We start from the raw sequence: 115,343 nt of genomic DNA, 5'->3' as shown, positions 1-115,343 counted from the left end.
CGCAAACTGGATTTCGGCCAATAGGGCTTGCTGGGTCGCTTCACGGCGTAAGTCGGCGTTGAATTTGGCTTCATCCAGCCCCAGATTTTTGGCTAAATCGCTCAACACGGCATCGTCACTCGGGTTACGCGCCTTAAGATAGTAGGCCTCTTGTATGGCGGTTAGCATCTCGGTTTCGGCTTGTTGAGCGCGGGCGGCCAGTATGGCCCTGCAGGCGGGGTAGGTTGCTCGCCTTGGCGTGTTGAGCGCCCAAAACTCATGATTAAACTCTGTGCCTAGCATGGCCTCGATTCTGCGCCAATACGCGGCGATCTGCTGTTGCATAGCTATCGGCATAGGTTGGTCGCTATCTGGCGCGAGCCCGCCAAGCAGATAAACTATCTCAATCTCGCCCGATAGCGCCTGCTCGATTTTCGCCCAGGTGGGCTTGAATCCCCAGCACCAGGAGCACATGGGGTCGTAAACATAATACAGCTTATTCATATCGGGCCGATTCTCTGTCGAAATAGTATGCATACTATCATGGTGCATAGGCATTGAATTGATAACAGCTTATTGAGTGCTGTGATGGCTCTTGTTATGGCGACTCTTGTTACGGCGACTCTTTTTACGGCGATCGTGCTTGATGAGTTATCACGACCGCCATATTCGCCCGCAATTATGAAAGCAGTTCTTCCACATAGGGACGAACCGCCTCTACGGAGTCCAATTCGTTAGGGATGGCGATGCTGCGATAGCCGTCGCCTAAGAAGGCGCGATCTACCTCAATCAGCACACCTGTCTCCTCGCCGTTGTCGACGAAGCTGACTTCCAGCTCCCTGGCACCGAAGAAGGAGTGTGACTCGGGCTTAAACTCATACTCCTGATAGCAAGGCAGATGCGAGGCAAACTCGCGAGCATGGATATAACCCGCCTCGATATCCGTTTTGTAGAGGCGATAGCCCGCCTGCTCGATAAGCTCTAACACCGCCAGCTGGGTGGGTGAGGGCAAGATGGTTAGCGGGTCTTGGTCGCTGCCGTCGATGCCGTTCTTGATATCCAGGCCTGTCTGTAGCCAGACTTTGCCGATGCGCTGGCCAAAGAGGCGGGTGGCCGGCGTCTCTGGATGCAGATTGAGGCTGAACTGACGCGTGATGGTCTCACCCGGGGCTATGGTCTGCTTCAGCATCGGCTTCCAGCTCTGCAGCACCAGGCTCTTGTGGTATTTTATCTCGTCGTCGCCGACGCTTTTTTCCGCCTTGGCCTCGGCCATGATGGCAAATTCCAGGCCGTTGAGCTCCTGTTCCACTTCACCGCCAGTGATCACCACCTCGATGCGAAAGGGCTCTCCTGCGCGCAGTTGCTCATCGAGCAAAATGGTATCGACGCTGGCCTTGCCTATGCCGACACTGGCTAAGATTTTCTTTAACATTTTCTTTCCTTGAAGGTTTATCAGTCGCGCAGACCCTAACATTGTCCGTTTTGCGCTGCAACTGCCAGTGTGTAACGGCATTTTCAACGCCTCAAGCCTAGCGCCTGAGGGCTATGACGCCAACAAGGTTCACATCCAGCCTGACTCAGGGTAGAGTACGCCACATAGTGTTAGGCCTGGGGGCAGGCGCAAAGATGAGAAGCAAAGTCATGAGTGATGATAAGACTGTAATTGATAACCTGGACGATCTTGCCAGCTTCCTGCTGGCGGTGGAAAACGGTGGTCTGGGACTGGAAGGCGTCGAAGGGGTCGGCATGGCAACCAATAACGCCGATGGCCGCCATTTTGTGGCGGTGTTCGACAAGAACCATAAACTCCTGCATGCCCGTTGGATAACAGACGAAGTGTTCGAGCAGGGTAAAGAGATGGTGCGTCATGGCGTCTCGCGCCACTAAGCAATTGATATAAAAAATTAAGCCCGCGGCATGATACCGCGGGCTTAATTATTTTGTTCCCTTAACTCTAAATGAGTATTAGGGAATTAAAGTCAAGAAGTGAAACCTAATGCCTTGTTTAGGTATCGATTGAGATACCTAACCAAAATCACAGGCATTTTTATCGGTTTACCAGATCTTCACTCGTTGATCTTCAGGCAGGTACAGGGCATCACCCGGTTGAACATCGAACGCCTTGTACCAGGCATCGTGGTTACGTGGTGCAAGTGCACGGTAACGTCCTGGAGCATGGGTTCCGCCGCGAAGCTGGTTAAGCATGCTCTGCTCGGTACGCTTCTCTTTCCAAACCTGTGCCCAAGCTAAGAAGAAACGTTGATCGCCTGTCAGACCGTCGATAACGGGAGCTTCTTTACCATTAAGGCTCAGCTTGTACGCGTGATAAGCCATCGCCAGACCACCCACATCACCAATGTTTTCCCCTAGGCTGTTACGGCCATTAACGAAGTTGCCTTCGATGGGCTCATACTTGCTGTACTGGGCGGCTAGCTGATCGGCTTTGGTTTCAAATGCTGCGCGATCGGCATCTGTCCACCAGTTACGTTGAATACCGTTAGCGTCAGACTTAGACCCCTGGTCATCGAAACCATGTCCCATTTCATGGCCTATCACGGCGCCGATACCACCATAGTTAACGGCTGGATCGGCATTAGGGTCGAAAAATGGTGGTTGTAGAATGGCCGCAGGGAACACAATTTCGTTAAACGAGCTGTTGTAGTAAGCATTTACGCGCTGTGGTGTCATGCCCCAACGGTTGCGGTCAGTTTTTTGCAGCTCTTTGGCGATGCTATCTTCGCGGAAGAAGGTTCTTAGATTCTTAATGTTACCCACTAAGTCATTGTTGCTGATGGTCAGGCCATCAAACTCCTGCCAAACATCGGGGTAACCAATTTTAGGGTTGAAAGAGGCTAGTTTTGCATGAGCATTGACTTTGGTTTCTTCACCCATCCAATCTAAGCCGTCGATACGCTGTCCCAAGGCGGTGCGCAGGTTTTTCACCAACTCAGCCATCTGCTGCTTGGATGATTCAGGGAAGTAACGTTTGACGTATACCTTACCTATGGCAAAGCCTAATGACTGGGTACCAGACATCTGCTCAACAGCGCGTTTCCAGCGTGGGCGCGGCTCTTGCTGTCCGCTTAATGTCTTACCGTAGAAGTCGAAGTAAGTGGTGTAGATCTCATCTGATAAGAGTTCGGCATTATCACTGACGGCGTGGAAAGTCAGGTAATCCTGCCAAACCGTTAATGCTTCCTTGTTGATCAGCTCGATCATCGCCTTAACCGGTTCAGGCTGAGAGATGTTGAGCTGAGGGACTTTATAACCTGTCTCGGTGAAATAGATGTCCCAGTTAAAACCTGGGTACTCAGTGCTGAGTTGATCGCGCTTGATCTGGTTTAAGGTGAGGTCGCGGTTACGACGTTTCTCACGAGGCCAATGGCCTTCAGCGATTTTGGTTTCTAACGCTAAGATGGCCTCTGCACGTGGGGCTGCATCTTTAATACCTGCAAATTCAAGCATTTTGGTGATGTGGGCTAAGTAAGCATCACGAATCTTGACGAAACGTTCACTGTCTTCCAAATAGTAAGAGCGATCCGGAAGACCCAGGCCACCGGCACCGATAGACATCTCATACTGATCAGGATTGAGGCGGTTAAACCACATGCCACCACCAATAGGCGCGCTGATGCCCTCTAACCAGGCATTACCAAAGACTTTAGTGAGATCATCGGTAGACTTAATAGCGGCAATTTGATCTAAGGTTGGCTGAACCGGAGTGATCCCCAGTTTATTGATGGTATCGATATCCATGTAAGCCTTGTAGAAGTTAGCAATAAGCTGCTCTTCTGCATTGAGGTCTTTACGACTGGCGATATCATCGATGATCTCTTTTACCTGAGTTTCACTGCGCTCTGCCAAGGCATTAAAGGCGCCATAGCGGGTTTTATCTGCCGGCATAATGAAGTTGTCATACCAAGTACCACTGGCATACATGAAGAAATCATCGCCCGGTTTAACATTTAGGTTACGGGCCGTGAGATCGACACCAAAGCTGCCTAATTCGGCTTTTGTCTGAGATGGAATACTCACTTCTGATGAAGCTGCATTGTTAGAACGGGTATCTTGGTTGCTGCAGCCACCTAGAACTGCTGTGGTTAAGGCAATAGCGATTAGGGACTTTTTCATTGGTGCTCTCTTCCTCACTGAGTTATTTTTTTGATTTTAAAGGTATGACGATAGAAGCTTACCAAGCTGAACAACAAAGTTAAAACGCTTATCAGCGAGACAATTGTAATAAAAAGATACATAGCTTAATGGCTTATTGGGCGACATAGGGTGTCATTGCCCTGTTAGGTTTTAGTGTCTACGGGAGTGCGCCTTGGCGTTGGTCACAGCCTTAGATGGCAAGATAGGTTAGTGTAAAGAGATGCCCGCAGCGATAGCGTGGCGTTAGGTTTGGATAGTTAGGGTATTGATAGTAACGAGAGTAAGGAGTTGTTATGCAGGGCGCGGATTATTTCATTAAGGAGCTTGAGTTAGAACAGCATGTCGAAGGGGGCTATTACTGTTCCTCCTACCGGGCACAGGAGGCCTTCGATGACAAACGCCAGCTGTGGACCAGTATTTACTTCCTGCTGCGTACCGGTGAGGTGTCTCACTTTCATCGATTGACCGCCGACGAGATGTGGTATTTCCATGGCGGTGAACCTCTGACCATCTATATGATAGATGAGGCGGGCGAGTTGACCACGGCTCAGCTGGGGCTAGATATTGCCGCCGGTCAACGACCACAGTTTCTGGTGCCTAAGGGCTGTATCTTCGGCTCTGCGATGAATAATCCGGGTTTCTCACTGGTGGGCTGCATGGTGTCGCCAGGCTTTACCTTCGAGGATTTCGAGCTGTTTGACCGCCAGACCCTGCTGAATGCCTATCCCCAGCATAGGGCGATCATCGAGCGTCTGACCCGCTAATCGTGGGGGCTATTTCGTGATTCAATAAAAAAGGCGCGACCCAAGTGGGCCGCGCCTTACCTCACCTAGCGAGTGACTACTTGCTCAGCCACTGGGCAATATAGTCCTTCAGATCCACCATGGCGGCGTTACCCACGTAAGGCACGGCGGCCAGGGTGTCCATGTCGGCGATCGGTCTTGCCGCGATGATATTGTTGGCGGCGGTCTTGTTCATGGCCGCGTCAATATCCAGCTCGGTCAGAGTCGCGTTGTTAACGATATCCAGCACTGTACCGACTTCGCTCGCGCTGAAGAAGACCCCTTCCCAGGTACCTTCCTGATAGGCAGGCTTAGCACAGTCTGCGCCGTTGCCAGCCACGCAATAGGTGTAGCTGAAGTGTCCCTCAAACTCGGCAGCGGTCTCGGCGTCGTGGATAACGACGATGTTTTCGTCGTTACCAAAGGCCGCGGCGCCACTGATGTTGTGGGAGCCGGTTAGTACTAGATCGTCGATAATCATGTACTTATGATGGAATTTGTCGCCACCGTTTAGCTTGGCTACGCGTACGTCGGCGGGATTTTCCCAGATGTTGTTGGCAGCGCCAGTGTAGCTGTCTACCTCGATCTCGCCCGAGGTATTAGGCTTTTCAATGCCTAACATATCCTGGAACTCAGAGTAGTAGCGCGAGAAGAAGGAGGCATCGCCCAGGCCTTGCACCTCGACGCCGGCATCGTGTCTCAGCTCCATCTCATCGGCCACATCCTGGGCGCTGATAACAAATTGCGCCAGGTGAATGCGATACTGAGCGTTGCGAATGTACTGCTGCATGTTGTACAGGGTCGAACCCACATAGACGCTTGGCGATTGAGGCGTGAACTGTACATCGATGCGGATATTATCGTTGTTGGTGTAGACGGTTTCGAGTTGGTGGTCGGGCTTGCCTAGGCCAAAGAGAGAGTCTTTAGCACCGCCCTGACCGTCGCCCCACATCAGATTGAACTGGTGAGTGTAGATGCTGGCTAGCTGGTTGGAGTCGATGATAACGATATGGTTATCATTGCCTTCGCTGATCAGGTTACCCTGGGCATCCAGATCGCCGTGGACGCCAGACTGGCTAAAGTTGGTGCTACCTGTGAGTACCTTCTTGCCATCGACCACGATGAACTTGTTGTGTTGGATCTTGGAGCCTGCGCTACCGTTCTCGGTATCGTCGATCCAGGGGACGCCGCCTTGATTTAAGATGGCGATGGCCTGGTCATTCTCGCCGGCGATATTGTCTTCGTCGGTGACAAACTTCACATCGACGCCGCGTTGCTTGGCGGCCACCATAGCATTGGCGATGCCGGGCAGGTCGAGATCATAGATTGCCATATACAAGGTGCTATTGGCGGAATCGATAAGCTGGATAATTTTCTGTTCAAGGTTGGCTTGAACGGCGGGTGGATTGACCACGTGATTAAAGTAAACTTCGACATCATCTGCATAGCTCATTGCTGAAGCTAGCGATAACAACAACCCCATATTCAGTTTATTAATTTTCATGTTTTACCTTATTTTTATAATAAAAGTGTAAATCGAAAATGAGTAATCTGAATCCAAATTTCATTGTAGGTTTTAGCTACATTTAACCGTCCTTAGTTTAAAAACTCGACAGCATACTAACAGTCTATTGTGACATTTAGTAGATGCTATTTAACAAAAGTTATACAAATGTCTCAAAATTTGTACCTTTCAAAATGTTCATATTTTCTGTTAGTTATGCGGCGCTGTGAATAAGGTTTGCGCAATTAGTCAGCGAAAATGACTAATCATTCTGTTGCGATTGTTTTGCTTTGAAAACAGTATTCTGGGCTTGTTATTGCTCTTGGGGTCTTCTGAGTTTTTAACGATTGGAGCAAGTGAGTTATAACTGGTTAATATTATTTGCTTATGTTTTTAATGCTTCATTTTTATTTGAGTAACGCTTGGTTGTTAATTAACTGTTAATTGATTTGTGTTGAAAACAGGCAGGTTGGTGTGGGGTATTTTGTCGGGGTGTTGATGAATATAAATAAGCCATAATATTAAGGTGAGAGAGGAAAGCTTTTGAATATGGTAGAAAGTATAAAATGGGCCGATCAAGTGATATTAATAGACCCATTTAAGCGCTGTTTTTTTTATTCCCACATTACGTTGTCATTGTTTTTAACTGCCGACTCGAATAGCTCGATAAGGGGAAGCGCCCTTTGTCTCAGGCTCACGAAGGGGCCCTTATCATCCTCATCTTCTTCCGTCTGAGGCGCCTCGGTTGGGGCGTTCGCCACCGCCTGTTGCAGACGGGTGAGGGCGGTGGGCACATCTTCGGCGCGTATCGCACCGGGCACCGAAGTGCTGTGGCCAAGTATCTTTAGGAAGGTCTGTGCCACATCGCCAAACAGGGTGATATTGGCATAGTGCTTGGTTTTAAAGGTGACTAACATTGCGCGACTCCTTGATGAATGCCCTGCTCGGTGGGCGTCTCCCCTCTGTTTCAGTGCCGTTTACGCCACTAACGGCGGCGGAATATTGCTTCGCCAGCGGGCAACAATTCACACTTGTACATCCCGTAGATCAAATTATAACCTATTGTCTATTATACGTTTTGTTAAATTTCATTCGATGAGATTGTGACCTTTGTTTCATTTGCCTGTAATGGGACATGCTATAAATAGCAACACTCATTTCGGCGCCCATCAATCGCGCATTTGGCCATGGGAAGAACCCTTGTTTCGCCGTCTCTTCCCGGGCAATTCACAAGGAAGCAAGATGCAAGAGGTCAATACCTTCATCAAAGAAAACATAGGCAGCGTCAGTAAGAATGTCTTCGTCGCTCCTGGGATCCCAGAGAAAAAACTCAACAACGCGGCCAAGTCTATGGGGCTGACGGACAGGGTCAATACCATCATCGCCATCTATGACAACACCTTGTTCGGCAGCGCTAAGGATGGCCTGGCCTTTACCGGGGAACACCTGGTGTTTAAGCCTATGTTTGATGATCCGATGATCTTCCCCTATAGCGATATCGAGAAGGTGGACTATGTCGAATACGTTTCGACAAACGATAAGGGTAAGGAGAAGAAGGAGGTCGTTGTCGAGCTCCTGAGAAAGGATGGCTCACGTAACACCATAGACGGCCTAATCGATTGCGACTACCGGCTGCTGGCCGAGATCCTCAATCGCGCGGTGACCGAGTGCGACAGCTTTGAGGAGGAGAATCAGATAGTCACCCTGGCGGAGATGTCTGAGGCGTTAAAGGTTGCCTATGTCAAAGTGATCGCCAACATGGCCTTTGCCGACGATGGTGAGGTGGATAAGAAGGAGTTTTCCGAGATTCTGATGCTGATGACCCGGCTGGAGCTGACCACCGAGTCTCGCTTCGAGCTGCGCAGCTATCTGTCCAGCGAGCACAATCAAGTTCCCCTGGTTGATCTGCTGGCCACCATTGACGCCGAGTGCGTGCCCAGCCACAACAAGGCAGTGAAGATCTCTCTGGTGAAAGACCTTATCAGTACCTACATGAGCGTCAACGATGGCTCCTATGAAAACTTCGCCTTCCTCGACGAGCATCAAGCACTGTTTGGTGTGTCCGACGATGAGGTGGAGCTGGCGCTGATGGCGATTAAGAACGACTTCAACATGCTCAGGGAAGACTTCACCGATGATGCCCTCAAGCGTGGCATGAAGGAGTTATCGGCCAAGGCCGGCGCGGTCGGTGTGCCGCTGGCCGCCGTCTATCTGTCGGGCTCCGTGGTGGGGCTCTCGGCGGCGGGCATGACCTCCGGGCTTGCCGCCCTGGGGCTGGGTGGCGCACTGGGCTTCTCCAGCATGGCAACCGGCATAGGGGTTGCTGTATTGCTGGGCGTCGGTGCCTATAAGGGGATCAAGCACTTCACCGGTGCCAACGAGCTGGATAAGACCAAGCGCCGGGAGCTGATGCTCAATGAGGTGATTAAGCAGACCCAGGCGACACTGTCGCTGCTCATCAACGACCTCAACTATATCACCGACAAGTTTAATCAGGCGGTGGTCAGCTACGGTATTCAAGATGCCAAGGTGCAGAAGCTGATGAAGATGATGACATCGCTGACGGGGGCCGCCGATGTGCTGAGCAGGAAGTCGGGTGTCATGCAAAACTCCTGCATCAAGCTGCGCTGCCCTATCAAGCTGGACGAGGCCAAGTTGAAGTCGCTGACTCAGGAGCCGCTGAAGAAGCAGTTCTACGCCCTGGTGATGGGATACTACCAGAAGGTGGAAGAGGAGGTTCAGCGGGGGGATGAGTCGGTTAATGTCACAGTGCTTAAGATCAAGCCGGACATCCCGACCCGTGAGCTGGATAAACTGGCCGCCGTGTTCGATGCCATTGGCTATTTTAAGGCGGCCGATGTGATTAAGGGTAAGCTGTCAGGGATCTTCTCCTGATGGCGAGCAAGGATGAGCAAGCGGCCGCCCTGTTGGCCCAGCAGCATCAGCTCGAGGCGTCGGAGCAGCGCATGGCCGAGCTGGACGCCGCCTTGTCGGCGCTGCACCAGCATCAAGCGCAAAACGATGCGGCGCTGGATACCATGCTAGAGGATATGCAGTCGATTCTGGACAGCTGTGGCATCGCCTTCGATGAGGAGATCGCCATCTCTTGCGAGGTGAGCCGTTACTGCGAGGTAACCCAGGAGGAGATCACCTTAGGCATCGGGGCGCTATCGCCTTTAGCCAGCCTGGACTTCAACGAGCAGATGAGCTGGCAAGCTTACATCGCCTCGGTGGAGCACTACGCCGACCAGCAGGGGATAGATCTCAGCAGCGACCCATACCGCCGACTGATGACCCTGAGTCAGCGCGTGGCGCTGGAGAAGCGGATCGCCGAAGAGTTTTCGCTCAAGGGGGCCCAGTGCGATAAGTATGACTATCTCATAGCGGGCACGGCAGGTGTGATTGGTGGCCTCATCGATCTCGCCTTCGGTGGTACGCCCAAAGAGAGCCAGTTGACCAGGGGCGCCGACAAGCTGGCCGAAAAAGCGGTGGAAAACTTTGCCCGCTTCAACGGCTGGCAGGGTGGGCGAGGTAATCAGACCTCCAGCGCCATCAGCTATCTCGAGGGGCTGTTTGAGGTGAACTATGATCAGGCCACCTCCTTCGGTCCTAATGGCACGGGCGGCGCGGTGAAAAATCTAAGCACTAAGAATCATCACCTCAAGAGTCTGGCCCACAGTCCCTGCCTGGTGGGGCTGTTCTTCTCCATCATCAACCAGTTTACCCATAGCGCCAGCTTCGTCAGCGAGGGTAAGCTGGTGACTATCTCGGCGGAGGCGGAGGCGGAGCTACAGGGACATAACTTCATCGCCAAGATATTCTGTGGCGTTGCCAACTGGTTTGGGCACCTGATGTCCGACGTGTCCGGCTCGTCGGGGATAGACAGAAACCGCCCCGATTATGGCCGAGGCTCGGGGATCCCCATTCCATTCTATAACCTGTTGCAGTTTATGGACGTCGGCGAGTTTGGTCAGCATAGGCAGAGCTTTGCCGTGGTCTGCACTAAGGTGTTCGAGCAAGGCTATGATCTGCGCCATGGGCTGGGCCTCTGTGTGCCCGTGCTGGTGACCGAGTTGATCACCCGTCTTGGCTGGACGGTGAAACAGCGCTGTTACCATCAAAAGCCCTGGTCTGAGTGTGTTCCCCTGGCTAGCAATCCCGAGCTTAGGCGGATGCTGTTGGTGGCTCACGGCAGCATGTGTCTGATCGATGGTGGCGAAGCGGCGCTACGCTCCGGTGGGGATATGGTGCAGTTTCTGCTGCGCACTAACCTGGTGGGCTGGAGCCGTTTCGGTCACCTGGCGCTTAAGGAGATGTATGCCTGGTATAACGCCGGCCATATCGATGCCGAGGCGGTGGACGCCTATCTGGACAGCGAGTATCGCGCCATGTTGGCGTCATCGCGAGGATAAAAAAAGCCCGGCAATCAAGCCGGGCTTTTTATTGGCTGACGCCTTGTTGGCTTACTCTAACGGCTACTCTCGATGTCGAACACCTTGTGGCCGTTAACCCAGGTCTCGTTCACCTGAGTTTGCCATAGCTGCTGCGGGTCCATGGTGAAGGGGTCGTTCTCAAGCAGGATGAAGTCGGCCTTCATGCTGGGCAGCAGCTCGCCTATCATGGTTTCCTGATGGGCGGCGTAGGCGGCGTCATGGGTAAAGCTGTTTAGCGCCTCAGTGAGGCTCATCCTCTCGCCGGGATACCAGCCTAGCTCTGGGCGGTTAGCATGATCCTGGCGGGTGACCGAGGCGTGCAGACCAAAGAAGGGGTTGGCCGACTCGATAGGAAAGTCTGAGCCCGCAGCGATCACCGCGCCGCTGTCTAACAGCTTACGCCAGGCGTAGGCGCCCTTGATCCGCTGCGGGCCGACCCTGTCTTCGGCCATGTTCATGTCGCTTGTGGCGTGGGTTGCCTGCATGGAGGCGATCACCCCAAGCTCGGCAAATCTTGGTATGTCGCTCAGCTGCAGTATCTGCGCGTGCTCCACCCTATGCCTCAGCGGCTTGGTGTGGGTCTTGGCGATCAGACTCTGGTAATCATCCAGCACCAGCTTGTTGGCGCGATCACCTATGGCATGGGTGTTCACCTGAAATCCCGCCTGCATCGACTTCAGCATCAAGGCCTTAAGCTCATCTTCCTTGTAGAGCAGCAGTCCCTTGTGGCCGTGGAGATCCGAGTAGTCCTGCAGCAGGGCGGCGCCGCGGCTGCCCAGGGCGCCATCGGCGGAGATCTTCACGCTGCTGATATCCAGCATGCTGCTAGGATGGCGATAGGGGCCCTTGGCCAGCGTCTGGTCGAACTGGCTGTCGTCGGCGGCGACCATGGCGTAGATGCGGATCGGCATCTGCTGCTCATCGGCGAGTTCACGGTAGGCGGCCAGGGTATCGTGGCCGACACCGGCATCGTGCACGCTGGTGAGGCCTAAACGGGCGAGATCTGTCATGGCCGCACGCAGTACGCGGGCCTGCTCAGCCTGGGTCAGTGGCGGGATTTTCTGTTCTATCAGCGCCATGGCATTATCGATAAACACGCCGCTGGGTTGTCCCTTATCGTCGCGGATGATCTCGCCGCCGCTTGGGGCCTGGGTGTCGGCATTGATGCCCGCTAGCTTCATGGCGGCGCTGTTGGCCCAGCCGGCATGGCCATCGACCCGTCTCAGCCACACGGGCGTGTCGGGAAAGGCCTTATCGAGTGTCTTGGCCGTGGGAAAGCTTTTTTCAGGCCAGAGCACCTGGTTCCAGCCTCGGCCCAGGACCCAGTTAAGATCCGGGTTTTGCTTTCTAAAGGCCTGAACTCTCTCTACGGCCGCCTGTTCAGACTCGCTGCCCTTGAGATCGACGCGGATAAGGTTGAGTCCCCAGCCGAGCACGTGTCCATGGGCATCGATGAGCCCGGGTAGCATGGTCTGCCCCTTGGCATCGATCATCCGAACTTGAGGGGATTGAGTTTGCAGCTCGCTTGGCAACTGCTGATAGATCATATCTATCTTGTCGCCACTAAAGGCGATGGCGCTAAACTGGGTTAGCTTGCCCTGTTCCAGGGTGTAGCCCTTGAGGTTGTGGATTAGGGTGGTTTGTGCCAGAGCACTGGCGGAAAGCAGCAGGCCAACGGCGAGGCTTACTTGAGTTAGGGTATTCATATTATTGGTTTTTTATAGGTTGTATTGCTTTCATACTAGCAGTTGAAGCGTCGCTGGCAAACTAGCCATAGGTAGTGGCAAGTCTGTATTGCGGTTGTTAATCTTTAGTCGTTAACGGCGCAGATGTGAGGGCTGGCGGCTTCGGCCACGACCCGGTTGCGGCCCGTGTGTTTGGCTTGGTAGAGAGCGTTATCGGCGCGGTTGACCAGGGTCTTGATGGTGTCATCTTCTCTGAGCTGGGCGGCGCCTAGGCTGATGGTGAGAGATTGGCCATCAAACTTCTGTGCGGCGATATCCTGGCGTAGCTGTTCGGCAACGGCGACACAGATTGAGAGTGAGGTATCGGGCAGTAAGATCACGAACTCTTCGCCTCCCCAGCGGGCCAGAAAATCCCCCTCACGGCAGAGGCTCCTGAGGCTGTCGGCCAGTTGGACCAGCACGCGATCGCCGGTCAGGTGACCGTGGGCATCGTTAATCTGCTTGAAGTAATCCACATCCAGAATCAGCAGGCTAAAGGGGGTCTGTCGGTGATGGCTCAGCAGCACATGCTCCTCCAGCGTGATGTCGAGCTTCTCTCTGTTGTAGAGACCGGTGAGCTTGTCGGTCTCCGCCAGTTTCTGGATCTTGGCGTTGCGCTCACCCAGCTGACGATAGGCCGAGGAGCGGGTGCCCTCGTAGAAGCGAAACAGCAAGATATGGGCAATGGATACTTCGATAACATTAAACAGGGCGCCCATGCCGAAGGTGACGGGCTTGGCCTCCTGGATCTGGCCATAGACAATATAGGCGCAAACCCCGAAGGCGATTAGAGAGACCAGGCTGCCTCGCTGCCTACCTAGGAGGAAGAAGGCAAACGGCGGGATCAGCGTTGCCCAATAGAGAGAGTGGGCATAGCCGCCCACAGAGGCGACGAACAGCAAGATCAATCCGGTGACCATCAGGGTCACCGCCCAGGAGGCGAGGTTGACGTTAGCTGTGTGGTTGAAGAAGGCCAGAATCGATAGGGAAAGCACGAAGCCGCTGGCGTCCAGGGTGGCGTACTCATAGCTCTCGAAATAGAAGATGTTGAGCAGGGTGAGCACCAGGAAGAAGCTGCTGCTGAGCAGCAGGGTATGGCCGATCAAGCGGGTTCGCCAATAGTCTCTGTGGCCTGGTGGATATTGGGCAAAGTCTTTGTACCAATACTTGAGCATGATGTCCCTTTCCTCTCTGCGTTTGAGAATTATTACCCAAAATTAAGTAGATTGACAGTGGCTTATGCGGTGGTTTCAAGTACCTTGGTATTCGGAGAGTCCGACCCTCTCTGGCTAAGGTACGATGACGCCATGTTTGGGGCTGTGTTAGGGTGATCGCAAAGGGGAAGCGGTTGACCCAAGGGCATTTGGCACGCAGCGGGTAGAAAGGGTTTTAAAGAGGGAGAGGTGATGACGGCATGCTTACTACAGAGATGGAGTGAGGATTAACGTTGGCAACTAGGGTTTCAAGGGAGTTGGAAAAGCAATGACGGCATTCTTGCTACAAAGGTGGAGTGAGATAAATTGGCAATTGGGCGGCGCCCAGCTGCTGGCCATGGTCGTGTTGGCGCTCTGGCTGTGGGCTATATGGCCCGTCGAGGATGTGAAGGCGCTACTCAAGGATAAGGCGCTACAGACCCGCTTGCTGCTGGCCATCTTCTTCGTCAATGCCCTGTGGCTGATCGACGCCAGTATTACCCCGGGGATTCACGCCCACTTTCTCGGCCTGGTGACTCTGATGCTGATGTTTGGTTGGCGCCTGGCTACCCTGGCGCTGCTGTTGCCGGTCGCCTTCTTCGCCACCTTCATGCTCAAGTTGCCGCTGGATTTTGCCATCTATGGCTTGGTGGCGATCGCCTTGCCGCTGTTTCTCAGCTATGTGGTCTACAGCCAGGTATTCAAGTACCTGCCACACCATCTGTTCGTCTACATCTTCTGCGGCGCCTTTATGAACGCCTTCCTCTGCATAGTGTTTCACATACTCAGTTGGTCGACCTGGCTCTACCTGACGACCGACTATGACTGGGCCTATCTGGCTGATAATTATCTGCTGTTGATCCCCTTGCTGGCCTTTCCCGAGGCGCTGCTTAACGGCATGGCGGTGACCCTGATGGTGGTCTATCGCCCCGAATGGCTCTATGACTATTCGGACAGAACCTACTTTTAATCCCTAGGGTAAAAGCCCCCCACAAAACACCTGTTAGCTTGATTTTAATCAAAGGTTATCAAGATGATGGTTTAAATGTTTCAAATTGTAACCCGGTAGCGCTAGTATGCCTCCTTGTGCTCCCCGAAGGGATTTACCTCCGTGGCGTACGGGGTCAGCCCAGGCCTTAGGCCGGGCTCAATAATAAAAATACTAGAGTGAAAATTTACGATGGATATGTATAAGTTATCAACAGCTGCGTTAGTGGCTGGCCTGGCATTTAATGCCAATGCCAATCTGCTGATCAGCGAAGTGTTATACGATGCGCCCAACAACGACAGTGTCGAAGAGTATGTCGAGCTGTTTAATGCCGGCTGCAGCAGTATCGACTTGAGCCAATACCAGCTCAGCGACAACGGCAGCAGCTATGCCTTGCAGGGTACGCTCGCTCCAGGCGCCTACTATACGGTGGCGGCCAATCAGGCGGGTTTCTACAGCCTGTTTAACACCAACCCCGATCAATTCCCCATGTCGTTAACCCTGGGTAACTCGGGCGACTTCGTGCGTCTGTCAAAGGGGACCGAAGAGGTGGATCTGGTGGCCTGGGAAGGTGGCCTGAGTGGCTGGTCGCTTAATGTGCGCGACGTCTCTCTGGCGCGTACGACTGTGATCAACACTAAGTCGCAGGCCGATTGGAGTGCCATGGACAATCCAGGTACCCCGGGGACGGGCAGCCTGGATACCTGCGACACTTCCGCCGGTGGTGGTGACAATCAGCTGGGCAATGGTCAGCCTAAATCTAACCTTAGCGCGGCTAAGGGCGAGAGCTTGAGCTATCTGTTCGACCTGCCACAGGGGGCGAGCGAGGTTGTGGTGACCATGAGCGGTGGCACAGGGGATGCCGATCTCTATCTGCGCCAGGGCAGCGAGCCGACGCTATCAGAGTATGACTGCGCCCCTTATCTTACCGGCAACAACGAGCAGTGCAGTGTTAGTGCACCTGTGGTCGGTCGCTACTATGTGAACATCAATGCCTATGAGGCCTTTAGTGGCGTCTCGCTCAGCCTAAGCTATAGCGTGGCCACTGGTGGCGATGGTTCTGGTAGCGGCTCGGGCACTGGGACTGGCGGTGACGGCTCGGCCGGCGACAATGGGGACTATGTCTACACCAGTTACTATGGCGATGCGATCGGGAAAACCGGCGCGGCGCTAAAGGCTAGCCTGAACCAGATCATCAAGGGGCATACCCGCTTTAGCTATAGTCAGGTGTGGGATGGGCTCGGCTATGCCGATGAAGATCCTGCCAACAGCAATAACGTGATCCTCTTGTACACAGGGCGTTCTGAGCCTAAGAGCAATCGAGCCGGAATGAGTAACTCGCTCGATGCCTGGAATCGTGAGCATGTCTGGGCCAAGAGTCATGGCTTCCCCAGCAGTAGCCAATACGCCTATACCGACCTGCATCACCTGCGTCCGGCAGATGTTACGGTGAACAGCAGCCGCAGCAATAAAGACTTTGCCGCGGGCGGCGATGAGATCTCTGAGGCGCCGGGTAACTTTACCGATGCAGACAGCTTCGAGCCCCGCGATGAGGTGAAGGGAGATGTGGCGCGTATGGTGTTCTATATGGATGTGAGATACGAGGGGAACGATGCCAGTGGCACGCCTGATCTTAGCGTGGTCAGCGGCGTCACGGGTAATGGTGAGGCGCTGCTTGGAGACCTCTGCACCCTGTATCGTTGGCACCAGCAAGATCCGGTCAGCGATTGGGAGCGTCGTCGCAACAATCGTGTCTTCGAGTGGCAGAAGAATCGTAACCCCTTCATCGATAACAGTAGTTGGGTGAGTGAGATCTACGGCGCCTCTTGCCCATAGCTTTATTTAGCCTATCTGATTGATAAGAAGCGCGGCCTCCTGGCTGCGCTTTTTTATGTCTACCAGTTTGATATGGTTACCAAAAATAGCCATAGCTGAGGCCGACCACATTGAAGCCATCGTTCTCGTTGGCAAGATTGGCATTGGAGTAGTGGCTGAAGGTGAGGCCCAGCTTGTGGCGTTTCTGAAATATGACGCCGGCGGCCAGCTTGTCTTCGAACTGCCAATGGGAACCCAGGCTGCGGTCGAGGTAGTGTTCGCTGTCGATATAGGTGATGCCTATGCCTCCCTCGACGTAGAGGCTGAGGTTGTCCAGGGGATATTGATAGATGAGAACCGGAGTGATTGAGACGCCATGATTGTCGCTCGGTGTGTAGTCTTGCCAGTAGTGGTAGGCCAGCTCCAGGTTGATGCCGAGGTGGTAGCGGGTGAGCAGGTTATCTTCCATGGGGAGCTGATAAACCAAGGCGAGTCTGTGGGCCCTGGCGTTTTCCGAGCCATGCCATTTGGGGTCGGCTTGCCCCAGGTTGTAGCTCAGTCCCCACTCGGCAAAAGCCGATAGGGAGGTGAGGAAGAGGCCTAAGATAATCAACATATTTTTCATTGGGTCATCCTTAGAAGCTGCGCCAAAATTCGCGGCGTTAGGTGAAATCCCTAAATTAAGATTAGTCTAAATCTGTATGGCCTTGTTAAAGCCTCAACCGATAGGGGCAATCCAGTGTCATCTGCCTGTCGCATTGTCAGGCTAAGTTAGGCTTATGGATAAGCAGTGTTAAGCTGGGGCTATGAGCCGGTTCTCCTTCGAGCATGCCTTTGAAATCGATACCCTTAAGCGACTGATTGCCCAGCATCAGGGACATTTTCATCATAGTTCGCTGCTGGACTTTTATTATCGCGGCGAGGCGCTCTCTGTGACCGCCATAGAGCTGGGGACTCAGGAAAGCGATGTGCCCTGTGTGCTCTTCGTCGGTGGGGTTCACGGGGTCGAGCGCATCGGCGCCCAGGTGGTGCTGGCGTTTCTCGGCAGTCTGCTCAATCGGCTCGACTGGGACACACATCTGCAGGCGTTATTGAGCAGGGTGAGGCTGGCTTTCGTGCCCATAGTCAATCCGGCGGGATTCCTGCGTGGCAGTCGTGGCAATGGCCAGGATGTGGATCTGATGCGCAACGCGCCGATTGAGGCGCAGGAGGGGGTGACCTTCCTGGTGGGTGGTCAGCGCCTCTCTCGTCATCTGCCCTGGTATCGTGGTGAGGCGATGGCGGCGGAAACCAAGGCCTTGATAGACTATGTCACCTCGCTACAGGCGCGCAGCAGTAGCCTGCTGGCGCTGGATGCCCACTCGGGCTTCGGGCTCAAGGATCACCTCTGGTTTCCCCATGCCTATACGGGTGAGCCCTTCGCCGGCATAGGCTACGTCTATCGACTCCATAGGCTGTTCGAGAAAGGTTACCCCCATCACGGTCACTATCAGCTGGCGCCTCAGAGTCATTTCTATCGCACCCACGGCGATATCTGGGACTACCTGGTGACCCAGGTTGACGGCAAGACGCCCTTTGTACCGCTAACCTTAGAGATGGGCTCCTGGGCCTGGGTGCGCAAGAATCCGCGTCAGCTGTTTAACTTTCCCGGTTACTTCAATCCGCAGGCGCCCCACAGACACCACAGGATCCTGCGTCGTCACGTGGTGCTGATGCAGTTTCTGCTCGACGCCGCCTATGGCAGGGTGCTGGAACAGGTGAGACCGCCTGAGCTGACGAGGCTGACCGCCGAGGGGCTGAGACTTTGGTTTAATCGAGGAAAGAGATGACCACCTGGGTAATGCTAAGAGGCTTGATGCGCGACGAGCGCCACTGGCAGGGCTTTGCCGAGCGCCTGGTAGCGAGCGGCGAGCGGGTGATCACGGTCGATCTGCCGGGTAACGGCCGCCTCGCCAGCGAGCCGAGCCCCAAGTCTATCGACGGCTACTGCGACAGCGTATGGTCTCAGATAGCGCCGCATATCAACCCCTTTAAGGGCAAGTCTGTGGTGCTTATCGGTCTCTCTATGGGCGGGATGACGGCGCTGGCACTCGCCAGTCGCTATCCGGATCGCATACGTCAGGTGGTGCTACTCAACAGCAGCGCCGCCAATCTCTCCCCCTGGTATCGCCGTTTTCGTCTGCTCCCTCTGCTTGGCGCGATAATGAGGGTTGTACGGCTTAAGCTGATCCAGTTGGGGAGGGGACTTAGCTTAGTGGAGGCCTGTGTGCTGCAATACACCAGCCTGTATCATGGTGACGACTTGGCGCTCATCGCCAACTGGAGCCGCTGGCGCAGCGAGCGGCGTACCCGTCTCTGTAATGGCGTTCGCCAGCTCATCGCCTGTGCCCGGTTCCAGGCGCCGCCCCTTAGCAGTATTCCCGTGGTGGTGATCTGCGCGGCCGATGACAAACTGGCCGATCCCCGCTGTAGCAAAGCCCTGGCCAGCTTCTATCATACCCAGGCGATAGTGTTACCCAGTTGTGGTCATGATATTAGCCTGGATGCCCCCGAGGCGCTGCAGGCCTGTCTAAAGGCGAACATAGTGGCCGATGGCGGCAAACTGTCACAATAATTTTGTCTAACTGTCATCTGCACTGGCTAGTATCCCTGGCCGACTATGGTTAATTAAGGGAATAGTAAAGTGCGAAAACCAACAGCTAATCTGACCGCCTTAGCAGGCATCCTATTGGGAGGTCTGAGCCTTGCCGCCTGTAATAGCAACGACGATGATAATCAGCAAACCAGCAACCCACTCGCTCAGGCCATGGGCATCGATAAGCAGGTGCCGGCTCAGGTGGGTGTCAGACCCCTGTTTTTAGTGGATCAGATGGTCGATGGCGAGTTCAAGAGCCAGCTAGAACAGTGCCGTCAGGGGCCGTTTTATCGCAGCGACTTCGCTATCGGCCATCGCGGCGCCGCGATGCAGTTTCCTGAGCATACCAGAGAGTCCTACCAGGCGGCGATCGACTCGGGCGCGGGGGTGGTGGAGTGCGACGTGACCTTTACCGCCGACAAGGCGCTGGTGTGCCGTCACTCCCAGTGCGATCTTGCCACCACCACTAACATTCTGGCCATCGACGACATCGCGGCCAAGTGTAGCGTGCCCTTTACCCCGGCAGACCCAGTTAACGGAGTGAGCGCCAGCGCGACCTGCTGCACCAGCGACATTACCCTGGCGGATTTCAAACGCCTCAAGGGCAAGATGGATGGCGCCAATGCCAATGCCACCACGGTGGAAGAGTATATGGCGGGCACGGCTAACTGGCGCACGGACCTCTATGCCGGGGACGGCACCCTGATGACCCATGGCGAGAGTATCGCCATGTTTAAGGCGGCGGGAGTCAAGATGACCCCTGAGTTGAAGGCGCCGAGCGTGACCATGCCGTTCGATGGCATGACGCAAGCAGACTATGCCCAGATGATGTTGGATGAATACACAGCGGCCGGCGTGTCACCATCCCAGGTCTATCCTCAGTCGTTTAACCTGGAGGATGTGAAATACTGGATTGCCAACGCCCCCGAGTTTGGCCAGCAGGCGGTCTACCTGGATGACAGATACGATCTGAGTGATTTCGACCCGCAAAACAGCGCTACCTGGTCGCCCAGCATGGATAGCCTGGCTGGTGATGGCGTGCAGATCATCGCGCCGCCGCTCTGGGTATTGGTGACCCTGGACGACGAGGGCAAGATAGTGCCTTCGGAATATGCCAAGGCGGCGAATGCCGCCGGGCTTAAGATCATCACCTGGACCCTGGAGCGCTCAGGCCTGCTGACTCAGGGAGGCGGCTGGTACTATCAGAGCATCACAGAGGCGACGAGAGATGAGGGCAAGGCCTTCGAGCTGCTGGATGTGCTCGCCAAAGATGTCGGAGTGATCGGCGTATTCAGCGATTGGCCTGCGACCGTGACCTACTACGCCAACTGCATGGCGAAGTAACGCTTTCTGCGGTTTATCACCCGTGGATAAAAACAAGAGGCGCGCTCATCGGAGCGCGCCTCTTCTCTTTTCTAAGGCTTAAGAGGATAACCGCTTAGCCGAGTGCCAGCTCTTTGGCCCGGCGGGCGGCGCTGTCCATCGCCTTGGCGACCAGGGCATCGAGATCCCCGTGCTGAAAGGCGAGCACCGCCTGCTCAGTGGTGCCCTTGGGCGAGGTAACCTGACGGCGCAGGCTGGAGAGCCCCTCCTTGCTAGCCATCGCCATCGAGATGGCGCCCATGGCGCTCTGCAGTACCGCCTTGCTGGCGGTTTTGGGGGGTAAGCCCTGGGCGATGGCCGCCTTCTCCATCGCCTCTAAGAACAGGAAGAAGTAGGCCGGTGAGCTGCCTGCCGTGGCCACTATGCTGGCCATCTGGGTCTCATCTTCCAGCCAGACGGTGTCGCCTACGGCGCGCATCAACTGCTCGGCATCGTCGAAGGCGAGCCTGTCGAGGTGGCTAGGCACAAAGAGGCCCGTCAGTCCCTTGCCGATGGCGCTGGGCAGGTTCGGCATGGCGCACACCAGCTGGGTATGCTGGGGCAGTCTGCCTGAGATGCTGGCGTGGGTCAGCCCCGCGGCAATCGAGACAATCAGCTTCTGCTTGCACAGGGGGGCTAGCAGTGGGCGCAGCTCCTCGCAGACTAGGGGGACGATAAAGGGTTTCACCGCCAGTATGATGATGTCGGCAAAGGCGACCGCGGCGCTGTTGTCAGAGTGCACCTTGACATTAAAATCCTGCACCAGGCGGCTGCGGGTGTGCTGGCTGGGCGCACACACCAGGATCTGATCGGCTCTGTGACCATGCTTGATCAGGCCACGTATGATGGCGCTGGCCATGTTGCCGCCGCCGATGAAGGCGATGCGCAGGTGCGGGCTTAAGCCTGTGTCTTGGGTAGAGATACTTGCCTCCTGTAACGCTTGATAGGACATGTTTTATGTTAGGCGCGGATCTGACCGTCGCCATTGACCAGGTATTTCTCCGTGGTGAGGGACTCGAGTCCCATAGGGCCGTAGGCGTGCAGCTTGGTGGTGGCGATGCCGATTTCGGCGCCTAGCCCCAGCTCGCCGCCATCACTGAAACGTGACGAGGCGTTGACCATGACTACAGAGGCATCGACGGTACGCTGAAAACGCTTAGCGGTTAGCTCGTTTTCGGTGCAGATCACCTCGGTATGACGACTGCCGAAGCGATGAATATGAGCGGCGGCCTGGTCGAAGTCCTCTACCTGGCGAACGGCGAGTTCGAGCGCCAGATACTCCTGACCGAAGTCTGCCTCCTCTAACACCTTGGCCTCATTGAAGTACTGCTGAGTATTGGTGCAGCAGTTGATCTTCACCTGGTGTTTGGCCAGTGCCGTGGCCGCCATGGCGAGAAACTGAGGGGCAATCTGACTGTGCACCAGCAGGCCCTCGAGGGCGTTACACACACCGGTGCGTTGCGTCTTGCCGTTAAGCAGTAGTGCCAGCGCCTTATCCAGATCGGCATCTTTGTCCACATACAGGTGACAGACGCCCTTAAAGTGCTGAATAACCGGGATCTTACTGTGCTCGGTAACGAAATTGATCAGCCCCTCGCCGCCACGTGGGATGATGACATCGATATGATCGCGTTGCTGCATCAGCTCCATCAGCAGGGCGCGGTCGGGGTCGGGCACCACGGCGATCAACGCGGCCGGTAGCCCGTATTGTTTGAGGACCTTCTGCAAGACGGAGGCGATCACCTTGCTGGTGTTGAGTGCCTCCTTGCCGCCACGCAATATCACCGCATTGCCCGACTTAAAGCAGAGGGCACCGGCGTCGGCGGTGACGTTGGGGCGCGCCTCGTAGATCATGCACACCACGCCCAGAGGCACCCGCATCTTACTGATGTTGAGGCCGTTGGGGCGGGTGCTGAGGTCGCGTTGCTCGCCGATAGGGTCGGGGAGGCTGGCGATGTTTTCTATGCCTTGGGCCATCGCCTCGATACGATCGCCGTCCAGCGTCAGCCTGTCTATCATGGCGGCGCTTAGGCCAGCCTGTTCGGCGGATGCGAGGTCGATAAGGTTGGCGCTGCGGATCTCGAAGCTGGCGGCGCGCAGGCTGCGTGCCATGTCCAGCAATATGGTGTTCTTGGTCTGGGTGTCGACCTGGGCCAGCGTCTTCGCGGCCTGGGCGGCATCCATGGATAGGGTTTCGATTATGCTCATATTTACTCCAATATGGCGATGTTCTCATCGCTTAAGATAGGACCGGTTTGCTGCTCGACATCGTGGGCAAACGCGCGATCCTCTTGCTTGGCGATAAAATTCAGTAAGCAACTGCTGTAATTGGCCTGGGCCTTCGCCAGCTTAGTGCCATCGCCTTTGCGCACTAGGACTGTGTCGCCGACGGAAAAGTTGCCTTTTACGGCGACTACATCGTCGCTGGTCAGTTGCGTCTCCTGGTCATCCAGGGGGGCGTCGAAGTCGTCTTCGACGATCACCTCGCCCTGGGCCTGTGAGGTATGGGTCATCCAGTGCACATGCTCCTGCATGGGCTGGTCGAACGGGGTGAACAGGGTGCCCGGATTCTGCCCCTTGAGCAGACGGTTGAAGGCGTCTGGGTCGAAGCCATTGATGATCACCGTCTCAATGCCGTGGGCAATCGCCTTCTCGGCCGCCTCTATCTTGGTGCGCATGCCGCCGGTGCCGACCTCGCTGGTGGCACCACCGGCCATGGCGTAGACAGACTCGTTGATCTCGTTCACCTGTTTGATCAGCTTGGCATCCTCGTGCAGCTGCGGGTTCTTGGTGTAGAGCCCGTTAACGTCGGAGCAGATGATCAGGGCGTCGGCATCGGCCGCCGCCGCAACCATGGCCGACAGGTTGTCGTTGTCGCCCACACGCAGCCTGTCAGTGGTGACCGCATCGTTTTCGTTGACTATGGGCAGCAGGTCGTGATCCAGCAGGCTAAAGAGGGTGTTCTTGATGCTGATGTAACGCTCACGATCCCTGAGATCCCCATGGGTGACCAGTAGCTGGGCCGAGGGAAAGTCGAACAGCTTGTCCCAGGTGGCCATCATGTCGGCCTGGCCTGCGGCGGCCATCGCCTTCTTCTGTGACACGCTGGGCTGTTTGACATCGCCCAGCCTGTGCCAGCCCGCGGCGACCGAGCCCGAGGAGACTAGGACAACCTGGATCCCCTGGGCGCGGCAATTCGCGATAAATTGGGCGATACCTAGCAGGTAATGGCTGCTGCATCCTTGCTTATGGGGAGCAATCAGGGCACTACCCACCTTAACGACTATGCGTTTCCAGTGTATGTTTGCCATGTTTCCCCCGCCTTATCTCTGCTCTGCTAGCTGACGTGCGGCCTCATCGAAGGTCTCTATGGTGTTCTCGCAGGGATCGCCATCCAGGGCGCTCACGCCCCAGATCACCAGGCTGCTGGCCATGAATCCTGGGATCATCTCATAGAGCATTGAACTGAGCGCCTTGCCTTCGGGCAGTACTGGCGCGTAGATCCAGAACAGCACAGTCGCGGCGCCGGCCACAATACCGGCCACGGCGGCCTTGTGGGTCAGGTTCTTCTTGTAGAGGCTAAACAGAACCAGTGGACCGAAGGCGGCGCCGAAGCCAGCCCAGGCGTTACTCACCAGTGACAGAATGCTGTTAGAGCGATCGAGCGCCAACAGGCTGGCGACTATGGCCACCCCTGCCACGCCGAAGCGGCCAAGTTTTACCATCTCCTCTTCGCTGGCCTCCTTCTTGGAGACCACACGGTAGATATCTTCGGTCAGCGAGCTCGATGACACCAGCAGCTGAGACGAGATGGTACTCATGATCGCTGCCAAGATCGCCGCTAACAGGAAGCCGCTGATCAAGGGGTGGAACAAGAGCTCAGAGAAGACGATGAAGATGGTCTCTGGGTCGCTCAGCTTCATGTCGAACTTGTTGGCATAGGCGATACCCACCAGGCCGGTGGCCAGTGCGCCTATGATGGTGACTGTCATCCAGCTCATGCCTATGTTCTTAGCCGTCTTGATATCCGACACGCTGCGGATCGCCATGAAGCGCACTATGATGTGGGGCTGGCCGAAGTAACCCAGACCCCAAGAGAGCGCCGAGATCAGCCCCAGCAGGGTGACGTTTTGCATCGCCTCACCAAAATGGGGGATAGACTCATAGGCGAAGTTCATCATCTTGTCGGCATTGCTGAACTCCTGATAGGCCACCACAGGGACCAAGATCAGCGCGATAAACATGATGCAGCCCTGAACGAAGTCGGTCAGGCTGACGGCTAAGAAGCCACCCAGCAGGGTATAGGAGACCACCACACCCAGGGTGATCGCTAGCCCCAGCTCGTAGTTCACCTCGAAGGCCGACTCAAACAGCTTACCGCCTGCCACCAGGCCTGCCGAGGTGTAGAGGGTAAAGAAGATCACTATGATCACCGCAGAGATGATGCGGACATTGCTGCTGGGATCGTGAAAACGCTTGGCGAAAAATTCAGGAATCGTCAGGGCGTTGTTGGCGACCTCGGTATAGACCCTGAGTTTGGGGGCCACGATCAGGTAGTTCACCAGGGCACCCAACAGGAGACCCAAGGCGATATAGATGGTCTCGAAGCCCACCAAAAACATGGCGCCGGGCAGGCCCATCAACATCCAGCCGCTCATGTCGGAGGCGCCGGCAGAGAGGGCGGTGACCTGTGGGCTCACCTGCCTGCCGCCTAAGATGTAGCCCGACACGTCATCGGTCGAGCGGCGGTAGGCAAACAGGCCTATGGCCAACATGGCCAGAAAATAGATAGCAAGCGAGAGATAAGTTAAGTAATGCATGGATTTAGTGGCCTCCTAACGCTTTGTTATTTTGACTCCCGCCGGGTTTCAACATGACAAAAAGATAGGTACTTAAGATGGCGAATAAACAGGTGAGTTGCATGGCATAGGTTGCCTTGCCGTGGAGCTTGTGCCACGCCTGTGAGATGAGATTTTCTTCCGTTGCATTGTCTGACGACATTGTGCCCTCCCGAGCGAAGTGAGTGTTTATCATTGGAAATTAGTCACACAACTAATAGTTAGTGCTCAAACTATATTAACATTCAATTGATCTATTTTTCCACCCTGAATCCAGAGGTAATGCTTACTCGCACCTTCATCTAATCCTCTGTAGCCCTTGCGGTTGCTGAGGTTGAGGCGTGATAAGTAGACGCTGAAATAAAAATATGAAGCGGCAATACACCTAGTGCTGTTGTGGGATTAACCTTACCCCCTGTATGAAAAATAGCCAGCATTCGGTTGTCAGCAGTTTGGCTGGAGCTATGGTCTGAAAGAATTCATGTCCATAGTCGTAGGCCATTTTGTTGACTCAATGACGGCTTAGCGAATGCTTAGCACTGACCCTGTGGCGGCCTGGGCTGTTGTCCATGACTGAGGCCGCTAGTGTATGCTTCTTGCTCGCTGCCGAGCCTTTATAGTTGAGGGAAGTTTAGGCTGACAGAGTTTAACTATGGCGAGTAGTTTAATTAGCTCTGTAACTATTTTTTCATCTTGATTTCTAGGGATTCTCTCTAGTCGACTTTTGCCTGTGCGGGGGTAAGCTCGGCGATTACGAAGTCAATAAACAGGTTGATCAGCGCCGAGTCTTTTCGCCTATGGCTGTAGAGGGCGTAGAAGTTGGCTGACGCAAGTTGGTAGTCGGGCAGTATGGCCACCAAATCGCCTCGCCGCAGGTCGGCATCAACTAGATATTTAGGCAGTACGGCGATGCCAAATCCAGCCTTGACCGCCTGGTAGATGGCGCTCTTATTGTTAAAAGTGAGTTCGCCATCCAGTCGCTGTTCAATACTCTGCATGGCACTATGGTTAGTGCATAGCAGCTTGATGCGATCGAATACCTTGTCCCTGCTGCTAAGGAGGATCATTTTGTGCTCAGCCAGCGCCTCTGGGGTCTGCGGGGCGGCATGTCGACTCAGATAGTCGTGGCTGGCGCAAAGTATAGACTCATCTTTTGCGATCAGCCGCGCCAGGTAAGGCTCTGTGGTGATCTGTGTGCTGCGAAAGGCGATATGTAGCTTGTCTCTGTGAAGGTCGCTGTGTTCGTTGGAGAAGCTGGCCTTGATGTGCACATCGGGATGATGACGCTTGAAGGCCAAGATGATGGGGGTCAGTATGCGCTCGCCCCAGAGTTTGGGGGCCGTGAGGCGCAGCTCGCCGCTAAGCTGGGTCTTCTGGTGACTCAGGTTGTCTAGCAGTTCGTCGTTGAGCTCCAGGATCTCCTGGGACTTGTGATAGAAGAGTTCGCCGGCGTCCGTGGTGGTTACATGGCGGGTACTGCGCTGCAACAGTCGGGTATCGAGCAGGCTTTCCAGGTATTGAATATCCTTAGAGGCCTTGCTCGGGGTGATCGACAGCTGTGCGGCCGCGGCAGCAAAGGAGCCGCGGTGGACAATGGCGGCAAATAGCTTCATCAGGTAGATGGTATCTAGCTTACTCTTCACAGTTATTATTTCCTATTGGGAAATTTACTCTTGCTGATTTGCCTGATTATATCGCCTATGGGAGTGGTGTACAGTAGGCGCCATGAGTTTAATGGTGTGGAATATCTACTATGGTGACGACAAGCTTTACCCATCCCCAGCTGTTTTGCCGCGCAGGTAAGAGCGCTAAAAACAAGACGGTTCTGGCCCCGCTGACCCATAACATGAGCGAAGATAATGGCGATCTCAGCAGCGACGAGATGGCCTGGCTTAGCCTGTGTGCCCGGGGCGGGTTCGGCACCCTGATCTTAGCCGCCACCCAGGTTCAGACCGGCGGGCGCTGCTGGCAGGGGCAGCCCGGTCTGATGAGCGATTATCAGCAGGGACAGTTTGCCAAGGTGGCCGCGATGGCCAGGGGTCATGAGGTACTGACCCTAGTGCAGTTACATCACGGTGGCGTACGCGCCTCGGTGGAGTTAAATGGCCGAGCGCCAATGGGGCCCTCAGCCATCCCACCGGGTGGACGCTATCCACTCGGGGTACAGGAGATGAGCGGCGAACAGATCGCCGAGCTTAAGGAGGCCTTCGTTCATTCGGCGCAGCGGGCCTTTGAGGCGGGATTGGATGGCATAGAGCTCCACAGCGCCCACAATTTTCTGCTGTGTAATTTTCTCAATCCGACCCTCAACCAGCGTAGCGACGAATGGGGTGGTAGCGTCTATAAGCGTACCAAGTTACTGCGCGACATCATCGCAGAGATCCGCCGTCGCCTGCCCCGTAACTTTATCGTCGGCGTTCGTCTGTCACCGGAAAGCTATGCCAATGTGCGTGGCATAGCGCTGAGCCATCAGATGGAGGTTGCCAATATCCTCGCCGAGCAAGATATCGACTGTCTGCACTTCTCCTTGGGGGACAGCTTTAAGGCGCCGGATGAAGGCGAGGGGAGTTCCCTGCTGGCAAATATTCGTGAAGGCTTTATCGGTGATATTCCTTTGATGGTAGCCGGTAAGATTGCCGATGGCCTCAGTGCGCAACAGGCGTTGCATCTGGGGGCCGACATGGTGGCCGTGGGCAGTGCGGCCTTGGGTAATCCCGACTGGTTCAACCGGGTGTCGACCCGCACTAAGTTGATTAAGCCGCCCTTTAGTCGAAAGCGGCTGAGCCTAAATGGCTTCAACGCTAAGGGACTTGAATATCTGCTCTCTGTGCCCGGGCTGGTTGCGACGCCCGACGACGCTCAGGCCTAACTCAGGGAAGGGAGAGACTCTGTGGATTTCTCATGGTTACTGGTCTTTATGTTGACCTTCTTTCTCATGTCGGTCTCACCTGGGATCTGCATGATGCTGGCAATGACGCTCGGAGCCAACATAGGCGTGCGTCGAACCCTCTGGATGATGATCGGCGTGTTGGTGGGCATCGCGTCGATCGCCACCTTGGCGCTTGTCGGTATCAGCAACTTGCTTAGCCGTCATGAATGGTTGCTGCTGATGGTGAAATACCTTGGGGCAGCCTATCTCATCTATCTCGGGGTGAAGAGCTGGCGCTCGCCTTATAGTGCCAGTAAGGTGGAGAGTGCGTCGCAATCATCGCCGGGGGCACTGGCGTTGAGTGGCTTCTCCGCCGCGATCTCTAATCCTAAGGCTTGGGCCTTTCTGATGACGTTGCTGCCGCCCTTTATTCGTCCCGGGCAGCCTTTGATGACCCAGGCGCTAGTCTTGCTGGCGCTGGTGGTGGTCATAGAGTTTGCCTGTTTGCTGCTCTATGCCTATGGTGGTCGACGGCTCTCGAGCTTCCTCCTGCTGCGCGGCAGGGGCCAGTGGCTCAATCGTCTCTCGGGTTCCATGCTCTTTCTGGTAGCCGTGCTCTGGCTCAGTATTTAACTTAGGGAGCTGCATTGCCAAAGTGCTTGACCCCGATGGCTAAATCACGCTTTTCGCCCCGGCTGTTATACTCAATGAACGGCGCAATGTAAGGGGGCGGGGCATGAGCTGGCAGGATATTAAAGAGATCTTATCATTCGTTCTCTTTACCTATGGTGAGTCGGCGATCACCGTCTCTCAGGTTCTGCAGGTGCCGCTGCTGCTGCTGTTGGCCTGGTTTATCGTGACCCGTATCGGTAAGCTCATTCGCCGTGCCATGCTGGCCCGTAAGGTGGCGCCGGACGCGGTGCATCTGTTTTCCCGTATCTACCTCATCCTGGCGATTGCCGTCATTGTGGTGACCAGCCTGGAGATCCTCAATATCCCCCTCAAGGCGTTCGCCTTCGTGTCCGGTGCCATCGCCATTGGGGTGGGCTTCGGGGCGCAAAACATCATCAATAACTTTATCAGCGGCTGGATCTTGATGTGGGAGCGGCCGATACGGATCGGCGATTTTCTAGAGATAGGCGACACTAAAGGCGTAGTGGAGAGCATCAATACCCGCTCGACCCTGATCCGTCGCAACGATGGGGTACATATGCTGGTGCCCAATAGCCATCTGCTTGAGAACACTGTGACCAACTGGACATTGATCGACAATATCGCCCGTTCGACGGTTAGGGTAGGAGTGGCCTATGGCTCAGACGTGGAGAAGGTGGGGGCCATCATCAAGCAGACGCTGGATGATCATGACGAGATCTTAGATGGCCCCGCACCCATTGCCATCTTCGAAGATTTTGGCGATAACGCGTTGATCTTCGATGGCATCTTCTGGGTGTGTGCCAGTAGCGAGGCGGATATTCGTCGCATCCGCAGCGACATACGTTTTCGGCTCTATAAGCAGTTTAATGATGCCGGCATAGTGATCGCCTTCCCTCAGCGGGATCTGCATATCGATGGCGAGCTTAAGCTTACGGGCAGGTCACCGAGTGGCTCAGAGGCTAATTCAGAGTCTAGTTCAGAGTCTAATTCAGAGGATGAACAGAGTCGCCAATCCTAAGAAGGCGAAGAAACCCACCACGTCTGTGACCGTGGTGAGTACGACACCGCCGGCCAGAGCAGGATCTATGCCTATCTTCTTGAGCAGCATAGGAATGCTAGCGCCTGCCACGACACCAGTGATCAGCACTATCACCATGGCGAGACCAAATACCAGTCCCAGCTGCCAGTCGCCAAACCACCTGAGGGCGATGAAGGCGACTAGGGCGGCCCACAGCAGGGCATTGAGCGCGCCGATACTGAACTCATGACCGATCAGCCTGATGATGTTGTTGCGGTTGACCTGATTGAGCGCAAGGCCCCGGGTCACCAGGGTGAGGGTCTGACTGCCAGCGACGCCGCCCATGCTGGCCACCACGGGCATCAGCACCGCCAGGGCAACCACCTTCTCGATGGCGGCCTCGAACAGGCCGATCACCCAGGCGGCGAGGAAGGCGGTAAGCAGGTTAATCCCGAGCCAGAGCGCCCGCCTCGTGGCGCTGCGAACTATGGGAGCAAACATATCCGGGTGGGTGTTAAGGCCAGCCTGGGAATAGAGCGCCTTGTCGGCCTCATCCTGAATCACGTCGATCACATCGTCCACCGTGATGCGACCAATAAGTTTTTGTTCGTCGTCCACCACGGGCGCCGAGAGCAGATCCTGGTCTTTAAAGACCTGGGCGACGCTGCTGGCGGGCATCTGTGGCGTAAATCGGGTTACCTGGGTCGACATCAGCTCACGAATGCTGATATCCATCTCGGTGGAGACCAGGAGGCTCAGGGGGACGATTCCAAGCAGGGTGTTGTCGCGATCGACCACCATTAGGCTGTCTAAGTGTTCCGGCAGCTCGCCCTCGCGCTGGCGCAGACGACGCAGATATCGCAGGGCCGCCTTAACCGAGACATCGGCACGCAGGGCGCTACTATCCACATCCATCAGACCGCCGGCGCTGTTGTCTGGGTAGTCTCTGACGCGCTCATAGCGCTGCCTGCGCTGGGCGTCCATCGCCTGCACCATGGCCGACACCACGGGCATGGGCAGATCGGCATCGATATCCGCCAGCTCATCCATCTGCATCTGGCTCAGACCCATAATGAGTCTGGTTTCTTCTGTCTGTTGGATCAGCGTGCGGCGCAGTGGTTTGGGCAGGGCCAGCAGCACCTTGGCGCAGCTGCTCGTGGGCACCAGCGCCCAGATCTGTAGTCGTTCTTTGGGAGGCTGAGACTCGAGCAGACGGGCGGTCTCGGCGCTGGTACATTCGGCTAAAATGTCCTGAATGGCGGCGTTATCGCCCTGAAGTAATGCGCTGTCGAGCCTGTCTGCAAACTGCTGAAATTTGTCTGTCATCGAATTTCCTTTTGATTGACTATTTGGGGCCTGATTTTCCCAAAATTCAGGTTCATCACAGGGAGTGAATCGATAGTGAGAGCTTAGTCTACTCTAATGAATTTAACGCGTTAGTGACAGTACAACGTCTAACCTGGAATACTTAAATGACGTGATGTATTGCTCTTGATTTAACGGGGAAAGGATGAGTGAGAGGGAAGACGATGATAGAGTTAATCTTATGAATTTATTGTTTTTTGCACATGTGATGTGGGTAAATGGTATAACTTGAGGTTGGCAGAGCTGTTATATCATCGGCAAGCTAGAGGCCGCCCACGAGTCGTTCTGCTGTCTGAATCGCTACTGATGCCATAGAGGCCTGATTTTACACAGATAGTAAAGATAATTTAAAACTTTGAAATGCCTGCCGAAGCTTTATTTCTGGTTCTTGTATTTACGAAGTATTAAATGAAGGTAAAGCCAAGAGGCAGAATAACTCTGTGTAGATACGCCGGCGACAGTCGGTTTCAGGGCCGAAAATGTTCCCGACATTTATCGGCATTCCCTCCTTCCGTGGAGGTCAGACGAAAATGTTCCCGACATTTCTCGGCATTCCCTCCTTCCGTGGAGGTCAGACGAAAATGTTCCCGACATTTCTCGGCATTCCCTCCTTCCGTGGAGGTCAGATGAAACTGTAGAGCGGCCTGGGATGGCCTCACTGCGTGTCACTGGCAAATCTCAGTATCACGTCCGATACAACACCTTAGTAACCTGTTCATTGCAATGCACCATCAACAATCACTATCCTTTTGGTCCTCATTAAGGCAACACTCATCTCGTAAGAAGCCAATCACACTGTCCAAGCATTCATATTCAGCCACACAATACAAAGTACGACCCTCACGTCGTTGACTGATCAGTCCAGCAGAAGCAAGGCTCGATACATGATGAGAAAGAGTGGATGCTGGTATACCGAGTTTATCTTGAACGCTACCAACAGCAATTCCTTGGAAGCCTGCTTTCACCACCTCTTTATAAATGCACAAACGGGTAGGATGCCCAAGTTCTTTTAGCGCTTTTGCTACAGCGTCGAGTTCCATAGAGACCACTTAACATAACATTTGACTGTTTCATTTCGATAATAATGGAAATCATCGACAGTAGCAAATCGAGCCAATCCATCATAACTGTCTAATAAATAGAGAATTAATTTTTTTCATTTCGAAGAATATCGAAATAATATATTGACGGGGAGTTTTTTATTTCTATAATTCGAAAATAATCGAAATGAATAGTTCAGCTTCATTTCGGTATGTACAGTTACTCATAACGCATTAATCGGAGAGTCAATATGAGCCCGGAAATCATAACTATGGCAAAAGAAGCGCTTGATATGTTTGCGTTTCTTGCAACAGAGCTAATCATCCTGTTTCTAGCAATCAGCTACATTGTAGGTGTCTTACAGGACTTTCTTACACCAGAGAAAATTCAATCTATCCTGAGCTCCAAGAAGGGTAAAGGGTACTTCATCGCGGCGCTGCTGGGCTCGATTACACCTTTCTGTTCATGCTCAACTATTCCTTTTCTAAAAGGCTTGTTGCGCGCGAAAGCGGGTTTCGGACCTATGATGGTGTTCTTATTTGCAAGTCCACTGCTTAACCCAGTGATCATTGGCTTGTTTGTGGTGACCTTTGGTTGGAAAGTCGCGGTATTCTATTTTGCTATCGCAGTGACGGTGTCTGTGGTTGCGGGCTATGTACTAGAAAAACTGGGCTTTGAACGTTACGTAAAACCAGAAGCGTACCAAGCAACACACGCGTCTTCATGCGGAACATCTTGTTGTGATTCAAGCACGAAGAAAGGAGAATTAAAGCCAGCTTCAAACTGTGCCACAAACTCAGGTAGCGAACCAGCGTCAATAGCGGCCAAGACATCTTGCTGCGGTGATAGCGCACACAAAGTAGAACCCAAAGTTGAACTCTCTTGCTGCTCAGCAGAAGGCGCTGTCACTGCAACAACTGTTCAAGAGAAAAAACCAAACCGTTGGACACGTATTTGGCTCTCAACTTGGAAAGATTTTAAACAAGTGTTCCCATATCTAATGATAGGTATTGCAATCGGTTCTTTCATCTACGGTTTTATCCCGACAGATCTGATTGCGGCATACGCCGGGGAAGCGAAATGGTATGCGATTCCGGTTGCTGCAATCATCGGTATCCCACTGTACATCCGTGCAGAGGCCGTGATTCCACTAAGTGCCGCTCTGGTAAAAAAAGGCATGGCGTTAGGTTCTGTAATGGCTCTTATCATCGGCAGTGCAGGCGCAAGTCTTACAGAAGTGATTTTGCTGAAATCCATCTTCAAAAACCAAATGATTGCAGCCTTCCTGTTTGTCATCCTAACTATGGCAATGGGAGCCGGTTTCCTATACAGCTTTATCTTCGCTTAAACTAATTAAGAATCCCAAGCTGTGGCTTGGGGTTTGGGCTTTTTGGAAGATTATAATTGCCTAGTTGAATGGATGATGCGATGTTTCGTTCAAACATAAAAAATGAGTTAAGCATGGCTGTTCAAATTGTATCAGTCATGATGTTAGCTCTTATTGGAATCAGCACAGATAATGTTTAAGACGCTCGAAAGGCAGCATACAATGTCTGTGCAGACTCTATCCCTTACGTCCTGTAAAGCACCTTCACCACATGCCAGCCGAACTTAGTCTTCACCAGATGCGGAGTGATTAGCTCGCCGGTGAAGCAGACCTTGTCGAAGGCCGGGACCATCTGTCCTTTCTTGAACTCACCCAGGCTGCCGCCTTTCTTGCCCGATGGGCAGGTTGAGTGTTTCTTGGCGAGTTGGTCAAACTTGGCGCCCTTGTTGAGCTTTTCGATGATCTCTTCGGCGAGCTCTTTATGTTTGACTAAGATATGAAGCGCCGCTGCGGTTCTGGCCATCTGGTGTTGCCTCTTGGCTAATAAATTGGATCTGATACTGGCCATTATACTGGCTTAGGCCTCGCCGGCCCAAGAGGATTTAGCCGCCTTGGTTTGGGGCTGCCCATTTCACGCGGCAAAAGGATAGCTAGGATTGTGAAAGGGCCTCCGTAAAGGAGACCCCTAGGCTGTTTAATTTGCCGAGCGTAGGGTCGATTTTCGATAAGAATAGTGATTGTTAATGAGTAGATTCTCAGACAGCGTCATGGCCTTGGCAGTGACGGCTTCCCCCTCTTGTTGATACTTGCTGACTTGATAGTTAACGAAGTCAACCACATAAACGGGCTTGTTGTCCTGCTTGGTGAGTACCTTGGCGGCTTGTTGCTGGGCTGCGGCCGATGAGCAATCGTTACATTCGATGGCGGTAAAGCTAGCGAAAGCTTCGCCCGAAAGTGCCGATGAGACGAGTAGGAGTGCTGTAGGGATCATCTTATTCATTATTATCTTCCTCATGGTAAATGTGATCGATGTCACATTCATTCTGCTGTGCAAAATATCATCTGTCTAGTTTTTGTCTTAAAAATTAATATCTTGTTGATGACTAAATTAGCGGGCGCTAAGCTTGTGAGCGCTGGGTTTGCTCATGAACTAAGGGGCTAAACCATTGAGAAGCCTGGGGGAATGATAAGCAAGGATCCTATTGGGCGAGTATCTGTGGGAGCAGATGAGGAATTTATTGATTGAGCGCAAGCTTAATGAGGTCAGATAGCTGTCTGACACACTTGGTTTTGTTATAATTCTTATCCATTTCTAATCGGTTTTTTCGAGGCTTTTGATGGCGCGCAACGTAGGCACGGAACTTGAGCTTATCCATCTGTTTGTGCATCTGGTGAATACCGGAGGGTTTTCGCAGGTGGCAAAAGAGCTGGGAATACCTGTGGCTACCGTGAGCCGCAAGGTCACTAAGCTGGAGAGCCTGCTCGATACCCAGCTGATCATGCGCAGTACCCGTAAGCTCAGGCTGACCGAAGAGGGCAGTGAGCTCTTTGGCCGCTATCAAAATGTGGTTGCCCAGTTTGACCGTTGTAGCGAACCCAGAGTCGAGAAGGCCGAAGGTACGCTGCGCATCGCGGCGCCCGTGTCGATCATCTCGATGATCTTCATCGGGGTGCTGAACGACTTCTCCAAGACCTACCCGGATATTCAGCTGCACATTACTCAGAATAACTCCAGCATAGATTTGATCGATGAGGGGGTGGACGTGGCCATTGTCGGCGGCGCCCAGCCGGATTCCTCCTGGGTCTCCAAGTCGCTTGGGGTGCTGGATTATGCTTTGTTTGCCTCGCCGGGTTATCTTGCCTGTGCCGGTATTCCTCACCATCCCGATCAGCTAGCGGAGCATTCCTTGATCAAGGTGTGGCCCCTGTTTAACTGGTCGATGAAACACATTAACGGCGAAGACTTTTACTACGAGGGGCCGGCCAAGCTAACCCTTGGCGATCTCAACGGCGCGGTGAAGGCGACGGTGGATGACGGCGGTATCCTCTATGGGCCTGAGTTGTTTGTCAAAGCCGAGCTCGCCTCGGGCGAACTGCGCCGGGTACTGCCCGACTGGCAGGGGGAGCAGCGGCGGATCTCGCTACTCTACCATCAGCGCACGCATCAGCCCCTCAAGGTGAAGCTGTTTATCGAGTTTATGCAGGAAAGGGCCAGCTGCCTGTTCCATTAATAGCTATTCCTCTCGTACCTAATCCACTCGACTCTGCTCGATAACTATTGGTTCAGATAAGCCTGGTTTTCGCTGTTTGAGGCAAAAAAAAGCCACCCTAGTAAAAGCGGTGGCCAGGCAGTTTGAGGCTGCTAAATAGGGTTGAAGCTTAGGGAAGGTGCGAACAAGTCGTCGCACAGCTCTGGCTTTGATAGCAGCGACAGTTCAAGGCATTCAACTGAGGGCATGCCGAGGCCTGCTGAAGTTGAATAACGCCGAAATGGTGTTGCTATCAAAGCCCCGCTGGGCGAGGCTTACAGCGGTATTTGCTGCGTTACAGTTCTTGCGAAGGACTAGGGCCATTCGCAAGAACTGTGCCTTGCATCTATCCACTTTAAGCACACGCAGAGCAAGCACGGGACTTATTCGCACCTTCCTTAGGTGTTAAATGAGGTAAACATTCAGGCTACAGGCGCCGTGGGCTCCGACGACCAGCGCCTGCTCGATATCGGCCGTCTTAGAGGGACCAGCGATAAACACGCCGAACTCGCCGCTGTCTAGGCCTATCTTTTTGATCGCCTGATGCAGGTTGGCGACCACCTTGTCGGCGCTCACCACCAGAAACAGGTTCTCACAGATGAAGGGAGTTACCCTGTGGCCCAGGTGTTGGTTATTGACCCAGATGGCACCATTTTCCGCCACGGCGACATCGCCTGGGATCACCGCAAAGTCGATATCTTTCAGCTCGTGAGCCGTTTCCGGGGCGCTGCGGTTGCCGGTGACACCCTCGACTTGAGAGATCACCTGCTTACCTTCTTTGATCAGTTCGTCCACCTTAGCCTGCAAGGCGGCCAGGCCGCCCTCTCTGTGCAGGGTGCCGGCGACAGTGCCTAGGTTGGTTTCAAACTGGCCGATCACATCGTCAAGACGTGGGCTGACATTGATTGGCGGCATGGCCTGAGGTGCAACCGCGACGCTTTTTAATGCATTGAGAATTGATTGCTTGCTCGACATGTTTATTGACCTCTGTTTTTGTTAAACCAAGCTTCGAAGCTGGACTTAGGTGCGACCGGCAGTTCTCTGTACTTACCCCAGGCGCCCGAGAATGGCTTGAGCAGTGACCCCGGCAGGATGCGCAGCGCGGTGCGGGCGACACTCATGGAGCAGTTGAGCATGGTCTCGCTGGCCATGAAGTTGCCGACCAGCGGCATATAGTTGCGCTTGCCGTATGGTAGCTTGCCCGCCTTGGCCTTGAGGCGACGGTGGTGATGGATGATCTTATCCAGCGGCACCTTGGTCGGGCAGACATAGCTACAGCTACCACACAGGGTACAGGCCCAAGGGATAGAGTGAGTGTCATCGGCCTGTGCACCGACGGCGATACCGATAGGGCCTGGAATCGTGTAGTTGTAGCTGTAACCACCCGAACGACGATATACGGGGCAGGTGTTCAGGCAGCCGCCACAGCGAATACACTTGAGCGATTCGGCCAGAATCTTGTCTTTCAGCATGTCGGTACGGCCGTTGTCGACGATGATGATGTGCATCTCGCCGCCGTCCTGTGGACCACGATAGAAGCTGCTGTAGGTGGTAATAGGTTGACCGGTTGCGTTGCGGGCCAGGGTGCGTAGCAAGATGGCGGCGCTGTCGAGATCTGGCACCATCTTGTCGATACCCATGGAGTGCAGCTGTAGTTTCGGTAGGTTCGCGCCCATGTCGGCGTTACCTTCGTTGGTGCAGACCACAACGGCGCCTTTATCGGCAATTGCCATGTTGACCCCTGTCATGGCCGCATCGGCCGACAGGAACTGCTCACGCAGGTGGGCGCGGGCGGCGCGGGTCAGATAGGTAGGATCCGAGGCGCCGGCCTCTGTGCCTAACTTGTCGTGGAAGAGGTCGCCCACTTCCTCTTTCTTCATGTGGATCGCCGGTACCACGATATGTGACGGTGGCTGCTTGGCCAGCTGGATGATGCGCTCGCCAAGGTCGGTGTCGATCACCTCTATGCCTTTGCTCTCCAGGTAAGGGTTAAGGTGACACTCTTCGGTGAGCATCGACTTAGACTTAACCAGCTTCTTCACCTGATGCTTGGCCAATATGCTATGCACTATCTGGTTGTGCTCGGCGCCATCTTTGGCCCAGTGCACCACGATGCCGTTGGCCTGACAGTTCTCTTCGAAGGTCTCAAGGTACTCGCCCAGGTGGGTCAGAGTATGTAGCTTCATCTCTGAGCCGAGCTGACGCAGTTGTTCCCATTCAGGCAGGCTACCGGCGGCGCGATCGCGCTTCTCACGCAATACCCAAAGGGCCTTAGAGTGCCAATCGACGCGCGCCTCATCTTTACAGAAGATGTCGGCCTTCTTCGCATGCACGCCTGAGTTGAGTGCGGTTGTTTGACTAGACATGGTCGGCTCCTTAGAGGGCTGCGTTGATGACTTCGGCGATATGACGGGTCGCGATCGGCAATAGCTGACGGCGGATCATGCCGTCTAGGTGCAACAGGCAGGAGGGGTCGAAGCCCACTGCATAGGTTGCCCCTGTGGCGGCGTGTGCCTGCGCCTTGTCTTTACCCATCTTGGCGGAGACGGCGCCTTCGTCGACGGCGAAGGTACCACCGAAGCCACAGCATTCGTCGCGACGATCCGGATAGACGATTTCGATGCCTGGGATGCTGCTCAGTACGGCCTCTACCTTATTGGTGCGTGGGCCCATCTGCTCGCTCGGTGTGGCCAGGTCCAACATGCGGATGCCGTGACAGCTGAGCTGCAGGCTGATCTTGTAGTTGAAGGCCTTGTTGAAGGCGGGAATAGGGGCGACATCGTGGAGGAATTCGGTCAGCTCGTAGAGCTTATCGATCACCGCCTGGGCCTCTGGGCTGTCGTCAAACTCATGGAAGTTTTCCTTGGCCGCTACCAGGCAAGAGGCTGCCGGGCAGACGATGGCGTCACACTCGACCCCTTTGAAGGCATTTAACAGCTTGAGGGTGGTCTTCTTGGCTTCATCAAAACAGCCCGAGTTGGTCATGGGCTGACCGCAACAGGTTTGGCCCTTGGGCAGTATGACCTGATGGCCGAGTTTTTCGAGGAGTTCGACGGTTGCGATGCCGACATGGGGCATCATCTGGTTCACCAGACAGGGGATGAATAGGGCTATCTTCATGAAGCACTCTCTTTTTTTGATGGCTGCATGTGGGCGAATGCGCTGGCTTATTCAGTGCCGCTACAGGTGGCATAAGCTTGGTATTTAGCCCATGTTGCAGGGTTATTTGTGATGATAATTTAAGCTTATATCCACATAATAAGTAGTGCTAATTTAGTAAATATATATACGTATTTTTTCATTTCTGAAACAGTGTGATTTTGGTCTCTCATTGTTGGAAAAAGTCACTGATCCAGGTCAAAAAAGGCTTGATTCAAACAATTATATGAAACGGTTGTTTAAATTTTTTATTTGGGCGTACACCTGTAACCTTTTGAAAAGAATGGGCTTAATTTTAAGTTATGTTTGTAACTGTAAAATAAAGCATTTTTTTGAGGTTAGAATGTTTGATCTAATTCGTTTTTTGTGACGTAATGCACACTAGGTTTTCTGGTCGGATGAGTCTGAAAGATGAGTATTAGAACAAAATTTAAAAAAGTACTGCCGAGTATATCTACCACCGAACAAGAGGCGCTCGACGCCGGTGATGTGTGGCTAGAGGGATCTATCTATCAGGGGATCCCAGACTTCGATGCCCTGCGTCAGGTTCCGGGTGCCACCCTGTCCGATGAGGAGCAGGCCTTCCTCGACGGCCCAGTGCAGACCTTGATCGAGATGGTGGATGATTTTGCCATTCAAAACAGCCTGCACCTGCCAGATAACATTCTTAACTTCTTAAAAGAGCATAAGTTTTTCTCGCTGATCATTCCCAAGGCCTTCGGTGGTCTTGAGTTCAGCCCTTATGCCAACTCAACCATAGTGGCGACCATTGCCGCCAAGAGTTCGGCGGTGGCGGTTACCGTGATGGTGCCTAACTCTTTAGGCCCAGGTGAGCTATTGATGCATTACGGCACTCAGGCTCAGCAAGATTTTTGGCTGCCGCGTCTGGCCAACGGCCAGGAGATCCCCTGTTTCGCACTGACCAGCCCCGAGGCGGGCTCGGATGCCGGTGGTATTCCGGATATCGGCACTGTCACCATGGGCGAATATCAGGGCGAGCAGGTGCTCGGCCTGTCGGTGACCTGGGACAAGCGTTATATCACCCTGGCGCCTATCGCCACCGTATTAGGTTTGGCCTTTAAGGTGGAAGATCCACAGGGTATGTTGGGGGGCAAGGAGCAGCTAGGCATCACCTGCGCGCTGATCCCTAAGTCTCATCCTGGCGTCGAGCTGGGCAATCGCCACGACCCTATGGGCTGTCGTTTCTATAACGGGACTACTCGCGGCGAGAATGTGTTTATTCCGATGGACTTCATCATTGGTGGTCAGCAGAACATAGGTCGCGGCTGGCAGATGCTGGTGGCCTGTCTCGGTGCCGGTCGTGGCATCTCGCTGCCGGCTCTTGGGGTCTCGGTAAGCCAGGCGTCTTTCAAGTCGTCGGCGGAATATGCCGCCGTGCGTGAGCAGTTTGGTTTAGCGATTGGTAAGTTCGAGGGGATTCAGGAGAAGCTGGCGGATATCGCCGGTAAGACCTATCTGCAAGAGGCGATGCGCGTACTGACCACCGAAGGCCTGGGCCTGGGGCTCAAGCCCTCAGTCGTAACCGCGATGGCCAAGTACCACATGACGGAGATTGGCCGCGACGTGCTGAACTCGGCCATGGATATTCAGGCTGGTAAGGCGATTCAGCGTGGCCCACAAAATACCCTGGCTTCTGGCTATGTGGCGCAGCCTATCGCCATCACGGTGGAAGGGGCGAACATTCTGACCCGCAACCTGATGATCTTCGGTCAGGGCGTGATGCGCTGTCACCCTCATCTGCAGAGCATGGTGGAGGCGATTCACAGCGACGATAAGGATGCCGACAAGACCTTTAACCGCATCTTCAAGCAGACAGTGGGCTACAGTGTCGGTAACAGTCTGCGTGCCTTCCGCTTAGGTCTGCTGCCTTTCACTGCGGGAGCCAAGTCTGAGCTGAGCGAGGTGGTCGAGTATGAGAAGGCGGTGCACAAGCTGGCGTCTAAACTTGCAGTGTATGCCGACTTCTCCTTGCTGGTGCTCGGTGGCAAGCTCAAACAGGCTGAGATGCTGTCGGCGCGTCTGGGGGATGTGATGAGCTACCTGTACGCGGCCATGGCCTCGATTCGTTACTACGAGCAGAAGGTGAGTAGCGAACATCGTGCGCAGGCCAAGCCTTATTTCGAGTATGCTACACGTTGGGCGCTGGTTAACGCCGAAAATGCGCTGCTGAGCTTCCTGGACAATTTCCCATCGGCAGCGACCCGCCAGCTGATGAAGCTGATCACCGTGACCTACTCGCCTAAGATGAAGAAGATCAACGACGACCTAGTTCGTGAACTGGCCCACGAGGCGCAGCTTAATACCCAGATCAAGCGTCAGCTGACCCATCTGGTGAAGCCTGTTCCGGGCGATGGTAACGACATCAATCAGCAGGCCTATCTGGCGAAGATCGCCTGTCTGCCGTTGCTGGCCAAGGTGAAGAAGGGGCTGAAGCAGGGCTACTTTAAGTCTGGTGTCAGATTTGCGCAGACGCTGGACAGAGCCCGCGCCGCCAAGATCATCACAGAGGGCGAGCACAAGCAGCTGCTGGATTATAACCTAAAGCGTGAGCGTGCCATTCGGGTCGACGAGTTCGACTTCGACATGCAGCTAATAAGCGATAAGGCTGCGTTAAAAATAGCTTAGAGTAAGCGTTTATCCGTTAAAAGCCGCCCCTTGGGGCGGCTTTTGTCTTTGGGGACTCAGGTTTAGTGGGGGGGAGCAGAAGTTAACGAAGTGTTTATCGGCCACCTTGCCAATCTTTACCATGACCAGCAGGGCGATACTCATGGCGATAAAAATGGTGGCTAACATAGGCCAATGAATAGTGCCTGACAGTGCCACGACCACAGTGCTCATCATGATAATGACGCTCCATAGGATCAATAGTCTCATCGTTTCCCCTTTCGTGTGCTGGTAAATTGATTTAGCGACACTATACCTGTGGCTAGCTGAACCAAGATTGAACGTGGGGGCTGGTGGTGATAAGCCATGAGATGATGGGCAATATTGGGTATCATAGTGAGGTCAACAAATCGGCGCATCAGCAAATCGGCGGGCAGTCTGTGCTAAAACGAAATCAGTATCGACGTGAGGGACCGGACTATCGCTGCGGCGAGCAGGTGAGCTTTCATGACATCAAGGAGGTATTTGGCCTCAACCATATTCGCCTGGGCAGCTGGGTAGAGGAGGAAGAGAAGCATAAGGCGGCCAACCTTATCTTCGACGCCTTTGCCGATCTCGCCTTCATGTTAAAGCTGCCGCCTAAGGCCATGGGGCTGAGACAGACGTTGAACCTGGCCTTTGGTACAGGCGGACAGATGGGCGTGCAGGCGCATTATATGCCTGCACAGCGGGAATTAGCCCTGGCAAAAAATGCCGGTGCGGGCGCCCTGGCACACGAGTTCTGGCACGCCTTCGACCACTATATTGCCACCAAGGCCTTCGACATCCCTAAGACGGGCATCGCCTTCGCCAGTCACTGCTGGCTGGCCGACCACACGCCCATAGTTCATCCCCTAAATGATCGCCTGATGCAGCTGTTTGCCAGTGTCTTATTAACTGATGATGGCCGGGACAGTCACGAGTATGTGCGCCGCGCCGTGGCGCTCGACAGGCAGCAGGGGAGGCAATACTTTTCCAAACCCACAGAGATGATGGCCAGGGCCTTCGAGGCCTGTATCGAGGTGCATCCCGAGATCCGCAATCCCTACCTGGTCAACGAGACCCTGGACTCGTCGTTGGCGAAGGCAGGCGGCTATCCGACTCATGAACACCGCCAGGCGATATATCGACAGCTACTGGCCTATTTCGGCCCCTTGGGCGATGCCTTGGGGCGCGAGGGATAGCCTCAATCTACCCAGTGCAGTACGTCGCGTATGATGGACCATCTGGGCTGAGTTTCGCTGGCGCCTTGGCCCAACATCCAGTAGTTGTAGAGCCGCTCTTGGTGGCCATCCACCTTGCGCAGCTTCTGCCAGTTGTTGACATAGTTGAGCAGCGACTGGTTGTCCTGGGCGACGGCGTAGGCGATGGGGTATTTGGCCTTATATTCCAGTGGTGCTATGCCGTAGCCTGGGAAGAAGAGGGTCCAGGCGGAGCCCGCCTCGGCGCTGATTACCACGGCATCGTACTTATCCTCTTTCTGGCGGAAGAAGTCTTTATAGCCCTCAATTTTGACGAACTCGAGGTTGGGATAAAACGCCTTGGCATCCGCGATGATGTCACTATGCTCCACATAGGCGATGGTCACATTCTCCATCGCCTTGATCGACTCATTGCGCTTGAAGCCGCTGACCTTATGGTCTTTGGTGGCGATGGCCAGGTTAAGCAGCAGTACCGGCTCCACATAGCTGAGCTTGTCCATCTGCTCGATATCCATGGCCAGGCCGGACATGGCGATATCGAAGAAACCGGCGTCGAGGGAAGCCGCCAGCTTGTCTTTCTCGAAGGGGATAAACTCAACCCTCACACCGAGATCGTCCGCCAGACGGTTAGCCATGGCGCTGTCGAAGCCCACCAATTGGCCGGCGTTGTTGTAGTAGCTAAAAGGCACGTTGCTGGGTATATAGCCGACCCTGAGTAGACCGCGGGCGCGGATGGCGTTGACATCGGCGATGGGTTGCTTGGCTGTCTGGCCTAACACAGGATATTGTTTATTCACCTTAGTCGGCACCTTGTCGGCCACCTGCATGTTGGCGATTACCCCGCTGGTGATCTCAGGGCTGTGAATAAAGAGTCCCATGCCGACGCGGCAGACGATGAGGGTCAGCACCACGCTGGTGCCCACGCCTATGGCCATCTTTAACACCTGCTGCGGCCTGAGTCTCAGGCGTTTCTCAAACAGCGCCACCGTCAGCAGCGTCAGGGCAAACAGGTTCATCACCGCCGTGATGGAGTTAAACTTGCCCGTGATAAAGCCCGACATTACAAACAACTGAAACAGATCCTGTGGCAGATGCACCAGATCCAGCATAAAGGGGATAGCGACATAGACGCTGCCAAATAGCGACAAGACGCCGCTGATGGAGAGCGAAGGCAGGTCGCTGAGCTCTATCGGCGTGCCGTTAAACCAGCCGGCAAAGAGGACGAAGAGGATCACGGTCAACTTGCCTATGTTGGGGAAGGTGAAGGCGATGGGCACTAAGATCTCGACCAGGGTCTCGGCATCGTCGCTCAGGCTCTGATGCTCGCGCATGATCTGCTTACACTCCTCGACGATGACGGGAATGACGATGAAGATGTTGCCGGTGGCGAAGGCGGTGACCAGGCTTGCCTTACTTATCCTCAGCGCCTGGGCGAAGGTGACCGGGGTCAGCGAGGCCACAATCCAGGGCAGTATCCAGAAGGTCAGCAGCAGGCAGAGCACGAAATAGCTGATGAGATAAACCTGCATGCTGGCAAACTCATCTACCCCCATGGTACCCGCCGCCGAGGCAGACATGGCGAAGATCCCTATGGGCAGCACCTTAACCAGCGCCTGGGTGATCTTGGAGAAGATTTCGCCGCAGGTATGCATAAAGTTGATGATCAGCTGTTTGTTATCGCCCTCCATGCCGATCAGTGCCAGCCCCATGGCGATGGCAAAGATCACCATGGCGGGTACATAGCCTTCGGCCATCGACTGGAACGGATTAGAGGGAATATAGAGCTTGAAATAATCTATGGCCGCGGCCGGTTCTATGGAGCTGGTGCTGAAGAAGGAGGCCGTCTCGACGAAGGGAAAGGAGAGCGGCATCAGGGCGATCAGCAAGAGGCCTATACCCCAGAGTAGTAGCATGATAGCGCCAGCACGACTGAAGATCAGGCTGGCGGTGGCGCGCTTGAGCTTGCCTATGCCCCCCACTAATGATACCAGAATGTAGGGCAATACCGTCATCTGCATCAAGAGGATCACGCTGGTGCCTACGCTGCTCATCCAGCCGACGGATTCCCCAAAGAAGAGGCCCACCGCAAAACCGACAAACATGGCAACGAGCATTTGAGTCGAGCTGGTCATAGCGAGCAGTTTCTTTAGCACGAGAGTCATTCCCTTTTTATGAATGAGCAGTTATTTATTGCGATTGGTATTCATCTATGCCGGATTATAAAAGGGACTGCATTGTGGTAAAAGGCTTCTAGGTCAATATGTTGCTCAGGGACACAATTGTTCGCTGTGCACTCTGCAAAGGCTAGTCCCAGACCGGCATTGGTGAGAAGCGACAGACCCGTACTCCCTCGCTAGAGGGAGAGCAGAGTATGGGACGCCTGAGGAATAGTACGCTTGGCCTCTGGGTCGAAGATACAGATGCGATCCCGCCCGGTTTCCTTCGACTGATACATGGCGCTGTCGGCGTCGTTGATCAACCGCTCCAGCTTATAGCCCGACATATTAGTGTCTGTTATCCCAAAGCTGGCCGTGACCTTAAACTCATGACCCGTCTCTGTGCAATCTATGGCGGCAATCGCCGTGCGGCAGGCCTCGGCCAGTTTAATTGCGGTCTGCAGCGTGCAGCCCGGCAGGGCGATACAAAACTCCTCGCCGCCTATGCGGGCGAAGATATCGTTCTTGCGTCCCTGGGCCTGACAGGCCTTGGCGACTCGCTTGAGTACCCAGTCACCCACGGCATGACCAAATCTGTCGTTGATCTGTTTGAAATTATCTAGGTCGAACAGTATGTAGCTTAAATCGGAGGCATTGCTCTCGCAGTAGGTGAGCGCGCTCTGGGCGACCTGGGTGAAGTGACCGCGGTTAAACACATGGGTCAGGGCATCGTATTCGGCCAGCTGCTTGAGGCGCTTCTGAATCGTCCATGACTTATAGGCCCAGAAACCCAGCAGGGTGATGATGGCGATCAGCAGCGAGATAAACAGTCGGTTGTTTTCCGCCTGGGTCTTGGCCAGCTGCTGCTCGGTGAGTAGCAGGTTGTTCTGTCTGTCCAGCAGGGCGATACGACTCTTCTGCTCCGCCGCCTGATGCTCGGCGAGCTGAAAGGCCAGATGTTTGGTCTTGATATCGTCCAGGTATGCCTTGTCGGCCTGGGCGTACTTGATGTGATAATCCAGTGCCGACTCGTAATTTCCGCTGAGCTCGGCGATTTCAAAGAGTACCTTGTAGGCGGTAACGACTGCCTGAGTATTGCCTAGTCCTTTTGCTAGGTTGACAATTTTTTCCGCCAGTAACCGCGCTTCCCCTACCTTGTTATCCAGTAGGTAGGCACTGGCCAGGGTGGCGTAGACCTCGGCGATCAGCCTTGGGTAACGGGTCTTCTCTATGGCTTCCAGCGATGGAGTGAGTTGCTCATAGACCTCTGCCGTATTGCCGTCTCGCAGGTGTTTTGTGGCGATAAAGGAGTGGATAAAGCTCGCCATTATCACCTCTTCATCACAGCTGGCGAGTGCGGCTTGCAGGCCGGGGGAGTCGACCTCGAGTTGATTGAGGCCAAGTTGTGCCTCTATGGCTAATCCATTGGCTATACAAGTATTTCTTTTCGATGGTTTGCTGTTCTTTAATTTTTCTGCGTATTGAATAGCCGAGTTATACTGTCCCAATTGATTAAAAAACATCGAAGCAACGGCATAGCCGTTATGTTTCAGTTCTATGTTTTGGATTTCATTGAGCAAGCTTAATAAGTTTTTTAGGTGGGATAACCCTTCAGTCCATTGGTTGGTGATCGAAAAAATATTAATTAATGATATTTCAGACCGAAGTGTAATTTCATTTGGTGTATTACTATTCTTGACTAGTCTTTTTAGCTGAGATGTTCCTTCTTCTAAGTTGCCTTTGTATGTGATCTCATAAGCTTCTAAATATGCGAGCAGTGCAAGCTGTTCCGAGTTCAACTGGTTTTTTGTTTTTCTGATCTCAGCAAGAAGTAAGGAAAATTCTTCAGGTTTACTGCTTCTTATCTCGTTTGCATGTAAAAGTTTGCTACCTAAATCAAAGCTTTCCTCTGCTTTAATGTGCAGAGGAAGTGATACGAATAAAATGCTAAATAGTAGGTAGCAAAATTTCATTTTATTGATTTACCGCTGACTTGTTGTCAGATTCCTCTTTGGTTTCACTTTCATTTTCTTCTTCCTCATCTTTCGCTGGGATTAGGAAGCAAATGATATCTTTACTTGTTTTGAGAGACTCGGCAAGCTCATCACCTTTGCGGTTTATCATAAGCTCTTTTTGTTCAGCACTAATCTGGGACTCTTCAATTGTCTGCAGTTTATCAGCTTCGGTCTGTAGCGCTGCATCCTGACCCATGCGTTCCAGTAGTTGAATAATGTTCGACATTGCTCTTCCTTAATTGTTGTTGGTAGTTAGTTTGTTATTGATTAGTTTTCGGGCATTAGGGGGTTATCGACCTGGTGAGCCGTTTCAAGTTTAGCGAGTTTATCCAGGATTGTTGGGTTTGGTCGCATCTTTTCGCTTGGCGGGATCACTAAGGTGGTGTGCATAAAAATTTCGGCATCGGCCAAATCACGCAGCGGCAGAGTGTGTTTGCGCACCTTATCTATGGGGAGCACGGCCGCCTCGTAGAGGATCACCTGATGATCTAAGGGGTAAGTCTCTGCCAGCAGCTCTATCAGCACCTGACGATGGGCCTTGCCCGTGGCGAATCTGGCCATGCTCTTGTCGCCGGCCAGGCCTATTTGCCATAGGATCAGGTAACAGGAGGGGTCGAAGCGGCGCTGATAAAACATAAACTGACTGGCTTCAAATTGCTGGCAGCCAAATTGGCCTGGATCTATGCCAAGGTCGGCGATGAGGCAATCTTCGGCGGAGATACCGGGTACCATGACTGCCTCGAAGCCTTCTTCGCGCGCCAGTTCCAGTGACCTATGGGGCGCTTGGGCGAATACGCCGGGGTGGCCATAGAAGGCGCCGACGACTTTCTTGCCTTGTCTGACCTCTGTTAGCATGGCGTCGACCATCTCACGATAGGTGATATGGCGTGACTTGCCCTCGTCATAGTAGACCTGTAGCGAGCGGACATCGCCGTGCATCTCTTTTAGCCAGAGTTCGACTATGCCGTTGGAGACTCCTGAGAAAACGACGTCGGCTTGTTCAATATAGCTGCGTGCCAGCGGGCAGATATGGGCGCCTAAGGTCATCCCTATGCCGACACAAGCCAGGCTTCCCGCCATGAATTTGGGTCCTGATTTCATGTATGTTAATTAAGGGTTAAAGCTAACAGCAATCGCCGAGTTTTAAAACCGCTAATTGCCTTGAATTGATGACTTATTTTTGACTTTTATAGTGCTGAGGATCGGCGAAGCAAGATTTCATCTGGCGAGTGTCATCTACTACCGAATCCATTGCTGAAAATCCTTCTGTTTCGAATATAAATCCCAGCTTTTTGACGAAACGTTCGGTGGCGAGGTTTCTGGCGGCAAAGTGAGCCTGGATGCGCTTAACCTCTAATCTGAGGTAGGCGTATTCCATTAGGGCGCCCATGGCCTCCTCTGGATAGAGCTTGCCGTTGGCCTCGGGTGTCAGCATTATGCCTATCTCGGCCTGGTGACGATTATCGCCTTGCCAGGTGAGCCCCTGTATGCCGATGGCGCGCTGACTTTGCAGCTCCACTATGGTCCAGTTCATATACTGGCTATCTGGCTGAGTGCTACCAAGAGCCTGCTTCATCTGGGTTAACGCCGTTTGAAATGCCCTGTCGGCCTGGGCCTGTGTGAGCGGCGTGCCTATGTGGCGCATCACTCTCTCGTCGCAATAGAGGCGGCGATATAGCGCCTTGTCTGTCTCATTTATCGGGCGCATAGTCAGGCGCTCGCTGCAAAAAACATGATTTGGCAAGTCTTGGGTAAGTCTCGACGGGAGCTGAGGGTTACTTGGCAAGCTGGGCCTCCGACATCACTAGCGGTTTCTGCTCGGCGAAGCGAATGACGCCCTTTTCATCGACCGAGCGATCAAATATCACATAGTAGCCGCTCATCAGCGGCAGGCCGAGGATAGATTGATCCGGCCAGTTAGGCAGCTGTGACAGCAGTTTGAAGCAGGCCTTCCCCTTGGTCGGCGTGTTTATCTGCCAGTAGTGCCGGGGCGTGACAGTGATGGCGATGGGCTCGCAACCGGGCGGGCAGTCTGGGTCATCACAACTTGGCGTTGCCTCATGCTCGTTTCTCGGACCGACGAAATAGAAGGTGAGATCTGGCCAGCTACCCAGTTGCAGCTCGTCCATGGGGATACCTGTCTGCTGATAGGCGATATCGCTAAAGGGGGCTATCTGCTGGATGAAGCTGGGATTGATGGCTTCAAGCGCCTGGCTGAGCGCGCCAAACAGGTGGCGGGTGAGTACTATGGCCGAGGCGCCAGTGTCGATAATGGCGTTGCTCTGTCCCCTTAGGGTGTCACAGATATGTACCCCATGGGTGTGCAGGTGCTGGCCGTCGGGGCAGAGTTCGCTATGATCAGGCTGAGCGTCGTAAGAAGTGGGCGCTTGCTCCGCCAGCGACTGCGTCAGCAGGCTGGGGACCATCTCATTGTCGCCGATACTCATCCCCACCAGATTGACGTTGTAATACTTGTTCTCGATCACCGCTATGGTCTTAAACTCGCCCCGATAGAGTTCGGTATGTTCCTCTCCGCCGCCTAAGATTAACCAGCCTTGGTTGAGGGGATCCTGGCCGAGGAAGGCAAAGTCGTTGGCGCTATTGGGGACGAGTACCTCCTGGCTCGCCACATGTATGCTGGAGCGGCGGGCGAAGAAGGCAAATTTATTTGGCGTCAGGCCATGACTGGTCAAGTTGCTAAAGTAGGGGGGTAGATCATTGGTGGGTTGGGTACGCAAGAAGCGCTTAAACTGACGTAGGTCTTCGCTGTTGAAGCTCTGCTCGGTCGCCTGGTGCCATTGGGTGTCTGATGCAGTAGAGTTGCTGCCTGTCTGCACTATAGAGAAGTCCCGGTTGGCCTCGGTGAGTATGGGGCGATAGTGCTGGGTGCACAGGTGGATCTCCTCGTCGAACGGCCAGGGATGGGTGAGCGCCGGGGCTATGCCATAGTGATGAAAATAGTCTTTTAGATCATAGACCTTGTTGAGGCCATCATAGGCAAGCCCAAGTATACCGTCGGCATCGGCAAAGCTGGTCTCCTGGGCCAGGGATGACACTACGGCCACAGGGCACTGCTCAAGTACAATCGGATGATGGGCATGGGGAACATGGTCGTCATGGAGATCGAAATCTATCGCATCCTCACGAATCCCCACCCGGGTATAGACTACCGGGCCGTCCCAGCCGCCTATGCCGTAGAGCACCTCCTGGGCGAAGCTGGTGGGGGTGAGGGCGCTGTCGCGCTCTTCCACATAGTCGCTGCCTGACACCACCAGGGTGCTGCTACCCGTATCTAAGATAAGATTTAGCGGGTGTTTCTCGGCGCCAATGCGAAGCTGGGCGCTGTAGCCACCTTTGGCGTAGACATTCACTAGCGGGACTTTGAGGGTGCGGGGCGTGGTTGTCGTTGAACTCATCGATGACCTTTGGGTTAAGGGAATTCATATTCTTATTATGTAAGCCATTGTTTTACCCCATCTATCTATAGGGGTCAATCTGCTGCGCGTCGAGGAGAGTTGCAGGCGTTTGCTCTGGTGTTGCTTAGGGGCAGTGTAAGCTATGGGGCTTGAGTCTATGGTCGCTAAGGAGTAAGTGCAGCTCGGAAGGGGAGAGCTGTTCGGGGGAAGAGCAGCTAGAAATAAGTGAAGGTCGGGTGCAAATGCTCAGTAACAGAATCAGTAACAGAAAAAGAGCGACGCGGCCCCTTTTCACTTTCGCATTGTCCAGCAGGCGTTAGCCAGCGGTCACCCGCACTCTTTCGATCTCCGCCTTAGGCGCCGACATCATGAAGTCCAGCTGTACCTTGGCATTGGTGACACCTGTTTTTGATGATTCATATCGCCATTGGGACAGAGCCTTCATCGCCTCGTCATCAAACATGTTGCCCGGGTAAGACTTGATGATGGTGACGTTGCTGACTTTGCCTTGCTTGTCGATATCAAATTGCAGCTGGACATAGCCCTCGATGCGTTTCTCGGCGGCCTCGGCGGGATAAGCTGGCTCGACGCGCATGACAGGGCTTGGCGCCTTGGCCTCGTTGTGGTGTTTGTCCTGATGCTTGTCGCCCGCGATGGCGCTTTGGTTAATTAAGGCGCCCGACAAGCCCAATGTAAGTGCCAGGCCTAAAATGGCCAGAGGGTGCTTAGTGTGTGTTTTCTTCAATTGCATGATCCGCTCCTTGAGGATGGTCTTGTTTCCATAGTGAGTGTGTAGCATGCCAAGGTGGGCCTGCTGGGAGTAAGCCAATAGCGTTTGGCTATAGGCAATTCTTTGTTGTTTATCCATATGCCTGGTGACCTCGGCATCGCAGGCGATCTCCTGATCGTCACGAAAACGACGATAGGCCAGCCAGCAGACAGGGTTAAACCAGAACAGGGAGACCAGTAGATAGCCCAGCAGGTTGGCCGCAATGTCGTGACGTGCCAGATGCCTAAGCTCATGGTCGAGTATCGAGGCCTGCTGGGATTGAGTGAGTTGTTTAAAATCCATAGGTACCAAGATCACCGGCTTGAGTAGACCGGCCAGCATGGGCGAGTCTATCTGTGGGTGACACTTGATGCCCACAGAGGCTTTAGGTGTCGACTCTGCTAGCTGCATGAAGGAGAGCAGTGCCTTGGGCAGGTCGAGCCCTTGGGCTTGCGCGACAACTTGCCTGAGCCGAATGGCCTGATAGAGGAGTATGCCCAAAAGTGTCAGGCTGCCCAGCAGCCAGAGGTAGCCTAGGGTCATATTCAGCGTGGCGTAATGGCTCTGGGATAGGAACTCGCTGGCCTGCACCCGGAAGTGCTGCAGCGGGTACAGCGACGGATTGGTTAGCCTTGCCGGAATGAGCTGACCTATCACAGTGCCCGCCAGTAGTAAGGGCACGGCGACCCAGAGGGTGTAGGTGTTGTGGGCGCCTAACCTAGCAAGTAGCGGTTTGTGTAGCAGCAAGATGGCGGCGCACAACAGGGTCAGCGGCAGCATCACATTGATGATTAGGCTCATCATGAGGATTGCTCCTCTTCCCAGTCATCGATCAAGGCCTTTAGTTCGGCGATATCTTCGGGGCTCAACTGTTTCTGCTTGGCGAAACCCGCCACCAGGGGGGCGACCTTACCGGCGAATACCCGCTCGACGAAAGATTGGCTCTCCTTGAGTTGATACTCGCTCTGATCGATCAAGGGATAGTAAAGATAGGCCCGGCCCTCCTTCTCATAACCCAGGGCCTGTTTCTTCACCAGACGGTTGAGCAGGGTCTTTACGGTTTTTTCGTGCATCCCCTGGCTACTGGCCAGAGCCTCCACCACGTCGCTGGCACCTAAGGGGGCGTTTTGCCAGAGTATGTTGAGTACCGACAGCTCGGCGTTGCTGATCTCTTTCATGATTCAACCGTCTTCAATTGATTACAAGTGTAATTTTTAAATTAAGATTACACTTGTAATCAAAAGCGTCAAGCATTATTTCAGTCTTAAATTTCGTAAATCAACCCATCGACTAGCGCGACTTTGTAGTAACATCTGCTGGATATCACTCCCGTTTAGTGATTTACACTGGGATTAGCCGCCGCTTGCGACCGTATTGTTGGCTATCTTTGTCGGCTATCTTTGTTGGCTATCTTTGTTGGCTATCTTTGTCGGCTATCTAAGTGTCGCAGCATTGAGGATGAGGTAGATAAAATGGATTTTTCACCACAGGTATTCACTCAGGCTTTGGTGAGAGGGCTGGCGCTGGCCTTGCTCTTACAGCCCCTTAGCGTGAGCGCCACCCAGGTGGCACAGATGTCGTCACAGGTTCAGGTACAACCCAGTCAGTTGACTATTTTCAAGCAAAATCTTGGACTGTATTTCCCCGCTAACTGGCGGCTAGCCTATAGCGAGCAGCACGGCGATATGTTTTCGGCCGAGTTTGTCCCTGCCCAGGAGCTGCTGGCCCATTGGTCGTCGCTCTATTGTGTGCAGGGATTTAAGGGGATGGCGGAGCGTATCGACCCTGAGGCCTTTCTCGACGGTTTCGCCGAGCAGTACCGCATTACCTGCGAAGGGGAGATGCATTATCAGAAACTGGGCGCCAGCGAGCTAGGTGGCAAGGCAAGCTATAGCGCCATGCTAACCTGCGACAAGATGCCTCACACTCATAGGGGTGAGCAGGGCATGGATAAGCCGGTAGGTGAGATAGGCCACTACACGGTTATCGCCGGTGAGGAAGATCTGTTTCTGCTGCATCAATCGGCGCGGGGAGAGGCCTTGTTATCAACCTCTTCGCTCAAGATAGCACCACCCATCGAGCGCATCGCCGACATGGCGAGCCTGCGTTAGTCTCGCTCGTTAGATGCTGGTTGATCTATTCGCCTCTCGGCACAAGGGAGCGATTTTTTTAGATGCAAGTGGATCGTCTGTGAGCGAAGCGAGATTGTCATTAAATTTCAATTATATTTTTGAAACTATTGATATATTATGAAGCTTATCCAATAGGGGGCTCAGGAATGGCCCCCTCTTTATTGGAGTTTTTCGGTTAATTTACGTAAACAAAGGGAACTATAATGGAATATTTTATTGGTGCGTTGAAGAAGTTTGCTGATTTCACCGGCCGCGCGCGTCGCAAAGAATTTTGGATGTATACCCTGTTCTACATCATCTTCTATGCCGTGGCGGCAACCATAGATGTGGTGACAGGTCTGTATATGCTGAGCGGTATCTTCTCGCTGGCACTGCTGATCCCAACTCTCGCTATCTCGGCCAGACGCCTACACGACACCGGCCGTTCGGGCTGGTGGCAGCTGATCGGCCTGATCCCGCTCATCGGCGCTATCGTGCTGATCGTCTTCTATGTACAAGACAGCGTTGAAGGCAACGAATATGGTGAAAACCCCAAGGCATTAGCCGAGGCGTAAATTTCCCCTATCTGCGATGAAGGAGGCTTAGGCCTCCTTTGTTGTTTTTAGGGAGTAATGCAGCCCTTGGGTGAAGATGCCGACTCGGGCCATTATGGGAGTATTAGACATTTATACGTGTAGACGTCTATAATGCCCGCGTTCTGTCACAGTAGCCGGGAGAGAGCCTCTCCATCACGCCGCGGGTAAACCGCGGCTTGCCATGAGACAGAGCGTGACCAAATTTAGTCAACCTTATGTGGTGCCCTGGCCAAAATGGCGCAAGGGATAATCGGGAAGCCAGTGAGAATCTGGCACTGCCCCCGCAACGGTGATAGGTGAGAGCTGGGTGCGCCATGCCTTTAACATCATGGCGTTAAAAAAATCTACGCTCGTCGTTTAAACGCATCGTTTGAACTTAGCCTCAGTCCGGAGACCGGCCCTTAAGGTGATTTTGAGATTTCGGCGGGCAGATCTCGAAATGCGACCCTGGCGGTTTGATGGACTGCGCCCAGTCGTGACGCCTTGCCCTGTTTCCCTTTTAGGAGTTAAAGGAAAATGGGTACACAACCTAGTAAAATTGCGCTACTGCTTGGCGCCTGTCTGGCCGGGAGCTTTCCTGCCTTAGCGGAAAGTTCGGGCACCCCTGGGCCTGTGGACGAAACCATCACGGTTATCGGCCGCAGCGAAAACACCCCTATCAATATCGCGGCTAACGTTAATGTGATCGACGCCGCCGCCATCGAACTTAGCGGTGCCACTAACCTCACCGAGCTGCTGCGCGGACAGAGCGGTATTCAGGTCTCAGATTCAAACTCGGGTGCCGTGTTTGCCATGCGAGGTTTCAGCGCCAGTCAGGCGGTCAACAACACCTTGATTCTGATCGACGGTCGTCGTCTCAACAATATCGATATTGCCGCGCCGAGCATCAGCGCCATCGGACTCAACCAGGTGGAGCGGGTCGAGATATTGTCTGGCAGCGCCGGTGTGCTCTATGGCGACCAGGCGGTTGGTGGGGTGATTAACATTATCACCAAGGCGCCGAAAGATAACGGCGGCAGCCTGCAGCTCTCCGGTGGCAGCTTCGACACCTTTGAGGCCAAGGCCGAAGGGTCGGTCGCCATCAACGACAACTGGCGCCTCTATGGCGCGGCCAACCACCTCAAGAGCGATAACTATCGCGATCACAATGCTAGCAAGACCAGCTCTGTGCTGGGGCGCCTGCAGTATGACGATGAGGTGCAGCAGTTCTTCGCCGAGGCGAGTCACTATGACAACCATCGCGAACTGGCTGCCGCACTGAATGAGGAGCAGATCGAGGAGGATCCGACACAAGCGGGTGCTCTCTTTAATGATGCCTACCTGCATGAGATGACTACGGCGGCCCGCACCGGCTATCAGCGTCAGCTAAATGATGCCTGGTCGCTGGGCGCCGATCTTAACTACAGCGATAGCTTGATCACAGGCCTGAGTACCTGGAATACGACCCGCCGCGATACCCGCTCACTGCTGGAGTTTAAACCTAAGGCGGTTGCCAACATCAAGACGGATAATGGCCCGCTTAAGCTGGTGACCGGCCTGGATTTGAGCCGCGGCGAGTCGGTATTTAGCAACGGTCGCAGCAATGTGCAGAAGCTGGCCAGCGCCTATCTGCAGGCGACTGTTCCCCTCACTGACAGCTTCAGCTATGTGGTGGGCGGTCGCTATGCCGAGGTGACCGATGAGCTGGTGGACGCCAGTGCCTATCCAAATGGGATCGATCTCGATCAGGATGCCCATGCCTTCGAGCTCGGCCTCAACTATCGCCCTAATCAGCACCACCGCTTCTATCTGCGCGCCGATGACAACTTCCGTTTCGCCAAGGTGGATGAGCAGGCCTACACCCCGGCAAGTATTCAGGGGCTCAAGCCACAGACGGGTCGCAGCTACGAGGCGGGCTGGGATCTGCTGCTCGAGCAAAACACCCTGCGCGTGAGCGCCTATCGACTGGATCTCGAAGATGAGATCGTCTTCGACCCGAGCGCCGAGACCCCCGTGGGTGGTAGTTTCCCCGGCGCCAACGTGAACGCCGATGCTTCGCGTCGCTATGGTGTGAGCGCCGATTGGGATTGGCAGGCGACTCAGGATCTGCTGCTGGGCCTCGAGTACAACTATATCGATGCCGAGTTCACCGAAGGGGTTAACGAGGGCAAGGCGCTCTCCTGGGTAGCCAAGAACAGTGGCCGTGGCTACGTTAGCTATGATGTGTACCAGCACCTGCAGCTCTTTGTCGAGGGTGTCTACACGGGCGAGCGCTACATGGAGGGCGACAATGCCAATCAGGGAGACAAGCTCGATGCCTATACCCTGGCAAACATCGCCATCAACTATAGCCGCGATGCCTGGCTGGCCAGCCTGCGAGTCGACAACCTGCTGGATAAGGAGTACGTCAGCTCAGGTTACTTCAGTACCTGGGGTAGCGGTTATTACCCTGGCACGGGGCGCGCGCTACGCCTGACTGCCAGCTACCGCTTCTAGAGCTGTTAAAGTCCTAAGAGCCAGTCACACTTGACTGGCTTTTTTATTGCCCGCTGTTCATCATAGGGCATAGATCATTTGGGAGTCTGTGGGATGAAATTTAAGTGGCTACTCTTGCCCGTTATATTACTAGCGATCATCACCTTCTGGCCCGCCAGTGGCCCCTCGTTTGCTCCGCTGGCCAGCGATGCCAGGATCCTCGCCTTCGGTGATAGCCTGACCCAAGGCGTGGGGGCCAGCACCGGCATGGATTATCCCAGCCAATTGCAGAGAATGAGCGGGCGAGCGGTGATTAACGCAGGTATCTCGGGGGAGACAAGCGCCCAGGGGCTAACGCGTTTCGCCCGGGTGCTGGATGAGACCGCGCCGGACCTTATCATCTTGCTCGAGGGCGGCAATGATTTTTTGCGCAATAGCAGCGCGGCGCAGGTGGAGGACAATTTGGCCGCCATGCTCGCTGAGGCGCAGCGGCGAGATATTCCAGTTGTGCTGATCGGTGTTCCCCAGAAGAGCATCTGGCTGGAAACCGCGCCCCTGTACGGGCAGTTGGCGGCGCAATATCAACCGCTATTTATTGAGGATTTTCTGACAGAGCTGCTAAAATTATCAGAGGTAAAATCTGATGCGATTCACCTCAATGATGATGGCTATCGCCGCCTCGCCGAGCACCTTTACCGGCGTCTGCAACGGGCTGGTGCCTTATAGTTTCGATGACGCTGGCAGCGAGTAAATATGCCCCCGGCTTTAGGCCAATCTATGGATGCCACCGCTTGGTTAACTGACGGAATTTTGTCGTTTAATCAGGCCGAAAGGGTTAGCGTGAGTGGCAAGATGAATTTATTTAGGTTAATGTCCGTTTTTACCCCAAATCGACTTGACCCAGACAGTCGTTTTATGGGTAAATTCTCGGATAACAAACGGCGCCGTGCCAATAATAAATCAGGTTAATGACTTCTCATGACAGATCTTGAGCATCAGGTATTCACTCAAGTACGTGCAATTATTGCCAATGAAGAACAGGTTATCGGGCGACGGGGTATTTTGATCCCGTTGAAGAAAGCCATTATTGCCGATGGCGATATTCGCAATGTGATCGATATCGTCTCTTCCGATCCCGCCCTGGCGGCGCACCTGCTATGGCGCAGTAATTCGGCGGCCAATGCCGGTGGCATAGTCTCCTCGAAGAACCGTTCATTGAAAGATGCCCTGGTGCGCCTGGGGCAGGTCAATATCTACCGTTATGCCTTCACCTTCTATCTCAAGGAGCGCCTCGATGAGCTGCCTCAGCCTTATAAGAAGCTGGTGTATGGCTACTGGGCACTTACCGAGAGCATAGCCACAGACGCCGTCGATAGCCTGCATCATATGGAAGGGGTAAACATCAATCCCGATGAGGTACAGACCCTGGCGCTGTTTAGTGTGTTTGGCGAGATCATCGCCCTGACCGCCTTCGCCTATCTGAATGCCGAGTCGGAGCAGTCGTTCCCGCTCTCCATCATCAAGTCGTTGATCGATAATCAGAAGCAGACCCTGACGTTGGAAGCCTTCGATTCCTTAGGCCTGGACGAAGAGCTTAGAGAAGAGTTTATGATCGCCCACAACCTGCGTCAGACCCGTAACCCAGACTCTCCGGGCCTAGTGCTGCGCCGGGTGCTTTCCATGCGCAATCAACTGCTCAACCCGCTCTAGGGCCTTCGACCAGATAAAAGAAAACCTGCCAAGTGCAGGTTTTTTTGTGTCTTATTTCTTATGAACTGGGGGTGAGAGAAGAGGCTAGGGTGCAGTGGCTCAAGGCTTGTGAGCAGAGCGGCCGTCGATGTCGGGAGTCGCTACCAGGCGACCTAAGAATTGACTGAGGCCGAGGGTTCGACGGATATATTCGGCCCAGATGGTTCCCAAAAGTGCACCAAGCGTGAGGCCTATTAATGGAACGTTTAGGCTGGTCTGGCTTTGTTGCGAGGCTAACAGGCCACCGATAAGCAGACCCAACAAGGCGGGGGATAAGACGATACTAAACCACAGACAGACCTGAACAAAAAGTGCCACAATTTTCATACTAATCCTTTAGCGTTTCTCCAGTTTTATCCCAGTCTATCTCTATGCCATCGTCTTGTATACTCGGCTTGCTGTTTGGCCTAATGCCCCTGGCGTTCCAGTCCCTCTGAGGTCACCAGATTGAGCCATTGCTGGGCGAGGCGAGCACTGCTGCCATTGCTGCGATAGGCGCCAAACAGGGGGCGCTTGAGTCCTTCCGGCCCAAGTTTTACCGCTTTAAGCGACAGGCCGTGAGCCTCGTTGATCGACCAGTTAGGCAGGGCGGCAACCCCATCCTTACAGGCGATGCGTTGCAGCAACATGGCGGTGAGATCGCAGCGGATCTGCTTGGCTACAGGCACCCCGGCAGGCTCCAAGAAGTGACGGTAGATATCCAGTCTGTCCAGCGGTACCGGGTAGGTGAGCAGTGTCTGCTCGCTTAGCTGCGCGGCCGTGACATAGGGGAGTTCGGCCAGCGGATGGTCTGCCGCGACCAATAGCTTGACCTCGAAATCGAATAGATGCTGATAGGCGATATCATGATCCGGAATAGGGTCTGAGGTGAGCACCACATCTAGTTGTCCCTGCTTGAGTGCGGTCAGCGAATCGAACAGATGACGGCTCGACAGCTCCAGATTGGTGTGGGGAAAGCTGGCATTAAACTGCTCGATCACCGGCATCAGCCATCGAAAGCAGCTGTGACACTCTATACCGACAAAGAGATCTTTCACCTCGCCGCCCAGGCCATTCTTGAGATCGATTTCCGTCTCTATCACCTTAGGCAGGATCTCTTCGGCGAGATTGAGCAGACGCGCGCCCTCCTGGGTAAAGGAGAGGGGTTTACTCTTACGCACGAAAATCGCCGAGTTGATGCGGGTTTCCAGTTCCTTGATCTGGTGGGATAAGGCCGACTGGGTGACAAAGCGCTTCTTGGCTGCGCCCGCGAGACTGCCGCTCTCTTTCAGGGCGACCAATGTACGTAAATGCCTAAGCTCTATCATTTTTACCTCACATGAATTTGGCTCATGTTGCTCGTGAAATCAATTCGATTGCGAGACAACAGATTAACACAATAAACTTCTAGACGTCCAGACGCCTGTTTTGGTTTGTTGTGCAATTTCAGTTCTCAAACCTGGATTGCGATGACAGCGAAGGGCGCTAACCATGAATTTCGCTCATCTTAATGCAAAAGGTATACAATATGCAAACTCTAGGTATTGCTTCATTAGGCTTTCCACGAATCGGTCGTCAACGGGAACTCAAATTTGCCCTGGAAAAGTATTGGCGCGGCGAGATTGACCAGGCTCGGCTGCAATCGGTTGCCAGCGAGCTGCGTCAAACCCACTGGCAGTGGCAGCAGGCGGCGGGCGTGAAACAGCTGCCGGTGGGGGACTTTGCCTTCTACGATCAGGTGCTCACCCTCAGTGCCACCATAGATGCCATCCCCGAGCGTCATCGCAGCGGCGAGCAGGTGGATCTAGATACCCTGTTTCGAGTGGCTCGCGGTCGAGCGCCCACTGGAGAGGCCTGCCGCGCCGCTCAGATGAAGAAATACTTCAATACCAACTACCACTACATAGTGCCGGAGCTCAGGGCGGGGCAGCGCTTCGCCATCGCCTACGAGCAGCTGTTCGACGAGGTGGAACAGGCCAAATCCCTGGGGCACCAGCCTAAGCCCATCCTGCTGGGTCCGCTTAGCTACCTCTACCTGGCCAAATGCGAGGGCGAATCTTTCGATAAGTTGAGCCTGCTTCCCCAGCTGCTCGAGGCGTACCGGGCGATACTCGCGCGCTTTGCCAGCCAGGGCGTGACCTGGGTACAGCTCGATGAGCCGATACTGGCGCTGGAGCTTGCAAAGGAGTGGCAGGCGGCCTTCGCCCCAGCCTACGCAGAACTCAGTGGTCAGGGGCTTAAGCTGCTGCTGGCCAGCTACTATGGCTCTGTCGCCCATCATCATGAGCTGATCAAGGATCTCGAGGTTGACGGTTTGCACCTGGATCTGGTGAGCGATGCCCAGCAGCTTAAGCAGTTTGCCGCCAGCCTCAAGCCTGCCCAGGTGCTTAGCCTCGGGGTGATCAATGGCCGCAACGTATGGGCGGCGGATCTGGATCTGCTGGCCGAGCGGCTGCGCGGCGTCGTGGCGGATCTTGGCGAACGTGTCTGGCTGGCACCCTCTTGTTCGCTCTTGCATGTGCCCGTGGATCTGGCGAGCGAGACAGAGCTGGCAGCGGATCTGGTCAATCAACTGAGTTTTGCCAGGCAGAAGCTCGATGAGTTAGCGCAGCTGCGTATATTGCTACTCAACTCACAGAGCGATGAGGCGCAAAGCATTGTGGAGCGTTGTGAGGCCAGGCGCGAGGCCCGTGAGCGTGCGGCGAATCCTGAGGTGCAGGCGAGGCTCAAGGGGTTAACGCCTGCAGATTTCACCCGTGGTAGCGGCTTTGGTGAGCGCCGCCGCAAGCAGCAGGCCCGTTTTCGTTTGCCGCTGCTGCCTACCACCACCATTGGTTCCTTTCCCCAGACACCGGCCATTCGCGGTCTGCGTAGTCGCTGGCGTAAAGGGGAGCTGACCGAGCAGGCCTATGTGGCCCAGCTCGAGGCGGTGACCCGTGACAGCATCAGCCGTCAGCTCAAGCTGGGCATAGATGTTCTGGTCCACGGTGAGGCCGAGCGCAACGACATGGTGGAATACTTCGGCGAGCAGCTCGATGGCGTGGGCTTTACCCAGTTTGCCTGGGTGCAGAGCTATGGCTCGCGCTGCGTCAAGCCGCCGCTCATCTACGGTGATGTGTCGCGCCGTCAGCCGATGACACTCTCTTGGGCAAGCTTCGCCCAGAGCCTGACCGACAGGCCGGTGAAGGGTATGCTGACCGGCCCTGTGACCATCTTGCATTGGTCTTTCGCTCGGGAAGATATCGGCCGTGAACAGATAGCCAATCAGCTAGCCCTGGCCATTCGCGACGAAGTGACTGACTTGCAGGCGGCGGGGATAGGGATCATTCAGATAGATGAGCCGGCGTTTCGAGAGGGGCTGCCGCTCAAGGCCAGCGAGTGGCAGCATTATCTCGATTGGGCGGTGGCCGCCTTTAAGCTCAGTGCCGCGGGCGCAGAGGATGAGACCCAGATCCATACCCACATGTGTTACAGCGAGTTCAACGCCACCATAGACGCCATCGCCGCCATGGATGCGGATGTGATCACCATAGAGACCTCGCGCTCGCATATGGAGCTGCTCAATGCCTTCGAGGACTTCGAGTATCCCAACGAGATAGGCCCTGGGGTATATGACATCCATAGCCCCAATCTTCCAACGGTTGAGGAGATGGTGGCGCTTATCGAGAAGGCGGCGACCAAGATCCCCGTGGGCCAGCTCTGGGTCAATCCCGACTGTGGTCTCAAGACCCGTACCTGGGATGAGGTGGAGCCGGCGCTGGCTAACATGGTGAAGGCGACCAAGGAGCTGAGGCGACGCCTGGGCTAGGCCGAGTCTCTAACACGCAGCGGGCGAGCCCAAGACGGAGCGCCCGTTACGCTTTTTATTTACGCTTTTATGACCTGGCTCATCTGCACCGTGAGCTAATCAGTTGGTGGCGAGTGTCGCCTGTCTCTCGGCGAGGCGCTGTGCAAACAGCGCCTCTTCGGCCTCGCTAAAGCCTTGTTTGAGGCTGGTTAAACTGACCTCCAGCTTGCCAGTGGGAAGATAGTAAAACTGATCCGTTAGGGCGAGCTGGGCCCAGATGGCGGCGTCTACCCTCTGCCCCGTTTCTACACAGGCCTGATGCAGGGGCTCAAGTGCCAGGTTCTCGCCGGCGAGCGCGGCGCGCTCAAGGTAAGCGATGGCCTCTCTGGGATGGCGTCGTCCCCTGTCATCTTCATGGAACAGTCGCAGCCCATGGGTAAGATCTATGCTGGCCTGTTGCTCCTGGCTCAGCGGATGCTCGGTCAAAAACTGCCGATACAGGCTCTCGGCCTGCTCCAGCTCATAGCTTCCCATCTTGGCACTTAATTCGTCGACCCGTGTCAGGTGATATGGGGCGGGATCTGTGGCGGCCAAGCGGTAGTAGCTCAGCGCCGTGGGCAGGTGACGGCGGGTGCCTAATCCATCTTCATGGGCCTTGCCCAGGAGGAAGAGGGCATCCGTCCACCACTGCTCGGCCAGCGGCGTGAGCAGGGCGATCGCCTCGCGGTGGCTGTCGCTATCGCGTTTATGTTTGATCAGTAACTCGCCCAGGCGATAGGCGGCGCTGTGATTCTCCATGGCGAGGGCTTGTCTTAGGCACTCCTCTGCCTTGTGGATATCCTGAGGCAGGGCTGTGCCTTCCTGATAGAGGTGTGCCAGCTCGATGAGGGCAAAGTCGTTTTCCTCGGCCACCTCGCGCATCAGGCGCTCTGCCTCGCGGGGCTCGGCCGGGCCGCCTTCTCCCGTTAGCAGCATCTGCGCCAGCTGGCTCTTGGCTAAGGGGTCGCTTTCGGTAATGGCCTCCAGCAGGGCTCTTGCCCTGATGGGATCGGGCTCGCCGTGGTGAGGGGCCAGTAGCAGGTTGGCCAGATGGTACTGCGCCTGCGTGTCGCCCGCCTCGGCGGCGAGGCCGAGATAGTGCAGCGCCTTGGTGCCGTCGGGGTCCAGCAGCGGGCTTTCCTGATAGAGCCTGCCGAGCTCGGCCTGCTGCTTGCTATTGCCCTGATCGGCACCAGGCTTCAACATCTCCTCGAGCTGCTGCTTGCCAGCTTCCTGGGTGGGGTGAACCTTAAATTTGAGCATCTGGTGCTGAAGATTGGCAATCTGCTCATCAAGCCTGGCTGCCTGTTGAAACCAGTGATCGGCCTTAGCCAGATCAAACAGATGGGTGCCTTCCAGGCTGTAGAGTTCACCGAGAAACTGCGCCGCATGGGCCATGCCCATGTCGGCCGCTCGCTCAAGATAGTCGATGGCCAGGGCATCTTTGCCTCGGTTCAAGAGTTGGCTGGCCTGAGACAACACCTCGTCAGGGCCGCCGCTAATCGCTAGAGGTTGTTTATTGCGCCAGTTAAGGTAGACCAGCAGCAGGGTGATGAAGAGTAGGGCTAAGATTACCGATAAAATAACGACTTGCATTGTGGTCCTTCACATTGTCTATGGCAGCAATGAGGCGAGTGCTGATGTTGGGCGATGGATTCGTCCCGAGATCCTCGGCGGCAAGTTTGCACCGGTTTATCTTATTAAACAAGCCATTAGCCTGTTTATTTTTATCGCCTAACCTAAGGTTTCCCCCTTAAGCCTACGTGCCTTAGATGATGCTGGCTAACGCCTAGATAGGCGTCACTCCGGCGTAGGGGATGCCCGACAGCCTGGCCATCTCGCTGTGCCAGGTGGCGAGATCGTCCAGATTGAAATCTTGCAGGCTGTGATGGCCGCAGGCCCGGGCCATCACCTGCATCAGTTCGGTGGAGGCCTGAAGAAAGTTGGCCAGCTGCTGCGCCGATTTATCTATGTTGAGGCGCTGACGTAGGTCGGCATTTTGGGTGGCAATGCCGGCGGGGCAGTTGTTGGTGTTACAGATGCGGGCGGCCACGCAGCCGATCGCCTGCATGGCGCTGTTGGCCAGGGCCACGCCGTCGGCGCCAAGGGCCATCGCCTTGACAAAGTCCATGGGCAGCCTGAGACCGCCTGTGATGATCAGGGTAACCCTGCCGCTGGCGCCCTGCTGGTCGAGGTAGCGCCGGGCGCGGGCCAGGGCTGGAATGGTGGGCACGCTGATGTGATCGCGAAAGATCTGCGGCGCCGCGCCCGTGCCGCCGCCTCGGCCGTCGAGTATGATGTAGTCCGCGCAGGCATCCAGTGCAAACTGGATCTCCCGTTCGATATGGTTAGCACTGAGCTTAAAGCCGATAGGCACGCCGCCGCTGAGTTCTCGCACCCTGTCGGCGAAGCGTTTGAAGTCGGCCACCGAGTTGAGGTCCCTGAAACGCGGTGGTGAGATGGCATCTTGCCCCGCCGGAATGCCTCTTATCTGGGCGATCTTGCCCTGGTTCTTGCTACCGGGCAGATGACCGCCTGTGCCTGTCTTGGCGCCCTGGCCCCCCTTGAAATGGAACGCCTGTATCTTGGCCATCAAGGCTTCCTGGTAGCCAAACTGGGCGCTGGCCAGTTCGTAGAAGTAGCGGGAGTTGGCCGCTTGCTCTTCGGGCAACATGCCGCCCTCACCCGAGCAGATCCCTGTGCCCGCCAGCTCGGCCCCCTTGGCCAGGGCGGTCTTGGCCTCTTCCGATAGTGCGCCGAAGCTCATGTCCGACACCAGCAGGGGGATCTTGAGCCTCAGCGGCTTGCGTGCCTCTGGGCCTATGATCAGCTCTGTCTCGACGGCTTCCTCTTCAAACAGAGGCTTGCTGGCTATCTGGGCCGTCATGATCTGAATCTCGTCCCAGCTGGGTAGCTGATACCTGGGGACGCCCATGGCGACCATGGGGCCGTGATGACCGAGAGTCTTCAGGCCTTCCCTGGCCAGCTGATGGATCAGCTCGACGCCGGGCTCCTCCTGAGTGGCGACCGCCTTGGGCGGCTTGCCGACATTGATTCCTAAGGCCTCGCGTCCAGGCCCTTCTTGGCCCACCTGGTCGGCGGTGAAGTTTTTATGGGTGCCGTCGCAGTAGGGGGCATTGCCCGTGTGTTTGCAGGCGCACAGGTAGGCCTCGCCATCTTTCTCGGCGGTGAAGGCCTTGGGGCTAAACCCAGTTCCCTTATGGGAACCATCGCAGAAGGGCTGGTTATTGGAGCGGCCACAGACACAGAAATAGTATTCCTTGCCTTTGGTGAGCTCGACTTTCTTAGGCTTGTTATCGGCGATGATAGGGTTAACCATGGAATCTCCTTAGGGGCTGCGCATTGGCCGTTGCCTATAGTCTAGGCGCATTTTCGCCGAGTCGCCGCCTGGTGATTCAATGGCTTTGTGCGCTGGGTGTTGACCCGGGGCGGTGAAAAATTCACACTCAGTTGAATCGATTTAGCGGTAATTTCGGTCTGTGTACCGACTGAGGCGAGATCAGCTTGCAGGCTTGAGGAGGTAAGGTGACAAGGCGAGGGAATAAGATGGCTACAGAGTATGCCTTTGAAAGCGGCTTGACCCGGCGGGCGTTTCTGGCTGGAAGCAGCGCCGCGGCGATGCTGTTGGCGGCTAAGCCCCAGTTGAGCTGGGCCGAAACCGAATTTTCCATCACGACAAGGCCGCAAGGTTTTGATGTGATCAACCGCGCCATCATTGAGGCGGTGCAGCTACATCTGTTTCCCGATGATGGCGATGGTCCCTCGGCCAAAGATCTCAATGCCTATCGCTATCTCTTGTGGGCCATGGAAGATCCCGATAATCGCATCGATGAGGACAGGCAATTTATCTTGCAGGGCGCGGCCTGGTTGGAGGATTGGGCCGATACCCAAAGGGGACGTAGTTTTCTGGTGCTGAGCTGGGATGAGCAAGACGCGCTGCTAAAAGAGATAGCTAAGAGCCGCGCCGGTGAGAACTGGCTCTCCCTGCTGCTCTATTACCTGATTGAGGCGCTGACGCTGGATCCCCTCTATGGTGGTAATCCAGACGAGATAGGTTGGCGCTGGCTCGAGCACCAGCCGGGTTTTCCTCGGCCTAAAGCGGGTAAGAGTTATCTCGATTTTTAATCTGGGATGACAGGCCACTTTTTAGCAGATTTTTATTAGGACGCTTTGCAGATGACAGCAGCTAGGGGATTAGCAACTAAGGGGGAGCCACAGACGCCCCATCAATTCGAGGTTTGTATCGTGGGCAGCGGCGCGGGCGCCGGCCCCATCGCCTATGAGTTGGCCAGAGCCGGGATCGACGTGGTCGTGCTGGAAAAGGGCGACTGGTATACCGAGCAGGATTTCGTGAAAGATGAGCAATTGCCGCGCCACAGGGTGTTTCGCTCTCGGTTTGACGAGGAGCGTCACGTGCTCGAGCTACCCGATGGCGAGGGGGGCTGGCGCCGGGAGACCACGGCGCAGTTTTGGGGCGGCAATATCGTCGGCGGCGCCTCTAACTTTATGAGTGGCTATTTCCATCGTCTCAAGCCAACGGATTTTCGTCTCGCCTCGATCTATGGGGTGATCCCCGGCAGCAACACGGTCGACTGGCCCATCAGCTATGAGGAGCTAGAGCCGTATTACACTAAGGTGGAGCAGCTTGTCGGCGTCAGCGGCCGAGTGGTGCAACATCCCCACTTAGAACCTAGGTCGACGCCGGACTTTCCCTTTGTACCTACCGTCGAGCACCCTATCGCGGCGCGTTTCGATAATGCCTGCGAGGCGCTTAAGCTTAATCCGCTGCCGATGGCGCGGGCCATATTGTCTCGCCCCTTCAACGGGCGGATGAGCTGCGAGTATTCCGGCTATTGCGGCAGCTATGGCTGCCATTCGGGTGCCAAGGGCAGCTCCCGGGCGGCGCTGCTGAACCATGCGGTGGCTAGCGGCCATTGCCGCATCATCCCACGAGCCAAGGTGTATCGACTCAATACCGATAGCAAGGGACGGGTGAGCTCTGCCGACTATTTCGATGCCAAGGGCGAGAGTCGGCGGATCCAGGCCAAAATTTTCGTGGTTGCCTGCTACGCCATCGAGAGTGCGCGCCTGCTGCTGGCGAGTACTGGTGAGAAACACCCCAAGGGGATAGGCAATCGCCATGGCCAGGTTGGCAAGAACCTGCACTGCTGCGCCGGCGGGACCGGCCATGGGGTGTTTAAGCTGGATAAACTATCAGCCGAGACCGCCAGAGGCCTCAAGCAGCGCGGTCCCTTCTTTAATCGCGCCCTGCAAGACTGGTATGTGATTGATGATAAGGCGGCGTTCGATAAGCCCGTAAAGGGCGGCACCTTAGACTTCGTGTTCGACCCGCCATCGCCCACCAGTGAGGCGAATGCGCTCAAGTGGCAGGAGGGCAATCTGCTCTGGGGCACGCCGTTCAAGCAGAAGCTTAAGGCGCACTTTACCCAGTCGCGGGACTTTAAGTTTGAGGTCTTCTGCGACTGGCTCACCCATGATGAGTGTTTTGTCAGCCTGGATGATGAGGAGAAGGATAAATGGGGCCAGCCGGTGGCCAAGGTGCGCGCCGGTTTTCATCCCCACGATCTTAAGGTTGCCCAGTATCTGGTCGATCGCGGCGTGGAGGTGATGCAGGCCATGGGCGCCGACGAGGTCTGGGGCAATGTGTTTAGCGACCCCACGGCCAACCTAGTGGCGGGGGGATGCCGCTTCGGTGTCGATCCGCGCACATCTGTGCTTGATCCCGATTGCCGGGTACACGATTGCGATAATCTGTATGTGACCGACGGCGCCTTCATGCCAAATGGCGGGAGCGTCACCCCGACCTTTACCATTTATGCCAACGCCTTTCGGGTGGCCGACAAGCTGCTAGGGCGCTTAAAGCAGGCTTAGCTGTGGTGATTCAGCACGGATTTTGCCCCTGGGTACACAGGGGGCGCAAAGCTTTTCTATACTCAAGGGGATAGCCAGTTTGCAACAGGAGATCCACTATGAGTCATACCTACAAGATCATCGAACTCGTTGGTTCCTCACCCATAAGTTCGGACGAGGCGATTAAGAATGCCATCGAATCGGCCAGTCAGTCGCTGCATCATCTCAGGTGGTTTCAGGTGGTCGAGACCCGGGGGCACTTAGAGGCCGGCTTGATTGCCCACTGGCAGGTGACGATTAAGGTGGGCTTCACCTTAGACTCAGATTGATGATGCAAGGCGTCAGGCGTCCCGGGGCAGCCCCTTTTCGACGGTGCGGATCACCCTCTGGGTCTTACGATTGATTTGAACGTCACCAGACTGCTGGCGCGCCAGCGCCCAGTCGACATGCTCGCGTACCATGTCGTCGACCTCTTCGCTGTCCCGGCGAGCCTCGAGGGCGGCGATTACATCCTCTGATGCCGGGGCATTACCCAGGGCAATCGCTATGTTGCGCAGCCAACGCTTATGGCCGATACGGCGAATGGCGCTGCCTTCGGTAAACTTGAGAAACTCCGCCTCGCTCCAGGCAAAGAGGGTCAATAGTGCTGGACGTTTGAGCGGGTCCCGAGTATGAAAATCGCTTTCCTGGGTCAAGGGCGCCTCACCATTGACCGGACACACCAGCTGACAGTCGTCACAGCCATAGATGCGGTTGCCTATCAAGGGCCTGAACTCCTCGGGAATTGCCCCCTGCAGTTCTATGGTGAGATAGGAGATGCAGCGTCTGCCATCCACTACATAGGGCTCGACGATGGCGTTGGTGGGGCAAGACTTGATGCAGGCCACGCAGGTGTTGCAATCGGCTTTGACTGGAATATCCACAGGTAGCGGGAGATCGATAAGCAGCTCACCCAGGAAGAACCAGCTCCCCGCCTCATGATTGAGTAGCAGGCTGTGCTTGCCCGTCCAGCCGAGCCCGGCCTTATCTGCCAGTGGGCGTTCTAAGATTGGCGCGGAATCCACGAAGGGGCGGTAATTGGGGCGCGCTAACCCTAAGTCATCCAGCTCGGCCTCAATCTGCTGCCCCAGCTTCTTTAGCCGGTTGCGGATCATCTTGTGATAGTCACGGCCCCCCGCGTAGCGCGAGATATAAGCCAGATTGGGGTCTTTAAGGTGGGTGGCAAAGCCGGCCTCTGGCGGCAGGTAGTCCATGCGCGCACTGATGACCCGCACCGTGCCCGGATGCAGCTCATGAGGGCGGGCGCGCATCATGCCATGACTCTCCATATAGCCCATCTCGCCGTGGTAGCCCTTATCGAGCCAGGCCTGTAGTTTGGGCTCTTCGGCGCCGAGATCGGTATCGCAGATGCCGATTTGCGCAAAGCCTAATGCCTTACCCCAGGTTTTGATCTTAAGGGCGAGCTGCTGTAATGCTTGAGGCGTCAGGGCGCTGTGGTGAGACATACTTTGGACCAAGAGTGGTGAGGTCAGGATAACTGTGGCGCCATGATAACAGTTTTGCTTTGCGTGAGAAAATTTAACACGGCTGGTCAAGGCGATGACTAATGCCAGTGGTTAAGGCCATGACTAATACCAGTGATTAATCTAGTGGTTGGGGTTTTGCTTAAAAGAATAGCGAGGGCCTGGTCTTGCCTCTAATGGCGCCTATTGCAATTTGGCTGGGCGCTATTTAAGTTGGGAAGAGGAGTCGAGAAAAGGGCTCGGCAGCATAGGCACAAATTTAGGCTCTGAATATAGGCACTAATTTAGACACTAACTATAGGCGCTGAATATGGGCGCCAAATATAGGCATTAGTATAGGCATAGGGAAAGCCTGCCCATCTTAGACGATAATCAATAACAGGCGTTGGCCTAACTTGCGGGAGAGCAATTTGATCTGGTGTAGCGCGTGGCGCATCTTGCTGATTGGTTTATCGCTGATCTATTTATCACTGCTTGGTCTATCTCGTCCGGTTGGGGCGGCGCCCCTGCGTATGTTGACCGAAGAGTGGGCGCCCATGAGCTATCAGGAACAGGGGCTTCCCATGGGCTATGGTGTCAGCCTGGTACGGCGCCTCGCCAGTGAACTGGGCGAAGAGGCCAATATCGAGGTATTGCCTTGGGCGAGAGCTTTTGCCATCGCAGAGGGGCAGGCCAATGTGCTCTTGTTTGCCACCTCTCGCAACGAGCAGCGCAGCAGGAATTTCGATTTCGTCGGTCCCATAGCCACCACCAGTATCTCCATCTATGCCAAGGCCGATGACAGGGTGACGCCCGCATCGGTAGCCGAGCTGGATGCCCTGGGTAGCGTCGGCGTCTATCGTGGTTCTCTGGGGGAGTCTATCCTGATGCGTCAAGGGGTAGAGCACCTGACTGTGGCTAGCTTTCCCCAGCAGTCGGCGCGTCAGCTACAGCACGATAGGATCCGTTTCTGGTGTCAGGCAGATCTGGCGGTGGCGCGACTGCTGGACGAGGTGAATATGGGGCTGGATGAGGTGCATCCGGTGTTGGAGCTGGCGCAGATAGATCTCTATCTGGCTTTCTCTAAGGGGACCGATCCAGAGCGGGTGCTTCGCTGGCATGATGCCCTGGCTAAGCTGCAGGCATCAGGCGAGATGGCGCGCCTCTATCACGAATGGTTTCCCAAACTCACTCCACCCCATCGTATCGAGTTGCTTAAACACGGTGACTTAAGTTTGTAGGTCGCTGGTTTTTCGCGGTTAGCTAACCGCGACTATTGGTTGACTGCTGCGTCTTAACTGTGGCTTCTGGTTAATTGCAGCTGTCGGTTAATTGAAATTATTAGGTATCTAATATGGCGCAGTTACGACCCGATGACTTGGCGCGGTAGAGGGCATCGTCGGCCCGTTTCAACAGCTGCTCGAAGCTCTTGTCGCCATCTGTGCAGGCGATACCTGCGCTGATGGTGAGCTTGAAATTCATGTAGACGTCATCGAAATTGCTACTCTCTACCGTGGTGACCAAGCGCTGGGCCACATTGAGGGCCTGCTCGGCCGTAGTGCCGGGCAGGATAACCAGAAACTCTTCTCCGCCGACACGCCCCACCAGATCTTGTTTACGCATCAGTCCGTTGCTGATGTTGGCGAGGGCGATGAGCACCTTATCACCTATATCATGGCCATACTTATCGTTCACCTTCTTAAAGTGGTCGGCATCGAACAGTATGATCGACAGCGGGTGGTGCTCCTCATTCTTGGACTTGAAGTATCCCTCACCCTTGGAGTAGGTGTAGCGCCGGTTAGGCAACTGGGTCAGGTGGTCCGTCAGCGCCAGGATTGAGAGCAGCTTGGACTTCTGTGACTGCTTGTAGGCGACGATCGAGAGAATGATCATGATGATGCAACCCAGCACGATCACCGCCAGTTGCAGATACTTGTTCTGCTTGAGGATCACCAGCTCGTTTTCCTTGATCTTCTGCAGTTCGATCAGCTGCTGGTTCTCGCGCTCTATCTGCTCGGTATTGAAGCGGGTTCGCATCTCGGTGGTGCGGTTGGTCTGCTGGGTGGCATCGAGTGCCTTATGGGTCTGGATATAGCTCAGCAGCGCCTCGTAGGCCTGTTGCCAGTCTTTTTCGGCGACGAATATCTGGCTATGTACCATGTGTAGCTTTTCCAGGCCGCGGGTATTCTTGATCGCCTCGAAGCTCCGCTTGGCCTTGTCGATATAATCGAGTGCCTGAGGATATTGCCCCTTGTTGAGGGCCGACTGTGCCTGATAGAGGCGCATGAAACTATAGCTGCCCCCTATTTCCGGTTGCACGTGCTTCTCTGCCAGATCCAGGTAGGCCTTGGCTTCGTCTTCACGGTGAAGCTGAATCAATACGCCGGCGACATTCACTGCTGTATAGGAGCTGGCCTCTTCGCCCTGGGTATCGCGCCAGTATTGATGGGCTTCCCTGTGTTTCTTCAGCGCCGCCTCATACTCGCCCAGCTCTTCCAGGGCGAAACCTATCTCTGTCTTGATGGCGTTGGCACCGTCTCTGTCACCCGTATCTTCGAATCCTTTTTCCAGCTTGCTATAGTACTTGATCGCCGTCTGGGGATCGCCGAAGCGGCGATAGCTGGTGGCCAGCTCGGTGAGGTTATAGATGGCCCAGTATTGCAGGTTGAGGGATTCATAGAGGTGTTGGGCGGTGATCAGATCCTCCAGCGCCTGGGCAAAGTTGCCCTGAAAAGAGTAGATGGCGCCGCGCAGTGAGCGTGAGTCGGCGATCAGCCTTGGGGATTCTATCAGATAGGCTTCGGCGACAACCTTGTTGTATTCCTCCAGTGCCACCTCCACCTCGCCCAGCAGTTGGTGCATGAAGGCGCGGCACAGCTTGAGATCTGTGGTTATCTCTGGCGAGGCTGCGACCCCTTCGGTAAGGAGTTTCATGTCGGCAAAGGCGATGGCATCTTTGAGCGCTTGCTGCTTGGTGATGTCATAGTTGTTCCAGCAAAGCACAGTCTGCAGCTTGAGGTAACGCTCCATGTCATCGGGCGAGACATTGGTCGTCAGGAAACCAAGCGCCTCTTTGATCGCTTCTTGGTCACTATATTCGCCGTGATCGAATTTCTTGAAAATAGCATCTATCTCTTCGGCGGTATTTTCTTGCGCCAGGCTCGATGGGCTGAGCCCTAAGAGTGGGAGGCTAAGACTGATCAGCAGCAGAGACGTTATCCAGGGTTTTGCTTTTATTTTTCTTGTCATTTTTAGCTTTGCCAACCTTGCTATGTGACCATTTAACCATAGCATAAACACTTTTTTTGTAACTATATTATACGGATGACAGTTTATTGACAGTAAAAAGTATATTTTTTATGCGTTTATTTTTAACTTTTATATAACAAAAGTGGCAACTTTGCTTTTCAGCCGGACTAGGGGTATAACGTCAGCCCTTATTTTGCGCCCGCTTGGCGGCCTAATCCGGCGAGTGTTTTTCGGCGAACCTGGCCGCGGTGAGAGCGGCGTGTTGTGTTGAGAGTGTCTTATGAGTAAACCCAGTCAAGAATATCAGGCGATCGCCGAGCAAGCGGCGCTGAACGTATGTAATACCGTGATCCCTATGGATAAGGTGCCGGCAAATCTGCTGGAAGCCTATGCCAATCTGTTTAACGAGCTGTTAAGCGATGAAGAGGGTAAATTTTCCACCGCCTGGGAGGCCCTGCCTACCAGCGCCAAGGGGCTAGTGGCTCAGGCCGAATTCCACGGCTTCTATATCGCTAACTCTTGGTTGCAACTTAGCCGCGTCGCTCAGGATATCGCCGAGCTGGCCGATAGCGACGAGGCGATTGAGGAGAAGGAGTACAACAACATCTTTACCCGTCTTTCAGATGCCTCGCTCAAGGAGAGTGTGAAGAAGTTGAAGAAGGCCCGCACCGACCGCGCGCTACTCAATAGCATCAAGGCGGTCATCGCGGGTAAATAATTGGGCCGATAATAGACTGGTAGCTAGCTTGCGCAATTGGCTACCGGCAGCGCGCTATTTTATCGAGGCTATCTCATCCTCTGTCAGGTAGCGCCATTCACCCGGTGCCAGACTCTCGTCCAGCACAATCTCGCCGATAGACTCCCTGTGCAGTCCCACCACCTTGTTGCCGACGGCGGCAAACATACGTTTCACCTGATGATATTTGCCTTCGGTGATGGTGAGTCTCGCCTCATGGCTGCCAAGCAACTCAAGCTTGGCCGGTTTAGTGAGTCCCTCTTCGCTGCGCAGTGCCAGCCCGGTGGCAAATTGCTCGACCCACTCCTCTTTGAGGGGATCGGCCAGCTGCACCAGATAGGTCTTACCGCATTCGCGTTTCGGCGAGGTGACCCTGTGGGACCACTGACCGTCGCTGGTGATCAGCACCAGCCCAGTGGTATCGGCGTCCAGTCGTCCGGCGATGTGTAGGTCTTCTTTATGGGGCAGTTCGAGCAGATTGAGCACAGAAGGGTAGACCTCATCGACGGTCGAGCAGAGGGTATCCACCGGCTTGTGCAGCATGATAAAACGTGGCCCAATCAGCGAGATAGGCTCGCCGTCCAGACAGACTTTCTGGCTATCATTCAACTTGAAGCTGCCATCTTTGATCACCTGGCCATCGACGGTCACTTCACCTCTGTGAAGGGCCTTCTTGGCCAAGGAGCGGCTGAGGTGGGTGGATTCGCTGATAAATTTGTCTAAACGCACTGGGTTAACCTAAGGATGCTACTGTGGGGCGCTATTATGAGGCCACAGAGAAGAAAGGAAAAGTGCGAGAAAGGAAAAGTGGCAATCGGGATAAATGCCGGTAAGGAAAAATGTTAGCATGAGTAATCTTATATTGTGTATGCATCCCTAAGGAGTCGGCAGGCGATGGAAGCTCTTAGTGAATTTGACAAGATGATCGGCGGTCAGGAGTACAACTGCCTCGACAGCGAGTTGCAAAAGCGCTGGCAGTTGCGGCAACAGGCGAACGCCGAGATGAACCGGCGCGGGGAAGTGGACAATGAGCTGCTGCCTCATCTGGATTCCCAGGCCGTGATTAAGCTGCCGCTCTATATCAGCTATGGGCAGAATCTGCATGTGGCGCCTCAGGTATTTATCAACGTCAATGTTACCCTGCAGGACAACGCCCCTATCACCATAGGTCGCCAGACCATGATAGGGCCAAACGTGCAGTGCTACACCGCCAATCACCCACTGGATTCGGAGCGTCGCTGTGAGGGCTGGGAACAGGCCGAGGCTATCCTGATCGGCGAGCGGGTATGGATTGGTGGCGGGGCGATCATTCTGCCGGGCGTAACCATAGGCGATGAGGCGGTTGTCGCGGCGGGCGCCGTGGTGACTAAAGATGTTCCCGCCAAGACGGTAGTCGGCGGCAATCCGGCGCGGGTGATAAGTCACATTGAGGCGTAATAGGGCGTTAGCGCCAAGGAGAGGAAATCTTTACTTACATATGAGTAACCATAATTTCACCCATGGGCCGCAGATAAACTTGTTTACATTGGCCTAATCCCTTTAACATAGGTCTCTTGAAGCAGTTTTTGCACCATTTTGGCTTCGCCATGACAGTCGCATTGCTAACAAAAAAACAATTAAGCATAAAAGGAATTCACATGAAAAAAGTGTTCGTTGGAGGGGTTTGCGCCTCTTTGATTCTTGGTCTTAGCGCTTGCAACAGCGACCAGGCAGAAGTTAAGGCCCCTGAAACCGCCAAGACAGAAACCGCAGTTGCGGTAGAGCAGGCCCTGACCTCGGGTATCGATTTCGCTAACTTCGATAAGTCGGTACGTCCGCAAGATGATTTTTATAGCTATGTAAACGGCACCTGGATTAAGAACACTGAGATCCCAGGCGATCGCACCAGCACAGGCGCCTTCTATGACCTGCGTGAGAAGTCACGTGACGATGTTAAGGCGATCATCGAAGAGGTGGCGGCTACGCCTAACCTGAAGGCGGGCAGCGATGAGCAGAAGGTTGCCGACCTGTATCGCTCTTTCATGGACACAGACCAGCTAGACAAGCTGGGTATCAAGCCGATTCAAGGTGAGCTGGACAAGATCGCCGCCCTTGAGAACAAAGATCAGCTGGTGGAATACTTTGCCCACAGCCAGATCATAGGTGGCGGCACGCCGCTGGCTTTCTATATCAATATCGACGCGAAAGACTCTAGCCGTTATGCGACTCATATCTGGCAATATGGTTTGAGCCTGCCTGAGAAGGATTACTACTTCAACGAAGCCGAGCGTTTCGTCAACATTCGTAAGGCGTTTGTGGCCCACATCGAGAAGATGTTCACCTTGGCCGGCCTGCCAAACGCTAAGGCGAGCGCCGAGCAGATCCTTGCGTTGGAAACCGCTATCGCCAGCCGTCATTGGGACGTCGTCGAGACCCGTGACAGCACTAAGACCTATAACCTGTATCAGGTAGCGGATCTGCCTAAGCTGGCACCGGATATCAACTGGAACGGTTACCTCAAGACCCTGGGCGGCGACAAGCAGGCCGACATCATTATTAACCAGCCAAGCTTCATCGAAGGCTTCAACGAAGTGCTGAAAGCTAACGATCTGTCTGTGTGGAAGACCTACATGACCTGGCAGACTCTGACTCACTTCGCTGGCGATCTGAGCACAGAGCTTGACCGTGAAAACTTCGAGTTCTTCTCTAAGACACTCAACGGTCAGACCGAGCAGCAGCCACGCTGGAAGCGCGGCGTGAGCACGGTAAACAACCTGCTGGGTGAGGTTGTGGGTAAGGTTTATGTGAAGCGTCACTTCAAGCCAGAAGCCAAGCAGCGCATGCAGGAGCTGGTTGAAAATCTACGTCGTGCCTATGGCGAGAGCATCGACGGCCTGGAGTGGATGAGCCCAGACACTAAAGTTGCGGCTAAAGACAAGCTGGCTAAGTTTGATCCTAAGATTGGTTACCCAGATCGCTGGGAAAACTACGACAAGCTGACCATCAAGGCCGATGACCTTGTTGGCAACAGCATGCGCGCCAGCGAGTTGAGCCACGAGAAGGAGCTTGAAAAGTTAGGTTCACCAATCCGTAAGTGGGAATGGCACATGACACCACAGACGGTGAACGCCTACTACAACCCAACCATGAACGAGATCGTCTTCCCGGCAGCGATTCTGCAGCCTCCTTTCTTCAACATGGAGGCAGATGACGCGGTGAACTATGGCGGTATCGGCGCGGTGATCGGTCACGAGATGGGCCATGGCTTCGACGATCAGGGTGCTAAGTTCGACGGCGAAGGTAACATGCGCGACTGGTGGACCGAGCAGGATCTGAAAGAGTTTGCCGCTCGTGGTAAGGCGCTTGTGGCTCAGTACAACGGTTACTCGGTATTCGACGACCTGAATGTTAACGGTGAGCTGACCCTGGGTGAGAACATCGGCGACCTGTCAGGCGTAACCATCGCCTACAAGGCTTACAAGATGTCACTCAACGGTAAGGAAGCACCGGTTATCGACGGCCTGACCGGCGACGAGCGTTTCTTCATCGGCTTCAGCCAGATCTGGCGCGCCAAGATGAAGGAAGAGGCGATGCGTAACCGCGTAGCGACCGATCCACACTCACCGGCTAAGTTCCGTGCCCTGGGCGCGTTGTCTAACATGCCTGAGTTCTACACCACCTTCGACGTTAAGCAGGGCGATGCCATGTACATCGAACCCGCTCAGCGTGTGAAGATCTGGTAATTCGAGTTTTCTCGATGAAAAAGAGCGCCTTGGCGCTCTTTTTTTATGCCTGTTTCATGATAAATAATTGTTCATCATCCATTCAGCAAGGGTTAAGTGAACCCTGGCTAGATTAAGGGTACAAGGTTTGCGCTTTTACCGAGGACGGTTATGAATAAGTTGTTTAGACCCTTTTTTATCTTCCTGTTACTTGTCTCCACCCGTAGCGCCCTGGCGACCAATTACGACGCCTTAATCGACACCAAAGAGGAGTCTGGTTGCTACGCCCAGAAACAGTCTTTCAGTAAAGACCAGCATGGTCTGCACGCCATCGCCAGTAGCTCCGCCGCCCTGATCCGCCAGAGTAGCGACGACCTCGATAGCCTCTATGCCCAGGCCCAGAACGCCCAGCAGGAGCTGACTAGCCTGCTAGAGGGGCTAAATACCCAAGAGAGTTACCAACTGCTGATCCCCGAAGTGAAAAGCTATGAGCGTGCTAAGGCCAAGATTGCAGCCAAGTTTGACGGCGACGCCAGCCGCATCACGGATCTGGCCAGAGCTAGCTTGGTGGCTAACGACATTCAGGGGCTGATGACGGCGTTTGAGGATCTTCAGCAGCAGGTCAAGGTATTGCAGGTGAAAAACCGTTTCGCCGAGCCTAAGGCTTCTGGTTATCGAGACCTCAACCTGCTGGTGCAGTTACCGCAAACCGGCATGATCGCCGAGGTGCAGCTGCACCTCAAGGCCATAGCCGAGATCAAGAGCGGTGAGGAACATAAGGCCTACGAGCAGATCCAAGCCATCGAGGCCCGCGCCTTGGCCCAGTCTCGCCAGCTGAGCGAGCTGGAATTGGCGCAGATAACCCATCTGCGCCAGGCCTCTCACAAGCAATATCATAAGGCTTGGCTCTACTATAAAAGGCTGGACAGCGCCGAGCTGTTAGCCGCGGCCTAATCTCTGTGTGGCGCTGCGTCTGCGATAAATTGGATTAACAATCTGGGCTTAAAGCGATTATACTTGCCGCCATTAGCCCATTAACAGCAGACGATAATGCACGATCTTATCGAGCAACTCAGGGAACTGAGCGAGACAGTTCCCGTTCCCCTGGAGCTGCCAAGCTTCGATCAACTGGTCGAAGTGGAAGAGCAGATCCTGATCCCCTTACCCGCTGAGCTTAAAGAGTATCTCCTCTTTGCCAGCGACGTGATTCACGGCACCCTAGAGCCTGTAACCGCAGCCGATCCCTATGCCCATACCTATCTTCCAGAGGTGACCTCCTATGCCTGGTCTATCGGTATGCCGAGGGAATATATCGCCATCTGCCAGCAGGGGGATGACTTTTACTGTATCGATCAGGAAGGTCAGGTGATGCTGTGGCAAGACGGCGAACTGGCCGAGGAGAGCTGGGAGTCGTTCTGGCAATGGGTCGAAGAGGTTTGGATCCCCGCCTAGGCGCGTGAAAAGATTAACTCAAATTTGGATATCAAGATGGCAAAGACAGCTGAATTAAATGCGATAGAAATTAAATACCTGCGTCACTCACTCGGCTTAACAGCCGCACAGGTGGGCGAGCTGAGCAAGTGCAGCGAGGCCGACGTATTGGCCTGGGAAGCGGGTGAAGCCGAGGTGTCGGGTCTGGCAGCCAAGAAACTACTGGAACTGGATGAGACCATAGAGATGCAGGTGCTTAACACCTGTGATGGTATCGAGGAGCTGTTTAAGAAGGAGCCTAAGCGTCGCCTTAGCTTCGTGGTCTATCCGACGCAGGCCATCTACACCCAGTACAACCCAGAATTCTTAAGCTCGCTGCCGCTGACCGAGCTGTACAACACGGCGGCTTGGCGCATCAAGAAAGAGTGTAAGTTGGTGCTCGAAGTCGAGGTCACTCTGGTGGCGCTGGATGTCGAGGCTTACAAGGCCTATCGCGAGAAGGAAGGTCTGAAAGAGAGCCGAGAGAGCCGCGCCAAGTGGGCGGCCACTCAGCTGTAACTTTATGCCTTAGCTGATAAAAATCCCCCATCTTGCGATGGGGGCTTTATTAATTATCTTTAATTTTCTGGCAGTATTGCCTCAGCAGATTCAATGCTATCTTGTGCAGATGTTACTTAAAGGTTAACGCCATTTGGACAAGGATATGTACCAAGTCACCAGCCCTCGCCAGGCCATCTTGCTTTTAGTCGCTATCGCCGCAATTATCTATCTGCCGCTCATCGAGAGTCTGTTACCCGGCTTTTTTGGGGCCTATTGGCTCAACCCACCTTTTATGGCCAAGGTGAAACCCATGGTTCTGCTGATAAAACTCATTGTGGTATTTTTTGGCTTTTGGAAGTTGGAGCAATATCGTCGCCAATTTAGCGAGTTTATTCACCTTCATTGGCCGGTGTCTTTCTTCATTCAGCTCAGTTTCTTAGTTGGGATAGTTCAGCTGATTTTACTGAGTCTAGGTTTGTTGATGGGCCTGGTATTGAGTCCAGATACTGATGAGCAGAGCCAGTTTAAGCGCGATCGAGATTACGCCATCTGGGTGCAGACGATAGACCCTGGTGCCATGGGCAAGGCCTATCACAAGGTGTGGCGCCAGTGTGATTTGCCGCTGTGGCGTTATCAGCTAAAACCGATTAAAACCTTGGACTGGTTGGGCGACATAGAGGTGAGTCTGGATGAGGAGCTCTTGAGGATCCGTTCTCGGAAGGATGAGATCATGCTGGATCTTGCCAAGGCACCGGATTGTGTGGCGACTTAAGGGCAGTTAGCCGTAAACTGAGGAAAATGAGCGAAAATTTTTAGGTATTATGGCTTAAGGAGGACAGCATAATGCCTGAGAGACATTATGCTGTTAAACCGTTATCGCTAATCAACCGCCTTAGCGGCAACGGCCTCGGTTTTTTCAAGCGCGCTGGCTAGGGCCGGGCGGCGCTGCATCCTGTCTCTGAATGCCGCCAACTTGGGGGGAATACTTTGCTCAAACACTGTCGCCCACATCAGGGTATGCGCCAGCATGATATCGGCAACGCTTACCTCATCACCCAGCAGATAAGGGGTGTCCGGTAGCATGTTCTCGGCCAAGGCGGCTGCCTTGTCGAACTCCCAAACCGCTATGGGTAAGATGCTGGGGTGACGCTGCGCCTCGGGCAGGGCGAACTTGTGCTTACCCATGGTCCATAGGGGCTGCTCCAGTTCGCAGATGATGAAGCTCATCCATTGATGATAGTGACCGGCCTCGGGCGTGCCCGGCGTTGGCAGAAACTGGCCCTTACCGTATTTTTCGGCCAGATATTGGCAGATGCCTGCCGATTCAGTCAGTACCAGCTCGTCATCTTGGATGACAGGCACCTTGCCACTGGGATTCATGGCCAGGAAGGCCTCGTTGCGGTTATCGCCCTTAGCAAAATTGATGAAGTGAAATTGCCAATCGATACCGAGTTCTTCAAGCAGCCAAGAGACGCGAAGCGCGCGGCTTCTTGGGGTTCCATATAGCGTAATCATCCTTTTCCTCACTTATTGTTGGGAGAGCCGTTAGTCTAAATAAAAATGGCATCCATTTGGATGCCATTTTTGTGACAGTTAGAACCTCATGCTCAACTTGGTATAGAAGTAGCGACCCATAGGGTTATGGGTGGCGATCACATAGCCGTAGAGGTCGGTGTCACCGTCGCCGATGGCAAATGGCGGCTCTTCATCCAATACGTTGTTGATGCCCACGGTCCACTTAAAGGTGTCGTTGAAGCGGTAAGAGCCCGACATATCAACCAGCAGCTGAGAGTCGACCATGCGTGACTTGTTGTCTTCGAAGTCGAGTACGCCGTCGAAGTCAATGTCTGGCGTATCTTCAAACTCGCCGATGTAGCTGAAGTTGATGTTGGCGGCGAAGTCATCCATGGTCCAGTTGGTGGTGAGTAACCAGCGGTGTTGTGGATAGCGGTATTCACCCGTGTAATCCAGGTCGTCCTTCTCAAACTTATGCAGGTAGCTGTACTCCAAGCCAAACTTGAGGTCACCGAAGCGATCAAACTCTAAGCCGTAGTGGGTGGAGACGTCGACCCCTTGTACCTCTTGTGAGCTGAGGTTGATAAAGCTTGAATGGATCAGGCTGATTGGGCCCAAAGATTGTCCTGGCTGAGGCGCCAGACGCTCACAGACAGTGCTGTTTTGATCGTTACAGTTGGCCAGGTAGATCTCGCCCAGTGGCTGCTTGTCGATCTTGTTGTCCTGGGTGATGCTAAACACGTCGAAGCCGATGTCGAACTTCTGGCTCGGTGCCCAGATAAGGCCCGCGTTCCAGGTTTCTGACTCTTCGGCATCCAGGTCTGAATTACCTGCAAATTCTGTGTTGTAGTCCAGTGCGGTACAGTCGACGTTGTCGGCGGCGCAGCGGTAGGTATCGATGAAGAAGCTACTCTCTCTCGATGGACCAAGGCCGATTTGTGCCAGCGATGGTGCGCGGAAACCGGTTGCCCAAGAGGCACGAGCCGTCAGCGCGTCTGTGATGCCCCACTGGAAGGCGACCTTAGGGTTAGTGGTCGAACCGAAGTCGCTGTAATGGTCGTAACGGCCGGCAAGTTGCAGTTCGAAGTTGTCTGTGACAGGAATAGAGAATTCCACATAGGCGGCGTACTGGTCGCGATCGGCCTGTGCGGATACGGCTTCGGTACCGAAGATGAGGCCGCGCTGGAATTGATCATCCGGGATATCGCTCACGTCTTCTTCGCGGTACTCGATACCCGCGGCCATCATGACTTCGCGATCGGCCAGGGTAAATGCAGGGCCCGTGATGCTGGCATCGTATGCAGTCAGGTGTGACACACCCTGGCGAACCAGGCTGGTGGTGATGCGATCGATCACATCCTGTGAGTTCATGGTGCCACCAAAGGGATTGTAGTTGTCGGCGTCGATTTCCGCTTGCAGGAAGTCGGTGCGTACCCAGCCCTGGGTTCTGTCACCTTTCTGGGTCGACTCGCTGCGGCCTTTCTGGGCCGAGACTTCCCAGTCCCACTCATCTATGTTGCCACGCAGACCGGCAACCATGCGCAGGGTGTCAGATTCTATGTCCCAACGACGTGGTCCGGCATCGACGGTACGGTAACGACCGATCTCGATATCCTTGCCCCAAGGGTTGTTGGGATGAGTGCCCGGTACCGTTAGCATGGCATCTTCATCGAGCGGTGTCGGCGCGCCGCCGGCCTCAGAGGTGTTGTGTTGTGCCGCGACTTCCAGGAAAGCGGTCATCTCGTCGCTCAGATGGTAGTCGAACTGGGCGATAGCCCCCACACGCTCGGCGGCGGGAATGGTAAGGTTGTATGGGCCGTAATCAAACAGACAGCTGCCGCTGGCAGTCGCCGAATCGGCTGGACAATCAGGGTCTATGGTCTTGACGCCATCGACATAGAAGTAGCCGGGGAAGCCACGTGAAGAGCGGAAGTCTTCACCGCCGTATGGGCTCTGGTTAGCTGTGCCGAAACGGCCCATCTCGCTGGCGGCCAGGGTGTTGTTCTTGAAGTAGTCGAGAATGATAGAGGCGCTGCCCTTATCTGACTGCATGCCCCAAAGCATAGAGCCGCTCTGTTCGTCATAGCCCGAGCCCGAGGCGTCGCCATAGCCCAGGTTAATTTCGAGTCCTTCGAAGTTTTTACGCAGTATGATGTTGACCACACCGGCGATGGCATCTGAGCCGTAGATGGCCGAGGCGCCATCTTTGAGGATATCGATACGCTCGATGGCGGAAACCGGAATATTGTTGATGTCGACGAAGGAGTTTGTGATCCCCTCGGCGAAGGAGCTGATAGCTACACGGCGACCGTTAATCAATACCAGGGTGGCGTCCGGGCCCATGCCGCGCAGACTGATTGAGGCCGCGCCGTTAGCAGTTGAGTCCTGGCTATTACCTCGGGTGGAGAAGGCGCCCGCGCCGTTGGCTGGCATACGTTCCAGCAGTTGTTGCAGGTTGTCGAAGCCCATGTTGGCGATATCGTCTTTGTTGATCGATTGAATCGGCGATGGACCTTCGATGTCGGTACGTTTAATACGAGAGCCGGTGACTTCGATACGTTCGACGCTCTCGTCGGCAGCATAAACATGTGGGGTTAGCGCAATGGTAATGGCGATAGCGCAGGCGCTGGGCCAGTATTGAGGTCTTTTCATGATTATCCCTAATTACTCGTTATATTTTTAATTCAGTGACTACCACTCAACTACCGCCACCATTTTGTTACAGCAACGTTACTAAACTAATTGCTAATGTAACAAAGTCAATAGTGCGAATTGCTAACAAATGTAAATAAATAAACCCATGAATTTGATTGATTAAAGCGAGGAGCCTTGGCATTGTCATAGGTTGGTTCCCGTCCTGTGTATTTGGAGATGTAAATAAAATGGAAGAAAAAACACTGCTCGAGGCGCGTTTTCACGGCAAGCTCGGACTCTATTGGCTGACCACTGGCGCGGCGGTGTTGGGCATCTCCCTAGTCGGTATTCCACTCTTGCTGCTCTGGTACCCCATCGGCTTGTGGGCGACCAGTCGTTATATCGCTAACATGAGCGCCGAGTTGACCACCAAGAAGCTTATCGTGCGTAAGGGAATACTCACCCGCACCGAAAATACCGTGCCGCTGGATAAGATCACCGACATGGCGATGATCCAGGGCCCCCTGATGCGCCTGTTCGGTATTCATAAGTTAACGATTGAGACGGCGGGGCAGTCGGGGTCTGGCGCGCTGATCAGCCTGACAGGCATAGAAGAGGTCGCCGAGTTTCGCGCCGCCGTGATGGCGCAAAAGAGTGCGCTCGCCGAGTAGAGTCAGCCGGTTGAGGCGAAGGTGGATGTGGCCGCCCAGACCCTGAACTGCCTGCAAAACATCGAAGAGACGCTCAGGCGTATCGAGGCCAAGTTATCTCAATCATAGCGACTCTTGTCTTTGCTGCCGCCTTAGTTGCTGCTGCGCGAGAGTTGCTGGCGCGTGAGTTTATCAATTTTTAACTTTGTCTGAAGGAAGAATAGTGACCGTGGAAGATCTCACTGTAAATACGAGTCAAACGGGTTATTGGCTTGTGTGTCGGCGACTGCTGAGAGCAACAGGCCCAGGTCTGTTGATGGCGGCCGCGGCGATTGGTGCCTCCCATCTGGTGGCCTCGACCCGTGCCGGCGCCGAATTTGGCTGGCAGCTGGCCTGGGTGATACTGCTGGTGAATTTGCTCAAGTATCCCTTCTTCGCCGCCGGAGCACGCTATACCGCGGCGACGGGGGAGAGTCTGCTTCATGGCTATCAACGTCAGGGACGGGGCTATTTACTGCTGTTTTCCCTGCTGAATTCAATTGCGGCGGTGGCCAGTACCGCAGGTGTCGCCATGTTAACCGCCGCGCTACTGACCCAGTTTATTCCTCTGCCAATCGATCTGCTGGCGCTGATCGTCTTGGTCGCCAGCCTGCTTCTGCTGGTGCTGGGACACTACCGGGTGCTGGACAGGGTCACTAAGGTGATCATGCTCAGTCTGACGGTGACTACCCTGAGCGCCGCCGCGCTGGCCTTTAATGCCGAGCCTATCTTATCGCCGGACTTTGTCTCGCCCTCGCCCTGGCAATGGGCCCATGTTGGCTTTCTGGTGGCCATGATGGGTTGGATGCCGGCGCCTATCGAGGTGAGTTGCTGGAACTCCCTCTGGCTGATCGAAAAGCAGAAACAGCAGATGGTGACGCCTAAGCAGGCATTGTTCGATTTTAATCTAGGCTTTATCACCACGGCGATTTTGGCCGTGGTATTTCTCTCTCTGGGCGCCATGGTGATGCACGGCTCGGGCGTGCATTTCTCGCCATCTGGGGCCAAGTTTGCCGAGCAGTTGATTCTGCTCTATAGCCAGGTGCTGGGTGAGGGCAGTCGTTACCTCATCGCCCTGGTGGCCTTGCTGTGTATCTTCAGCACTACGGTGACAGTGGTCGATGGCTATAGTCGTACGCTTATCTTGAGTGTGCAGCTGTTGCGGCAGGATGAGGTCAGCGAGCACGGACTGAATCTCACCATGTTAATCGTCAGCCTTTTGGGGCTAGGGATCATCTTGTTCTTCAAGGGGGCGCTCCTGCCGCTGCTGCAGTTTGTGATGACCCTGGCCTTTATGACCACCATCATCTTTGCCTGGCTCAATTATCGTTTGATGACCAGTGATAACCTGGCAGCCGGTGACCGTTACGGTGTGGCCATGCGGCTGCTCTCTTGGATCGGCATGACTTATCTGCTAGGGTTTGCGGCTTTATTTGTCTACTGGAAGTTTATCGGTTAAAAAGCCGTTTAGGGGAACAAGGATGAAGATGAGTGTGTTGGCGAGCAGCCTCTGTCTGTTGGGGGCTTCGGCCAGCGGCTGCGTGTCTGCTAGCGAGCCTGTAATAGGTGAAAAGCTTGAGCAAGCTGTTGCTGAGCGGGCGATTTTACCCTCTGCGCATGACTCTGTGAGTGGCGCTAACTTTGCCGAGCTAGGCAGTGCTTTCGATAGCATCATCGCCGCCAACGAGCGGCCCTTCTATGGGGTGACCGCTCTGATGCAGCACGGCGAGCTGCGCTACGTGAAGGCTAATGCCTATGGTGAGGCGGCTGCGCCGACACTGGATAGCCGGGTCATGTTGGCCTCACAGAGCAAGATGATCACCGCCGCCATGGTGATGCAGGCGGTAAGCCAGGGCAAGTTGGCTCTGGAGGATAAGATCAATCCCTATCTGGCATTCAAGAATCTACCAACCTATGACGAGCGCATCACTATCGCTCAGCTGCTAAGCCACAGCTCTGGCATCGCGCCTCAGGGCAAGGCGAACCGGTTCGTACCCGGTAGCGATTTTCAATACTCCAATCTGGGCTTTCAGGTCCTAGCGCAGCTGCTCGAAATCACCTATCAGCAGGACTTTGCCACCCTGGTGAATGCCTTTCTGAGCGAGCACGGCGTCAAAGGTATCAAGGCTCAGCTTGGGACTCAGCAGGGGCTGATCGAAGGGATAGAGATCGCTACCCAAGAGCCGATGGAATATGAGGTGCAGATGAACCTCTTACCCGGCGGTGGCATGACGGGCTCGGCCAAGGGGTTGCTCGATTACCTCAGGGCGCAGCACGGCGGTAAACTGCTGAGTAAGGAGGCCTATCAGGCGATGGTGACGCCCAGGATGCAGCGCCCCCACCGCTGGCAGCAGCTCTATTACGGCTTCGGCGTGCAGGTGAACCAGCAGGGAATAGAGGAGTATAGCCACTCAGGTTATCTGCCTGGATATCAATCGCTGAGCCTGAGTTATCCGGCGTTCGATACTTATCTGGTGGTGCTGGAAAATGCCTCTTGGCCTATCGATGAGCGCAATCAAGCCTTTGGCCTGCATGATAAGCTGCGTCAGGCACTTAGAGACGCCTTGATGGACGAGGCCAAGGCTGAAAATAATGGCTCGGCGTCGACGCAAAGTCGGTTATAATATCGACTCAGTGGCAGGCGCACCCGCGCGAGCCAGTAATCTAAGAAGTTAAGCCATGATTAATAACGATATTTTACGCCGTCTACGATTCGTATTCGATTACAAGAACGCCAAGATGATCAAGATCTTCGCCAAGGTCAAACACGAGATGACCCAGGAAGTCTTGCTCAACATGCTTAAGAAAGAGGCCGAAGAGGGCTACAAGCCCTGTAACGACAAGACGCTGTGCCTGTTTCTGGATGGTTTGATCATCGAAAAGCGCGGTCTGCGCGAAGGGGCCGAGATCCCGTCTCCCGTGTCTCAGTTAAACAACAACCTGATCTTCAAGAAGCTGAGGATTGCGCTTGAGATGCGTGAAGAGGATATTATCGAGACCTTAGCCCTGGCGGACTTCAGAATGAGCAGTTCTGAACTGGGTGCCCTGTTTAGAAAACCCGGCCATAAGCACTTTAAGGAGTGCGGCGATCAGGTGCTGCGCAACTTCTTGACCGGCCTGTCGATCAAGTATCGCGGAAAGTAAGAGATATCGTCAGCTAAAGACGCGGCTTAGGCCGCGTTTTTTGTGTCTGGCCGTTAGTGTTTAAAACAGCCAGGGTGTGAAAATAATCAAAAAAATGATCGCGCCAAAGGCAACAAAGATCACACTTTGTGGTAATCTTGCCAAAATTGATAGCACAGCCATTCCAACATACCCACAGATAGAGAAAAGGTTACCAATGGACGATAATAAACGCCCGCTATATCTTCCTTTTGCCGGCCCAGCCATTCTTGAAGCCCCCTTGATCAACAAGGGCAGTGCCTTTACCGAAGAGGAGCGCATCTTCTTCAACCTCGAGGGGCTGCTGCCCCACGTCATTGAGACCATCGAGGAGCAGGCCTCGCGTGCCTATGATCAGTACAAGAACTTCAGTAACGATCTCGACCGCCATATCTATCTGCGTAACATTCAAGACACCAACGAGACCCTGTACTACCGTCTGTTGCAGAACCATATTACCGAGATGATGCCCATCATCTATACCCCTACTGTTGGCCTGGCCTGTGAGCGTTTTTCGAAGAACTATCGTCGTAACCGCGGCCTGTTTATCTCCTATCCCAACAAGGATCGCATCGACGACATCCTCAACAACTCGACCCGCCAGAAGGTGAAGATCATCGTCGTCACCGATGGCGAGCGTATCTTGGGTCTGGGCGACCAGGGGATCGGCGGCATGGGTATTCCGATTGGTAAGCTGTCACTCTACACCAGCTGTGGTGGTATCAGCCCGGCTTACACCCTACCCATCACGCTGGACGTGGGCACAGACAACCCGCATCTATTGGAAGACCCTATGTATATGGGCTGGCGTAATCAGCGTATCGGCGGCGAAGAGTATGCCGAGTTTGTCGAGGCCTTCATGCAGGCGGTTCACAGACGCTGGCCAGACGCCTTGATCCAGTTTGAAGACTTTGCCCAGAAGAACGCCATGCCACTGCTCGAGCGTTACAAAGACAAGTACTGCTGCTTCAATGACGACATTCAGGGCACGGCGGCGGTGACCGTAGGTTCTCTGCTGGCGGCCTGTCAGGCGGCAGATACTCAGCTCAGTCAGCAGCGCATCGCCTTCCTCGGCGCCGGTAGTGCAGGTTGTGGTATTGCCGAGGCGATCATCGCCCAGATGGTGTCAGAAGGGATCAGCGACGAGCAGGCTCGTCAGCAGGTGTTTATGGTAGATCGCTGGGGGCTGCTGCAAGATAACATGCCTAATCTGCTGCCGTTCCAGCAGAACCTGGCGCAGCAGGCGGCCAGGGTTGAGGGCTGGAACACAGAGAGCGAGAACATCTCGCTGCTGGATGTGATGAATAATGGTAAGCCGACCGTGCTCATCGGCGTATCCGGTGCCCCGGGTCTGTTTAGCGAAGAGATCATCAAGGCGATGCACAGCCACTGTGAGCGTCCTATCATCTTCCCGCTGTCCAACCCGACCAGCCGTGTCGAGGCTACACCGAAAGATATTCTGCACTGGACCAAGGGCCAGGCGCTGGTGGCAACCGGTAGCCCGTTTGAGCCCGTGGTGATCGACGAGCAGACCTATGAGATCGCCCAGTGCAACAACAGCTATATCTTCCCCGGGATAGGCCTAGGCGTGTTGGCCTCGGGGGCCAAGCGCGTCAGTAACGAGATGCTGATGGCCTCAAGCCGAGCCCTGGCAGAGTGTTCTCCTTTGGCTAAAGATGGAGAAGGTTCGCTATTGCCGGCGCTGGAAGATATCCATGCGGTGAGTAAGCATATCGCCTTCGCGGTGGGCAAGGTGGCCATCGAGCAGGGCCATGCGCTGCCGGCCAGCGACGAGCTGCTGATGCAGTCCATTGAAGATAACTTCTGGACCGCGGAATATCGCCGTTATAAGCGCACCTCTTTCTAACCTCTTTGGCTTAGCCGTTTGCGCTTAAAAAAGCCGCCTCAGGGCGGCTTTTTTGTGTCTTATACAAGATGAAATTTTGCTTTGGATCACAAAGCGTTACTTAAGCCTATGATCCTGTCGGCACTTCTTTCATCGAGATGGCATTTTTAAGTTTGGCTTAATCTTGGCTGGTAATGCTCGCCAAGCAGCTTGCTGCGCCCAGCGCCTCCCGAGTATGCCAGTCGTGAGTATGCCTGCCTTGAATAAATCTGAGACGGGCCAGGAGGCGGGCCGGTAAGCCTAGGGTTTGTTGACCTTTCCTGTTTGTTTCTGCAGCATTTTGTAGGTTATTTATACAAGGCAGAGTCCGTATAGTGTAGTTATTCTACATGAGCGGGCGATAACGCCGTAGAAATGGCCTACAAAAGCTGCCCGAAGGGTTCATCTAAACGCGCCTTGCCCTTTGTTGCCTGCTATTTACATAGAATAACTATGCCGCACAGCATGCGCCTTGAGCAAAACGCGTTTAGATCGAACAAAAATTAAACCTGAAAGATAAACAGACCCTAGAGTGTTCGCCTACTATTGTGAGCTTTTTAGCTGTTTGAATTGCCAAAACTGGAGCCTGAAATGAAAAAATTAATCACCCTAGCCGCCGGACTGTTATTTGCTGGCGCGGCCGTTGCCATGGATTGTAAAGATTGCCATGAGCCTATCGACCTGACCATGCACACAGAGTCAGAGGCTACCCTGGCAACCTGTAACGATTGTCATGGCATGGAAGATGCCCACGCCCCCGATATGGAGATGCATACGCCTGAGCTGACCATCAAAGAGTGCGCCGATTGCCACGGTATGAACTAGCTTTAAGCTGGCATAAAAAAGGGCCCTCAGAGAGGGCCCAAAGACAAGGTCGAACTAAATCGTTGGACGCTTAGTGCAGCTTACGACGTCCGGCCAGCAGACCCAGTAGGCCCAGTGCCAGGAAGCCGAGGCTACCGCCAGAGTCATTGTCTGTTGGCTCATCTGGCGTTTCCGGCGCCGGCGGCGTTGGCTCAACACCGTCTGAGTTGACCGTCAGCATGAAGCTGGTGGAGGCGGCGTCAGATGGGTAGGCCATATCGTGTACCGTTACCGTCACTAGGGTTTCACCATACCAGTCGGCGTCAGGTGTGATGCTAAAGCTGTCGCCATCCACAGTTGCCGTGATGTGCTCACCCGATACCATGATGCCGTTGGCCGTGCCTTTGATATCGTTGTAGATCACTGTGATGCCTTCTAACGTGGTATTTTCTTCCATCATCATGTCGGCAATGGCTGCCACGCTGATATTCGATGGGCTAGAAACCTCATGGGTTACCGTCACTAGTTCAGAGTCTGCATATTGGGTATCGACTTTTACAAAGTTGTCGGCGCCGACGGCATTGGCCGAAACCCGCGCCGAGAACTTGAGTGATACCTTTGACTGCTCAGGGCCGCGATAGTCGGCACAGATAACAGTGCCAGAACTGATCTTTTCGTCGACATCCTTATAGGCGAAGCCGTCGTTCAGCCAGCCACCGGCAGGACCGAAGGTGGCACGCTCACCCCAGTAACCGTGTAGACCGACAGAACCGAACTGATCGTTTTCTGTGTCTAAGGTTTCATAGGCGAAGATGATCTCCGGGCTTGCCTCATCGAAGCTGATGTCGGTCGCGACGATAGTCTGGATGTTGAACTTAGCATCCGGATCAGGCGTATCGTTACCGCTGAGGAAGGAGTTCCACTCCTCACCACCATCCCACTGGAAGATGTAGTGTTTGTTGGTGAGCACCGCATAGACGGCATGCTCGTAGCGACCCGTATTCCAGTTGAACATTGTCTGCGGCATTCTCACATCGCCGCGCCATAGTGGTGCCACCATAGTATCAGGGAAGCCCTGGAAGTTATCATCAAATGGCAGATTGAAGTTCCAGAAGTCTGGCATAGGGTCAAACTGTACATAGCCAAATGGCGAGATAGCTAATACGTCCTGTCCAAACACCTCAGGATTACCGTACAGTGGTACATGGGGTAAGCCATTGGCACTGAGTGGGATCAGTAGTGTTTGATTCGATCTTCCAGACAGGCCTATGGGTTGAGACCCTTGAGAAGGTAGATCGAAGAAGCTGCCATCTTCCCCATAGGGCACTCGACAGGTCTCATCTGTGAGGTTAGTGGTAAAGACATAATGGCGCTTCATCTCGCTAGACGAAGGCTGCGTGGCCGAGATTGCTATCTTGTTGCCGTCAACCGTCATGCCATCACCATAGTTGCCGATACCGCCTACTGCAACAGTGTCTGGCATGAGAACCAGGCCGTCGCTTAGCTCGGTATTAAAGGTGAACTCTCGCTCGCCCCCTAACAGGTTAGGCGCGAGTTCCACGACGAAATCCAGAATGTCGCCCTCTTTGGCTGCCGTTTGCGAGGCCGTGACTGTGGTGTCGCTGCCCATATGCATGAGTTTCACCGCGAAGTCACCCAGATTAGAGTCGTTATATTCATCACTTCCCAGGCCGACCATGCCGTAGTAGACATCGCCTTCCTCGGCGCCGGGCAGATCGTAGTTGAGTTTTAGCTGATAAGGGGTCATGCCGTCGTTGGTCGCCGGACCTTCGATGGACAGGTTGCCGCTATCGCTTTCGCCTACAATCGCCAGGCTAAGCTCGAATGGGTCGGCGAGGTTCTTCTGATCCTCATACTCCCATTTCCAGTTGGCAGCAATGGCCCAGTAACGACCCGGCATAGGGTTATTGATGGCACAGAAGTCGCCATTGTCTGTCTGTGAGAAACAGATGGCTTCGTCTAACCATTGGATATCCTCATCACCGTTAACGTCCATACCTAAGTCGATTGAGGTATAGGCGTGTTTCGGTGCCGATAACACTTCCCATACGACACGCTTGGTGCCTTCGGGCACATCGAAGAAGATCACCTTGGCACCGCCATCCTCAATCTCCTGACGTGTATAGCCGTCCGAGTAGAGTCTGACTTCGGCGCGCTTAAGCTCGGCGTCGTGGCGTTCACCCTTGGTGAGGCCATAGACACGTGAGTTGAGCGACTGTACCTCTTTGGTATGGATCTCAGGGGTCAGGTTGTGGCCCTGCTGGCGATGGATAATGCCAGAGACCTCGTTAGGCAGTGTGTCGCCCTTATAGCGAACGCCCACCGGTAGATGCTGCATCGGCTTGCTGCTGTCGCTCGGCGTCAGCTTAACGCTACCTGTCAGCTGGATCTGCGAAGAGTCGGCGCCAATGGCTTCCACTTCGAGGATCTTAGCCTTAAGGCTGATCGCCTGAGACTCACCGGCCTTGAGGGTGAAGGTCTTAGGCGATACCTCGAGCTCCAGCATCTGGGCACCTTCCATCTCGTTAGGTGTTGCCTCAACCGTCCAGGTACCGTCTTGGGTTGCAGTTACCGTGCGCATCCAGGTACAGGTGCCCGCGCAGCTATCATGGTAGAAGTAAGGCAGGTTTAGGGTGTGAATGTTGCCACCATTCTTAGGGTTAGCGGCGCGGTAGTTGTCGACGCTTTCATCCAGCAGCAGTGGAGCGTTGTTGGCGCGTGATACGTTGATCACCCCGCTACCCGCGTCGCTGAAGCCCGCTGCGACAGGATCGTACGGATTACCGTCACGAGCGCGTGTGACGCCTTCAAGTGATGCCGTGGTCATCAGCGCCGATTGGATCTGCGCCGGACTCCAGTCTGGGTGCGCCTGAGTCAGCAGTGCCATGGCGCCTGCCACGTGCGGTGCCGCCATAGAGGTGCCGCTGATGGCGGCGTAGTCGGCTGGCATGCCTTGGGTGGTGAATGGCATCTCATCGGCCCAGGCGGCGTACACGTTAACGCCTGGCGCTGCCAGGTTAGGCGACATCACATCTGGCGCCTCCAGGTTGGGGCCGCGAGATGAGAAGTCGGCAACATAGTCGGCGGTACCTTCTTTAGTGCTGACCTCAGATGCGGTGATGGTCAGGGTGTGACCGCTACCTGCGGCGAGCCAGCTTTGCAGGCCGTAATAGCCATTATCGCTGTTGCCATAGTAACTGCCATAGTCGATGTTGATGCCAGGGATGACGTAAGGGTCGTTATGGGTCGGATCTGAATATCCTGGGTTCCACAGGATAAAGCCACCTGCCCCGCCGGCCTGAACGTTTACGGCCTTGCTTACACGGGCTATATCGCCGCGCTTACAGACGACGATTGGCGCCGTGGCATAGGGATTGCCTTCTGGATCGGCATCAAAGAAGCCCGCCGGGAAGGGCTCGTTACACATCTCATACTCGCTGCCGTAGGCCTTGGCCTCGACCACTGGGCCTGTATAGGCGTCGGTGATCCCCGAGCCCTGCAGATCGCTAAGCGGTTGCTCGCCCCCCGTTGCATTGGTCAGCATCTTGCCTTCTACGGCAATCTCACGGCCGTGTGTGGTAGCGGCTACCGAGGTGAGCCAAGGAGAGAAGTGATCGATTGCTCCGCGAGCCTGAGAGGCGTATTGCGGCATGTAGGAGTTACCCGCAGAGGCCGATACTGAGATGCCCGCCTCGCGCGCGGCGAGGAAGCCTAGTTCCATAGGATCGTCCCAAGGGAAGCTGCCGAAGGTCGAGCCTATCGAGTAGTTGATCACATCGACACCATCGGCGATGGCATCGTCGATGGCGGCGAGCAGCGCCGAGCCTTTACAGCCAGCATAGCTGTCGCCATAGCTAGTATCACCCGGGTAACAGACCTGATACATGATGACGTTGGCACGAGGCGCGACGCCTGAGATCTTGCTGAATTTGAGTCCAGTAGGAATACCGTCGCCGGTTTCGCCAAGTGAAGCCACCATATAGTCGACATCTGAAAGCTCGTTACCCGCTGCGGTCGAGGAGGTGTGTGAGCCGTGGCCGTTGTAGTCTTCACCGTTTTGAGGACGCTTAGGATCCTCGACCTGCCAACTTGGGATATCTGGCTGGAAGATAGGATCCAGATAGCTGTCGGTGATCGCCTCGTATGAGCGTACCCCGATTAGCTTATCGTTACACATGCTGGCAAATTCGGCCTTCTCACAGTCACCTAGATAGTGGCTGTAACGCGCAGGCATCTGGTGCACATAGCCATCGCCGGCGACGGCAGCGAACGATGGATGATCTGTGTTGATCCCCGTATCCAGCACACCGACGACTATGCCTTCCCCCTTGTACTTATCATCTGCTGCCGTGCCCATCCACAGACCGTCGGCACCAATGTGTTTTGGCCCAACGTCTGTGTGCAGCTCATACATTTTTTCCAGGCTGACATTGCGGATGCCGGGCAGGGCAGCCACGCGAGCGGCCTGATCTTGGGTCATGCGCATCGCCATGCCGTTAAAGGCCAGACGATAGTGTTGTTTAACTTCGACATTGCCGCCGACGGCAGCGCCTATCTGCGACAGCACCTGAGCCTGCTTGTCGGCGAGATAGTCGCTGTATTGCTTCACCGCACTGCTCTGCATATCGACCTTGTTGTGGCCTCTTGGATTGAGCATCACAGGTACTGTGCTCATGGCTGGGGAGGTCGCCGCCAGCTCGGGAAGATCGCCACGATAGAGTGAGACCGGCTTGTCGCTGAGTTCGACGATATAGGTCTGCTCACCGGTTAGGCCAGCTTCAAACTTAAATGGCACCTTGCTGTTTTGCTGCGTGGCAATCGCACGGTGAACGTTCTTGCCATTGCTGCCGCGCTGTTGCAGTGACTCATTACTCTGGGTGCCATTGCGCAGCTTACCGGCGCGTAGGTCCTCGTTGTATTTCAGGATGGCGTCGGTGATCTCTATGCTACGCATGTTGTGGGTATCGGCATTGCTGGACGCGGCGGCGCCGCCAACACCGGCGGCATAGATGGCCGCCATGGTCATGAGACTTATTTTCTTCAATTTCATTGGTTGTTCCCTTTTCTTTTTATTGTCAAAGCTTGGGCTTGGTTGCAAAAGTAAGGCACTCGTACACCATTCGATTTTTATTGAGTTACGGATGTGCAGGCCAATGCGTAAAAGCTATAGGGGTATGCATAAAGGCTATGCGCCAATGAAAGTGAAGACCTTGAGTCGGGCGGACTAAGCGCCTGCTAGCTAGTCTTTTAAACTGATTCTGCTTGTTATTTTGATTTTTTATGTTGGGTTTTGGCGGTTGGGCTTTGTGATTGGTGTGTTTATTGAGCCTTTTTTAGGGGCGGAAGAGCAAATTGAGTTGGATGCCTCATGTATCATTTGGTAGCAATCTGATACAAATTGTTAATTTTATGTTATTGGGGCGAGGTTGAACGCTTTATTTGCGACAGTTTAACTTTGGTGTTTCATAATATGCTGTTTTAAAAGCTTTTATTTCTAATGGCTCAAGATCTGCTTTTGTCATACGGGCCCGCTTAGGGTGAGTTTTATACCTTGCCCGTCCTGGGTCCTATATCGCTTGCCTTTCTATAGTGATAGAAATGGTGATTATGCAGTAACTAGTTCAGTAACTGATGCAACCACTCATTCAGTAACTGCTGCACTAAGCTATGACCCTAATAGTGATAATCACAACAAGAATAATAAGAGTGAGATAGATGGAATTACGACACTTAAGGCACTTCATTGTACTGGCACGGTTGAAGAGTTTTAGTAAGGCGGCTAACGAGTTGCATCTGGCCCAGCCTTCATTGTCTCGTAGCATTCAGAAGATGGAGCAGCGCCTGGGAGCCAACCTGTTGGCCCGTGACGAGAAACATTTTGCGCTGACGGAATATGGCCGCCTGGTGTTGGCCCAGGGGGAGTTGATTGTCAGTCAGCTGGAATACCTGGAGTCTGAGATCAAAACCAAACAGGGGCTTGAGCAGGCTAAGCTTGCCATTGGCGCCAGTCCTATTCCGTCCAACAGTATTATCGGGCCGGCGGTAGGCAGGTTTGTTCGCGATAACCCAGATATCTCTCTGGAGCTAAAGGTCGAGAGTTGGAGCCGACTCTACAAGCTACTGCTCAAGGGGGAGCTGGACATGTTTGTCGCCGAGACCAATGTCACCTTGCTGGATCAGCGAGACAATGTGGTGACCCAATGCCTGCCTCAGTCAGAGGCGATCTTCTGCTGTCGTCCCAACCATCCCCTCACTCGCCTAAAAACGGTTTACTTGCCGAGTCTGCGTGATTACCCCCTGGGCATGCCTAGCGCCATGCCGCAGTCGCTGAGGCAAAAATATGAGGATCTGTTCGATGAAGACAGACATGATTTTGTTGGCCTGGTGAAATATGCTCAGTTTCAGCCCATTAAGTCGGCCATCAAGGAGTGTGACATGGTGGTGATCACCCCAGATATCTCGGTACGAGAGGAGCTGGCATCGGGCGAGCTGGTGGCTTTAGACGTAGTGGGGGGGCCGAGCATCCAGGCGAGCTTTAGTGTGGTATCGATGAAGAATCGTCGCTTAAGTCATAGCGCAGAGCGATTTATCGACTCCCTATTGAATCACTCGGCGGCCAAGGTGGTTGGCTTTTAATAGGTTTAGCCGGTCGCAATAAAACGGGCCCGATAGCGGGCCCTTTTTGATGCTAAGATTCGGGTCGTCGGCCTCAGTCCTAGTGCTACTTGAGATTGATGTCGCCGCTGATGGTGTTGATCAGAATATCGGCGCTGCCATTGCCCATCTGAAACTGTAGCGAGCTACCCGGGCCATACTTAGGTCGCTTGGGCTTGTCTTGTGTCAGGCGATTATCTATGTCGCCGCTGGGGCCGCCGTCGATGGCGAAGGTCGCATCCAGGTTCGCTGGTAGGCTGAAGCTGATATCGCCGCTGACACTGTCCAGGCTGGCCTTGGTAGCCAGGGCGGAAACCGACAGGTTGAGGTCGCCGCTGACGCTCTGGGCCTTGAGTCGGTCCACTTTATCTAAAGTTACCTTGGCATCTCCCGATACCAGCTCGATAGAGACCTGGTCGGCGCCGCTGTCGGCCTCGAGCTTACCGCTGACCAGGGTGTAGCTGATCTTGCCGAGACTCTGTTTATCTTTGATGTTGCCCGATACTGTCTCCAGCTTGAGCTTGCCTTCAAGCCCCTGGCTGACAATGTTGCCCGAGACGGTATTGATGGCTACCTGCTCGGTGAGATCTTCGGCCTTGATGTTACCGCTGACGGTCTGCACATTGATGTCACCGGCGAGCTTACTCACTCTGTAGTTGGCCGATACCCCTTCGCCGTTGAGCTTGAGCTTTGCCGGCACCTTGATGGTCAGGCGTGAGCCCTCCTTGTTGCTACCCGAGTAGTGGCGGGGCAGTTTATCTTCGATGGAGATAGTGCCGGACTTTTGCTCTACCGTGAGGCCTTCGCTCAGCTCATCCAGGGTGCCCGTGATGGAGATGGCGTCCTGATCCCAGGAGAGGATCTCGACTTCGCCGCGCTGCACCTCCAGGTTCAGACGCAGATCCCCTTCGACTTCGATGCGTTTATCCACGCTCTGCGCCGCCAGTACAGATTGGCTCAATAGTAGAAAGGGCAATGCCAATGCGGTGGTTTTTAGCTGTATTTTCATATCATCTCTCCTGTTGTATCACGATCGACAGGGAGTTTTTGCCCCTGTTTGATTAATTCAATCTCGCGTTGCTGGGTCCATAGCCAGAGCTGCCACAGCTGTTTGTCAGTCGGGTTGAGCTTTAGCGCCTCATAGATCTCCTTGGCGGCGGTTCTTAGCTGTTCTATCCCTTGCTCGACCGGCTGGCTGTATGGGCTGCTGCGCCAATCGACTCGCTTGGTCAGGCTTAGCGCGTCGACGCTTGCCTTATGCTGGGCCTGAATGGCGGCCAGAGTCTGAATGAGGGCCTCGTTCTCGGCATCAGGCATTGTTGGCCCAAGGCTCAACTTGCCGACCAGCAGCGCCAGCAACAGGGTGCTGGCGATTGCCAGGGGACGCCAGTAGCTGCGGGGGCTATCCTTGGGCGCATCGAGGCGAAGTTCGACCCCTTGCCAGAGATCCCGCTCTGGTGTCATCTCCCGCGGCGTCTCTTCGAGGAGAAGCTTGAGCGTATCTGCCTTGTCGACCATTAGATCATCTCCTGCAGTAATTTCTTGGCTCTGTGGTACTGCGCCTTGCTGGTGCCGGGGGCAATATTGAGGCGCTTGGCGATCTCGTCATGCTGATATCCCTCCAGGGCGTAGAGGACGAAGACGATACGGGCGCGCTCCGGCAGACGCAGCAGCAACTTGTCCACCCCCTGGTAGTCGAAGTCGATGGCGGCTGCGTGAGTCTCTTCACTTGGCATAAACCTGGCCCAGAAGCTCTTATGCTTCTTGATACAGCTCAGCGCCTGATTCACCGTTAGGCTGTGGAGCCAGGTGGTAAATTGGCTCTTGCCATCGAACAGGGGCAGCTTCTGCCACAGGCGCACAAAGGTCTCCTGGGTGGCCTCTTCCGCCAACTCGGTCTGACCGGCCAGACGAAAACAGAGGGCGTAGACGCGTCTGTGATGCTGATCGTAGAGTTGTCGAAATGCCGTCTTATCTCCCTGTTTGGCGCGCTCGACCAATACGGCATCGAGGAGTTGGTGAGCATCATCTGGACTCGTGAGTGCGCTCAAATCTGTCTTCCCTGTGAGTGAACAATACCTATTAGACATAGGCAGAGTTTGAAAAGGTTTAATGCGATATGAAAAAAGTTTGGATTAAGGTAGCGCAGCGGAGATCGAATGCCAACTTGGGGGATGAAGCGGTAGCAGTAGAAATCGAGTGTGAAAGAGAAGTAGGGCGGCAGCGCCGCCCCATAATCTCATCTTATTAGCGTTGGGCTTGTTTTTCGTATACCAGTTGGGCACCCACCAGATCGGCCAGCGCCGTGCCAACGGACTTAAACAGTGTGATGGCATGATTGCCAGAGCGAGAAGAATCTTGACGAGGAGCATCTTGGTCAGGAGCATTTTGGTCAGGAGAGTCCAGGCGTGGAGAGAGTGTGCCCCGGCACAGATCGGCTAGTTCACCCTTGACCTGAGACAGCTCGAACACCCCTTCCGAGACGGGGATTAATAGCTCGCCCGCCTCGGCGAAGACGTTGACCTTGGCATCCACATAAACCTCGGCCCTGGTAATCAGCTCGCTGTCACATTCTCGTCTGTCATGATGATGGTTGCCCACCAGATCCACATGGGTACCGGGAGACACCCAGGCGGAATCGAACAATGGCGAAGGTGCACCTGTGGCGCAGCTGATGATGTCGGCCGCGGCCACAGCCAGGGGAAGATCGTCGCAGGCCTTCACTTCTATCTGCGGCGCGCCAGCTTGTATGGCGCTGATGGTCTTGTCGACCTTGGCGTCTGAGCGTCCCCACACGGTGATTTTTTCAATCGGCCTGACACTGGCGTGCGCCAGAGCCATGAAGGCTGCCAACCTGCCCGTGCCAAACAGCAGCAGATGTTTGGCATCTGATCGAGCCAGATACTGGCTCGCCAATGCCGACACCGCCGCGGTGCGCCAGTAGGTGACGCTGGTGCCATCGACTAAAGCCTGTGGCTCACCGGTTTCGCGGTTAAAGATGAGAATCTTGGAGTAGAGGCTTTCCAGTTCGGAAGATTTTTTCGGATTGCCAGGAAAATAAGTAAAGGCTTTCACCGCTATGGTCTTCTGGTTCCAGGCCGGCAGCACGGCAAAAGCATCGCTGTGGTTGTCGTCTAATGGAAACACCTGGCGCTGTGGCATTCCGGCGGGCTGGGCAAATGTTTCTCTCAGCGCGCCGATTAGGCTGGGAAAGTCTAGTGCCTGATGAACCGCATCGGCATCGATAACTCGCATATTACCTCCTGTTGTTTTTTTTGGATAATGTATCCAATTTTTGGGTGGGTTAAAAGTAGCTAAGTGGTATTTCGATATGGGAAGTTGACTTTTTAGTCAGTCGTGACTGGCAAGCACATGAATTATTAATAATTCATTAAAGATGAATGTATGTAAGTCGATAGTTACTATACTCAATATTGGAATCATTTTTGCCATTCCAAGGTGTTAATTGTCGTTGAAGACAAGTAAAGCAATCACTTAAATAAAAGGATCTCCCTTTATGCTCATTCGTCACAAATTACTCGTTAGCGCAGCAGTGTCTATCTGTTCTGTGATAGCGATGTTTGGTTTGCAGCGTTTTTCGGCGGCAAAGCTGGATGATTTGTCCCATGCTGCACAACAAGTTATCGAACTTGAAAAGGATGTTTTGAGTTTACGTCGAGATGAAAAAGACTTCTTTGCGCGATTGGATCTGACCTATATAGATAGACACAAACAGCAGGGTAGGGAATTGGAGGAGAAGATCGGCAGTCTGGGGGCGATCTTCGAACGTCACGATATCTCGCAAAGCGATCTGCAGGCCTTTAGGCAGAACGTGACACGTTATGAATCTATCTTTGCCGAGGTTACCGAGCTGCAAAAGCAGATCGGTTTGCATCCCAAAGATGGCCTGTATGGGGCACTGCGCGGCGCGGTGCACAACGTAGAGACCTTGGTGAAGGAGAAAAACGAGCCCGAACTCATGGTGACCATGTTGCAGCTGCGCCGTAACGAGAAGGATTTTATGCTCAGGCGTACCTTGAGTTATCTGGATAAGTTCAATGGTAACTTGAGTCTGCTGAGACAGCAGGTGGCTGGTGCCATGTTAGGCGATTCGGTCAAAGGGGAGCTCAATGCCCTGATCTACGACTATGAGAAAAACTTCAAGGCCTTGGTTAGCAAAGAGCAAGAGCTGGGATTGGACAAAGACAGTGGCCGTATGGCGACGCTACGAGACAGTATTGCCTCGGCCGAGAAGGCTTTGGTGCAACTTAAGGGTCAGTCCTTGGATGCCATTCACGCCGCCGAGAGTGCAACCGTCACCGTCAGTATTATTATCTTCGTGTTGATCACCCTAGTGTTAATTGGATTCACCCTGGCAATCATTCGCAGCATCATGGAGCCGGTACAGCGGATCAGCGATGCGATCTCTCGTATCGAGGCGACCAAAGATCTGACATTGAGATGCGATACCAAGGTAGATGACGAGATTGGCCAGATAGCTCGCCACTTCAATAGTATGGTCGAGTCGTTCCAGTCGCTGATCAGAGAGGTGTTGACCTCGGTCGAGGTGGTCAATCACTCCTGCCAGGAGCTGTCGGAGAACTCGACGCGCGCCTCGGAAGGGGTGGGGCGTCAGCTCAATGAGACAGATATGGTGGCGACCGCGATCACCGAGATGGGCGCGACCATAGACGAGATCGCCAGCAATACCGAATTGGCGGCGGAACGTGCCGGTAATACCCATGACAATGCCCAACAGGGTCAGATGGGGGTTGAACATACCATAGAGAAGATCCAGGCATTGGCGGCGCAGCTGACCGATTCGGCTCAGGTGGTCTCCGAGCTTGAGAAAGACAGCGAGACCATAGGAAGCGTTTTAGATGTGATCCGTGGCATTGCCGAGCAGACCAACCTGCTTGCGCTAAACGCAGCCATCGAGGCCGCCAGGGCCGGTGAGCAGGGCAGAGGCTTTGCCGTGGTTGCCGACGAAGTGAGAAGTTTGGCGATGCGTACCCAGGAGTCGACCGAGGAGATCGCCGGTATCATCCAGACCCTGCAGTCTCGTACCCGCTCCATAGTGCAGCTGATGGAAGCGACCCAAAGACAGGGGATTGAAAGTGCCGATCAGGCGGCGAGTGCCGGTGCCTTGCTGGAGCAGATCAACGCCGATGTCACCAACATCATGGATATGAGTACGCAAATTGCCGCGGCCATCGAGGAGCAGAGCATGGTGGCCTCCGAGGTGAACAAGAATGTGGTGGTGATTCGTGACATCGCCGCCGAGTCGGCTCAGGCGGCGGATGAGAATGCCAAGGCCTCTGACGATGTGAAGGCGCGAACTCAGGTACTCTATCAGGCCGTGAGTCTGTTCAAGATTTAAACGCTTAGTATAAAAGGGAGGCTTAGCCTCCCTTTTTTTGAAATTTATTTGTGAAATGCAGGGTTTATACTCAAATTCTGTCGCCGGGTCGACTAAGCTAATCTAGAGTGCAGGACATAAAGAGCGTGGTCGATGCGATTAAATCACTTCCTGAATATTTTAGCCTTTGGGCTCCTGTTGTTGTCGTTTCTGACCGCAAGCTGTATATATTACCTTATCTACCTGCCAAGAATCGAAGAGCAAGTGGTCTCGAGGCAAGACAGAGATCTTCAGGCGGTACAGCAAGGGATCGCCTATGCCCAGAAAAACCTCGATACCCTATGTTACGACTATGCCATCTGGGATGACATGGTGACCTTTGTCGATAATGTGTCGCCTGAGTTCGTGACTAAAAATCTGTTCAATAATGCCTTCGAGGCGGCCAACGTAGATGGATTCTATGTGTTTAACCGCCAGAATCAGCTGGTATGGCAATATAACAGTGGTGCCGAGTTTGTTTCTCAGAATCTTCCCCTCTCCAAGGCGCAATTTGTCGGCAAGATACTTCCTTCGAAGGCCGAGATGGATGGCAATCGTCCATCGGTGCGCAGCGGCCTGCTGCGCATGAATGACAAAGTGGTCTACTTTAGTAATGTCACCGTCATGCCAAGTAGTGGTGAGGGCCGGGTTGCGGGTAGCCTGCTGACCGTGCGTAACGTGAGTCAGACGATTCATGAGGAGATAGAGCAGTTTAGCCTGATTAAGTTTGAGCTGGAGGTATTGGCTCAGCCTAAGCTAGAGGGGCAGATCTCATTGGGATTTCGAGAGCCGCCCAAGGTGGACAAGATTGCCGAGCAACACGCCTGGTATCTGCATGACGCACTCAGTGTGCCGTCGCTCAAGATCACCGTGAATCACGACAGAAGCCTGCTTCCCTCTATCTTTACCGTAGAGTCGATCTTGATGTTCTTAAGTGTCTTGGTGATGTCCTACATAGCTATCATCCCCTTCTCGGCGCTGGTGGTCAGGCCGCTTCGAATCGCCAACGCCGTGCTGGATAAGATGGCCCATCGGGGCGTGCTCTTGACCATGCCGACGGCTTGGGCAATCACCGAGGTGGCCAATCTGACCGAATCCTTCAACCTGGTGGTGGAGAAGCTACAGCGCCATCAGAATTATCTGGAATCCCTTTCCTTTAACGATCCTCTCACCGGTATCGCCAACCGTCGCAGCTTAGAAGTCTTTGCCGAGCGAGCTCATAAGCAGTGGCGTGAGGGTAAGGGGGCGATAGGTTTCATCATGTTGGATATCGATTTCTTTAAGCCTTATAACGATACGGTTGGGCATCAGAGTGGCGATCAGGCGCTTATCAAGGTGGCGCAGGCGCTGATGCTCGAGTGTCGTCGCCGGGGCGAGCTAGTCACCCGTTATGGCGGCGAAGAGTTTTGTGTAGTGATCCACGGCGATAACATGGCTCAGATGGAGCTGTTGGCAAAGCGAATGTTACAGAGAGTGCGCGATCTCAACATCTATCACCAGGCTTCACCCTTCGAGATAATTACCGTCAGCATGGGCGCCGTACTCTACGACGGTTATCATCCCGAGTTTGCCAATGACGATTGGCAGCAGATGATCAGGCTCGCCGATGAGCAGCTCTATAAGGCAAAAGAGAGTGGGCGGAATAACCTACAGATATTGCATCGTAAGGTTAGTCCGCTGTTTGTGGTGGGGTGAGTCAGAGCTTGAAGGTGATCACTTGCTGGCGCATCGAGTCGGCGAGTGAGGTAAGCTGAGCGATGGAGTGACCCAGCTCTAGGGCCGATTCTGTGGATTGACTGGCTATGTCACTGATGGCGATGATACTGCGGTTAATGCTCTCGGCGACACTGCTCTGCTCTTCCGCTGCCGTGGCGATATGGGTGTTCATCTCTGTGATGTTATCGACCGAGGCTACGATCTCTTGCAGCGCTTCGCCGGCCTTGTTGGTCTGCTGATTGGCATCATCCACCTGTTTAATGCCCACATCCATGGCGGTGACCGCCTCGTTTACCCCGCTCTGTAGCGTCTCTATCATGGTCTCGATCTCTTGGGTCGCTTCCTGGGTGCGCTGAGCGAGGGAGCGAACCTCGTCGGCGACCACGGCAAAGCCGCGCCCCTGTTCTCCAGCCCTGGCGGCCTCGATGGCGGCGTTGAGGGCCAGCAGGTTGGTCTGTTCGGCAATGCCCTTGATAACACTCAGTACGCTGCCGATATGTTGGCTCTCGTGAGATAGATGGGTGATCACCTCTGAGGTGCTTTGGATCTGCATCGACAAGGCCTGCATGCTGCTAATCGACAGCTGGACGATCTCATTGCCGTTGGCGGCGAATCGGTCGGCGTTTCTGGCCGAGTCGGCGGCGGCCGTGGTGCTCTGAGCCACCTCGTTGACCGTTGCCGTCATCTCATTCATGGCGGTGGCGGTCTGTTCCGTCTCTGCCTGTTGTTGTTGAATGCGGGCGTTGGAGACCTGGGTAAACTCGTTGAGGGCTAACGCCGAGTCGCTGACACTGTTGGCCGCCTGGGCGACTCCTTTGAGGATGCCTCGCAGGTGGTGAAAGACATCGTTGAGCCGGGTCGAGATCAGGCCGAGTTCGTCGTTGTTGAGTTGGTCGAAGGTGACAGTGAGATCCGAGTCTTGCTGTATGGTCAGTAGCTGGGTGCGTATGTGGTTGATTGGTTTCATCACGCTACGGTTGATCCAGATACCTAGCACTATGCTGGCAACGGCGGCGACCAGGGTGATGAGCAAGAAGAGGGTGAGGGAAGATTGGTAGATCTCGGCGACCCTGTCCTTTTCCTCGCCGGCGACCTTGAGTTGCAGGCTGATTAACTCGGCGATGGTGCCACTGATGGGATCGATCACCCGGTAGAGGGGGATAATCTCATCTCGCAGTTGGCCGGCAATATTGCCAGACTTACCGTTGAGCAGCTGCTCCAGGTGGGCGATTCTTTGGTTGGCCGGGACAAATAGGCGTTCGGCTTCATCGACCAGTCGTTGTTCATCCTTGGTGAGCTGGGTGGCGATGTATTGGCGCCACTTTTTGTCTATGTTGTTACTTGCTTCCTGCAGGGCCTGGTTTGCCTGTTCGGCGCTGAAATCACCGGCATTAGCCTTGTTGATGGCGTCGATGACAGATACCGCGTAATCATCGGCGATCACCTTGAGATCTTCCAGTGGAACGACTCTATCGTTATAGATGGTGACGACACCTTTCTCGATATTATTCATCATATTGATTGCTAAGATGCAGATACAGATGAGGAGCGAGAGGGGGAGTAAGATACCGAAAGCCATCTTGTGCTTGATTTGAATATTGTTCATATAGACACCCAAAAAAAGGAGTAAATAGCAGAAAGCTAAAACTTATGTCGTATCTATAGGTATAGCAAAAGATTGAAATGGGTAAGATGAATAGAAACAAAAAAGCCTCGCAGTGCGAGGCTTTTTTGTGTGGTGCGCTAGGCACCCTAGAATATGGTGCCCGAACCCGGAATCGAACCAGGGACACGAGGATTTTCAATCCTCTGCTCTACCGACTGAGCTATTCGGGCGACGGGGTGCATTAAAAGGCTTTTGCGCATTTGAGTCAACACATTTTTGCAAAAACTTTGTTTATCTCGCTTGTTTGGATAACTTTTGCCCGAAACGTCGATTTTTAGATCAAATGTCGAGATTCAGGGGATCTGTCGAGGTTGAAACTGGGCTGCGGGCCGAGCCCTCTATTTGATGACTACCGAGTAAGTTAGGCTTGTAATGTCGACCAATAAGCGACTAAAGCTGAGTATGAGTCATAGAGGCGGATATAAAAAAGGCCCCGCGGTGCGGGGCCTCTTAAATCATTGACTACTCTGTATGAACAGGCTGGCTTACTTGAGCATGTCGTTGTTGGGGAAGTTACTCTGCATCACCATGAGTACGTGATCTTTGAGTTTCTGCTGGCCGAGTTCCTCGTAGGCGGTCGCCATGATCTCTAGGGCGCGCTCGGTAGATGGTGTTCCCGGGTAGGTTTCCAGCACTGTCTGGGCGCGCACGGCGGCGGCGCTCCAGGCATTCATCTTGATGTAGTATTCCGCAACCGTAACGGCGTACTTGGCCAGGCGGTTTTTCAAGAACTGCATGCGTTTTTGCGCATCGGCGGCATATTTGCTGTTAGGATACTGCTTGATCAGACGATCGAAGTCTTTAAAGGCGTCTTGCGCCGCCTTGGGATCTCGGTCGGTTCTGTCGATGTTGAGCATGTCGTGGAACATATAGTTGTCCGACTGCATGTTCACCAGACCACGCATATAGTAGACATAGTCGATATCTTTATGTGTGGGGTTAAGGCGAATGAAGCGATCGATATTGGCGATGCCCGATGCCGAATCATCCAGTTTGTAGTATGCGTAGATCAGGTCTAATTGTACCTGAGTCTTGTGTGGACCGAAGGGATAGCGAGAGTCTAGTGCTTCCAAAGAGCGCACCGCTTTACTATAGTTGCCCAGCTCCATCGAGGTTCTGGCTTGAGAATAGAGGACTTCGGGGGAAGATTTACTCAGTTCGATATCATCTTCTGGTTTACTACTACACGCCGCTAAGGCCAATGACAACAAGGCGATAGCTGCGCCTTTAGCAAAATTATGCATACTTGAATTCGATTCTTTGTAAGTTGTTGTTTAAGAATTTTTCCATTTCACGATAAAATAGAAACAATACGATTGTAACAGATAGCACTTTAATTTGGACCCCAAAACGCGGGTACGGTTCCTATGACACAAGAGATTAATCTAAAAAGCGAGATCACAGCAACACAAACCGGGCAGAGATTAGACCAAACTCTGGCCGAGTTGTTCCCTGATTACTCCCGTACACGTATTAAAGAGTGGATACAGGCTGGTGCCGTCTACGTCGATGGTATGGTGCAGACTAAGCCGAGAGAAAAGGTGCTCGAAGGCCAAGAAATTGAGATCGAAGCGACTCTCAAAGAGGAGATCAAGGCCGAGGCACAGGCGATCGATCTGGATATCGTCTACGAAGATGACCATATTATCGTGATCAACAAGCAGGCTGGCCTGGTGGTTCACCCCGGCGCAGGCAACAGCGATGGCACCCTGATGAACGCGCTCTTGCATCACTGCCCTGAAATTGAGCTGGTTCCAAGGGCCGGTATCGTACATCGTCTCGATAAGGACACTACAGGTTTGATGGTAGTGGCTAAGACGGTCGAGGCGCAGACCCATCTGGTTGCGGCATTGCAGGCACGCGAGATCACCCGTGAATATGAGGCGATCGTGAGTGGCACCATGACGGCCGGTGGTGTGGTCGATGAGCCGATTGCGCGCCATCCGACCAAGCGCACTCATATGGCGGTGCACCACGGCGGTCGCCCCTCGGTGACCCATTATCGTGTGGCGGAGAAGTTCCGTGCCCATACCCGTCTGCGCCTGCGTCTGGAAACCGGTCGTACCCACCAGATCAGGGTACATATGGCGCACATAGGCCATATTTTAGTCGGGGATCCTGTCTATGGCGGTCGCCCTCGTCCACCTAAGAAGGCCACGCCTGAATTGATGGAGGCGCTAAACGGCTTTAAGCGTCAGGCGCTGCATGCCGTTCGCCTCGAGCTGGCGCACCCCTTCACCTGTGAGATAATGAGCTGGCAGGCGCCTATCCCTGAAGATATGGTGGCCTTAACGCACGCCCTGCGTGATGACACTAAGGCTCATCCGGCGGAATATTAATGCTGCCTCAAGACTGGTTCATCCCTCCTGGCGTGAAGCTGGCTTTTAGCCAGCGTCAGGGGGGCGTGAGCCTGTCACCCTTCGATAGTCTAAACCTTGGCGACCATGTGGGCGACGACCCCGAGCTTGTGCGTCAAAACCGTTTGCTTGCGGCAAAGGCTCTGGGCATATCAGCCGAGCCTGCCTGGCTGCAGCAGATCCATGGCATCGAGCTGGTGAATCTGGACCAGGACACAAACCGTGTTGCTGATGGCAGTTTCTGCCGCAGTGGCGAGCATGTGTGTGTGGTGATGACTGCCGACTGCCTGCCTGTGCTGATTTGCGATCGCGCGGCGACTCAGGTGGCGGCGGTGCATGCCGGTTGGCGCGGACTGTGTAATGGTATCGTCGAGGCGGCTATCGCTGAGTTTGATGCGCCCGCCGAAGAGTTACTTATCTATCTTGGCCCTTGTATCGGCCCTGATACCTTCGAGGTCGGCGGTGAGGTTAGGGCGCAGTTCATCGCTCAGCATGCTGAAACCGCAGACTTTTTTAAGCCGAGCGCCGATAAGTTTTTAGCCGATCTGCAAGGGATCGCCCGCTACCGTGCTGAGCGTCTCGGTGTTGGCGGCGTCTATCAATTGCCCCACTGCACCTATAGCTTGAGTGCCGACTATTTCTCCTATCGCCGCGAGGCGAAAACCGGCCGTATGGCCTCTTTTATCTGGCTGGAAGTTTAGTACGAAAAAGCAGCAATTTTTCTCTTATTGCTTGAATCCTCCTAAAAAGCCCCCATCTATACTGGTAACAAAGCACTGAAGGTTTCCTTCATTCGTTAATTTTTTAGGAGGCTGTATGCGACTCGATCGTATGACGAACAAATTCCAGATAGCAATCTCCGATGCTCAGTCATTAGCGTTGGGGCGTGACCATCAGTTTATCGAGCCGATTCATCTGATGATGGCGTTGCTTAACCAAGATGGTGGTTCTATCCATCCATTGCTGACCCAGGCCGGGATCTCGGTTAGCACCTTGCGCTCAGCCCTGAGTCAGGAGCTAGAACGTTTACCGCAAATTGAGGGCACAGGCGGTGACGTTCAGCTGTCGCAGGCGCTGATTCGCCTGTTGAATCTGTGTGACAAGTTGGCGCAAAAGCGCAAAGACAAGTATATCTCCAGCGAACTCTTCGTGTTGGCTGCCCTCGAGGGCAGCGACGCGTTGGCGCAATGCCTGAAGAAATCGGGCGCCACCAAGGAGCTGCTTGAGAAGACCATCGAAGAGGTGCGTCTTGGCAAGAATATCGACGACCCTAACGCCGAAGATCAGCGCCAAGCGCTGAAGAAGTTTACCGTGGATCTGACCGAGCGCGCCGAGCAGGGCAAGCTGGATCCCGTGATCGGCCGTGATGATGAGATCCGACGTACGATTCAGGTGCTGCAACGCCGCAGCAAGAACAACCCTGTACTCATCGGTGAGCCTGGCGTGGGTAAGACGGCCATCGTCGAGGGCCTGGCCCAACGCATCATCAATGGCGAGGTGCCTGAGGGGATCAAGAATAAGCGGGTGTTGTCACTCGACTTAGGTGCGCTGGTGGCCGGTGCTAAGTATCGTGGTGAATTCGAGGAGCGTCTCAAGGCGGTGCTCAATGAGCTGGCGCAGGAAGAGGGCCAGGTGATCCTCTTCATCGATGAGCTACATACCATGGTCGGCGCAGGTAAGAGTGATGGCGCCATGGATGCGGGTAACATGCTTAAGCCAGCATTGGCCAGAGGTGACCTGCACTGTGTCGGTGCCACCACCTTAGATGAATATCGTCAATATATTGAGAAAGATGCCGCGCTCGAGCGTCGTTTTCAGAAGGTGCTGGTTGATGAGCCAAGCGTCGAAGACACCATCGCGATTTTGCGTGGTCTGAAAGAGCGCTATGAGCTGCATCACCATGTGGAGATCACCGATCCGGCCATCGTGGCCGCGGCCAGCATGTCTCACCGCTATATTTCTGACAGGAAACTGCCCGATAAGGCGATCGACCTCATCGATGAGGCGGCCTCAAGTATCCGTATGCAGATAGATTCTAAGCCCGAGCCACTGGACAGGTTAGAGCGCCGCACCATACAGCTTAAGCTGGAGGAGCAGGCCCTGATCAAAGAGAGTGACGAGGCCAGTCAGCGTCGCCTTAGCACCTTGCGCAGTGAACTTGCCGAGGTCGAGGCCAAGGCCGCCGAGCTCAACGAGGTCTGGCATACCGAGAAGGCTGCACTGGCAGGCACTCAACATATCAAGGCGGATCTCGAGCAGGCCCGTATGGATCTCGAGGTGGCAAGGCGTGCAGGGGATCTGACCCGTATGTCTGAGCTGCAATATGGTCGTATTCCCGAGCTCGAGAAACAACTGGATCTGGCGGCGCAGGCCGAGATGCAGGATATGACGCTGTTGCGTAACAAGGTCTCTGACGTGGAGATTGCCGAAGTCCTGTCTAAGGCGACCGGTATCCCTGTGTCTAAGATGCTCGAAGGGGAAAAAGAGAAGCTGCTACATATGGAAGAAGCACTGCATACTCGGGTGATTGGACAAAACGAGGCCGTGGATGCGGTGGCCAATGCCATTCGTCGCAGCCGCGCCGGCCTTGCGGATCCTAATCGTCCTATCGGCTCCTTCCTTTTCCTCGGTCCTACCGGTGTGGGTAAGACTGAGCTGTGTAAGTCATTGGCGAAGTTTCTGTTCGATACCGAATCGGCCATGGTGCGTATCGATATGTCCGAGTTTATGGAGAAGCATTCGGTGTCACGCCTAGTTGGTGCGCCTCCAGGGTATGTGGGCTATGAAGAGGGGGGCTATCTCACCGAAGCGGTGAGACGTAAGCCTTATTCGGTGATCTTGCTCGATGAGGTGGAAAAGGCTCATCCCGACGTGTTCAACATCCTGCTGCAGGTGCTGGACGATGGTCGCCTGACCGATGGTCAGGGGCGTACGGTGGATTTCCGTAATACAGTGGTGATCATGACCTCGAACCTGGGCTCAGATGTGATTCAAGAACGTTTCGGTATTGCCAGTTATGCCGAGATGAAGAGTGAGGTGATGAATGTGGTAACACACAGCTTCAGACCCGAGTTCCTCAACCGTATCGATGAAAGCGTGGTCTTCCATCCATTGGAGTCAGAGCATATCGCTCATATTGCGCAGATCCAGATAGACAATCTGAAGGCGCGCCTGGCGGAGAAAGACTTTGAGCTTGAGGTGAGTGACGATGCCTTAGCCTTGATCGCTCAGGCTGGATTCGACCCTGTCTATGGTGCAAGGCCGCTGAAGCGTGCCCTGCAGCAAGAGGTCGAAAACCCACTGGCGCAGAAACTCTTGAGCGGCGAGCTGTTACCTGGCGCGCCAATCAAGGTCGATGCCGCGGGGGGCGAGCTCGCCTTTCATCAATAAGGCTCGCTCTAGTAACTTAGCTTTGTAATTTAGTCCCGTGACTTAGTTCGGTAGCTTAGTTCGATTGCTTAGTCCAATTACTCAGTCCTGTAAAAAGCCCAAACCTAGGTTTGGGCTTTTTTTATCAGGGGCATCAGATTGCACTTGTCTATTATTTGAACTAGTTTGAAAAGGGCGGTATCTCTTCCTAATTTGAGTTTTTATACAGTGAAGGAGTATTGGATGAAAGCAAGGTTAGCAGTTATAGCATCTCTGGCCGTATTGGTGACAGCATGTAGCTCGGCACCAATGCAAAGCAGTGGCCCGGCCTTTGTCGGCGTCGGCAGCGTCGACTATGACAGCCTCTATCACTATGGTTACAACACTGGCTGTCGAAGCGCCGGTTACCTGAAACAAAATCCAGGCGCCGATACCTTAGAAGGGATGAAGGATAAGGTGTTGGATGGCTTGAGTGAATTTGATAAGGGCTGGAATGCGGGCATCCAGGCCTGCCAGGATGGCGTGAGTCGCTCTATGTATATGGTGAAAGGTAGCAGTTCGAAAGGCGCTAGTAAGTAGAAGTCGAACAGGGTCTATAAGAAACATCAAGCGACAACCTCGGCACGTCGGGTTGTCGCTTCTACTTCTATACATATGTCTATTTGACGCAGAAGAGTTTGATACGTTGTTTCTGCGTGGCGATCTCTGATTGCCTGTCTTCCTCTGTCATGCGCACCATTTCACCACTTTCTTCATTCTTACGTGTCAGGCGAGTATAGGTCTCGAGCACGCTCAACTGATGCTTGGCATTTTCGCAGATGGCCTTGGCTTGGGCCTTATCTTTCTCGTTGATCGCTTCGGCGGCTAACGCGGCTTCGCTTTTTGGCTCTCCCTGTTTTTCAGTGACCTTAGGGGCGGTAAAGCCGACTTTTTTCTGTTCGATATCTTCGCTATAGAGTTTTTCTGTCTTAGCCTCGGGAGGCTTTTCCTGGCTGTAATGGGTGACTCCGTTTTCGTCTACCCACTTATAGATGGTCGTTGCAAGCGCAGGGGCGCAAAGGAATAGGCTAAGTAGTGCGCTAAGATAAAATTTTCCGGTCATCATAGTGTCCATATTTAGGCCGGGAGAGAGTGCAAGAGATGCCTCATCTGCCAACAATTAGAGATCCGTATAAAAAGTGAGCTTAAATCTGTGTTATCTTTCTATTTTATCAAGATAACCTTGCTCCTTATTATATGCAAAATTTAAACAAAGAGACGGTTAAGAACCGCGGTATCTACCTTTTACCTAATCTGTTCACCACAGCGGGATTGTTTTCCGGCTTCTATGCGGTGATTGCCTCCATGAATGGCCACTTTGAAGCGGCGGCGATCGCCATCTTTGTCGCCATGATCTTCGACGGTGTCGACGGACGGGTCGCAAGGATGACTAATACCCAGAGTGCATTTGGCGCCGAATATGACAGCATGGCCGATATGGTCTCTTTCGGGGTCGCCCCTGCGTTGATCGCCTATAACTGGGCCTTGGCCGATCTGGGCAAGGTCGGTTGGTTGGCCGCATTTATCTATTGTGCCGGCGCCGCATTACGACTGGCGCGTTTCAATACCCAGGTTGGCGTCGCCGATAAGCGCTACTTTCAGGGATTGGCGAGTCCAGCCGCGGCGGCCATCATCGCTGGTGCTATCTGGACGGGCACCTATTATGAGATAGAGGGTCAACAGGTAAGTATATTGGCGCTGCTAATGACAGCTTGTGCGGGTCTCTTGATGGTGAGTAACTTCCGTTATTACTCCTTTAAAGACTATGATTGGCGCGGCCGGGTTAACTTTATGGTTATTCTGGCACTGGTGGGCCTGTTTGTGGTGGTTTCGGTGCAACCTGCGACCATCTTGTTTATCGTCTTTAGTCTCTACGCCCTCTCTGGCCCTATCTATACCATACGTACGGTAAAGAAATTAAAGGTGAGTCATGTGGTGGGGGATGAGAACGATGCTGACATTACTCAAGAGACGAATGCACAAGAGACAGATACTCAAGAGACAGATACTGAATGCGAAGCCAAACAAACTGAGCAAGACTCAGAAGATGCCGATAAGAAGCAGTGACAGCTGCCCTGTGATGAGTCCTTGCAACGGGGATAAATGGGGGCTGTGACAGCCTTTCAATGACGCCGCTAAGATTTTTGGCAGAGTGAATGTTTTTGTGCCAAACTTATTTTCCGGTTTTGAACAAGCGATGCTTGAACTTGATAGGATCAAAATCGATAGGGTAACCAAATATTGTGTTGTTATCGTTACTCACTTGTTGGCTTTGTGTGTGGGTTTTGGCTGGGTAAACCACCTTCTGGGTGTTTTTTGTTCGATAGATTGCTTTTGTCAAAAAAGCCCTTGCGCAAAAGATTTGGCTCCCTATAATGCGCTCCCACTGACACGGCAAACGGCGCTACTTAGCGAAGCGAAGTAGGCAAGCTGGTCGAGTCAAGGTAACAAGCGGTTCAAGTTTTTAAGCCGGTGGTTGCAGCGCGATAGCGCAGTAATTAACCACTTAAAAATCTTTTGAAAAAAGCGCTTGACGCCGACAGGGAGAGGCGTAGAATACGCATCCCTAGCCCGCTGGAATCCAGTGTGAGGCGAACGTTCTTTAACAAGATAAAACAAGAAATCTGTGTGGGCACTCACAGGTATTGAGTTAATCGAAAACGATTTAAATCTCAATGCAATTCTTTACTAGAGATAGTGAGAGTCCATAGCAATATGTACAAACATATAGATGATTCTTCCGAGTCATTTATGTGAATCAGAATTCATTGAGTCGTTTGGCGCAAGCCAAGCAAAAAAACTTTTAATTGAAGAGTTTGATCATGGCTCAGATTGAACGCTGGCGGCAGGCCTAACACATGCAAGTCGAGCGGTAACATTTCAAAAGCTTGCTTTTGAAGATGACGAGCGGCGGACGGGTGAGTAATGCCTAGGGAACTGCCCAGTCGAGGGGGATAACAGTTGGAAACGACTGCTAATACCGCATACGCCCTACGGGGGAAAAGAGGGGATCTTCGGACCTTCTGCGATTGGATGTACCTAGGTGGGATTAGCTAGTAGGTGAGGTAATGGCTCACCTAGGCGACGATCCCTAGCTGTTCTGAGAGGATGATCAGCCACACTGGGACTGAGACACGGCCCAGACTCCTACGGGAGGCAGCAGTGGGGAATATTGCACAATGGGCGCAAGCCTGATGCAGCCATGCCGCGTGTGTGAAGAAGGCCTTCGGGTTGTAAAGCACTTTCAGCGAGGAGGAAAGGTTAACGGTTAATACCCGTTAGCTGTGACGTTACTCGCAGAAGAAGCACCGGCTAACTTCGTGCCAGCAGCCGCGGTAATACGAGGGGTGCAAGCGTTAATCGGAATTACTGGGCGTAAAGCGTACGCAGGCGGTTGATTAAGCGAGATGTGAAAGCCCCGGGCTTAACCTGGGAACTGCATTTCGAACTGGTCAACTAGAGTCTTGTAGAGGGGGGTAGAATTTCAGGTGTAGCGGTGAAATGCGTAGAGATCTGAAGGAATACCGGTGGCGAAGGCGGCCCCCTGGACAAAGACTGACGCTCAGGTACGAAAGCGTGGGGAGCAAACAGGATTAGATACCCTGGTAGTCCACGCCGTAAACGATGTCTACTCGGAATTTGGTGTCTTGAACACTGGGTTCTCAAGCTAACGCATTAAGTAGACCGCCTGGGGAGTACGGCCGCAAGGTTAAAACTCAAATGAATTGACGGGGGCCCGCACAAGCGGTGGAGCATGTGGTTTAATTCGATGCAACGCGAAGAACCTTACCTACTCTTGACATCCAGAGAACTTTCCAGAGATGGATTGGTGCCTTCGGGAACTCTGAGACAGGTGCTGCATGGCTGTCGTCAGCTCGTGTTGTGAAATGTTGGGTTAAGTCCCGCAACGAGCGCAACCCTTATCCTTACTTGCCAGCGGGTAATGCCGGGAACTTTAGGGAGACTGCCGGTGATAAACCGGAGGAAGGTGGGGACGACGTCAAGTCATCATGGCCCTTACGAGTAGGGCTACACACGTGCTACAATGGTCGGTACAGAGGGTTGCGAAGCCGCGAGGTGGAGCTAATCTCACAAAGCCGGTCGTAGTCCGGATTGGAGTCTGCAACTCGACTCCATGAAGTCGGAATCGCTAGTAATCGTAGATCAGAATGCTACGGTGAATACGTTCCCGGGCCTTGTACACACCGCCCGTCACACCATGGGAGTGGGCTGCACCAGAAGTAGATAGCTTAACCTTCGGGAGGGCGTTTACCACGGTGTGGTTCATGACTGGGGTGAAGTCGTAACAAGGTAGCCCTAGGGGAACCTGGGGCTGGATCACCTCCTTACCTATACGAT

At 54.2% G+C, this 115,343-nt stretch carries 94 protein-coding genes, 1 tRNA gene, 1 rRNA gene, 1 pseudogene and 1 riboswitch (1 of these 98 running past the window's edge); of the genes and pseudogenes, 49 read left to right on the top strand and 48 right to left on the bottom strand.

All coding sequences use genetic code 11. The annotated features are described in order from the left end of the window. Positions 1-483, bottom strand: partial view of a DsbA family protein gene (locus L1D43_RS12985; RefSeq protein ID WP_239852164.1) — the 5' portion only. Its footprint begins 123 nt before the window's first position; the window shows 483 of its 606 coding nt (coding positions 1-483); its start codon is at positions 481-483; its stop codon lies off the left edge, out of view. A 175-nt stretch (positions 484-658) separates the two neighbouring features. Next, complete coding sequence (locus tag L1D43_RS12980) at positions 659-1,411, bottom strand: sporulation protein (protein ID WP_239852162.1); 753 nt, start codon at positions 1,409-1,411, stop codon at positions 659-661. Positions 1,412-1,620: 209 nt separating this feature from the next. Between L1D43_RS12980 and L1D43_RS12975 the strand changes: the two genes are divergently transcribed. Beyond that, a complete protein-coding gene (locus L1D43_RS12975; protein WP_239853209.1) occupies positions 1,621-1,866 on the top strand; it encodes a hypothetical protein in 246 nt (81 codons plus the stop codon). A 168-nt stretch (positions 1,867-2,034) separates the two neighbouring features. Here the strand turns inward: L1D43_RS12975 and L1D43_RS12970 are convergent, their stop codons facing one another. Then, positions 2,035-4,110 (bottom strand): M13 family metallopeptidase, encoded by a 2,076-nt coding sequence (locus L1D43_RS12970; RefSeq protein WP_239852161.1) that lies wholly within the window; start codon positions 4,108-4,110, stop codon positions 2,035-2,037. A gap of 314 nt (positions 4,111-4,424) precedes the next feature. On the opposite strand from L1D43_RS12970, the gene L1D43_RS12965 reads away from it, so the two are divergent. Beyond that, positions 4,425-4,895 (top strand): cupin domain-containing protein, encoded by a 471-nt coding sequence (locus L1D43_RS12965; protein WP_239852160.1) that lies wholly within the window; start codon positions 4,425-4,427, stop codon positions 4,893-4,895. Between the two features lie 76 nt (positions 4,896-4,971). Here L1D43_RS12965 and L1D43_RS12960 read toward each other — a convergent pair whose 3' ends face one another. Together L1D43_RS12960 and L1D43_RS12955 are read right to left on the bottom strand one after the other, a co-directional pair. Beyond that, positions 4,972-6,417, bottom strand: a complete 1,446-nt coding sequence (locus L1D43_RS12960; protein WP_239852158.1) for a phospholipase D-like domain-containing protein — start codon at positions 6,415-6,417, stop codon at positions 4,972-4,974. A gap of 614 nt (positions 6,418-7,031) precedes the next feature. Then, entirely contained in the window at positions 7,032-7,334 is a 303-nt protein-coding gene (locus tag L1D43_RS12955; RefSeq protein ID WP_239852156.1) for a DUF1840 domain-containing protein, read from the bottom strand. 325 nt (positions 7,335-7,659) lie between these two features. On the opposite strand from L1D43_RS12955, the gene L1D43_RS12950 reads away from it, so the two are divergent. Next, the gene (locus L1D43_RS12950) at positions 7,660-9,312 is read left to right on the top strand and encodes a hypothetical protein (protein WP_239852155.1); all 1,653 of its coding nucleotides are present in this window, start codon (positions 7,660-7,662) and stop codon (positions 9,310-9,312) included. Continuing rightward, complete coding sequence (locus tag L1D43_RS12945; RefSeq protein ID WP_239852153.1) at positions 9,312-10,829, top strand: hypothetical protein; 1,518 nt, start codon at positions 9,312-9,314, stop codon at positions 10,827-10,829. Before L1D43_RS12950 ends, L1D43_RS12945 begins: the two co-directional genes overlap by 1 nt. A gap of 56 nt (positions 10,830-10,885) precedes the next feature. Here L1D43_RS12945 and L1D43_RS12940 read toward each other — a convergent pair whose 3' ends face one another. After that, complete coding sequence (locus L1D43_RS12940) at positions 10,886-12,556, bottom strand: amidohydrolase (RefSeq protein WP_239852151.1); 1,671 nt, start codon at positions 12,554-12,556, stop codon at positions 10,886-10,888. Positions 12,557-12,660: 104 nt separating this feature from the next. Next, positions 12,661-13,749, bottom strand: coding sequence for a GGDEF domain-containing protein (locus L1D43_RS12935; protein WP_239852150.1), 1,089 nt, complete (start codon positions 13,747-13,749; stop codon positions 12,661-12,663). Positions 13,750-14,056: 307 nt separating this feature from the next. Between L1D43_RS12935 and L1D43_RS12930 the strand changes: the two genes are divergently transcribed. Both L1D43_RS12930 and L1D43_RS12925 read left to right on the top strand, forming a co-directional pair. Then, positions 14,057-14,737 (top strand): energy-coupling factor ABC transporter permease, encoded by a 681-nt coding sequence (locus L1D43_RS12930; RefSeq protein ID WP_239852148.1) that lies wholly within the window; start codon positions 14,057-14,059, stop codon positions 14,735-14,737. A gap of 210 nt (positions 14,738-14,947) precedes the next feature. Next, positions 14,948-16,591, top strand: a complete 1,644-nt coding sequence (locus tag L1D43_RS12925; protein ID WP_239852146.1) for an endonuclease — start codon at positions 14,948-14,950, stop codon at positions 16,589-16,591. 76 nt (positions 16,592-16,667) lie between these two features. Here L1D43_RS12925 and L1D43_RS12920 read toward each other — a convergent pair whose 3' ends face one another. Continuing rightward, positions 16,668-17,195, bottom strand: coding sequence for an acyloxyacyl hydrolase (locus L1D43_RS12920; protein ID WP_239852139.1), 528 nt, complete (start codon positions 17,193-17,195; stop codon positions 16,668-16,670). A 181-nt stretch (positions 17,196-17,376) separates the two neighbouring features. Here L1D43_RS12920 and L1D43_RS12915 point away from each other — a divergent pair, with 181 nt between their 5' ends. The 3 genes from L1D43_RS12915 to L1D43_RS12905 all read left to right on the top strand — a co-directional run bounded on the left by L1D43_RS12915 (position 17,377) and on the right by L1D43_RS12905 (position 20,549). Next, positions 17,377-18,399: a M14 family zinc carboxypeptidase gene (locus L1D43_RS12915; RefSeq protein WP_239852138.1), complete on the top strand. Its 1,023-nt coding sequence runs from the start codon at positions 17,377-17,379 to the stop codon at positions 18,397-18,399. Beyond that, positions 18,396-19,184 carry an alpha/beta hydrolase gene (locus L1D43_RS12910; protein ID WP_239852137.1) on the top strand — a complete coding sequence of 263 codons (789 nt, stop codon included), beginning with the start codon at positions 18,396-18,398 and terminating at the stop codon, positions 19,182-19,184. The genes L1D43_RS12915 and L1D43_RS12910 overlap by 4 nt, the downstream gene beginning before the upstream one ends. 69 nt (positions 19,185-19,253) lie before the next feature. Further along, entirely contained in the window at positions 19,254-20,549 is a 1,296-nt protein-coding gene (locus L1D43_RS12905; protein ID WP_239852136.1) for a glycerophosphodiester phosphodiesterase family protein, read from the top strand. A gap of 94 nt (positions 20,550-20,643) precedes the next feature. Here L1D43_RS12905 and proC read toward each other — a convergent pair whose 3' ends face one another. The 6 genes from proC to L1D43_RS12875 form a co-directional block, all read right to left on the bottom strand. After that, positions 20,644-21,519, bottom strand: coding sequence for a pyrroline-5-carboxylate reductase (gene proC, locus L1D43_RS12900; protein WP_239852135.1), 876 nt, complete (start codon positions 21,517-21,519; stop codon positions 20,644-20,646). An 8-nt stretch (positions 21,520-21,527) separates the two neighbouring features. After that, complete coding sequence (locus L1D43_RS12895) at positions 21,528-22,775, bottom strand: glutamate-5-semialdehyde dehydrogenase (protein WP_239852131.1); 1,248 nt, start codon at positions 22,773-22,775, stop codon at positions 21,528-21,530. A gap of 2 nt (positions 22,776-22,777) precedes the next feature. Next, positions 22,778-23,878, bottom strand: coding sequence for a glutamate 5-kinase (proB, locus tag L1D43_RS12890; RefSeq protein WP_239852129.1), 1,101 nt, complete (start codon positions 23,876-23,878; stop codon positions 22,778-22,780). A gap of 12 nt (positions 23,879-23,890) precedes the next feature. Beyond that, the gene (gene putP / locus L1D43_RS12885; protein WP_239852127.1) at positions 23,891-25,387 is read right to left on the bottom strand and encodes a sodium/proline symporter PutP; all 1,497 of its coding nucleotides are present in this window, start codon (positions 25,385-25,387) and stop codon (positions 23,891-23,893) included. Between the two features lie 4 nt (positions 25,388-25,391). Next, on the bottom strand, positions 25,392-25,568 hold the full coding sequence (locus L1D43_RS12880; protein WP_239852124.1) for a hypothetical protein: 177 nt from the start codon (positions 25,566-25,568) through the stop codon (positions 25,392-25,394). A gap of 550 nt (positions 25,569-26,118) precedes the next feature. Beyond that, entirely contained in the window at positions 26,119-27,048 is a 930-nt protein-coding gene (locus L1D43_RS12875; RefSeq protein ID WP_239852122.1) for a LysR family transcriptional regulator, read from the bottom strand. Between the two features lie 110 nt (positions 27,049-27,158). On the opposite strand from L1D43_RS12875, the gene L1D43_RS12870 reads away from it, so the two are divergent. From L1D43_RS12870 to L1D43_RS12860, 3 genes are all read left to right on the top strand, one after another. After that, a complete protein-coding gene (locus L1D43_RS12870; RefSeq protein ID WP_239852120.1) occupies positions 27,159-28,274 on the top strand; it encodes an NADH:flavin oxidoreductase in 1,116 nt (371 codons plus the stop codon). A gap of 21 nt (positions 28,275-28,295) precedes the next feature. After that, positions 28,296-28,907 carry a LysE family translocator gene (locus L1D43_RS12865; protein ID WP_239852118.1) on the top strand — a complete coding sequence of 204 codons (612 nt, stop codon included), beginning with the start codon at positions 28,296-28,298 and terminating at the stop codon, positions 28,905-28,907. Positions 28,908-29,010: 103 nt separating this feature from the next. Continuing rightward, positions 29,011-29,946, top strand: coding sequence for a mechanosensitive ion channel domain-containing protein (locus L1D43_RS12860; RefSeq protein WP_239852116.1), 936 nt, complete (start codon positions 29,011-29,013; stop codon positions 29,944-29,946). Here the strand turns inward: L1D43_RS12860 and mgtE are convergent. Then, positions 29,917-31,272: a magnesium transporter gene (mgtE, locus tag L1D43_RS12855; protein ID WP_239852114.1), complete on the bottom strand. Its 1,356-nt coding sequence runs from the start codon at positions 31,270-31,272 to the stop codon at positions 29,917-29,919. The two genes, L1D43_RS12860 and mgtE, sit on opposite strands and share 30 nt — an antisense overlap. 770 nt (positions 31,273-32,042) lie before the next feature. After that, positions 32,043-32,351: a metalloregulator ArsR/SmtB family transcription factor gene (locus L1D43_RS12850; RefSeq protein WP_239852111.1), complete on the bottom strand. Its 309-nt coding sequence runs from the start codon at positions 32,349-32,351 to the stop codon at positions 32,043-32,045. Between the two features lie 251 nt (positions 32,352-32,602). Between L1D43_RS12850 and L1D43_RS12845 the strand changes: the two genes are divergently transcribed. Further along, positions 32,603-33,700: a permease gene (locus L1D43_RS12845; protein ID WP_239852110.1), complete on the top strand. Its 1,098-nt coding sequence runs from the start codon at positions 32,603-32,605 to the stop codon at positions 33,698-33,700. Positions 33,701-33,923: 223 nt separating this feature from the next. Here the strand turns inward: L1D43_RS12845 and ppiC are convergent, their stop codons facing one another. Together ppiC and L1D43_RS12835 are read right to left on the bottom strand one after the other, a co-directional pair. After that, positions 33,924-34,202: a peptidylprolyl isomerase PpiC gene (gene ppiC / locus L1D43_RS12840; protein ID WP_041508681.1), complete on the bottom strand. Its 279-nt coding sequence runs from the start codon at positions 34,200-34,202 to the stop codon at positions 33,924-33,926. 171 nt (positions 34,203-34,373) lie between these two features. Then, entirely contained in the window at positions 34,374-34,679 is a 306-nt protein-coding gene (locus L1D43_RS12835; protein ID WP_239852109.1) for a hypothetical protein, read from the bottom strand. 337 nt (positions 34,680-35,016) lie between these two features. Between L1D43_RS12835 and L1D43_RS12830 the strand changes: the two genes are divergently transcribed. Then, positions 35,017-35,910, top strand: a complete 894-nt coding sequence (locus L1D43_RS12830; protein ID WP_239852107.1) for a LysR family transcriptional regulator — start codon at positions 35,017-35,019, stop codon at positions 35,908-35,910. Positions 35,911-36,333: 423 nt separating this feature from the next. Here the strand turns inward: L1D43_RS12830 and L1D43_RS12825 are convergent, their stop codons facing one another. From L1D43_RS12825 to L1D43_RS12815, 3 genes are read right to left on the bottom strand one after another with little or no spacing between them, the layout of a single operon-like run. Further along, complete coding sequence (locus tag L1D43_RS12825; RefSeq protein ID WP_041508640.1) at positions 36,334-36,903, bottom strand: LUD domain-containing protein; 570 nt, start codon at positions 36,901-36,903, stop codon at positions 36,334-36,336. A gap of 2 nt (positions 36,904-36,905) precedes the next feature. Beyond that, entirely contained in the window at positions 36,906-38,294 is a 1,389-nt protein-coding gene (locus L1D43_RS12820) for a lactate utilization protein B (protein ID WP_239852105.1), read from the bottom strand. A gap of 10 nt (positions 38,295-38,304) precedes the next feature. Next, positions 38,305-39,048 carry a (Fe-S)-binding protein gene (locus L1D43_RS12815; RefSeq protein WP_041508642.1) on the bottom strand — a complete coding sequence of 248 codons (744 nt, stop codon included), beginning with the start codon at positions 39,046-39,048 and terminating at the stop codon, positions 38,305-38,307. Positions 39,049-39,498: 450 nt separating this feature from the next. Between L1D43_RS12815 and L1D43_RS12810 the strand changes: the two genes are divergently transcribed. Continuing rightward, positions 39,499-41,733 carry an acyl-CoA dehydrogenase gene (locus tag L1D43_RS12810; RefSeq protein WP_239852103.1) on the top strand — a complete coding sequence of 745 codons (2,235 nt, stop codon included), beginning with the start codon at positions 39,499-39,501 and terminating at the stop codon, positions 41,731-41,733. A gap of 9 nt (positions 41,734-41,742) precedes the next feature. On the opposite strand, the gene L1D43_RS12805 is transcribed toward L1D43_RS12810, so the two are convergent. Further along, positions 41,743-41,982, bottom strand: a complete 240-nt coding sequence (locus L1D43_RS12805) for a hypothetical protein (RefSeq protein ID WP_239852102.1) — start codon at positions 41,980-41,982, stop codon at positions 41,743-41,745. Between the two features lie 170 nt (positions 41,983-42,152). Here L1D43_RS12805 and L1D43_RS12800 point away from each other — a divergent pair, with 170 nt between their 5' ends. Beyond that, complete coding sequence (locus L1D43_RS12800; RefSeq protein ID WP_239853207.1) at positions 42,153-42,935, top strand: CLCA_X family protein; 783 nt, start codon at positions 42,153-42,155, stop codon at positions 42,933-42,935. Positions 42,936-42,937: 2 nt separating this feature from the next. On the opposite strand, the gene L1D43_RS12795 is transcribed toward L1D43_RS12800, so the two are convergent. The 8 genes from L1D43_RS12795 to L1D43_RS12760 all read right to left on the bottom strand — a co-directional run bounded on the left by L1D43_RS12795 (position 42,938) and on the right by L1D43_RS12760 (position 52,487). Continuing rightward, the gene (locus tag L1D43_RS12795; RefSeq protein WP_239852100.1) at positions 42,938-45,115 is read right to left on the bottom strand and encodes a cation:dicarboxylase symporter family transporter; all 2,178 of its coding nucleotides are present in this window, start codon (positions 45,113-45,115) and stop codon (positions 42,938-42,940) included. A gap of 191 nt (positions 45,116-45,306) precedes the next feature. Further along, positions 45,307-46,632 (bottom strand): GGDEF domain-containing protein, encoded by a 1,326-nt coding sequence (locus L1D43_RS12790; protein ID WP_239852098.1) that lies wholly within the window; start codon positions 46,630-46,632, stop codon positions 45,307-45,309. A 451-nt stretch (positions 46,633-47,083) separates the two neighbouring features. Then, positions 47,084-47,350: a hypothetical protein gene (locus L1D43_RS12785; RefSeq protein ID WP_239852097.1), complete on the bottom strand. Its 267-nt coding sequence runs from the start codon at positions 47,348-47,350 to the stop codon at positions 47,084-47,086. Positions 47,351-47,391: 41 nt separating this feature from the next. Continuing rightward, positions 47,392-48,204, bottom strand: coding sequence for an SAM-dependent methyltransferase (locus L1D43_RS12780; RefSeq protein WP_239852095.1), 813 nt, complete (start codon positions 48,202-48,204; stop codon positions 47,392-47,394). 94 nt (positions 48,205-48,298) lie between these two features. After that, complete coding sequence (locus tag L1D43_RS12775; protein ID WP_239852093.1) at positions 48,299-48,832, bottom strand: GNAT family N-acetyltransferase; 534 nt, start codon at positions 48,830-48,832, stop codon at positions 48,299-48,301. A 67-nt stretch (positions 48,833-48,899) separates the two neighbouring features. Further along, entirely contained in the window at positions 48,900-50,540 is a 1,641-nt protein-coding gene (locus L1D43_RS12770; protein ID WP_239852091.1) for a pepsin-like aspartyl protease, read from the bottom strand. Between the two features lie 316 nt (positions 50,541-50,856). Beyond that, positions 50,857-52,113 (bottom strand): TonB family protein, encoded by a 1,257-nt coding sequence (locus L1D43_RS12765; RefSeq protein ID WP_239852090.1) that lies wholly within the window; start codon positions 52,111-52,113, stop codon positions 50,857-50,859. After that, a complete protein-coding gene (locus L1D43_RS12760) occupies positions 52,110-52,487 on the bottom strand; it encodes a BlaI/MecI/CopY family transcriptional regulator (RefSeq protein ID WP_239852089.1) in 378 nt (125 codons plus the stop codon). The genes L1D43_RS12765 and L1D43_RS12760 overlap by 4 nt, the downstream gene beginning before the upstream one ends. 294 nt (positions 52,488-52,781) lie before the next feature. Here L1D43_RS12760 and L1D43_RS12755 point away from each other — a divergent pair, with 294 nt between their 5' ends. The 5 genes from L1D43_RS12755 to L1D43_RS12735 all read left to right on the top strand — a co-directional run bounded on the left by L1D43_RS12755 (position 52,782) and on the right by L1D43_RS12735 (position 58,180). Then, a complete protein-coding gene (locus tag L1D43_RS12755) occupies positions 52,782-53,420 on the top strand; it encodes a hypothetical protein (RefSeq protein ID WP_239852087.1) in 639 nt (212 codons plus the stop codon). A 224-nt stretch (positions 53,421-53,644) separates the two neighbouring features. Next, on the top strand, positions 53,645-53,995 hold the full coding sequence (locus L1D43_RS12750) for a DUF805 domain-containing protein (protein ID WP_239852086.1): 351 nt from the start codon (positions 53,645-53,647) through the stop codon (positions 53,993-53,995). A gap of 222 nt (positions 53,996-54,217) precedes the next feature. Further along, positions 54,218-54,434: riboswitch (cobalamin riboswitch) on the top strand. Between the two features lie 98 nt (positions 54,435-54,532). Further along, positions 54,533-56,491, top strand: coding sequence for a TonB-dependent receptor (locus L1D43_RS12745; protein ID WP_239852085.1), 1,959 nt, complete (start codon positions 54,533-54,535; stop codon positions 56,489-56,491). Positions 56,492-56,584: 93 nt separating this feature from the next. Next, complete coding sequence (locus tag L1D43_RS12740) at positions 56,585-57,196, top strand: arylesterase (RefSeq protein ID WP_239852083.1); 612 nt, start codon at positions 56,585-56,587, stop codon at positions 57,194-57,196. Between the two features lie 252 nt (positions 57,197-57,448). Continuing rightward, positions 57,449-58,180 carry an HDOD domain-containing protein gene (locus L1D43_RS12735; protein ID WP_041508692.1) on the top strand — a complete coding sequence of 244 codons (732 nt, stop codon included), beginning with the start codon at positions 57,449-57,451 and terminating at the stop codon, positions 58,178-58,180. Between the two features lie 99 nt (positions 58,181-58,279). Here the strand turns inward: L1D43_RS12735 and L1D43_RS12730 are convergent, their stop codons facing one another. Both L1D43_RS12730 and L1D43_RS12725 read right to left on the bottom strand, forming a co-directional pair. Further along, positions 58,280-58,546 (bottom strand): hypothetical protein, encoded by a 267-nt coding sequence (locus L1D43_RS12730; RefSeq protein ID WP_239852081.1) that lies wholly within the window; start codon positions 58,544-58,546, stop codon positions 58,280-58,282. 80 nt (positions 58,547-58,626) lie between these two features. Next, positions 58,627-59,526 (bottom strand): LysR family transcriptional regulator, encoded by a 900-nt coding sequence (locus tag L1D43_RS12725; RefSeq protein ID WP_239852079.1) that lies wholly within the window; start codon positions 59,524-59,526, stop codon positions 58,627-58,629. 200 nt (positions 59,527-59,726) lie between these two features. Here L1D43_RS12725 and metE point away from each other — a divergent pair, with 200 nt between their 5' ends. After that, the gene (gene metE / locus L1D43_RS12720; RefSeq protein WP_239852078.1) at positions 59,727-62,006 is read left to right on the top strand and encodes a 5-methyltetrahydropteroyltriglutamate--homocysteine S-methyltransferase; all 2,280 of its coding nucleotides are present in this window, start codon (positions 59,727-59,729) and stop codon (positions 62,004-62,006) included. 99 nt (positions 62,007-62,105) lie between these two features. Here metE and L1D43_RS12715 read toward each other — a convergent pair whose 3' ends face one another. Continuing rightward, positions 62,106-63,620, bottom strand: coding sequence for a hypothetical protein (locus L1D43_RS12715; RefSeq protein WP_239852076.1), 1,515 nt, complete (start codon positions 63,618-63,620; stop codon positions 62,106-62,108). Between the two features lies 1 nt (position 63,621). Here L1D43_RS12715 and L1D43_RS12710 point away from each other — a divergent pair, with 1 nt between their 5' ends. After that, positions 63,622-63,762: a hypothetical protein gene (locus L1D43_RS12710; RefSeq protein WP_160290135.1), complete on the top strand. Its 141-nt coding sequence runs from the start codon at positions 63,622-63,624 to the stop codon at positions 63,760-63,762. Positions 63,763-63,813: 51 nt separating this feature from the next. Here the strand turns inward: L1D43_RS12710 and L1D43_RS12705 are convergent, their stop codons facing one another. Further along, on the bottom strand, positions 63,814-65,364 hold the full coding sequence (locus L1D43_RS12705) for a glutamate synthase-related protein (RefSeq protein ID WP_239852074.1): 1,551 nt from the start codon (positions 65,362-65,364) through the stop codon (positions 63,814-63,816). A 227-nt stretch (positions 65,365-65,591) separates the two neighbouring features. On the opposite strand from L1D43_RS12705, the gene L1D43_RS12700 reads away from it, so the two are divergent. From L1D43_RS12700 to L1D43_RS12690, 3 genes are all read left to right on the top strand, one after another. Further along, entirely contained in the window at positions 65,592-66,170 is a 579-nt protein-coding gene (locus L1D43_RS12700) for a gluconate 2-dehydrogenase subunit 3 family protein (protein ID WP_239852073.1), read from the top strand. Between the two features lie 51 nt (positions 66,171-66,221). Continuing rightward, the gene (locus L1D43_RS12695) at positions 66,222-67,937 is read left to right on the top strand and encodes a GMC family oxidoreductase (RefSeq protein ID WP_239852070.1); all 1,716 of its coding nucleotides are present in this window, start codon (positions 66,222-66,224) and stop codon (positions 67,935-67,937) included. Positions 67,938-68,035: 98 nt separating this feature from the next. Beyond that, a complete protein-coding gene (locus tag L1D43_RS12690) occupies positions 68,036-68,245 on the top strand; it encodes a dodecin (protein ID WP_041508698.1) in 210 nt (69 codons plus the stop codon). A 12-nt stretch (positions 68,246-68,257) separates the two neighbouring features. Here L1D43_RS12690 and queG read toward each other — a convergent pair whose 3' ends face one another. After that, complete coding sequence (gene queG, locus L1D43_RS12685; protein ID WP_239852068.1) at positions 68,258-69,421, bottom strand: tRNA epoxyqueuosine(34) reductase QueG; 1,164 nt, start codon at positions 69,419-69,421, stop codon at positions 68,258-68,260. A 428-nt stretch (positions 69,422-69,849) separates the two neighbouring features. On the opposite strand from queG, the gene L1D43_RS12680 reads away from it, so the two are divergent. After that, positions 69,850-70,659 carry a transporter substrate-binding domain-containing protein gene (locus L1D43_RS12680; RefSeq protein WP_345773706.1) on the top strand — a complete coding sequence of 270 codons (810 nt, stop codon included), beginning with the start codon at positions 69,850-69,852 and terminating at the stop codon, positions 70,657-70,659. Positions 70,660-70,759: 100 nt separating this feature from the next. On the opposite strand, the gene L1D43_RS12675 is transcribed toward L1D43_RS12680, so the two are convergent. Continuing rightward, a complete protein-coding gene (locus tag L1D43_RS12675; RefSeq protein ID WP_239852066.1) occupies positions 70,760-72,667 on the bottom strand; it encodes a diguanylate cyclase in 1,908 nt (635 codons plus the stop codon). Between the two features lie 280 nt (positions 72,668-72,947). Between L1D43_RS12675 and L1D43_RS12670 the strand changes: the two genes are divergently transcribed. Next, positions 72,948-73,385: a DUF3069 domain-containing protein gene (locus L1D43_RS12670; RefSeq protein WP_239852064.1), complete on the top strand. Its 438-nt coding sequence runs from the start codon at positions 72,948-72,950 to the stop codon at positions 73,383-73,385. A gap of 54 nt (positions 73,386-73,439) precedes the next feature. On the opposite strand, the gene rsuA is transcribed toward L1D43_RS12670, so the two are convergent. Further along, complete coding sequence (gene rsuA / locus L1D43_RS12665; protein ID WP_239852062.1) at positions 73,440-74,132, bottom strand: 16S rRNA pseudouridine(516) synthase RsuA; 693 nt, start codon at positions 74,130-74,132, stop codon at positions 73,440-73,442. A 165-nt stretch (positions 74,133-74,297) separates the two neighbouring features. Between rsuA and L1D43_RS12660 the strand changes: the two genes are divergently transcribed. The 6 genes from L1D43_RS12660 to L1D43_RS12635 all read left to right on the top strand — a co-directional run bounded on the left by L1D43_RS12660 (position 74,298) and on the right by L1D43_RS12635 (position 79,847). Continuing rightward, positions 74,298-74,840, top strand: a complete 543-nt coding sequence (locus tag L1D43_RS12660) for a sugar O-acetyltransferase (RefSeq protein ID WP_239852060.1) — start codon at positions 74,298-74,300, stop codon at positions 74,838-74,840. Between the two features lie 200 nt (positions 74,841-75,040). Further along, complete coding sequence (locus L1D43_RS12655; RefSeq protein WP_239852058.1) at positions 75,041-77,125, top strand: M13-type metalloendopeptidase; 2,085 nt, start codon at positions 75,041-75,043, stop codon at positions 77,123-77,125. Between the two features lie 150 nt (positions 77,126-77,275). After that, positions 77,276-78,058 (top strand): RelA/SpoT domain-containing protein, encoded by a 783-nt coding sequence (locus tag L1D43_RS12650; protein WP_239852055.1) that lies wholly within the window; start codon positions 77,276-77,278, stop codon positions 78,056-78,058. Between the two features lie 96 nt (positions 78,059-78,154). Then, complete coding sequence (locus tag L1D43_RS12645; protein ID WP_239852053.1) at positions 78,155-78,556, top strand: SMI1/KNR4 family protein; 402 nt, start codon at positions 78,155-78,157, stop codon at positions 78,554-78,556. 36 nt (positions 78,557-78,592) lie between these two features. Further along, positions 78,593-79,093 carry a DUF4447 family protein gene (locus L1D43_RS12640; RefSeq protein ID WP_041508734.1) on the top strand — a complete coding sequence of 167 codons (501 nt, stop codon included), beginning with the start codon at positions 78,593-78,595 and terminating at the stop codon, positions 79,091-79,093. Between the two features lie 145 nt (positions 79,094-79,238). Then, complete coding sequence (locus tag L1D43_RS12635) at positions 79,239-79,847, top strand: hypothetical protein (RefSeq protein ID WP_239852051.1); 609 nt, start codon at positions 79,239-79,241, stop codon at positions 79,845-79,847. Between the two features lie 107 nt (positions 79,848-79,954). Here the strand turns inward: L1D43_RS12635 and L1D43_RS12630 are convergent, their stop codons facing one another. Continuing rightward, on the bottom strand, positions 79,955-80,590 hold the full coding sequence (locus L1D43_RS12630) for a glutathione S-transferase family protein (protein ID WP_239852049.1): 636 nt from the start codon (positions 80,588-80,590) through the stop codon (positions 79,955-79,957). A gap of 78 nt (positions 80,591-80,668) precedes the next feature. Further along, entirely contained in the window at positions 80,669-83,242 is a 2,574-nt protein-coding gene (locus L1D43_RS12625) for a TonB-dependent receptor (protein WP_239852047.1), read from the bottom strand. A 230-nt stretch (positions 83,243-83,472) separates the two neighbouring features. Here L1D43_RS12625 and L1D43_RS12620 point away from each other — a divergent pair. The 6 genes and pseudogenes from L1D43_RS12620 to L1D43_RS12595 all read left to right on the top strand — a co-directional run bounded on the left by L1D43_RS12620 (position 83,473) and on the right by L1D43_RS12595 (position 89,785). Beyond that, positions 83,473-84,003, top strand: a pseudogene (locus L1D43_RS12620) (PH domain-containing protein). Between the two features lie 100 nt (positions 84,004-84,103). Then, entirely contained in the window at positions 84,104-85,372 is a 1,269-nt protein-coding gene (locus tag L1D43_RS12615) for an Nramp family divalent metal transporter (protein ID WP_345773713.1), read from the top strand. Positions 85,373-85,394: 22 nt separating this feature from the next. Then, the gene (locus tag L1D43_RS12610) at positions 85,395-86,537 is read left to right on the top strand and encodes a serine hydrolase (protein ID WP_239852045.1); all 1,143 of its coding nucleotides are present in this window, start codon (positions 85,395-85,397) and stop codon (positions 86,535-86,537) included. Between the two features lie 55 nt (positions 86,538-86,592). Beyond that, positions 86,593-87,057, top strand: a complete 465-nt coding sequence (locus L1D43_RS12605; RefSeq protein ID WP_239852043.1) for a DUF1456 family protein — start codon at positions 86,593-86,595, stop codon at positions 87,055-87,057. A 196-nt stretch (positions 87,058-87,253) separates the two neighbouring features. Further along, positions 87,254-88,942 carry an NAD-dependent malic enzyme gene (locus tag L1D43_RS12600; protein ID WP_239852041.1) on the top strand — a complete coding sequence of 563 codons (1,689 nt, stop codon included), beginning with the start codon at positions 87,254-87,256 and terminating at the stop codon, positions 88,940-88,942. Positions 88,943-89,551: 609 nt separating this feature from the next. Then, positions 89,552-89,785: a hypothetical protein gene (locus L1D43_RS12595; RefSeq protein ID WP_041508712.1), complete on the top strand. Its 234-nt coding sequence runs from the start codon at positions 89,552-89,554 to the stop codon at positions 89,783-89,785. Positions 89,786-89,855: 70 nt separating this feature from the next. On the opposite strand, the gene L1D43_RS19890 is transcribed toward L1D43_RS12595, so the two are convergent. Further along, positions 89,856-94,835: a S8 family serine peptidase gene (locus tag L1D43_RS19890; protein WP_275659147.1), complete on the bottom strand. Its 4,980-nt coding sequence runs from the start codon at positions 94,833-94,835 to the stop codon at positions 89,856-89,858. 665 nt (positions 94,836-95,500) lie between these two features. Between L1D43_RS19890 and L1D43_RS12580 the strand changes: the two genes are divergently transcribed. After that, entirely contained in the window at positions 95,501-96,421 is a 921-nt protein-coding gene (locus tag L1D43_RS12580; protein ID WP_239852040.1) for a LysR family transcriptional regulator, read from the top strand. Positions 96,422-96,506: 85 nt separating this feature from the next. On the opposite strand, the gene L1D43_RS12575 is transcribed toward L1D43_RS12580, so the two are convergent. From L1D43_RS12575 to L1D43_RS12560, 4 genes are all read right to left on the bottom strand, one after another. Next, the gene (locus L1D43_RS12575; RefSeq protein WP_239852039.1) at positions 96,507-97,448 is read right to left on the bottom strand and encodes a DUF4097 family beta strand repeat-containing protein; all 942 of its coding nucleotides are present in this window, start codon (positions 97,446-97,448) and stop codon (positions 96,507-96,509) included. After that, entirely contained in the window at positions 97,445-97,957 is a 513-nt protein-coding gene (locus L1D43_RS12570; protein WP_239852038.1) for a hypothetical protein, read from the bottom strand. Before L1D43_RS12570 ends, L1D43_RS12575 begins: the two co-directional genes overlap by 4 nt. Then, positions 97,957-98,490 (bottom strand): RNA polymerase sigma factor, encoded by a 534-nt coding sequence (locus L1D43_RS12565; RefSeq protein WP_239852033.1) that lies wholly within the window; start codon positions 98,488-98,490, stop codon positions 97,957-97,959. The genes L1D43_RS12570 and L1D43_RS12565 overlap by 1 nt, the downstream gene beginning before the upstream one ends. Before the next feature lie 196 nt (positions 98,491-98,686). Further along, a complete protein-coding gene (locus L1D43_RS12560; protein WP_239852031.1) occupies positions 98,687-99,694 on the bottom strand; it encodes an ornithine cyclodeaminase family protein in 1,008 nt (335 codons plus the stop codon). A 262-nt stretch (positions 99,695-99,956) separates the two neighbouring features. Here L1D43_RS12560 and L1D43_RS12555 point away from each other — a divergent pair, with 262 nt between their 5' ends. Together L1D43_RS12555 and L1D43_RS12550 are read left to right on the top strand one after the other, a co-directional pair. Beyond that, entirely contained in the window at positions 99,957-101,819 is a 1,863-nt protein-coding gene (locus tag L1D43_RS12555) for a methyl-accepting chemotaxis protein (protein WP_239852030.1), read from the top strand. 132 nt (positions 101,820-101,951) lie between these two features. After that, positions 101,952-103,532 carry a diguanylate cyclase gene (locus L1D43_RS12550; protein WP_239852029.1) on the top strand — a complete coding sequence of 527 codons (1,581 nt, stop codon included), beginning with the start codon at positions 101,952-101,954 and terminating at the stop codon, positions 103,530-103,532. Position 103,533: 1 nt separating this feature from the next. Here the strand turns inward: L1D43_RS12550 and L1D43_RS12545 are convergent, their stop codons facing one another. The 3 genes from L1D43_RS12545 to L1D43_RS12535 all read right to left on the bottom strand — a co-directional run bounded on the left by L1D43_RS12545 (position 103,534) and on the right by L1D43_RS12535 (position 106,463). Beyond that, positions 103,534-105,159: a methyl-accepting chemotaxis protein gene (locus L1D43_RS12545; RefSeq protein ID WP_239852027.1), complete on the bottom strand. Its 1,626-nt coding sequence runs from the start codon at positions 105,157-105,159 to the stop codon at positions 103,534-103,536. A 154-nt stretch (positions 105,160-105,313) separates the two neighbouring features. Beyond that, positions 105,314-105,389, bottom strand: a tRNA-Phe gene (locus tag L1D43_RS12540). A gap of 315 nt (positions 105,390-105,704) precedes the next feature. After that, positions 105,705-106,463: an outer membrane protein assembly factor BamD gene (locus tag L1D43_RS12535; RefSeq protein ID WP_144201781.1), complete on the bottom strand. Its 759-nt coding sequence runs from the start codon at positions 106,461-106,463 to the stop codon at positions 105,705-105,707. 123 nt (positions 106,464-106,586) lie between these two features. On the opposite strand from L1D43_RS12535, the gene rluD reads away from it, so the two are divergent. From rluD to L1D43_RS12515, 4 genes are all read left to right on the top strand, one after another. Next, positions 106,587-107,558, top strand: coding sequence for a 23S rRNA pseudouridine(1911/1915/1917) synthase RluD (gene rluD, locus L1D43_RS12530; RefSeq protein WP_239852025.1), 972 nt, complete (start codon positions 106,587-106,589; stop codon positions 107,556-107,558). Then, positions 107,558-108,277, top strand: a complete 720-nt coding sequence (gene pgeF / locus L1D43_RS12525) for a peptidoglycan editing factor PgeF (RefSeq protein WP_239852023.1) — start codon at positions 107,558-107,560, stop codon at positions 108,275-108,277. Before rluD ends, pgeF begins: the two co-directional genes overlap by 1 nt. A 115-nt stretch (positions 108,278-108,392) precedes the next feature. After that, complete coding sequence (gene clpB, locus L1D43_RS12520) at positions 108,393-110,966, top strand: ATP-dependent chaperone ClpB (RefSeq protein WP_041508723.1); 2,574 nt, start codon at positions 108,393-108,395, stop codon at positions 110,964-110,966. Positions 110,967-111,188: 222 nt separating this feature from the next. Then, on the top strand, positions 111,189-111,524 hold the full coding sequence (locus L1D43_RS12515; protein ID WP_239852019.1) for a hypothetical protein: 336 nt from the start codon (positions 111,189-111,191) through the stop codon (positions 111,522-111,524). A 79-nt stretch (positions 111,525-111,603) separates the two neighbouring features. Here the strand turns inward: L1D43_RS12515 and L1D43_RS12510 are convergent, their stop codons facing one another. Beyond that, on the bottom strand, positions 111,604-112,047 hold the full coding sequence (locus L1D43_RS12510) for a DUF4124 domain-containing protein (protein ID WP_239852017.1): 444 nt from the start codon (positions 112,045-112,047) through the stop codon (positions 111,604-111,606). A gap of 134 nt (positions 112,048-112,181) precedes the next feature. Between L1D43_RS12510 and pssA the strand changes: the two genes are divergently transcribed. Together pssA and L1D43_RS12500 are read left to right on the top strand one after the other, a co-directional pair. Continuing rightward, positions 112,182-113,051: a CDP-diacylglycerol--serine O-phosphatidyltransferase gene (gene pssA, locus L1D43_RS12505; RefSeq protein ID WP_239852015.1), complete on the top strand. Its 870-nt coding sequence runs from the start codon at positions 112,182-112,184 to the stop codon at positions 113,049-113,051. A 737-nt stretch (positions 113,052-113,788) separates the two neighbouring features. Further along, positions 113,789-115,333: ribosomal RNA gene (locus L1D43_RS12500) — 16S ribosomal RNA — on the top strand. Positions 115,334-115,343 lie beyond the last annotated feature (10 nt).

This window comes from Shewanella sp. Isolate8 (assembly GCF_022398495.1).
Lineage (GTDB): Bacteria > Pseudomonadota > Gammaproteobacteria > Enterobacterales > Shewanellaceae > Shewanella > Shewanella aquimarina.
Note: the sequence above shows the minus strand (reverse complement) of the source record. Positions and strands in the feature narration are given on the sequence as shown.

Excerpts from the sequence above, each read along its gene's own strand:
- L1D43_RS12980 (WP_239852162.1), bottom strand. The coding sequence starts at position 1,411 with ATGTTAAAGAAAATCTTAGCCAGTGTCGGCATAGGCAAGGCCAGCGTC.
- L1D43_RS12975 (WP_239853209.1), top strand. The coding sequence starts at position 1,621 with ATGAGTGATGATAAGACTGTAATTGATAACCTGGACGATCTTGCCAGC.
- L1D43_RS12970 (WP_239852161.1), bottom strand. The coding sequence starts at position 4,110 with ATGAAAAAGTCCCTAATCGCTATTGCCTTAACCACAGCAGTTCTAGGT.
- L1D43_RS12965 (WP_239852160.1), top strand. The coding sequence starts at position 4,425 with ATGCAGGGCGCGGATTATTTCATTAAGGAGCTTGAGTTAGAACAGCAT.
- L1D43_RS12960 (WP_239852158.1), bottom strand. The coding sequence starts at position 6,417 with ATGAAAATTAATAAACTGAATATGGGGTTGTTGTTATCGCTAGCTTCA.
- L1D43_RS12955 (WP_239852156.1), bottom strand. The coding sequence starts at position 7,334 with ATGTTAGTCACCTTTAAAACCAAGCACTATGCCAATATCACCCTGTTT.
- L1D43_RS12950 (WP_239852155.1), top strand. The coding sequence starts at position 7,660 with ATGCAAGAGGTCAATACCTTCATCAAAGAAAACATAGGCAGCGTCAGT.
- L1D43_RS12945 (WP_239852153.1), top strand. The coding sequence starts at position 9,312 with ATGGCGAGCAAGGATGAGCAAGCGGCCGCCCTGTTGGCCCAGCAGCAT.
- L1D43_RS12940 (WP_239852151.1), bottom strand. The coding sequence starts at position 12,556 with ATGAATACCCTAACTCAAGTAAGCCTCGCCGTTGGCCTGCTGCTTTCC.
- L1D43_RS12935 (WP_239852150.1), bottom strand. The coding sequence starts at position 13,749 with ATGCTCAAGTATTGGTACAAAGACTTTGCCCAATATCCACCAGGCCAC.
- L1D43_RS12930 (WP_239852148.1), top strand. The coding sequence starts at position 14,057 with ATGACGGCATTCTTGCTACAAAGGTGGAGTGAGATAAATTGGCAATTG.
- L1D43_RS12925 (WP_239852146.1), top strand. The coding sequence starts at position 14,948 with ATGGATATGTATAAGTTATCAACAGCTGCGTTAGTGGCTGGCCTGGCA.
- L1D43_RS12920 (WP_239852139.1), bottom strand. The coding sequence starts at position 17,195 with ATGAAAAATATGTTGATTATCTTAGGCCTCTTCCTCACCTCCCTATCG.
- L1D43_RS12915 (WP_239852138.1), top strand. The coding sequence starts at position 17,377 with ATGAGCCGGTTCTCCTTCGAGCATGCCTTTGAAATCGATACCCTTAAG.
- L1D43_RS12910 (WP_239852137.1), top strand. The coding sequence starts at position 18,396 with ATGACCACCTGGGTAATGCTAAGAGGCTTGATGCGCGACGAGCGCCAC.
- proC (WP_239852135.1), bottom strand. The coding sequence starts at position 21,519 with ATGTCCTATCAAGCGTTACAGGAGGCAAGTATCTCTACCCAAGACACA.
- L1D43_RS12895 (WP_239852131.1), bottom strand. The coding sequence starts at position 22,775 with ATGAGCATAATCGAAACCCTATCCATGGATGCCGCCCAGGCCGCGAAG.
- proB (WP_239852129.1), bottom strand. The coding sequence starts at position 23,878 with ATGGCAAACATACACTGGAAACGCATAGTCGTTAAGGTGGGTAGTGCC.
- putP (WP_239852127.1), bottom strand. The coding sequence starts at position 25,387 with ATGCATTACTTAACTTATCTCTCGCTTGCTATCTATTTTCTGGCCATG.
- L1D43_RS12880 (WP_239852124.1), bottom strand. The coding sequence starts at position 25,568 with ATGTCGTCAGACAATGCAACGGAAGAAAATCTCATCTCACAGGCGTGG.
- L1D43_RS12870 (WP_239852120.1), top strand. The coding sequence starts at position 27,159 with ATGGTGACGACAAGCTTTACCCATCCCCAGCTGTTTTGCCGCGCAGGT.
- L1D43_RS12860 (WP_239852116.1), top strand. The coding sequence starts at position 29,011 with ATGAGCTGGCAGGATATTAAAGAGATCTTATCATTCGTTCTCTTTACC.
- mgtE (WP_239852114.1), bottom strand. The coding sequence starts at position 31,272 with ATGACAGACAAATTTCAGCAGTTTGCAGACAGGCTCGACAGCGCATTA.
- L1D43_RS12850 (WP_239852111.1), bottom strand. The coding sequence starts at position 32,351 with ATGGAACTCGACGCTGTAGCAAAAGCGCTAAAAGAACTTGGGCATCCT.
- L1D43_RS12845 (WP_239852110.1), top strand. The coding sequence starts at position 32,603 with ATGAGCCCGGAAATCATAACTATGGCAAAAGAAGCGCTTGATATGTTT.
- ppiC (WP_041508681.1), bottom strand. The coding sequence starts at position 34,202 with ATGGCCAGAACCGCAGCGGCGCTTCATATCTTAGTCAAACATAAAGAG.
- L1D43_RS12835 (WP_239852109.1), bottom strand. The coding sequence starts at position 34,679 with ATGAATAAGATGATCCCTACAGCACTCCTACTCGTCTCATCGGCACTT.
- L1D43_RS12830 (WP_239852107.1), top strand. The coding sequence starts at position 35,017 with ATGGCGCGCAACGTAGGCACGGAACTTGAGCTTATCCATCTGTTTGTG.
- L1D43_RS12825 (WP_041508640.1), bottom strand. The coding sequence starts at position 36,903 with ATGTCGAGCAAGCAATCAATTCTCAATGCATTAAAAAGCGTCGCGGTT.
- L1D43_RS12820 (WP_239852105.1), bottom strand. The coding sequence starts at position 38,294 with ATGTCTAGTCAAACAACCGCACTCAACTCAGGCGTGCATGCGAAGAAG.
- L1D43_RS12815 (WP_041508642.1), bottom strand. The coding sequence starts at position 39,048 with ATGAAGATAGCCCTATTCATCCCCTGTCTGGTGAACCAGATGATGCCC.
- L1D43_RS12810 (WP_239852103.1), top strand. The coding sequence starts at position 39,499 with ATGAGTATTAGAACAAAATTTAAAAAAGTACTGCCGAGTATATCTACC.
- L1D43_RS12805 (WP_239852102.1), bottom strand. The coding sequence starts at position 41,982 with ATGAGACTATTGATCCTATGGAGCGTCATTATCATGATGAGCACTGTG.
- L1D43_RS12795 (WP_239852100.1), bottom strand. The coding sequence starts at position 45,115 with ATGACTCTCGTGCTAAAGAAACTGCTCGCTATGACCAGCTCGACTCAA.
- L1D43_RS12790 (WP_239852098.1), bottom strand. The coding sequence starts at position 46,632 with ATGTTTTTTAATCAATTGGGACAGTATAACTCGGCTATTCAATACGCA.
- L1D43_RS12785 (WP_239852097.1), bottom strand. The coding sequence starts at position 47,350 with ATGTCGAACATTATTCAACTACTGGAACGCATGGGTCAGGATGCAGCG.
- L1D43_RS12780 (WP_239852095.1), bottom strand. The coding sequence starts at position 48,204 with ATGGCGGGAAGCCTGGCTTGTGTCGGCATAGGGATGACCTTAGGCGCC.
- L1D43_RS12775 (WP_239852093.1), bottom strand. The coding sequence starts at position 48,832 with ATGCGCCCGATAAATGAGACAGACAAGGCGCTATATCGCCGCCTCTAT.
- L1D43_RS12770 (WP_239852091.1), bottom strand. The coding sequence starts at position 50,540 with ATGAGTTCAACGACAACCACGCCCCGCACCCTCAAAGTCCCGCTAGTG.
- L1D43_RS12765 (WP_239852090.1), bottom strand. The coding sequence starts at position 52,113 with ATGATGAGCCTAATCATCAATGTGATGCTGCCGCTGACCCTGTTGTGC.
- L1D43_RS12760 (WP_239852089.1), bottom strand. The coding sequence starts at position 52,487 with ATGAAAGAGATCAGCAACGCCGAGCTGTCGGTACTCAACATACTCTGG.
- L1D43_RS12755 (WP_239852087.1), top strand. The coding sequence starts at position 52,782 with ATGGATTTTTCACCACAGGTATTCACTCAGGCTTTGGTGAGAGGGCTG.
- L1D43_RS12750 (WP_239852086.1), top strand. The coding sequence starts at position 53,645 with ATGGAATATTTTATTGGTGCGTTGAAGAAGTTTGCTGATTTCACCGGC.
- L1D43_RS12745 (WP_239852085.1), top strand. The coding sequence starts at position 54,533 with ATGGGTACACAACCTAGTAAAATTGCGCTACTGCTTGGCGCCTGTCTG.
- L1D43_RS12740 (WP_239852083.1), top strand. The coding sequence starts at position 56,585 with ATGAAATTTAAGTGGCTACTCTTGCCCGTTATATTACTAGCGATCATC.
- L1D43_RS12735 (WP_041508692.1), top strand. The coding sequence starts at position 57,449 with ATGACAGATCTTGAGCATCAGGTATTCACTCAAGTACGTGCAATTATT.
- L1D43_RS12730 (WP_239852081.1), bottom strand. The coding sequence starts at position 58,546 with ATGAAAATTGTGGCACTTTTTGTTCAGGTCTGTCTGTGGTTTAGTATC.
- L1D43_RS12725 (WP_239852079.1), bottom strand. The coding sequence starts at position 59,526 with ATGATAGAGCTTAGGCATTTACGTACATTGGTCGCCCTGAAAGAGAGC.
- metE (WP_239852078.1), top strand. The coding sequence starts at position 59,727 with ATGCAAACTCTAGGTATTGCTTCATTAGGCTTTCCACGAATCGGTCGT.
- L1D43_RS12715 (WP_239852076.1), bottom strand. The coding sequence starts at position 63,620 with ATGCAAGTCGTTATTTTATCGGTAATCTTAGCCCTACTCTTCATCACC.
- L1D43_RS12705 (WP_239852074.1), bottom strand. The coding sequence starts at position 65,364 with ATGGTTAACCCTATCATCGCCGATAACAAGCCTAAGAAAGTCGAGCTC.
- L1D43_RS12700 (WP_239852073.1), top strand. The coding sequence starts at position 65,592 with ATGGCTACAGAGTATGCCTTTGAAAGCGGCTTGACCCGGCGGGCGTTT.
- L1D43_RS12695 (WP_239852070.1), top strand. The coding sequence starts at position 66,222 with ATGACAGCAGCTAGGGGATTAGCAACTAAGGGGGAGCCACAGACGCCC.
- L1D43_RS12690 (WP_041508698.1), top strand. The coding sequence starts at position 68,036 with ATGAGTCATACCTACAAGATCATCGAACTCGTTGGTTCCTCACCCATA.
- queG (WP_239852068.1), bottom strand. The coding sequence starts at position 69,421 with ATGTCTCACCACAGCGCCCTGACGCCTCAAGCATTACAGCAGCTCGCC.
- L1D43_RS12675 (WP_239852066.1), bottom strand. The coding sequence starts at position 72,667 with ATGACAAGAAAAATAAAAGCAAAACCCTGGATAACGTCTCTGCTGCTG.
- L1D43_RS12670 (WP_239852064.1), top strand. The coding sequence starts at position 72,948 with ATGAGTAAACCCAGTCAAGAATATCAGGCGATCGCCGAGCAAGCGGCG.
- L1D43_RS12660 (WP_239852060.1), top strand. The coding sequence starts at position 74,298 with ATGGAAGCTCTTAGTGAATTTGACAAGATGATCGGCGGTCAGGAGTAC.
- L1D43_RS12655 (WP_239852058.1), top strand. The coding sequence starts at position 75,041 with ATGAAAAAAGTGTTCGTTGGAGGGGTTTGCGCCTCTTTGATTCTTGGT.
- L1D43_RS12650 (WP_239852055.1), top strand. The coding sequence starts at position 77,276 with ATGAATAAGTTGTTTAGACCCTTTTTTATCTTCCTGTTACTTGTCTCC.
- L1D43_RS12645 (WP_239852053.1), top strand. The coding sequence starts at position 78,155 with ATGCACGATCTTATCGAGCAACTCAGGGAACTGAGCGAGACAGTTCCC.
- L1D43_RS12640 (WP_041508734.1), top strand. The coding sequence starts at position 78,593 with ATGGCAAAGACAGCTGAATTAAATGCGATAGAAATTAAATACCTGCGT.
- L1D43_RS12635 (WP_239852051.1), top strand. The coding sequence starts at position 79,239 with ATGTACCAAGTCACCAGCCCTCGCCAGGCCATCTTGCTTTTAGTCGCT.
- L1D43_RS12630 (WP_239852049.1), bottom strand. The coding sequence starts at position 80,590 with ATGATTACGCTATATGGAACCCCAAGAAGCCGCGCGCTTCGCGTCTCT.
- L1D43_RS12625 (WP_239852047.1), bottom strand. The coding sequence starts at position 83,242 with ATGAAAAGACCTCAATACTGGCCCAGCGCCTGCGCTATCGCCATTACC.
- L1D43_RS12610 (WP_239852045.1), top strand. The coding sequence starts at position 85,395 with ATGAAGATGAGTGTGTTGGCGAGCAGCCTCTGTCTGTTGGGGGCTTCG.
- L1D43_RS12605 (WP_239852043.1), top strand. The coding sequence starts at position 86,593 with ATGATTAATAACGATATTTTACGCCGTCTACGATTCGTATTCGATTAC.
- L1D43_RS12600 (WP_239852041.1), top strand. The coding sequence starts at position 87,254 with ATGGACGATAATAAACGCCCGCTATATCTTCCTTTTGCCGGCCCAGCC.
- L1D43_RS12595 (WP_041508712.1), top strand. The coding sequence starts at position 89,552 with ATGAAAAAATTAATCACCCTAGCCGCCGGACTGTTATTTGCTGGCGCG.
- L1D43_RS19890 (WP_275659147.1), bottom strand. The coding sequence starts at position 94,835 with ATGAAATTGAAGAAAATAAGTCTCATGACCATGGCGGCCATCTATGCC.
- L1D43_RS12580 (WP_239852040.1), top strand. The coding sequence starts at position 95,501 with ATGGAATTACGACACTTAAGGCACTTCATTGTACTGGCACGGTTGAAG.
- L1D43_RS12575 (WP_239852039.1), bottom strand. The coding sequence starts at position 97,448 with ATGAAAATACAGCTAAAAACCACCGCATTGGCATTGCCCTTTCTACTA.
- L1D43_RS12570 (WP_239852038.1), bottom strand. The coding sequence starts at position 97,957 with ATGGTCGACAAGGCAGATACGCTCAAGCTTCTCCTCGAAGAGACGCCG.
- L1D43_RS12560 (WP_239852031.1), bottom strand. The coding sequence starts at position 99,694 with ATGCGAGTTATCGATGCCGATGCGGTTCATCAGGCACTAGACTTTCCC.
- L1D43_RS12555 (WP_239852030.1), top strand. The coding sequence starts at position 99,957 with ATGCTCATTCGTCACAAATTACTCGTTAGCGCAGCAGTGTCTATCTGT.
- L1D43_RS12550 (WP_239852029.1), top strand. The coding sequence starts at position 101,952 with ATGCGATTAAATCACTTCCTGAATATTTTAGCCTTTGGGCTCCTGTTG.
- L1D43_RS12545 (WP_239852027.1), bottom strand. The coding sequence starts at position 105,159 with ATGAACAATATTCAAATCAAGCACAAGATGGCTTTCGGTATCTTACTC.
- L1D43_RS12535 (WP_144201781.1), bottom strand. The coding sequence starts at position 106,463 with ATGCATAATTTTGCTAAAGGCGCAGCTATCGCCTTGTTGTCATTGGCC.
- rluD (WP_239852025.1), top strand. The coding sequence starts at position 106,587 with ATGACACAAGAGATTAATCTAAAAAGCGAGATCACAGCAACACAAACC.
- pgeF (WP_239852023.1), top strand. The coding sequence starts at position 107,558 with ATGCTGCCTCAAGACTGGTTCATCCCTCCTGGCGTGAAGCTGGCTTTT.
- clpB (WP_041508723.1), top strand. The coding sequence starts at position 108,393 with ATGCGACTCGATCGTATGACGAACAAATTCCAGATAGCAATCTCCGAT.
- L1D43_RS12515 (WP_239852019.1), top strand. The coding sequence starts at position 111,189 with ATGAAAGCAAGGTTAGCAGTTATAGCATCTCTGGCCGTATTGGTGACA.
- L1D43_RS12510 (WP_239852017.1), bottom strand. The coding sequence starts at position 112,047 with ATGACCGGAAAATTTTATCTTAGCGCACTACTTAGCCTATTCCTTTGC.
- pssA (WP_239852015.1), top strand. The coding sequence starts at position 112,182 with ATGCAAAATTTAAACAAAGAGACGGTTAAGAACCGCGGTATCTACCTT.